This window comes from Devosia sp. ZB163 (assembly GCF_028613635.1).
In the GTDB taxonomy this organism is placed as follows: Bacteria; Pseudomonadota; Alphaproteobacteria; order Rhizobiales; family Devosiaceae; genus Devosia_A.
In genome coordinates this window covers 1-115,343 of the sequence record NZ_JAQRMY010000005.1, presented here as the reverse complement: position 1 = coordinate 115,343, position 115,343 = coordinate 1, and the positions used below count along the sequence as shown (strand labels likewise).

At 66.1% G+C, this 115,343-nt stretch carries 102 protein-coding genes and 1 rRNA gene (1 of these 103 running past the window's edge); 48 read left to right on the top strand and 55 right to left on the bottom strand.

Going from position 1 to position 115,343, the window contains the following annotated elements:
• From PRN20_RS21920 to PRN20_RS21905, 4 genes are all read right to left on the bottom strand, one after another.
• A protein-coding gene (locus tag PRN20_RS21920) for a protein-glutamate methylesterase/protein-glutamine glutaminase (RefSeq protein WP_273959800.1) crosses the window boundary here: on the bottom strand, nt 1-238 show its 5' portion. It extends 809 nt beyond the left edge of the window; only the first 238 of its 1,047 coding nucleotides appear in the window; the start codon lies at nt 236-238; its stop codon lies beyond the left edge, outside the window.
• Nucleotides 235-1,095, bottom strand: a complete 861-nt coding sequence (locus PRN20_RS21915) for a CheR family methyltransferase (protein WP_273959799.1) — start codon at nt 1,093-1,095, stop codon at nt 235-237. Before PRN20_RS21915 ends, PRN20_RS21920 begins: the two co-directional genes overlap by 4 nt.
• A gap of 20 nt (nt 1,096-1,115) precedes the next feature.
• Nucleotides 1,116-2,573, bottom strand: coding sequence for a methyl-accepting chemotaxis protein (locus PRN20_RS21910; RefSeq protein WP_273959798.1), 1,458 nt, complete (start codon nt 2,571-2,573; stop codon nt 1,116-1,118).
• 189 nt (nt 2,574-2,762) lie between these two features.
• Nucleotides 2,763-3,359, bottom strand: a complete 597-nt coding sequence (locus PRN20_RS21905; RefSeq protein WP_273959797.1) for a chemoreceptor glutamine deamidase CheD — start codon at nt 3,357-3,359, stop codon at nt 2,763-2,765.
• 166 nt (nt 3,360-3,525) lie between these two features.
• Between PRN20_RS21905 and PRN20_RS21900 the strand changes: the two genes are divergently transcribed.
• Nucleotides 3,526-3,879 (top strand): hypothetical protein, encoded by a 354-nt coding sequence (locus PRN20_RS21900; RefSeq protein ID WP_273959796.1) that lies wholly within the window; start codon nt 3,526-3,528, stop codon nt 3,877-3,879.
• A gap of 6 nt (nt 3,880-3,885) precedes the next feature.
• Here the strand turns inward: PRN20_RS21900 and kynU are convergent, their stop codons facing one another.
• Nucleotides 3,886-5,103, bottom strand: a complete 1,218-nt coding sequence (gene kynU / locus PRN20_RS21895; RefSeq protein ID WP_273959795.1) for a kynureninase — start codon at nt 5,101-5,103, stop codon at nt 3,886-3,888.
• A 167-nt stretch (nt 5,104-5,270) separates the two neighbouring features.
• Here kynU and PRN20_RS21890 point away from each other — a divergent pair, with 167 nt between their 5' ends.
• On the top strand, nt 5,271-6,311 hold the full coding sequence (locus PRN20_RS21890; protein WP_273959794.1) for an ABC transporter ATP-binding protein: 1,041 nt from the start codon (nt 5,271-5,273) through the stop codon (nt 6,309-6,311).
• Between the two features lie 937 nt (nt 6,312-7,248).
• Here PRN20_RS21890 and PRN20_RS21885 read toward each other — a convergent pair.
• Nucleotides 7,249-8,541, bottom strand: a complete 1,293-nt coding sequence (locus PRN20_RS21885) for a Gfo/Idh/MocA family protein (protein WP_273959793.1) — start codon at nt 8,539-8,541, stop codon at nt 7,249-7,251.
• 213 nt (nt 8,542-8,754) lie between these two features.
• Here PRN20_RS21885 and PRN20_RS21880 point away from each other — a divergent pair, with 213 nt between their 5' ends.
• Nucleotides 8,755-10,224 carry a xylulokinase gene (locus tag PRN20_RS21880; protein WP_273959791.1) on the top strand — a complete coding sequence of 490 codons (1,470 nt, stop codon included), beginning with the start codon at nt 8,755-8,757 and terminating at the stop codon, nt 10,222-10,224.
• Here the strand turns inward: PRN20_RS21880 and PRN20_RS21875 are convergent.
• The 3 genes from PRN20_RS21875 to PRN20_RS21865 form a co-directional block, all read right to left on the bottom strand.
• Entirely contained in the window at nt 10,218-10,964 is a 747-nt protein-coding gene (locus tag PRN20_RS21875) for an SDR family NAD(P)-dependent oxidoreductase (protein ID WP_273959790.1), read from the bottom strand. The genes PRN20_RS21880 and PRN20_RS21875 overlap by 7 nt on opposite strands.
• A 136-nt stretch (nt 10,965-11,100) precedes the next feature.
• On the bottom strand, nt 11,101-12,117 hold the full coding sequence (locus PRN20_RS21870) for an ABC transporter permease (protein ID WP_273959789.1): 1,017 nt from the start codon (nt 12,115-12,117) through the stop codon (nt 11,101-11,103).
• A gap of 14 nt (nt 12,118-12,131) precedes the next feature.
• A complete protein-coding gene (locus PRN20_RS21865; protein ID WP_273959788.1) occupies nt 12,132-12,929 on the bottom strand; it encodes an ATP-binding cassette domain-containing protein in 798 nt (265 codons plus the stop codon).
• Between the two features lie 410 nt (nt 12,930-13,339).
• Between PRN20_RS21865 and PRN20_RS21860 the strand changes: the two genes are divergently transcribed.
• A complete protein-coding gene (locus PRN20_RS21860) occupies nt 13,340-14,329 on the top strand; it encodes a substrate-binding domain-containing protein (RefSeq protein ID WP_273959786.1) in 990 nt (329 codons plus the stop codon).
• Nucleotides 14,330-14,386: 57 nt separating this feature from the next.
• Here the strand turns inward: PRN20_RS21860 and PRN20_RS21855 are convergent, their stop codons facing one another.
• Nucleotides 14,387-15,514: an NAD(P)-binding domain-containing protein gene (locus tag PRN20_RS21855; RefSeq protein ID WP_273959785.1), complete on the bottom strand. Its 1,128-nt coding sequence runs from the start codon at nt 15,512-15,514 to the stop codon at nt 14,387-14,389.
• A gap of 312 nt (nt 15,515-15,826) precedes the next feature.
• On the opposite strand from PRN20_RS21855, the gene PRN20_RS21850 reads away from it, so the two are divergent.
• Nucleotides 15,827-16,711 (top strand): DMT family transporter, encoded by an 885-nt coding sequence (locus PRN20_RS21850; protein WP_273959784.1) that lies wholly within the window; start codon nt 15,827-15,829, stop codon nt 16,709-16,711.
• On the opposite strand, the gene PRN20_RS21845 is transcribed toward PRN20_RS21850, so the two are convergent.
• The 6 genes from PRN20_RS21845 to PRN20_RS21820 form a co-directional block, all read right to left on the bottom strand.
• Nucleotides 16,708-17,613, bottom strand: coding sequence for a dihydrodipicolinate synthase family protein (locus PRN20_RS21845; protein ID WP_273959783.1), 906 nt, complete (start codon nt 17,611-17,613; stop codon nt 16,708-16,710). The genes PRN20_RS21850 and PRN20_RS21845 overlap by 4 nt on opposite strands.
• A gap of 95 nt (nt 17,614-17,708) precedes the next feature.
• Nucleotides 17,709-18,620, bottom strand: coding sequence for a TIM barrel protein (locus PRN20_RS21840; protein ID WP_273959782.1), 912 nt, complete (start codon nt 18,618-18,620; stop codon nt 17,709-17,711).
• A gap of 157 nt (nt 18,621-18,777) precedes the next feature.
• Nucleotides 18,778-19,854: an ABC transporter ATP-binding protein gene (locus tag PRN20_RS21835; RefSeq protein WP_273959781.1), complete on the bottom strand. Its 1,077-nt coding sequence runs from the start codon at nt 19,852-19,854 to the stop codon at nt 18,778-18,780.
• Between the two features lie 12 nt (nt 19,855-19,866).
• Complete coding sequence (locus tag PRN20_RS21830) at nt 19,867-20,784, bottom strand: ABC transporter permease subunit (RefSeq protein ID WP_273959780.1); 918 nt, start codon at nt 20,782-20,784, stop codon at nt 19,867-19,869.
• A 10-nt stretch (nt 20,785-20,794) separates the two neighbouring features.
• A complete protein-coding gene (locus PRN20_RS21825; RefSeq protein WP_273959779.1) occupies nt 20,795-21,679 on the bottom strand; it encodes an ABC transporter permease subunit in 885 nt (294 codons plus the stop codon).
• Between the two features lie 74 nt (nt 21,680-21,753).
• The gene (locus PRN20_RS21820; protein WP_443112605.1) at nt 21,754-23,097 is read right to left on the bottom strand and encodes an extracellular solute-binding protein; all 1,344 of its coding nucleotides are present in this window, start codon (nt 23,095-23,097) and stop codon (nt 21,754-21,756) included.
• Nucleotides 23,098-23,430: 333 nt separating this feature from the next.
• Here PRN20_RS21820 and PRN20_RS21815 point away from each other — a divergent pair, with 333 nt between their 5' ends.
• Entirely contained in the window at nt 23,431-24,624 is a 1,194-nt protein-coding gene (locus tag PRN20_RS21815) for an amidohydrolase/deacetylase family metallohydrolase (RefSeq protein WP_273959777.1), read from the top strand.
• 184 nt (nt 24,625-24,808) lie between these two features.
• On the opposite strand, the gene PRN20_RS21810 is transcribed toward PRN20_RS21815, so the two are convergent.
• Nucleotides 24,809-25,588 (bottom strand): SDR family oxidoreductase, encoded by a 780-nt coding sequence (locus PRN20_RS21810; protein ID WP_273959776.1) that lies wholly within the window; start codon nt 25,586-25,588, stop codon nt 24,809-24,811.
• A 189-nt stretch (nt 25,589-25,777) separates the two neighbouring features.
• Here PRN20_RS21810 and PRN20_RS21805 point away from each other — a divergent pair, with 189 nt between their 5' ends.
• Complete coding sequence (locus PRN20_RS21805; protein ID WP_273959775.1) at nt 25,778-27,169, top strand: L-serine ammonia-lyase; 1,392 nt, start codon at nt 25,778-25,780, stop codon at nt 27,167-27,169.
• On the opposite strand, the gene PRN20_RS21800 is transcribed toward PRN20_RS21805, so the two are convergent.
• The 11 genes from PRN20_RS21800 to PRN20_RS21750 form a co-directional block, all read right to left on the bottom strand.
• A complete protein-coding gene (locus tag PRN20_RS21800) occupies nt 27,170-28,033 on the bottom strand; it encodes an IclR family transcriptional regulator (protein WP_273959774.1) in 864 nt (287 codons plus the stop codon).
• 108 nt (nt 28,034-28,141) lie between these two features.
• Nucleotides 28,142-29,185 carry a lactonase family protein gene (locus tag PRN20_RS21795; RefSeq protein ID WP_273959773.1) on the bottom strand — a complete coding sequence of 348 codons (1,044 nt, stop codon included), beginning with the start codon at nt 29,183-29,185 and terminating at the stop codon, nt 28,142-28,144.
• Nucleotides 29,186-29,202: 17 nt separating this feature from the next.
• Nucleotides 29,203-30,366 carry an alanine racemase gene (locus PRN20_RS21790; protein WP_273959772.1) on the bottom strand — a complete coding sequence of 388 codons (1,164 nt, stop codon included), beginning with the start codon at nt 30,364-30,366 and terminating at the stop codon, nt 29,203-29,205.
• 2 nt (nt 30,367-30,368) lie between these two features.
• Nucleotides 30,369-31,970, bottom strand: a complete 1,602-nt coding sequence (locus PRN20_RS21785; RefSeq protein ID WP_273959771.1) for an N-acyl-D-amino-acid deacylase family protein — start codon at nt 31,968-31,970, stop codon at nt 30,369-30,371.
• Nucleotides 31,967-33,019, bottom strand: a complete 1,053-nt coding sequence (locus PRN20_RS21780; protein ID WP_273959770.1) for a Gfo/Idh/MocA family protein — start codon at nt 33,017-33,019, stop codon at nt 31,967-31,969. The genes PRN20_RS21785 and PRN20_RS21780 overlap by 4 nt, the downstream gene beginning before the upstream one ends.
• Nucleotides 33,016-33,900, bottom strand: a complete 885-nt coding sequence (locus PRN20_RS21775; RefSeq protein ID WP_273959768.1) for a carbohydrate ABC transporter permease — start codon at nt 33,898-33,900, stop codon at nt 33,016-33,018. Before PRN20_RS21775 ends, PRN20_RS21780 begins: the two co-directional genes overlap by 4 nt.
• Entirely contained in the window at nt 33,900-34,808 is a 909-nt protein-coding gene (locus PRN20_RS21770) for a carbohydrate ABC transporter permease (protein ID WP_273959767.1), read from the bottom strand. The genes PRN20_RS21775 and PRN20_RS21770 overlap by 1 nt, the downstream gene beginning before the upstream one ends.
• A 112-nt stretch (nt 34,809-34,920) precedes the next feature.
• Nucleotides 34,921-36,246 carry an ABC transporter substrate-binding protein gene (locus tag PRN20_RS21765; protein ID WP_273959766.1) on the bottom strand — a complete coding sequence of 442 codons (1,326 nt, stop codon included), beginning with the start codon at nt 36,244-36,246 and terminating at the stop codon, nt 34,921-34,923.
• A gap of 266 nt (nt 36,247-36,512) precedes the next feature.
• Nucleotides 36,513-37,802: an aspartate aminotransferase family protein gene (locus PRN20_RS21760; protein ID WP_273959764.1), complete on the bottom strand. Its 1,290-nt coding sequence runs from the start codon at nt 37,800-37,802 to the stop codon at nt 36,513-36,515.
• Between the two features lie 18 nt (nt 37,803-37,820).
• On the bottom strand, nt 37,821-38,708 hold the full coding sequence (locus PRN20_RS21755; protein WP_273959763.1) for an amidohydrolase family protein: 888 nt from the start codon (nt 38,706-38,708) through the stop codon (nt 37,821-37,823).
• A 2-nt stretch (nt 38,709-38,710) separates the two neighbouring features.
• The gene (locus tag PRN20_RS21750; RefSeq protein WP_273959762.1) at nt 38,711-39,493 is read right to left on the bottom strand and encodes an IclR family transcriptional regulator; all 783 of its coding nucleotides are present in this window, start codon (nt 39,491-39,493) and stop codon (nt 38,711-38,713) included.
• A gap of 141 nt (nt 39,494-39,634) precedes the next feature.
• Here PRN20_RS21750 and PRN20_RS21745 point away from each other — a divergent pair, with 141 nt between their 5' ends.
• The 5 genes from PRN20_RS21745 (at nt 39,635) to minE (ending at nt 43,032) form a co-directional block, all read left to right on the top strand.
• Nucleotides 39,635-39,952: a hypothetical protein gene (locus PRN20_RS21745; RefSeq protein WP_273959761.1), complete on the top strand. Its 318-nt coding sequence runs from the start codon at nt 39,635-39,637 to the stop codon at nt 39,950-39,952.
• A gap of 93 nt (nt 39,953-40,045) precedes the next feature.
• On the top strand, nt 40,046-40,972 hold the full coding sequence (locus tag PRN20_RS21740) for an alpha/beta hydrolase (protein ID WP_273959760.1): 927 nt from the start codon (nt 40,046-40,048) through the stop codon (nt 40,970-40,972).
• A 246-nt stretch (nt 40,973-41,218) separates the two neighbouring features.
• The gene (gene minC, locus PRN20_RS21735) at nt 41,219-41,941 is read left to right on the top strand and encodes a septum site-determining protein MinC (RefSeq protein WP_273959759.1); all 723 of its coding nucleotides are present in this window, start codon (nt 41,219-41,221) and stop codon (nt 41,939-41,941) included.
• A gap of 18 nt (nt 41,942-41,959) precedes the next feature.
• Nucleotides 41,960-42,775, top strand: coding sequence for a septum site-determining protein MinD (gene minD / locus PRN20_RS21730; RefSeq protein WP_273959758.1), 816 nt, complete (start codon nt 41,960-41,962; stop codon nt 42,773-42,775).
• Nucleotides 42,772-43,032, top strand: a complete 261-nt coding sequence (gene minE / locus PRN20_RS21725; protein WP_273959757.1) for a cell division topological specificity factor MinE — start codon at nt 42,772-42,774, stop codon at nt 43,030-43,032. The genes minD and minE overlap by 4 nt, the downstream gene beginning before the upstream one ends.
• Here the strand turns inward: minE and PRN20_RS21720 are convergent.
• Genes PRN20_RS21720 through PRN20_RS21705 form a run of 4 tightly spaced genes read right to left on the bottom strand, consistent with a single transcriptional unit; the run spans nt 43,029 to nt 46,993 of the window.
• On the bottom strand, nt 43,029-43,937 hold the full coding sequence (locus tag PRN20_RS21720; protein ID WP_273959755.1) for an ROK family protein: 909 nt from the start codon (nt 43,935-43,937) through the stop codon (nt 43,029-43,031). The two genes, minE and PRN20_RS21720, sit on opposite strands and share 4 nt — an antisense overlap.
• The gene (locus PRN20_RS21715; protein WP_273959754.1) at nt 43,934-44,812 is read right to left on the bottom strand and encodes a carbohydrate ABC transporter permease; all 879 of its coding nucleotides are present in this window, start codon (nt 44,810-44,812) and stop codon (nt 43,934-43,936) included. The genes PRN20_RS21720 and PRN20_RS21715 overlap by 4 nt, the downstream gene beginning before the upstream one ends.
• Complete coding sequence (locus PRN20_RS21710; protein ID WP_273959753.1) at nt 44,799-45,728, bottom strand: carbohydrate ABC transporter permease; 930 nt, start codon at nt 45,726-45,728, stop codon at nt 44,799-44,801. Before PRN20_RS21710 ends, PRN20_RS21715 begins: the two co-directional genes overlap by 14 nt.
• Before the next feature lie 5 nt (nt 45,729-45,733).
• A complete protein-coding gene (locus tag PRN20_RS21705; RefSeq protein WP_273959752.1) occupies nt 45,734-46,993 on the bottom strand; it encodes an extracellular solute-binding protein in 1,260 nt (419 codons plus the stop codon).
• Nucleotides 46,994-47,172: 179 nt separating this feature from the next.
• Here PRN20_RS21705 and PRN20_RS21700 point away from each other — a divergent pair, with 179 nt between their 5' ends.
• The 4 genes from PRN20_RS21700 to PRN20_RS21685 all read left to right on the top strand — a co-directional run bounded on the left by PRN20_RS21700 (nt 47,173) and on the right by PRN20_RS21685 (nt 50,788).
• Entirely contained in the window at nt 47,173-47,919 is a 747-nt protein-coding gene (locus PRN20_RS21700; protein WP_273959751.1) for a GntR family transcriptional regulator, read from the top strand.
• Complete coding sequence (locus PRN20_RS21695) at nt 47,916-49,475, top strand: DUF4127 family protein (protein ID WP_273959750.1); 1,560 nt, start codon at nt 47,916-47,918, stop codon at nt 49,473-49,475. Before PRN20_RS21700 ends, PRN20_RS21695 begins: the two co-directional genes overlap by 4 nt.
• Nucleotides 49,472-50,152 (top strand): N-acetylmannosamine-6-phosphate 2-epimerase, encoded by a 681-nt coding sequence (locus PRN20_RS21690; RefSeq protein ID WP_273959749.1) that lies wholly within the window; start codon nt 49,472-49,474, stop codon nt 50,150-50,152. Before PRN20_RS21695 ends, PRN20_RS21690 begins: the two co-directional genes overlap by 4 nt.
• A 492-nt stretch (nt 50,153-50,644) precedes the next feature.
• Nucleotides 50,645-50,788, top strand: coding sequence for a hypothetical protein (locus PRN20_RS21685; RefSeq protein ID WP_273959748.1), 144 nt, complete (start codon nt 50,645-50,647; stop codon nt 50,786-50,788).
• Between the two features lie 63 nt (nt 50,789-50,851).
• Here PRN20_RS21685 and PRN20_RS21680 read toward each other — a convergent pair whose 3' ends face one another.
• A complete protein-coding gene (locus PRN20_RS21680) occupies nt 50,852-51,268 on the bottom strand; it encodes a hypothetical protein (RefSeq protein ID WP_273959747.1) in 417 nt (138 codons plus the stop codon).
• Nucleotides 51,265-51,669, bottom strand: a complete 405-nt coding sequence (rnk, locus tag PRN20_RS21675) for a nucleoside diphosphate kinase regulator (protein ID WP_273959746.1) — start codon at nt 51,667-51,669, stop codon at nt 51,265-51,267. The genes PRN20_RS21680 and rnk (PRN20_RS21675) overlap by 4 nt, the downstream gene beginning before the upstream one ends.
• A gap of 551 nt (nt 51,670-52,220) precedes the next feature.
• Here rnk (PRN20_RS21675) and PRN20_RS21670 point away from each other — a divergent pair.
• From PRN20_RS21670 to PRN20_RS21610, 13 genes are all read left to right on the top strand, one after another.
• Entirely contained in the window at nt 52,221-52,427 is a 207-nt protein-coding gene (locus PRN20_RS21670; protein WP_273959745.1) for a hypothetical protein, read from the top strand.
• Nucleotides 52,428-52,926: 499 nt separating this feature from the next.
• Nucleotides 52,927-53,370, top strand: coding sequence for a nucleoside diphosphate kinase regulator (gene rnk / locus PRN20_RS21665; protein WP_273959744.1), 444 nt, complete (start codon nt 52,927-52,929; stop codon nt 53,368-53,370).
• A gap of 12 nt (nt 53,371-53,382) precedes the next feature.
• Entirely contained in the window at nt 53,383-53,868 is a 486-nt protein-coding gene (locus tag PRN20_RS21660; protein ID WP_273959743.1) for an NUDIX hydrolase, read from the top strand.
• Between the two features lie 443 nt (nt 53,869-54,311).
• Nucleotides 54,312-57,239, top strand: coding sequence for a monovalent cation/H+ antiporter subunit A (locus PRN20_RS21655; protein ID WP_273959742.1), 2,928 nt, complete (start codon nt 54,312-54,314; stop codon nt 57,237-57,239).
• The gene (locus tag PRN20_RS21650; RefSeq protein ID WP_273959741.1) at nt 57,239-57,571 is read left to right on the top strand and encodes a Na+/H+ antiporter subunit C; all 333 of its coding nucleotides are present in this window, start codon (nt 57,239-57,241) and stop codon (nt 57,569-57,571) included. The genes PRN20_RS21655 and PRN20_RS21650 overlap by 1 nt, the downstream gene beginning before the upstream one ends.
• A 1-nt stretch (nt 57,572) precedes the next feature.
• Nucleotides 57,573-59,129, top strand: coding sequence for a monovalent cation/H+ antiporter subunit D (locus PRN20_RS21645; RefSeq protein ID WP_273959740.1), 1,557 nt, complete (start codon nt 57,573-57,575; stop codon nt 59,127-59,129).
• 36 nt (nt 59,130-59,165) lie between these two features.
• Complete coding sequence (locus PRN20_RS21640; protein WP_273959739.1) at nt 59,166-59,648, top strand: Na+/H+ antiporter subunit E; 483 nt, start codon at nt 59,166-59,168, stop codon at nt 59,646-59,648.
• Complete coding sequence (locus tag PRN20_RS21635) at nt 59,645-59,926, top strand: K+/H+ antiporter subunit F (RefSeq protein WP_273959738.1); 282 nt, start codon at nt 59,645-59,647, stop codon at nt 59,924-59,926. The genes PRN20_RS21640 and PRN20_RS21635 overlap by 4 nt, the downstream gene beginning before the upstream one ends.
• Nucleotides 59,923-60,297, top strand: a complete 375-nt coding sequence (gene mnhG / locus PRN20_RS21630) for a monovalent cation/H(+) antiporter subunit G (protein WP_273959737.1) — start codon at nt 59,923-59,925, stop codon at nt 60,295-60,297. Before PRN20_RS21635 ends, mnhG begins: the two co-directional genes overlap by 4 nt.
• A gap of 95 nt (nt 60,298-60,392) precedes the next feature.
• Nucleotides 60,393-61,172, top strand: a complete 780-nt coding sequence (locus PRN20_RS21625) for an SDR family NAD(P)-dependent oxidoreductase (protein ID WP_273959736.1) — start codon at nt 60,393-60,395, stop codon at nt 61,170-61,172.
• A gap of 8 nt (nt 61,173-61,180) precedes the next feature.
• Nucleotides 61,181-61,753 carry an SDR family NAD(P)-dependent oxidoreductase gene (locus PRN20_RS21620; protein ID WP_273959735.1) on the top strand — a complete coding sequence of 191 codons (573 nt, stop codon included), beginning with the start codon at nt 61,181-61,183 and terminating at the stop codon, nt 61,751-61,753.
• Nucleotides 61,737-62,630, top strand: a complete 894-nt coding sequence (locus PRN20_RS21615) for an aldose 1-epimerase (RefSeq protein ID WP_273959734.1) — start codon at nt 61,737-61,739, stop codon at nt 62,628-62,630. The genes PRN20_RS21620 and PRN20_RS21615 overlap by 17 nt, the downstream gene beginning before the upstream one ends.
• 97 nt (nt 62,631-62,727) lie before the next feature.
• Nucleotides 62,728-63,762, top strand: a complete 1,035-nt coding sequence (locus PRN20_RS21610) for a LacI family DNA-binding transcriptional regulator (RefSeq protein ID WP_273959733.1) — start codon at nt 62,728-62,730, stop codon at nt 63,760-63,762.
• Between the two features lie 133 nt (nt 63,763-63,895).
• Here PRN20_RS21610 and PRN20_RS21605 read toward each other — a convergent pair whose 3' ends face one another.
• The 4 genes from PRN20_RS21605 to PRN20_RS21590 all read right to left on the bottom strand — a co-directional run bounded on the left by PRN20_RS21605 (nt 63,896) and on the right by PRN20_RS21590 (nt 67,913).
• Entirely contained in the window at nt 63,896-65,080 is a 1,185-nt protein-coding gene (locus PRN20_RS21605) for a mandelate racemase/muconate lactonizing enzyme family protein (RefSeq protein ID WP_273959732.1), read from the bottom strand.
• A 199-nt stretch (nt 65,081-65,279) separates the two neighbouring features.
• Nucleotides 65,280-66,266, bottom strand: a complete 987-nt coding sequence (locus PRN20_RS21600; protein WP_273959731.1) for a transketolase family protein — start codon at nt 66,264-66,266, stop codon at nt 65,280-65,282.
• Entirely contained in the window at nt 66,263-67,111 is an 849-nt protein-coding gene (locus PRN20_RS21595) for a transketolase (protein WP_273959730.1), read from the bottom strand. Before PRN20_RS21595 ends, PRN20_RS21600 begins: the two co-directional genes overlap by 4 nt.
• Before the next feature lie 4 nt (nt 67,112-67,115).
• A complete protein-coding gene (locus tag PRN20_RS21590; protein ID WP_273959729.1) occupies nt 67,116-67,913 on the bottom strand; it encodes an SDR family NAD(P)-dependent oxidoreductase in 798 nt (265 codons plus the stop codon).
• Nucleotides 67,914-68,003: 90 nt separating this feature from the next.
• Here PRN20_RS21590 and PRN20_RS21585 point away from each other — a divergent pair, with 90 nt between their 5' ends.
• Nucleotides 68,004-69,224 carry a mandelate racemase/muconate lactonizing enzyme family protein gene (locus tag PRN20_RS21585; protein ID WP_273959728.1) on the top strand — a complete coding sequence of 407 codons (1,221 nt, stop codon included), beginning with the start codon at nt 68,004-68,006 and terminating at the stop codon, nt 69,222-69,224.
• A gap of 144 nt (nt 69,225-69,368) precedes the next feature.
• On the opposite strand, the gene PRN20_RS21580 is transcribed toward PRN20_RS21585, so the two are convergent.
• Nucleotides 69,369-70,127 (bottom strand): HpcH/HpaI aldolase family protein, encoded by a 759-nt coding sequence (locus tag PRN20_RS21580; protein WP_273959727.1) that lies wholly within the window; start codon nt 70,125-70,127, stop codon nt 69,369-69,371.
• Nucleotides 70,128-70,279: 152 nt separating this feature from the next.
• Here PRN20_RS21580 and PRN20_RS21575 point away from each other — a divergent pair, with 152 nt between their 5' ends.
• The 8 genes from PRN20_RS21575 to PRN20_RS21540 all read left to right on the top strand — a co-directional run bounded on the left by PRN20_RS21575 (nt 70,280) and on the right by PRN20_RS21540 (nt 79,862).
• Nucleotides 70,280-72,676, top strand: a complete 2,397-nt coding sequence (locus PRN20_RS21575) for a thiamine pyrophosphate-dependent enzyme (protein ID WP_273959726.1) — start codon at nt 70,280-70,282, stop codon at nt 72,674-72,676.
• Nucleotides 72,677-72,708: 32 nt separating this feature from the next.
• On the top strand, nt 72,709-73,722 hold the full coding sequence (locus PRN20_RS21570; RefSeq protein WP_273959725.1) for a C-terminal binding protein: 1,014 nt from the start codon (nt 72,709-72,711) through the stop codon (nt 73,720-73,722).
• Nucleotides 73,722-74,408: an E3 binding domain-containing protein gene (locus tag PRN20_RS21565; protein WP_273959724.1), complete on the top strand. Its 687-nt coding sequence runs from the start codon at nt 73,722-73,724 to the stop codon at nt 74,406-74,408. Before PRN20_RS21570 ends, PRN20_RS21565 begins: the two co-directional genes overlap by 1 nt.
• Before the next feature lie 274 nt (nt 74,409-74,682).
• Entirely contained in the window at nt 74,683-75,453 is a 771-nt protein-coding gene (locus tag PRN20_RS21560; RefSeq protein ID WP_273959723.1) for a GntR family transcriptional regulator, read from the top strand.
• Nucleotides 75,454-75,738: 285 nt separating this feature from the next.
• Nucleotides 75,739-77,061, top strand: a complete 1,323-nt coding sequence (locus PRN20_RS21555) for an ABC transporter substrate-binding protein (protein WP_273959722.1) — start codon at nt 75,739-75,741, stop codon at nt 77,059-77,061.
• A 147-nt stretch (nt 77,062-77,208) separates the two neighbouring features.
• The gene (locus PRN20_RS21550; protein ID WP_273959721.1) at nt 77,209-78,135 is read left to right on the top strand and encodes a carbohydrate ABC transporter permease; all 927 of its coding nucleotides are present in this window, start codon (nt 77,209-77,211) and stop codon (nt 78,133-78,135) included.
• 2 nt (nt 78,136-78,137) lie between these two features.
• Nucleotides 78,138-78,980 carry a carbohydrate ABC transporter permease gene (locus PRN20_RS21545; RefSeq protein WP_273959720.1) on the top strand — a complete coding sequence of 281 codons (843 nt, stop codon included), beginning with the start codon at nt 78,138-78,140 and terminating at the stop codon, nt 78,978-78,980.
• 3 nt (nt 78,981-78,983) lie between these two features.
• Entirely contained in the window at nt 78,984-79,862 is an 879-nt protein-coding gene (locus tag PRN20_RS21540; RefSeq protein WP_273959719.1) for an SMP-30/gluconolactonase/LRE family protein, read from the top strand.
• A gap of 71 nt (nt 79,863-79,933) precedes the next feature.
• Here PRN20_RS21540 and PRN20_RS21535 read toward each other — a convergent pair whose 3' ends face one another.
• The 3 genes from PRN20_RS21535 to PRN20_RS21525 form a co-directional block, all read right to left on the bottom strand.
• The gene (locus PRN20_RS21535) at nt 79,934-80,623 is read right to left on the bottom strand and encodes an amino acid ABC transporter permease (protein ID WP_273959718.1); all 690 of its coding nucleotides are present in this window, start codon (nt 80,621-80,623) and stop codon (nt 79,934-79,936) included.
• Nucleotide 80,624: 1 nt separating this feature from the next.
• Nucleotides 80,625-81,290 (bottom strand): amino acid ABC transporter permease, encoded by a 666-nt coding sequence (locus PRN20_RS21530; protein ID WP_273959716.1) that lies wholly within the window; start codon nt 81,288-81,290, stop codon nt 80,625-80,627.
• Nucleotides 81,291-81,366: 76 nt separating this feature from the next.
• Nucleotides 81,367-82,167: a transporter substrate-binding domain-containing protein gene (locus tag PRN20_RS21525; RefSeq protein ID WP_273959715.1), complete on the bottom strand. Its 801-nt coding sequence runs from the start codon at nt 82,165-82,167 to the stop codon at nt 81,367-81,369.
• Between the two features lie 317 nt (nt 82,168-82,484).
• On the opposite strand from PRN20_RS21525, the gene PRN20_RS21520 reads away from it, so the two are divergent.
• The 4 genes from PRN20_RS21520 to PRN20_RS21505 all read left to right on the top strand — a co-directional run bounded on the left by PRN20_RS21520 (nt 82,485) and on the right by PRN20_RS21505 (nt 88,043).
• Nucleotides 82,485-82,811: an NIPSNAP family protein gene (locus tag PRN20_RS21520; RefSeq protein WP_273959714.1), complete on the top strand. Its 327-nt coding sequence runs from the start codon at nt 82,485-82,487 to the stop codon at nt 82,809-82,811.
• Nucleotides 82,812-82,976: 165 nt separating this feature from the next.
• Nucleotides 82,977-85,130: a GumC family protein gene (locus PRN20_RS21515; protein ID WP_273959713.1), complete on the top strand. Its 2,154-nt coding sequence runs from the start codon at nt 82,977-82,979 to the stop codon at nt 85,128-85,130.
• A 37-nt stretch (nt 85,131-85,167) separates the two neighbouring features.
• Nucleotides 85,168-86,421: a CDP-glycerol glycerophosphotransferase family protein gene (locus tag PRN20_RS21510; protein WP_273959712.1), complete on the top strand. Its 1,254-nt coding sequence runs from the start codon at nt 85,168-85,170 to the stop codon at nt 86,419-86,421.
• A gap of 311 nt (nt 86,422-86,732) precedes the next feature.
• Nucleotides 86,733-88,043, top strand: a complete 1,311-nt coding sequence (locus PRN20_RS21505) for an O-antigen ligase family protein (RefSeq protein ID WP_273959711.1) — start codon at nt 86,733-86,735, stop codon at nt 88,041-88,043.
• A 43-nt stretch (nt 88,044-88,086) separates the two neighbouring features.
• Here PRN20_RS21505 and PRN20_RS21500 read toward each other — a convergent pair whose 3' ends face one another.
• The 4 genes from PRN20_RS21500 to PRN20_RS21485 form a co-directional block, all read right to left on the bottom strand.
• Nucleotides 88,087-90,153: a WecB/TagA/CpsF family glycosyltransferase gene (locus PRN20_RS21500; RefSeq protein ID WP_273959710.1), complete on the bottom strand. Its 2,067-nt coding sequence runs from the start codon at nt 90,151-90,153 to the stop codon at nt 88,087-88,089.
• A 122-nt stretch (nt 90,154-90,275) separates the two neighbouring features.
• On the bottom strand, nt 90,276-95,207 hold the full coding sequence (locus PRN20_RS21495; RefSeq protein WP_273959709.1) for a tetratricopeptide repeat protein: 4,932 nt from the start codon (nt 95,205-95,207) through the stop codon (nt 90,276-90,278).
• A gap of 285 nt (nt 95,208-95,492) precedes the next feature.
• Entirely contained in the window at nt 95,493-95,876 is a 384-nt protein-coding gene (locus PRN20_RS21490; protein WP_273959708.1) for a hypothetical protein, read from the bottom strand.
• Complete coding sequence (locus tag PRN20_RS21485; RefSeq protein ID WP_273959707.1) at nt 95,866-97,320, bottom strand: exopolysaccharide biosynthesis polyprenyl glycosylphosphotransferase; 1,455 nt, start codon at nt 97,318-97,320, stop codon at nt 95,866-95,868. Before PRN20_RS21485 ends, PRN20_RS21490 begins: the two co-directional genes overlap by 11 nt.
• A 253-nt stretch (nt 97,321-97,573) precedes the next feature.
• Between PRN20_RS21485 and PRN20_RS21480 the strand changes: the two genes are divergently transcribed.
• Nucleotides 97,574-98,050, top strand: a complete 477-nt coding sequence (locus PRN20_RS21480; protein ID WP_273959706.1) for a response regulator — start codon at nt 97,574-97,576, stop codon at nt 98,048-98,050.
• Nucleotides 98,051-98,085: 35 nt separating this feature from the next.
• On the opposite strand, the gene PRN20_RS21475 is transcribed toward PRN20_RS21480, so the two are convergent.
• Nucleotides 98,086-99,369, bottom strand: a complete 1,284-nt coding sequence (locus PRN20_RS21475) for a VpsF family polysaccharide biosynthesis protein (protein WP_273959705.1) — start codon at nt 99,367-99,369, stop codon at nt 98,086-98,088.
• A 178-nt stretch (nt 99,370-99,547) separates the two neighbouring features.
• Between PRN20_RS21475 and PRN20_RS21470 the strand changes: the two genes are divergently transcribed.
• Nucleotides 99,548-100,564 (top strand): lipid II:glycine glycyltransferase FemX, encoded by a 1,017-nt coding sequence (locus tag PRN20_RS21470; RefSeq protein WP_273959704.1) that lies wholly within the window; start codon nt 99,548-99,550, stop codon nt 100,562-100,564.
• 26 nt (nt 100,565-100,590) lie between these two features.
• On the opposite strand, the gene PRN20_RS21465 is transcribed toward PRN20_RS21470, so the two are convergent.
• The 3 genes from PRN20_RS21465 to PRN20_RS21455 are packed head-to-tail and all read right to left on the bottom strand — an operon-like array spanning nt 100,591 to nt 105,046.
• Entirely contained in the window at nt 100,591-102,510 is a 1,920-nt protein-coding gene (locus tag PRN20_RS21465; RefSeq protein WP_273959703.1) for a heparinase II/III family protein, read from the bottom strand.
• 2 nt (nt 102,511-102,512) lie between these two features.
• Nucleotides 102,513-103,784: a glycosyltransferase family 4 protein gene (locus PRN20_RS21460; protein ID WP_273959702.1), complete on the bottom strand. Its 1,272-nt coding sequence runs from the start codon at nt 103,782-103,784 to the stop codon at nt 102,513-102,515.
• Nucleotides 103,781-105,046, bottom strand: a complete 1,266-nt coding sequence (locus PRN20_RS21455; RefSeq protein ID WP_273959701.1) for a nucleotide sugar dehydrogenase — start codon at nt 105,044-105,046, stop codon at nt 103,781-103,783. Before PRN20_RS21455 ends, PRN20_RS21460 begins: the two co-directional genes overlap by 4 nt.
• A 259-nt stretch (nt 105,047-105,305) precedes the next feature.
• Between PRN20_RS21455 and PRN20_RS21450 the strand changes: the two genes are divergently transcribed.
• Nucleotides 105,306-106,922: a GumC family protein gene (locus PRN20_RS21450; protein ID WP_273959700.1), complete on the top strand. Its 1,617-nt coding sequence runs from the start codon at nt 105,306-105,308 to the stop codon at nt 106,920-106,922.
• A 47-nt stretch (nt 106,923-106,969) separates the two neighbouring features.
• On the opposite strand, the gene PRN20_RS21445 is transcribed toward PRN20_RS21450, so the two are convergent.
• A complete protein-coding gene (locus PRN20_RS21445; protein WP_273959699.1) occupies nt 106,970-108,046 on the bottom strand; it encodes a glycosyltransferase family 4 protein in 1,077 nt (358 codons plus the stop codon).
• 178 nt (nt 108,047-108,224) lie between these two features.
• Nucleotides 108,225-109,664 (bottom strand): oligosaccharide flippase family protein, encoded by a 1,440-nt coding sequence (locus PRN20_RS21440; protein ID WP_273959698.1) that lies wholly within the window; start codon nt 109,662-109,664, stop codon nt 108,225-108,227.
• Between the two features lie 179 nt (nt 109,665-109,843).
• On the opposite strand from PRN20_RS21440, the gene PRN20_RS21435 reads away from it, so the two are divergent.
• From PRN20_RS21435 to PRN20_RS21425, 3 genes are all read left to right on the top strand, one after another.
• A complete protein-coding gene (locus PRN20_RS21435; protein ID WP_273959697.1) occupies nt 109,844-110,941 on the top strand; it encodes a glycosyltransferase family 4 protein in 1,098 nt (365 codons plus the stop codon).
• A gap of 198 nt (nt 110,942-111,139) precedes the next feature.
• A complete protein-coding gene (locus tag PRN20_RS21430; protein ID WP_273959696.1) occupies nt 111,140-112,021 on the top strand; it encodes a GNAT family N-acetyltransferase in 882 nt (293 codons plus the stop codon).
• A 10-nt stretch (nt 112,022-112,031) separates the two neighbouring features.
• Nucleotides 112,032-113,450, top strand: a complete 1,419-nt coding sequence (locus tag PRN20_RS21425; RefSeq protein WP_273959694.1) for a hypothetical protein — start codon at nt 112,032-112,034, stop codon at nt 113,448-113,450.
• Here PRN20_RS21425 and PRN20_RS21420 read toward each other — a convergent pair whose 3' ends face one another.
• From PRN20_RS21420 to rrf, 3 genes are all read right to left on the bottom strand, one after another.
• Nucleotides 113,451-114,695, bottom strand: a complete 1,245-nt coding sequence (locus PRN20_RS21420; protein ID WP_273959693.1) for a glycoside hydrolase family 5 protein — start codon at nt 114,693-114,695, stop codon at nt 113,451-113,453.
• A 121-nt stretch (nt 114,696-114,816) separates the two neighbouring features.
• Nucleotides 114,817-115,026: a hypothetical protein gene (locus PRN20_RS21415; protein WP_273959692.1), complete on the bottom strand. Its 210-nt coding sequence runs from the start codon at nt 115,024-115,026 to the stop codon at nt 114,817-114,819.
• A 143-nt stretch (nt 115,027-115,169) separates the two neighbouring features.
• A 5S ribosomal RNA gene (gene rrf / locus PRN20_RS21410) occupies nt 115,170-115,285 on the bottom strand.
• Nucleotides 115,286-115,343: the final 58 nt, after the last annotated feature.

The following is a 115,343-nucleotide window of genomic DNA, read 5'->3' as shown; positions in this document are numbered from 1 at the left end:
TCACCACCGGCAGCGGATGGAGCCGCATGAGCTTATCGAGGAACTGCAGCCCGTTCATGTTGGGCATCTCGATGTCGAGCGTCACCACGTCCGGGTTGAGGTCCTTGACCTTGGTGCGCGCCTCCAGCGGATCCTCGGCCGTCCCCACCACGACGATATCGCCATCCTTGCCCAGCGTGCGCGAAAGCACTTCGCGGATGAGGGCGGAGTCGTCGACCACCAGCACCTTGATACTCATGCTGCGTCCCTCGCCTTCTGCTGTGCACGTGCCTGGTAGATGGTCTTGCCGACCAGTTTGAAATTGGCGCCGCCGGCGCCGAGATTTTCGGAGTGCCCGATATAGAGGAAGCCCTCCGGCACGAGGATCGCGCCAAGCCGCGCGAACAGCTCGCCCTGTGTCTTCTTGTCGAAATAGATCGCAACGTTCCGGCAGAAGACGGCGTCGAACGGACCACGCATCGGCCAGGGGTTGTTCATCAGGTTGAGCGGCTTGAACGCGATGAGTTCACGCACCGCCATCGGGATGCGGACCTGCCCTGCCCCGGCACGCTCGAACAGCGCCACCTGCTGGGCCGACAGCCCATTGAGTTCGGTTTCGGGATAGATACCCGCCGCCGCCTTGGCGACGACATTGGTGTCGATGTCGGTGGCAAGGATGCGGAAGTCCCAGCGCTTGAGCTCGGGATGCGCCGCCAGCAGGCTCAGCGCGATCGTGTAGGGCTCCTGCCCCGTCGAGCAGCCGGCCGACCAGATCCGGAGCCGTGGGCGCCCGTTCTCGACCCGCGGCCGCCGCTGCATCAGCTGGCCGACATAGGTCTCGAGATGGGTGAAGTGATGGTCCTCGCGCCAGAAGCGCGTGAGGTTGGTGGTCAGGGCGTTGATGAAGTCCTGCGCGTCCGCCGCGGTGCCCTGCCGCTCGAGATGATCGAGATAGTCATCGAACGAGTTGAGCCGCAGCGCCCGCACCAGCTTGCCCAGCCGCGACACAACCAGTGTGCGCTTGGCATCTGACAGCGATATGCCGGCTTCCTTGTAGACGCGCGCCTTGACCCGATTGAACTCGCGGTCGCTAAGGGCAAATTCGCCCTGATCCATACTGCCCCCTGCGGCCCATTCTAGGCCTGACGCCTGCGCGCCGGAAGCTGCAGAGCCCTTGCCGCCTCGTCGCCGACGGCAGCTACGCTGCCATCGAGTCGGGCGATGGCGCCGCTGCCCTCATCCAGTGCACCGGCGATCATGTCCGTCTCATTGCTTAGATTCTCTAAATGCCCGCCGAGCCCGGTGAGAATTTTCTTGAGCTGGGCCGCCTCGGCGACGGAGACGCTCGCCTCCCGCCGCGAGTTGCCGACCAGCGCCTTGATCTCGCGGGCCGCCTTCTGTGTCGACTGGGCGAGCGTTCTGACCTCGGCGGCAACAACGGCGAAGCCTGCGCCCTTCTCGCCCGCGCGCGCCGCTTCGACCGCCGCATTGAGGGCGAGCAGGTTCGTGCGGAAGCTCACATCCTCGATGGTGCCGACCATCCGGTCGATCTCGGCCGTGACCGATTCCACCCCACTCACCGAGGCACTGGTCTTCTGCACCGCGAGCGCGGCGTCTGCCGCCATGACGACGGCCTGCCGCTCGAGTGTCCGCACGTTCCGCGTCCGGGCCCGGCTCTTTTCGATCGACGCCGAGGCGGCGTTGAGGCCGGCCCGGCTCTGGTCGGCGAGTTCCGCAAGGCTGGTGACGCTCGCACGGTAGCGGTCGATGGCGCGCAGGATCGCCTCCATCTTTGCCTCGAGGTGGTGCCTGGCCGCCAGCGCCTGGTCGCGCTCGTTGAGGAGATAGCGCAGGTCGGCCTCGAACTGCCTGAGCATGGGCGCGAGGTCGCCGGCACCCATCATCAGGTGCGCGTCCACCTCTTCGCCGCGCAGCACCTGCCCGATCGCCATGATCGACCGGTCGAAATTCTCGAGCGCGCCACCCAGCGCCTTGAGCGCCGGTGAATGCTGCATGCCCCAGTCGTCGAAGCGGAACCCGGTGCGGCCATTGCTCAGCGCCGCGACGAAGGCATCGAAGTCGTCGTCCGCAATGTGGTAGCCCGCTGGCGTGAACTCGAGCATCGAGCGTCCGCCGCCCAGCTCGCGCCGTTCGGCAACGAACCGCCGGTCGCCGACCATGACGATGCTCTCGGCCGCCATATCCTCGAGCAATACGTTGCCGCCCAGCACGTCGGAGACGAGCCCGCCCTCCTCCGCCGCAGGCTGCACGGCGGTGAGACCATTGCTGACCCCGAGGATCTCCCCGTCGAACCCGACTACCGCCACGGGCTGCCGCAGTTTCGAGAAGGCCGACTTGAAATTGTGCGCCCTGTCGAGGCGTTGTCCGAGGCTCGAGACGATCGCCTCGATGCTGACCGCATCGCGCACGCCCACGGCCTGCCCCAATGCGGCCAGCCGATCCGCCGCCCGGTTGTCACCCGATTGCGCGATCAGCATGGCGATGGCGGCAGCAGCGAAGATGGCGAGGCCCGCGATGATGACGGCAGGCAGCCCGGGACCGAGCACGGCATAACCGCCCACCGCGACGAGCATCGCAGCGAGCCAGCATAAATTGGCTATGAGCGCTACATGAAAGCGCCGCACGAATCACCGAGCCCCGACGGGCCTCCCCAGGCCCATGCGGCGACCCTAGGTCGGGAATGGTTAATCAAATCTATACTTCGGCGGGCTCGTGTAACGACTTGGTAATCGAGCTTGCCAAACCGTTGCGGCGCGCTGCGGCTAGAACAGCTCGATGTCGTCCACCACCGGCTTGGTGATGACGCTGCGCCGGCTCGTCGCCACCGCAAGTTCTTCCCGCGCGATCGACGCGTTGACCGCATTGTCGAGCCGCTTGACGAAGGCGCGGCCGGAATGCGGCTTGAACATCACCCGTCGCGCATAGGTGCCGCCCAGGTCTTCCTTGACGAGCGCATAGCCTTCGTTGGCGAGGAACTCGCGCACGAACTCGATGTTCTTGAGCCCGATATCGTCGAGCGCGCCGTTGATCTTGCCGCCGCCGAACACCTTGATCTCGAGATTGCTCTTCTTGCCCGTCCCGCGCGTCAGCACCTTGTTGATCAGCTGCTCCATGGCAAAGGCACCGTAGCGGGCCGAGGCGCCATAGCGGTCATGCGCAGAGGCGGACTGCTCGGCGAGCAGGAAGTGGTTCATCCCGCCCACATTGGCGACCCGGTCGCGGATGCAGGCGGAAACGCAGCTGCCGAGCACAGTGGAGAAGGTGAGTTCCGTCTCGTTGGACACGAGGCAATCACCCTGGTGCACGGTCGTCACCACGCCGCGATCAAACTCGGGCGGCAGTGAACTCGACGTGACCATTTAGTTTCTGGACCTGGAGATAACGTGGGCCCGATCGTTACCGGCAATTCGTTAGTGAAGCGCTAACCACGCCAAACACCCCTCGTGGAACGGACCGCTTGTCGCAAGGAGACATTCAGAAATGCACGCTAGTGTCGGTTTTGTTCCATCGGGGGTCTAGTTTTCTATGTCTCTGCAACGGCTCGCCCGCGAGCTCGACGAAACGGCGCGCCAGACTGCCCTGATGGTCGATGGCGTCACCCAGGCCCTCGATCTTCTTTCCGACAAGACCATGTCCCCGGAAGTTGCCCGCCGCGAGGCGGCGCACTTGATCGTCAATGCCCTGCAGGGCCAGGACCGGATCGAGCAGCGTTGCCAGAACATGGCACTGGCCGTCCGCCAGTTCGCGCTGCTGCCACCCAACACGCCCGACAAGGTCTATGACGAGATCTGGTCGACGCTCGTCCTCGAGGAACTGAGCGTGCCTGCCCTGTCCGGCGCCGCCGCCCGCGGCATCCACGGCGAAGCCGAGCTGTTCTGAGCCGGCCTAGACGACCTTTGCCCTCTGCCTGAATTCCGGCCGGTCCCAGGCACCGGCGCGGATGACCTCGCCCAGAATGCGCGCCGCGCGCTCGACATCATCGAGCCCGACATAGAGCGGGGTCAGCCCGAAGCGCATGATATCGGGCTCGCGGAAATCGCCGATCACCCCGCGCGCAATCAGCGCCTGCATCACCGCATAGGCCTCGGGGTGCCGCAGTGACACCTGCGTGCCCCGCTTCGAGGGATCGACGGGAGTCGCGAGCACCAGCTCCGGCGCCTCTTCCGCAACGATGCCGGTGAAACGTTCGAACAGGCGATCCGCCTGGGCTTTCACCTCGCCGAGGTCGACGCCCTCGAATACATCGAGCGCGGCATCGAGCGCCGACATCGAAAGGATCGGCGGCGTGCCGACGCGCATCGCGGCGATCCCCTCGGCCGGTCGGTAGGTCTCGGCAAAACTGAAGGGCGCCGCGTGCCCGAGCCAGCCGGTGAGCGGCTGGCTGAGCCCCTCGAGATGGTCCGGCGCCACGTAGACGAAGGCCGGCGCTCCCGGTCCGCCATTGAGGTACTTGTAGCCGCAGCCCACGGCGAAATCCGCTCCGGCGCCGCCCAGATCCACCGGCACGGCCCCGGCCGAGTGGCAGAGATCCCAGATCGTCAACGCGCCGGCTGCCTGCGCCGCCCGCGTGAGCGCCGCCATGTCGTGGCGCGCGCCGGTGCGGTAGTTGACCTCCGTGAGCATCAGCACGGCGACATCCTCGTCGATCGCCCCACTGAGCTCCGCTGCCTCGACCAGCCTCAGCTCATGCCCCGCCCCGAGCAGCTCCGCGACCCCGGCGGCGATATAGGCATCGGTCGGGAAATTGTGCTTCTCCGAGAGGATCACCTTTCGCCCCGGCCTCAGCCGCAGCGCCGTCACCAGCACCTTGAACAGGTTGATCGAGGTGGAGTCCGCCACCGTCACCGTGCCGGGCGCGGCCCCGATCAGCCGCGCCACGCGGTTGCCGACCCGGCCGGGCAGGTCGATCCAGTCATGCGTGTTCCAGCTTCGGATCAGCCCCTCGCCCCACTGGGTCGCGACAACCTCGGCCATCCGGGCCTTCACGCCCCTGGGCAAGGCGCCCAGCGAGTTGCCGTCAAGGTAGATCACCCCCTCGGGCAGGTCGAACAGGTCGCGGGTACGGCTGAAAGTAGCGGTTGCGGCGGCGGTTGGGTGCGTCATGATGAAGGTGTAGCGGAGAAACGCCTCCCGAGCCGCATACTACTTTCGTATTAGTCTTTGCTGCGACTTTAGTCGTAGATCAGCGTTTCCTGCCTTGACGCTTCCGCCACCCCTCGCCGATGGTTCCGACCACACAGCGGGTTTTCCCGCATGGGGAAGAGGATTTCATGGCAAGCGTGAACATCAACAAGGCCGGCAAGCACTATGGCGGCTTCGAAGCCCTCAAGGGCGTTTCGGTCGACATCGTGGACGGCGAGTTCGTCGTGCTGGTCGGCCCGTCGGGCTGTGGCAAGTCCACCCTGCTGCGCATGATCGCGGGCCTCGAGGAAATCACCTCGGGCGAGATCTCGATCGGGCCGCGCGTGGTCAACGACCTGCCGCCCAAGGAACGCGACATCGCCATGGTGTTCCAGAACTACGCGCTCTATCCGCACATGACGGTGGCGCAGAACATGGGGTTCTCGCTCAAGCTCAAGGGCGTGCCCAAGACCGAGATCAAGGCCAAGGTCGATCGCGCTGCGCAGATCCTCGGCCTCGAAAAGCTCCTCGACCGCCAGCCGCGTCAGCTCTCGGGCGGCCAGCGCCAGCGCGTCGCCATGGGCCGCGCCATCGTGCGCGATCCGCAGGTCTTCCTGTTCGACGAGCCGCTGTCCAACCTCGACGCCAAGCTGCGCGTCCAGATGCGTTCCGAGATCAAGGAACTGCACCAGCGCCTCAAGACCACCACCATCTACGTGACCCACGACCAGGTCGAAGCCATGACCATGGCCGACAAGATCGTGGTGATGCGCGACGGCATCATCGAGCAGATGGGCTCTCCGCTCGATCTCTACGACCGCCCGAACAACACGTTCGTCGCCGGCTTCATCGGCTCGCCGTCGATGAACTTCATCAACGGCTCGGTCGTCGACGGCGGCTTCAAGACCACGGACGGGATCCTGCTGCCGGTGGTCAACGCATCCGCCAACGCCACCGTCTACGGCATCCGCCCGGAACACCTGCACATTGCCGACGACGGCATCGAGATCGAAGTCGTGGTGCTCGAGCCGACCGGCTCGGAGACCCAGGTAATCGCCCGCCTCGGCAGCCAGCAGATCACCGGCATCTTCCGCGAGCGCGTCACCGTCGCGCCCGGCTCCAAGATCAAGGTGAAGCCCGATCTCTCGGTCGTCCACCTGTTCGACAAGGACGGCAAGCGCGTGAACTGAGGTTCAGCGCCGTAACGAACCAAGGCCGCTGCGGGCAACCGCGGCGGCCTTCTCGTTTTGGGCGGCTGCGTGTTTCCTGCGATCCGGGCTTGCCTCACCATCGCATGGGTACCCGGGTCAAGCCCGGGGATGACGGTGGGTGGTGGGACGAGGGTGGCGCCACAACCACGATTGTCGGTGGGGTGGTGGTACCCGTGGACGTGCCGATGCATCCGACAGCCCCCGGGGCCTCGGAGTTCTCAAAGAACGCATCCCTCGGCCGAGGGATGAAGCGGGACCGGCGAGGCGTTTGCCCCTCGCGGGTAGTCCGCAAGTGAAGTGAGGCGCACGCCTCGCCGGTCGATCGGGGTTTTGGGCTTATGGCACGTTGGCCCGGGCGCATCCCGTGCCGCATCGCGGGGAACCTGCCGGCTGACAGACGGCCGGAATCCACCGAACCGCCCCGCCATGTGCAGCTGCCTCATGCGTGGCAGCCTTGTCCCCTGAACCACCCTGCATTCGGATGGCTCCCGCGGGGTAGCGGCGTCCCCGGCGAACCGGTTCATGCCGTCGTGCTTTGGGCCTGGGCCGGCACGACTGCCGACCCACCCGACCTCCACCGCACCAACCACTCGTCATGATCTCGCTTCGGTGCAGCGGATGGCGGGAGAGTCGCACGGGCTTGGGGGTGGGGGGACAAGATCGTCCGTGTTCGGCTCACCGCCGAGCTTACACCACGCTCGATGTCATCCCTGCGCAGGCAGGGATCCAACGTGCAGCCAGCGCGGGCGGCGAGATGGGTCCGCGGGTCAAGCCCGCGGATGACGGTGGGTAGGGGGCGAACTTGGTGCCGCGCTCAGCAACCAACTCCGTTCAAGCCAAAAGAACGCCGTCATCCCCGGTCCTGACCCGGGGACCCATGCGATGGTGCGGCTCCACCCAGAACTGCCCCGCCCGCTTACCGGGGGAGCCTGATCCCCGCTTCCGCCAGCATCTTGTCGACATCCACCGTCTCGCCCGTAGCAATCGACTGGTTCGCTGCGATGCCGGTGAGTATCGACCAGGCGCCTTCGCGGTGCGTGGAAGCGCGGTTGTAAAGATCGGGCGCCATGCTGTCGGGCTCGAACAGATAGCCCAGCATCACCGGGTCGGCGCCGCCGTGATCACCCGAACCTTCCCAGACCTCGAGCTTTTCCGGCCGCCCGCCATGCAGATGCAGGGTCGTCGTCATCGACTCCTCGGCCGACTTGTCGCGCACCCCGCCGAACACGCCATGCACTTCGACATGCCTGTGGGTGAGCTCGCCCTTGGTGCCGTGGAACTTGATCTCGAGCCCCTCCCACGGGGAATAGGCGCACAGCGTATAGTTGAGGAACACGTCGTTGGCGTAGCGCACCTGCACCTGCATCGTGTCCTCGATGGTGATGTCATCGGCGAATACGCACTTGTCGCGCAGGTAGCCGTCGTCGTCCTCGGCCTCGAGATAGAGCTCGCGCAGCGCCGGATCGTTGGCGAGATCGAGCCGGTATTCGCAGCGATCGAAGACGGGGCAGTCGTGGCAGCGCTCGCCGTGTCCCGAGAGCCCCAGTTCCTCGGCCATCTCGGGCGTGTAGAAGACGCGCTTGCCCAGCGCGCTCACCGTCCTGGGCGTCGAGTCCACCCACCAGTTCATCAGGTCGAAATGATGCGTCGACTTGTGGACCAGCAGGCCCCCGGAGTTCGGCTTGTAGCGGTGCCAGCGGCGGAAATAGTCGGCGCCGTGCACCCGGTCGAGATACCAGCGGAAGTCGACCGCCGTGACATCGCCGATGACCCCGCTCAGCAGCAGGTCCTTCAGCTGCGTGCGCGCCGGCGTGTAGCGGTAGTTGAAGGTGACGGTGAGCTTCTTGCCGCTCTCGGCCTGCGCATCGAGGATAGCGCGAAGCTTGCCGAGGTCGACCGTCATCGGCTTCTCGGTCATCACGTTCCGCCCGGCCTTGAGCGCCGAGACGATATACTCGTGGTGGAGGTAGTCGGGCGTCGTGACGATGACCGTATCGGGGTCCTGCTCCGCGATCATGCGGGTGAACTCGGTCGCCTCGTAGGTCGCGACGCCATTGCCCTTTTTCGGCACCTTGCCGGCCGAGAGCGCCAGCCGCGCCTCGTTGACGTCGCACAGCGCGACGAGGTCGTTGCCGTTCGCATGGGTTTCGGTGATCGCCCTGCGGAACATGGCATGGCGCCCGCCGACGCCGACAATCGCGTACTTCACTTGGGTGGTTTCCTCGGTCCCTGGACAGGGCCGGCATCCTCCCGCCGGCCTCCCGACGAGACTAATTCACCAGTTGGTTACTTAGTCAAGACGCGCGCCCCTCAAACCTTCGGCTGCCCCGCCGACTGTGTCCGGCTTGCCTACCGCGCCCGCTATGGTCTCTACTCGGCCGATCGCAGTGCCGCCCTCAAGAACGGACAACCAACCCGCGCGATGACGGACGACCTCACCCTCTCGATCGACCTCGGCACCTCGAGCGTGCGGGCCGCCCTGGTGGACCGCCGGGGCATGATCGTCAGCTTCGCCAGCCGGGGCTTCGCGCAGACCATCCCCCGTTTCGCCTGGGCCGAGCAGAGCGCCACCGCCTGGTGGGAAGCAACGCGTGGCGCGATCCGCGAAGTCGTGGCTCGGGCCGAACAGCCGGTGGTTGCCATATGCACCTGCGGCCAGATGCATGGCACCGTGCTCCTCGCTGCCGACGGCGGCCTCGCCAACGACAGCGTGCTGCTCTGGAACGACAAGCGCTCGATCCCCCAGGTCGACGCCTGGGCCGCGGCGCGTCCGTTCGCCGACCATGCCGCGGTCACCGCCAATCCCCCGACGCCGGCCTGGCCCGCCTTCAAGCTCGCCTGGCTGCGGGAGCATCGCCCCGAGGCACTCGCCGCCACCGCAACGGTGCTCACGCCCAAGGACTTCATCAACTTCCGGCTGACCGGCGAACGCGCCACCGACTGGAGCGAGGCCTCGGCTAGCTTTCTCGCCGACGTGCGGACGGGCAGATGGTCGGACGACCTGCTGGCGGGCCTCGGCCTGTCGCGAGCCATCCTGCCCCCCATTCACGCGACCATGGATATCATCGGCCGGGTCGGTGCGGCCGCCGCAGCAGAAACTGGACTCACCGTCGGCACACCCGTTCTCGCCGGCGGCGGCGACCTGCCGGTGGCCCTGCTCGGCTCGGGCGCTGCGACACCGGGCACCGGCTCCGACATCGCCGGAACCTCCGCGATCGCAACGCTGGTGCGGCGCGAGCCGCTGCTCGACCCCATGGTCGCCAATGTGGCAGCGCCAGGTGGCCTGTGGGGTGCGTTCACGCTGGTCGATTCCGGAGGCGACGCCATCCGCTGGGCAACCGAGGCGATCGGCAACGGCACGGCCGAAACGGCGGCGGAAGCTGCGCCGCTCGGCGCCAACGGGCTGTTCTTCCTGCCCTTCCTCTCCGGCGAGCGGCTGGGTCCGGCCCGCAACTCGCGGGCCCAGTTCTTCGGGCTCACCGCCAGCCACGGCAAGGCGGAACTGCACCGCGCCGTCCTCGAGGGCATCGCCCTGGCGCTCGGCCGGCAGTTCGAGAGGATTGCCGAACTCGGGGGCAGGCCCGATCATTTCGTCGCGGCGGGCGGTGGCGGCCGCTCCGATCTGTGGCTGCGCATCAAGGCCGGTGTCTATGGCCGCCCGATCCTCGTACCACGCGTGCTGGAATCGGGCGTCGTCGGCTGCGCCATGCTGGCCCGGCAAGCCGTCGACGGGCTGAGCCAGGCCGAGGCGATGAGCCGGATGATCGCAATCGAGCGCGAGGTGGTGCCGGAGCCCGCATGGGTCGACCGCTATGCCCGCATGCGCGAGACATACGGACGGCTGGTCGACGCCATGGCTCCGCTATACGCCGAGCTCGATCGGCTTCAATAGGTGGCGCGACCGCCCGAGAGGTCGAACACCGAGGCGGTGGTGAAGCTGTTTTCCTTGCTTACCAGCCAGGCCACCATGTTGGCGGCTTCCTCGACTTCGAGGAAACGGCCGCGCGGGATGCGGCTCAGCATGTAGTCGATGAACTCGGGCTTGAGCTCGTCGAGGATGCGCGTCTTGGCCGTAGCCGGGGTGATGACGTTGATGGCGATGTCGTGCTTGGCGCATTCCTTGCCGACCGCCTTGGTCATGCCGATGACACCGGCCTTGGCCGCGGCATAGGCCGAGGCGTTGGGATTGCCTTCCTTGCCGGCGATCGAGGCGATGTTGACAATGCGGCCATAGTTGCGGGCCTTCATGCCCGGCAGCACGGCGCGGTTGACGTAGAAGGCGCCATTGAGGTCGATGTCGATGACCCGGCGCCACTCGTTGAGGTCGTACTGGTCGAGCGGAGCATTGTTGCCCGCGATGCCGGCCGAATGAACGAGGATATCGAGGCTGCCGAGGCCCTTCTCGACTTCGGCGACTGCCGCGGCGATCGCGTCATAGTCGGTGATATTGACGGTGACCGTGGACGCGGCTGCGCCCAGCTCGGCCTTGGCGGCGGCGAGCAGGTCGGCATTCATGTCCCAGAGGCTTACCTTGGCGCCCGAGGCGACGAGCCGGCGCGCGATGGCGAAACCGATGCCCTGCGCACCGCCCGTAATGACGGCGACCATGCCGTTGAGATCGATCTGGTTCATAGGCTCCCCGCGATTGTTCTTAAGCAACGGGCTTTAGCAGCGCCCATCCTGCTATTTCCATACCACGACCGGGCCCGCTACTGACCTTTAGTCGCCCTGTTGCGGAATAGCCGCGAACTGGAACACCCACGCTAGCCTATTCGGAGGTCTCGCGGTTGCGCAGCCGGTCGAAGGCGACGGCGAGGACGATAAAGGCGCCCACGAACGTGCCCTGCCAGAACGTGCTGATCCCGAGCAGTGTCAGCGAGTTGCGGATGATCTCGATCAGCGCCGCTCCCACCACTGCGCCGAGCGCCGTGCCGCTGCCGCCATTGAGGTTGGCGCCGCCGATCACGGCCGCCGCGATCACCGTAAGTTCGAGTCCGGTGCCGAGGCCGGTGGTCACCGAACCGAGCCAGCCCGTCATCAGGAAGCCGGTGATGCCGGCGCAGAAGGCGACGAACATATAGACCGAAACCTTGACCGCCTTGACCGGCACGCCGGTGAGGACGGCCGCCTTCTCGTTTCCGCCGATGGCGAACAGGTGCCGGCCCCAGCGCGTCCAGCGCAGCGCAAAGCCCGTGATCAGCGCGAGGATGATCATGACGATCAGGGGGTTCGGAATGGGCAGTCCGCCAATCGACACCGAGCCGCCGCCGATCGCGAACAGGATCGACTGGTCCGGCCCGAACTCGTAGATGAGCGCATTGTTGCTCATCACCATGCCGATCGAGCGCGCGATCGACATCATGCCCAGCGTCACCACGAACGCCGGCATGCCTGCCACCGCAATCAGCAGCCCGTTGATCAGCCCCACCAGCAGCGCAGCGCCCATTGCCGCCGGCAGGGCCAGGGCGATGGGGAAGCCCGCATGCATGATGACCGTGGTCACCATGGCCGAGATCAGCAATGTCGCGCCCACCGACAGGTCGATGCCGCCGGTGATGATCACCGCCGTCATGCCGAGTGCGACGATGCCGACAAAGGCGAAGTTGCGGGTGACGTTGAACAGGTTCTGCGGCGTCGCGAAGGTCTTGGTCAGGAGCATCATCGCGACCACCGCGAGCACCACGACGAGCAGGATCCAGAAGATCTGCTGGGTGACGATCCAGCCATACCACGTGCGGTGGGTCTGCTGCTCGATGGCTTCCTTGAGAGAGCTGTCCGATGCCATTGGTCGTGTCTCCCTCAGGCGCTCTGCAGCGCACCGGTGATGAGGCCTGTGACTTCCTCGGGCGAGGAATCGGCGACCAGCTTGTCGGCGACCTTGCGGCCGCGCCGCAGCACCACCAGCCGATCGCACACGGCGAAGATATCGGGGATGCGGTGGCTGATCAGCACGACCACGATGCCCTGTTCCTTGAGGCGCCGGATGAGGTTGAGCACCTCGGCCACCTGCCGCACGCTGATCGCCGCCGTGGGCTCGTCCATCAGCACGATCTTGGGGTTGGACAGCCGCGTCCGCGCGATGGCGACGGCCTGCCGCTGTCCACCGGACATGCGGCGCACGAGGTCGCGCGGCCGCGTCTCGGACTTGAGTTCGGCAAACAGCTCGCCCGCCCGCTTGTACATGGCGCGATAGTCGAGGATCTCGGGCACCAGCCACTGCAGGCCGCGCCGGCGCTTGGTGACCGGCAGCTCGGCCTGCTGCGGCGTCTTGGCGATATTGGTGAGCTCGCGGCCGAGAAAGATGTTGGCGGCCGCGGTCAGGTTATCGGCGAGGGCAAGGTCCTGGTAGACGATCTCGATGCCCTTCGAGCGCGCGTCCTTGGGCCCGTGCAACTGCACCGGCTGCCCGTCGAGGCTGATCGTCCCCTCCGACGGATGGAAGTTGCCGGCGATGATCTTGACCAGCGTCGTCTTGCCCGCGCCGTTGTCTCCGACGAGGCCCACGACTTCGCCCGCGTTCAGCGTCAGCGAAATGTCGGTGAGCGCGGTAATGGCACCATAATGCTTGGCGACGTTCGCCAGCTCGAGAACCGCCATCGTCCCCCTCCCAAGGCAGGAAGGCTCGACCTCCCCAGATGACACCCGAAATCTATGGGATAAGCCGCAGCAAGCGTCAATCGACTTTGCGCGCCACCCAAGGAGGATTCAAGTTTCCGCCCGGAAACGGGTTTTGCATGCTGTATCCAGCACTTAGATTACTTATCAGACAACTTTAGCCAATAAGATGTGCACGTGCATCAGCCTGATTGACTATTGGCGCGGCGCGTCTCAGTATCGCCAACCAACACGGGGCGCCGCCACAAGGTCGGGGGAGAGACCGGTCGGCGCAGTGAGGAGGAGCTCATCGGACCATGGCAGGCGTGACGGAGGTGAGGGACCTCCGCACGGCGTGTCGCCGGGTTCGGTCGAGGGCCCGTACGAGCGGGCCGAACCCAGGGAGGAAGACGATGCGTAAGACTTTGTTCGTGCTTGCCGGCGCGGCGCTTTCGGTTGCGCTCGCAGGCGGAGCGGTGGCCCAGGATAAGAAGATCCTCGCCGTCGTGGTGAAAGGCCTCGACAATCCGTTCTTCACCGTGATGGGCCAGGGCTGTGCCGACTGGAACGCCGCCCATGCCGATAGCGAATACGAGTGCCTGTACACCGGCCCGGCGCTGAGCTCGGACGAAGCCGGCGAAGTGCAGATCGTGCAGGACCTGATCAGCAAGGGCGTCGCCGGCATCGCCATCTCGCCGTCCAACGCTCCGGCCATGGCCAACATGCTCAAGGCCGCGGCCCCGACCATGCCGATCATCACGGTCGACGCCGACCTGCTGCCGGAGGACAAGGCCCTCCGCAAAACCTATTTCGGCACCAACAACTACGACATGGGCGTCGGCATGGCCAAGGAAGCCATGAAGCTGAAGCCCGAGGGCGGCACGGTCTGCCTGCAGCTCGGCAACGTCGCCGCGGCCAACATCAATGAGCGCGCCGCGGGCTTCCGCGACACCATTGCCGGCGCCAAGGGCACCGAGCGGCTCAACAACACCAACGGGTGGACCGAGATCGAGGGCTGCCCGACCTACACCAATGACGACATCCCGACGGCCAACCAGCAGATGGCCGACGTGTTCACCGCCAATCCGGACCTCGACGCCTTCATCCTCGTCGGCGGCTGGGCCCAGTTCGGGCCGCAGGCCTATGCCCAGAACACCGACCAGGTCATGGACAAGCTGAAATCCAAGGACCTGATCATCATCGCCGGCGACACGTTGCCGCCGCAGGCCCAGGCGTTCCGCGAAGGCCGCAGCCACTTCCAGATCGGCCAGCGTCCCTACCAGATGGGCAACGAGGCTCCCGATATCCTGATCAGCCTGATCAACGGCGAAACCGTGGAAGACCCGAAGTTCACCGGGCTCGACCTCTGCACGCTCGAAGATCCGGGCATCTGCGCCAAGTAACCTGTGGACACAGGTGGGCGGACCTGAGGGGGTGCCGATACGTCGGCACCCCTTTTGCTATTTTTCGGCCGGAATGCCGAGCGTCGCCATCAGTTCCGCCGCCGCCGCCGAGCCGGCGCGATTGGCACCGACAGTCGAGGCCGACGGCCCATAGCCCACGAGGTGGACGCGTGGATCCTTGACCACCTGTGTCGCGAGACGACCACCCATCACGATGCCCCCCGACGGCTCGCGCAGCATCAGCGGCGCGAGGTGATCGAGCGAGGAGCGGAACCCGGTGCACCACAGGATGACATCGGCGCGCTGCTCGGTTCCGTCGTCCCAGCGCACGCCCGTCTCGGTGATTTCGGCGAACATCGGCAGCCGCTTCAGCACGCCGCGCGCCTCCATCGCCTCGATGAGCGGCGAGCGCGGCAGGCCGGTGACCGACACCACCGAATTGGGCGGCAGGCCCTGCCGCGCCCGGTCCTCGACCAGCTTCACCGCGGCCCGCCCCGCCTCCTGGTCGAACGGCCCGTCGCGGAATTGCGGCGGCCGCCGCGTCACCCAGGTCGTCGTGGTGACCTGCGAGATCTCGTTGAGCAGCTGGATCGCCGAGATGCCGCCGCCGACGATCACCACGTGCTGGCCGGCGAACTCGACGGCGGTGCGGTAGTCGCGCGTGTGGAGCTGCCGCCCCCGGAAGCGCTCGCGGCCGGGGTAGTCAGGAATGTAGGGCGTTTCCCAGGTTCCCGTGGCGTTGATGATCCCCCGCGCCGAGAAGGTCTCGCGGTCGGTCTCGACCCGGAAGCGCTCGGCGCGCGGGCAGACGACCTGGACCTTGACCGGGCGATAGACGTTGAGCCCGAACTTTTCCTCGTAGGTCGCGAAATAGCGCGGCACCGCGACCGCCGCCTCGACCGTCCCGTCACTGGTGTCCACGGCCTCCGCGAACTGCATGCCCGGCAGGTCGTGCACGCGGTTGACGGTGCTGAGCGTCAGCGACGGCCAGCGGAACTGCCACGCGCCGCCGGCCTGCGGCGACTGGTCGAGCACGACGAAGCCGCGGCCGGCCTCGAGGCCGCGCTGCCTGAGATGATAGGCCGAGGACAAACCCGCCTGCCCCGCCCCGATCACGAGGATCTCGGTCTTGATCGCGATGCCGGCAGGCGGCGCGCTGGGCATGACGGGGGCTTCGGCATCCATCGGGACTATCCTGTTGTCGCTCCAGAGGTAGGGCGCGTGCACCGAGTGCGCAACGGCAGGATAGCGAGCTCACGCAGGACCAGCGTGCGCGCTTGGCTGCCCCTCACCCTGACCCTCTCCCCAGAGGGGCGAGGGGGCGTTGTGGCGCTGCCGGTGCAGAGTGCGTCCCCTCGCCCCTCTGGGGAGAGGGTCAGGGTGAGGGGCGCCAAGCTCGCGAGTCCTGGCTTCGAACAACGAAAGCACGATTGGCAATGCCGCGCCGGTATGCGATGCCCGATGCCGGCGCGTCCGCGTCATCCCCTCCGAGCTTCCATGCGCCCCCTCGATCTTCTGCTTTACGCTGCCGTCTGCCTGATCTGGGCATTGAACCTGATCGTCAGCCGGGTGCTGTTCTCCGAGTTAGGGGTGGCCCCGATCTTCTACGCGGCAGCCCGCTTCCTCATCGTCGCCGCGATTCTGGCGCCGCTGCTGCGCCCCCTGCCCCGGCCGCTGCTGCCGATCCTCGTCATCGGCTTCCTGATGGGCGCCTGCCACTTCGGACTCATGTTCCTCGGCCTCACGCAGGCCACGTCGTCGAGCGTGTCGATCGTGCTGCAGACCGCGATCCCGATCACGGCGCTCCTTTCGGTGCTGCTGCTCGGCGAGCGCGTCGGCCCTGCCCGTGGCGCCGGCATCGCGCTGGCGCTGGGCGGAGTGGTGCTCGTGATGTGGGACGGCGAGGGCGCGAGCGTCAGCCTCGGGCTCGTCTTCGCCTTCCTCTCGGCCGTCGCCATCTCGCTCGCCCAGGTGCTGCTCAAGCGCTACGGCGCCATCAAGCCGCTGACCATGCAGGCCTGGACGGCTTTCGTTTCCGCCCCGCCCGTGCTGGCCTACTCGCTGCTGGCCGAGACGACGCCGGTGACGGCAAGCCTCGGCGCCGGCTGGCCATTCCTCGCCGCCCTCGCCTTCTCGGTGATCGCCGTCACGCTGATGGCGACCACCCTGTACCTGGGCATCCTGCAGCGCTACCCGGCCTCGATCGTTGCGCCGCTCGGCCTGATGACGCCGCTGATGACCGTGGTGATGGGCATCCTGCTGCTCGGCGAGGGCTTCGATCTGCGCATGGCCGTGGGAGGTATCATCGCGCTCATCGGCCTGATCCTCGTCCTCCGCCAGCAGACGCCGCGCGCCGCCGAGCAGCCGAGCGAAGCAACCTAGGCCGGCAGCGCCGCGAGCCGCTCACGCAGCTCGCCGATCCGCGTCTCATCGAAGGCCAACAGTGGCGGACGCACCCGGTTCCACCCCGTTCTGCCGGAGCGCAACCCCAGCACCGCCTTGACGGTCGGGATCTGGCCATAGGCCGTGATCATCGCCCGGGCCGCCTCGATCCGCCCCTGCGCCGCGTCCACCTCTGCCGCCCGCGCCGGATCGGCATGATGGTCGTAGATGGTGCGCAGGCACCCCGGCTCGAGATTGGAGGTCGCGGTGATGCAGCCGGCCCCGCCGACCTTGAGAAAGCTCAGCAGCAGCGGATCGGCCCCGCACATGACTGCAAATCCCGGATTGTCCTCGACCAGCCCCTGCATGTTGCCGAAGTCGCCCGACGAGTCCTTGAGCCCGACAATCGTCTCGGGAAAGGCGGCGACGAGCCGCTTCACCAGCGGGCGGCTCAGCGGCACGTTCGAGGTCTGGGGGATGTGGTAGAGGATGAGCTGGAGCCGCCGGTCGGCGACACCCTCGATGATCCGCGCATAGGCCGCGAACAGCCCGTCATCGGTGACGCCCTTGTAGTAGAAGGGCGGCAGCATCACGACGCGCGTCACGCCCAGACCGAGCGCGTGCCGCACCAGTTCGATCGTGTCTGGAATGGCCGCGACGCCCACGCCGGGCGCCAGTTGCTCGGGCCGAACACCAGCGGTAATCACGCCCTCGAGGATGGCCTTGCGCTCGGCGACCGAGAACGAGTTGGCCTCGCCCGTCGTGCCCAGCAGGGCGATGCCGTGGCAGCCATCCGCAAGCAGGCTGAGGCAGTGCTCGCCGGTGCGCTCGAGGTCAGGACTGAGATCGGCGTTGAGCGCCGTGACCGCTGCGCAATAGACACCCGAGATCGCAAACCCCATCCGCCTCTCCTCTTCGCTGGCACCATGGTGCACGAACGAAGCAAGGAGAGGCAAGTTGCCGGCACGGAAGGGAGCACCGTGCCGGCAAACGGGGATTACTCCGCGGCGATCGCGCGGGGAGCGTTCAGCGCCGCCAGTTCACGGGCGCGGGTGAGGCTCGCCGGCTGCTCGCGACGGTAGCGGCGGCCGATTTCCATCATCAGCACCGTGTCGGGCAGGAAGGTGAGCTCGCTGAAGATCTCTTCCCAGGCGATGTCACCCCAGCCGAGCGGCATGTGCAGGTCGCCGATGCCCATCGCGGTGTTTTCCTGCGGGTGGTACGGCTTGTAGAAGCCCTGCGGCCGGCCGAACGAATCATGCACATGCAGGTGCCCTGCGACCGGCGCCATGGCGCGGATCTGGGCGCGGAAATCGAGGCCCTTGAAGGTCGATTCGATATAGGCGTGGCTGAAGTCGATCAGCGCCACGACGTTCGCATGGTTCACCGACTTGACCGTCTCGGCAACCTCGGCCGGGGTCTGGCGATACTGGCCGGGCTCGGTGGTGAAGATGTTCTCGAGCGCGATGCGTACGCCATGCGGCCGGGCGAAATCGGCGAGCTCGGTGAGCGCCTCACGTTCCCGCACATCGGCGCCGGCCCAGTCGGCGATGGCGTCGGCCCGCAGGTTCCCGCTGTGGTGCACAAGGATGCCCGCACCGATCGCGTTCGACACTTCCACCAGCGCCTTGGCCGCATCGATCTGGTAGCGCTGCGTCACCGGGTCCATGAAGTTGGACGAGACGAGCCCGTGCACGGTGTAGCGGAAATCGAACTGCCTGGTGAGCGCGACGAGGGCGTCGTGGCGCTCCTTCACGATCTTGCCGCCGGCGATCAGGTCGAGGCTGGTGACGCCGATCTCGACGGTATCGACGCCCATCTCGCTGAGGGCGCGCAGGTCCGCTTCGAGGGTGTGGAACTCGCCGTCGTCCGAGCCGGCATTGAAGCCGGTACCAATGATGTGGGTCATGTAATCTCTCCTAGGCTGAAGTCGGAGGTCGGTGTGCTTGGCTGCCCCTCACCCCGACCCTCTCCCCAAAGGGTCGAGGGGACGATGGGGCACCGACCGTGCAAAGTGCGTCCCCTCTCCCCGCTGGGGAGAGGGTCAGGGTGAGGGGCAGCACCCCTCAGTGCGAAATGCGCCGCCCGTCCTCGAGCGAGAACAGGTGCAGCGCGCTGTCGGCGAGGCTGAGATGCACCGGGGTGCCGGACTTGATCTCGGCGGTGTCGTTGTCGAGCGCCACGATGCGGCTGCCATTGGCGTCGGCGTGGATCAACCGCGAAGCGCCCAGTTCCTCGACATAGTCGACGACGGCCGGGATCGCGCCATGCGTATCGGCGCCGGTGCGGCGTACGCCTTCGGGGCGAACGCCCAGCACCACCTTGCGGCCGGGGACGCGCACGCCGTTGAGCTGGCTGACATTCATCTTGCCGCCCGTGCCGTGCATGAACTGGCCCTCGGCGTCGAACTCGCCTTCGAACAGGTTCATCGCGGGCGAGCCGATGAAGTCGGCGACGAACCGGCTCGCCGGGTTGTTGTAGACCTCGGTCGGCTTGCCGATCTGCTCGACATTGCCGGCATTCATGATGATCAGCTTGTCGGCCAGCGTCATCGCCTCGGTCTGGTCATGCGTGACGAACACCGAGGTGACGCCGAGATCGCGGTGCAAACGCCGGACTTCGGCGCGCATCGCGACGCGGAGCTTGGCATCGAGGTTCGAGAACGGCTCGTCGAACAGGAACACCTTGGGCTCGCGCACCATGGCGCGGGCCATGGCGACACGCTGGCGCTGCCCGCCGGAGAGTTCACCCGGGCGACGATCGAGGAACGGTTCCAGCGACACCGACTGCGCCACCTTCATCACCCGTGCATCGCGCTCCGCCTTCGGCAGCTTCGCGACCTTCAGCGAGTAGCCGATGTTCTGGCGCACCGTCATGTGCGGGTAGAGCGCGTAGTTCTGGAACACCATGGCGCAGCCGCGCTCGCGCGGCTCGAGCTGGTTGACCACGGTGCCGTCGATGGCGATCTCGCCGCCCGAGATTTCCTCGAGCCCGGCGATCATCCGCAGCAGCGTGGACTTGCCGCAGCCGGAGGGCCCGAGGATGACGACGAACTCGCCCGCTTCGATGTTGACGTCCACACCGTGGATCACGGCGGTCTTGGCGTAGTTCTTTTTCACGCCCTTGATGGTGATCTGAGCCATGGGTCTATCCAATCATTTGTCGCGGGAAATGAGGCCACGCACGAACCAGCGCTGCATGAAGGCAACGACCAGCAGCGGCGGCAGCATGATGATGAGGGCGCCCGCCATGGTGACGTTCCAGTCGGGCGTGCCGTTCTGGGCGGGGATCAGGGCCTTGAGCTGCATCACCACGGTGCCGAAATTGGCCCGGTCGGTGGTGATCAGCAGCGGCCACAGGTACTGGTTCCAGCTGCCCACGAACATGATGGTGGCGAGCGCCAGCATGTTGGTGCGGCTCAGCGGGATCAGCACGTCGCGGAAGAACTCCATGGCGCTGGCCCCATCCATCTTGCTGGCTTCCGCCAGCTCGTCCGGAATGGTCATGAAGAACTGCCGGTAGAGGAAGGTGCCGGTGGCTGTCGCGACCAGCGGCAGGATGAGGCCGGTGTAGGAGTTGAGGAGGTTCCAGTTGAGCGACACCTGGATGCCCGACACCGCCTGCACCAGCCAGCTGATCCCGAACGTGTCGAGGATCACCTGGAACGGCAGCAGCGCATTGGCGGCGATGGCGTAGGTCGGCACGATGCGGACTTCGAGCGGCAGCATCAGCGTGATGAAGATCAGCCAGAAGCAGATCATCCGCGCCTTGAAGTTGAAGAAGACGATTGCGAAGGCCGACATCGCGGCGAGCGTGATCTTGCCGATGGTGACGCCGATGGCGACGATGAAGCTGTTGAGCATCTTCGGACCGAGGTCGGCACGGGCCCACGCTTCGCTGAGGTTGGCCCACAGCTGGTCGGAAGGCAGCAGCGAGATCGGCACGCGGCTGACTTCCTGCAGCGACTGCGAGGCGGCGACGATCACCACCCAGAACGGGATGACCACGAGGATGAGCCCGATGATCATCACCGCGTAGGTGAGGGCGTCGAAGAAGGGGGAGCGTTCGATCATGGACCGGCCCTCAGTTGTAGTGAACGCGGCGTTCGACCCATTTGAACTGGACGAACGTGAGGCCGATGACGAGCAGCATGAGGACGATCGACTGGGCGGCGGCGCCCGAGTAGTCGAGGCCTTTGAAGCCATCGACGTAGATCTTGTAGACCATCACCTCGGTCTGCCCGATCGGGCCGCCTTCGGTCATGGTGTCGATGAGCCCGAAACTGTCGGTGAAGCTCGAGATGATGTTCATGATGAGCAGGAAGAAGGCGGTCGGCGCGATCAGCGGCAGCTGCAAATCGAGCATGCGCCGGAACGGCCGTGCCCCATCCATCGCCCCGGCCTCGTTGATCGAGCGCGGGATCATCTGCAGGGCAGCAAGGAAGAACACGAAATTGTAGCCGATGCCGAGCCAGGCATGGCAGACGATGACCATGGCGAGCGCATGCATGCCGTTGGTCGCCGGATCCCAGATGCCCGGCCAGATGTCGTTGACGGCGCCGACAAGACCGGCTTCCGGCGAGAAGATGAAGCGGAACGCGACGCCCGCGGCCGGGGCCGCGATGGCGTAGGGCCAGATGAACACGGACTGGAAGAGCTTGGTGCCCTTCAGCGCCCGGTCGACGAAGCTCGCCAGCGTCAGCGCCACCAGCATCGACAGGCCCGTCGCGGCCAGCGCGTAGAAGGCCGAGCGGAGCACGGTGCCCCAGTACCGGTCGTCGCGGAAGATGTAGAGGAAGTTGTCGAGGCCGGCCCAGAGGTTGCCGCCGCCCCAGGGCTGTTCCAGCGTGAAGGCCCAATAGAGCGCCTGCGATGTCGGCCAGTAGAAGAACACCAGCACCAGCAGCAGCTGCGGGCCGATCAGCAGCCAGGGCAGCACCTTGTTGCGGTAAACCGCGCGACGTTCCATCGGAAACCTATCCCGGTTGGTCAAGTAGCTTCGCCCGGGCGGAGAGCCGCCCGGGCGTCAAGACGATCAGCAGATCAGGGGAGCTGCTGGCCCTTGTAGGTCTGCTCGAACTTGCGCAGGATTTCGTTCGAGCGGGCCGCCGCGTCGTCGAGCGCCTTCTGCGGATCGGTGCCGTCGAAGATCACCGACTGCATGGCCTTGGCGACTTCCTGGCGCACCGCGCCGAAATTGCCGAGACGGATACCGCGGGTGTATTCGCCGGGCGGGGTGGCGGTCAGCGACTGGATGGCGAGCTCGCGGCCCTTATACGGGGCAGCGTCATAGAAGCCGGCGGCCTTCATGGCCTCAAAGCCCGAGTTGGTGACAGGGATGTAGCCGGTGATGGTCGACCAGTGCTGGGCCTCGGCCGGCAGCGCGATGAAGTTGTAGAACGCCGCAGCGCCCTTGTACTCTTCCTCGGTCTTGCCCTTGAGGGTCCAGAGCGCGGCGCCGCCGACGAGCGAGTTGTGGCGCTCGGTGCCTTCCCAGACCGGCAGCACGGTCACGTCCCAATGCACGCCTTCCTTGGCCTGCTTGGCGAACGAGCCATGGTCGGCAACCGAGGACGACGACATCTGGCACTTGCCGGCGGTGAAGGCGTCATTGGCGGTCTCGCCGGCGGCCTTCGACTTGTGGACCATCAGGCCTTCGTCGGTCATCTTCTTGAACCAGCCGAGCTGGTCGACGAACTTGCCCTTGTTGAACTCGACGACGGCGTCGAGGCCACCATAGCCGTTGCCGTTCGAGGCGATCGGCTGGTTGTGTACGGCCGAGAACTGCTCGAACCACTGCCAGGTCCCGGTCGGATCGAACGCGATCGGGCATTCGTAGCCGGCGGCCTTGAGGTCACGGGCGATCTTTTCGACCTGCTCCCAGGTCTGCGGCGCGCCCTCGAAGCCGACGGCCTTCAGCGCGTCGGTGTTGTAGTAGAACATCGCCGTCGAGGAGTTGAACGGCATGGCGAGCAGCTCGCCCTTCGACGTCGAGAAATACGACGAGATGCCGGAGAAATAGTTGGACCAGTCGATCTGGTAGCCGTTCTTTTCCATCAGCTCGCGGACCGGCACGAACGCACCCGACAGCATCAGGTCGACGACGCCGCCGTCCGAGATCTGGGTGACGGTCGGCTGCTTGTTGGCGCGGAACGCGGCGATCGTGTTCTGCAGGTTGTTCTCGTAGTTCTCCTGGCTCACGCAGACGATCTCGTAGTCCGCCTGCGAGGCGTTGAAGCGCGAGCACATCTCCTGCACGCGTTCGCTCAGGTCGCCCGAGAGGCCGTACCAGAATTCGAACTTGGTCGCGGCGGCGGCGGGGGAGGCCACGAAAGTGAGGGCGGTCGCGGAAAGGGCCGCGCCGAGCAGCCAGTTGGTTTTCATCATCAAGGCTCCTGGGATGAATATCCGTTCGATTTCTCGAGCGGCGGCACTCCTAGCGGCAGTCCTTGACGGTTGAATTTCAGCCCGATGAACGTCGGGTGACAGCTGGATGAAGCAAATGTGTCAGAGGGCGGTGATCGCCCGAGACCTTTGCAAACACAGGAGCTTGCCGGTCACTTCGACTAACCGCTCTCACGTCCGATGGCTGTGCAAAACCGGCTGCCGCGCCACAGATCGGCGACTGCGAACCGGACACTTGGCGCCCGATCCGACTTGCGGGAGCCCGGTCAATCGCACAAAACCGCTCCGCCAAGCCGACGGCCAAGGGAGTCGAACATGCCAGCTGCCACCTATGATCTCGTCCTCAGGGGCGGCCGCGTGATCGACGAGCGGAACAGCGTCGACGGTGTCATGGATGTCGCGATCAAGGCCGGCAGGATCGCCGCCGTGGGCGCCGACCTCGCCAAGGACGCGACCAGGGTGGAGGACGTCACCGGCGCCATCGTCGCGCCCGGGCTCATCGACATCCACACCCACGTCTATCACAAGGCGACTTCGCTCAGCGTCGATCCGGGCTTCATCGCCCGCCGCTCGGCCTGCACCACGCTCGTCGATGCCGGCAGTGCCGGCGCCGGCAACTATGACGGCTTCCGCGACTACGTGATGATCCAGTCGCCCTACCGCATCCTCGCCTTCCTCAACATCTCCTTCCCCGGCATCTTCGGCTTCGACAAGGGCGTCTCGATCGGCGAGGCGACGATGCGCTCCATGCTGCCGGTCGACCGCTGCGTCGCCAAGGTCGAGCAGAACCGCGACCGCATCGTCGGCGTAAAAGTCCGCATCGGCGGCATCGTCACCGGCGACCTCGGGTTGGGCGCGCTCGAACTGGCCCTCGAGGCAGCCGAGGCGCTCGACCTGCCGCTGATGACCCATATCGGCACCGCGCCGCCCAGCTATGCCGACGTCGTCGACATGCTGCGGCCGGGCGACATCCTCACCCATTGCTACCGGCCGGACCCGAACTCGGCGATCGGACCGGACGGCAAGGTCATCGACGCGGTGCTGAAGGCGCGCGAGCGCGGTGTGCTGTTCGACATCGCCCACGGCATGGGCGCCTTCGGCTACGAGACCACTGAAGCGGCACTGAAGGACGGCTTCCCGCCCGACGTTATCTCGTCGGACGTGCACGTCATCGCCGTCGAAGGTCCCGGCTACGACCTGCTGCACACCATGAGCAAGCTGCTCAACTGCGGCCTCAGCCTCCCGCAGGTGATCGCCATGTCGACGAGCCGTCCGGCTCTCGCCATCCGCCGCCCCGAACTCGGCCACCTCGGCGTCGGCGCACCGGCCGATATCACCGTGCTCCGCCAGTACGACAGCAACTACGTGTTCGAGGACGTGGTCGGCACGAGGCGCCAGGGCTCGACCCTGCTGCAACCGGTCGCCGTCTATCTCGACGGCAAGTCCATGGAAGTGAGCCGCCGCCCGTTCGAGGAGAGTTTTCTCACCGGGCATCACCACCAGCATTGAGGGGGTGACAGCGCGGTCGGATGCTTGGGGCCGCCCCCTCCACCAGCTTCGCTGGTCCCCCTCCCCCGCCACGCGGGGGAGGATCAAGGCAGCATCGTGCCCCACTCGGGTCCTCCCCCGTGCAACGGGGGAGGGGGACCACCCGTAGGGTGGTGGAGGGGGCGGGGCTAGGCTCGGCCCTCGCTCAGAAATCCTCGAGCGTCAGTTCACGCGCCATGACGATGTTGCCGGCCGTCAGCCCGTTGTCGACCGGGATCACCGCGCCGGTGACGGCACTCGCCGCGTCCGACGCGAGGAAGGCGATGACGCGCGCGACTTCGTAGGGCTCGACGATACGACCGAGCGGATACCAGCGCTCGAGCGTCTTCAGCACATTGGGGTCCTTGGCCTTGCGTTCGTCCCAGATCGGGGTGCGCACCGTGCCGGGCAGCACGATATTGGTGCGGATGCCGTAGCGGCCGTATTCCTGCGCCAGGGACTTGGTCATGGCGATCATGCCCGCCTTGCCCGCGCTGTAGGCCGGATCGCCCAGCGCGCTCAGCCCGTTGACCGAGCCGACATTGACGATGTTGCCCGAACGGCGCTCGACCATCTGCGGCAGCACTGCATAGGCGCAGGTGTAGGCGCCGTTGAGATTGGCGTCGACGTCCTCGCGCCAGTTGTCGGGCGTCGTCTGGGCGAGCGTCTTGTGGCGGGAGACGCCGGCATTGTTGATGAGCACGTGCACTTCGCCGAAGCCGGCAAAGGCCGCCTCGACAGCGTCCTTGTCGGTGATCTCGACCACCGCCGGCTTCACCGTGATGCCGTCCTTGCCCAGCGTGTCGACGAGGTCGTTGACCTTGTCGCTGCGATCGAGCGCGGCAATGGTCGCCCCCTCCTCGCCGAAGAACCGGCACAGCCACTGGCCGATGCCGCCCGCGGCTCCGGTGATGGCGATGGTCTTGCCGGCAAATGCCCCGCTCATGGATGATTCCTCGTCAATTCGAACTCCCGGCGACGCTGCCGGCGCGCTGAAACCATCTTACAGGCCCGATTGCGCTTCAACAGGATTCTTGGCCTCCTGGGCGGTTTCGCGCGCGTATCGTGTAACTAAATTTCACGAGCACGCCTCCGCGTTGCGGCTATGATCGCGCCGCACCATATGGAAGTCGGCATGTTCCTTTCGGTCTTCGACGTCTTCAAGATCGGCATCGGGCCGTCGAGCTCCCACACCATGGGACCGATGACCGCCGCCAACCGCTTCCTCGATGAGCTCGGGACGGGCGACTGGCCGCGCCCGCGCAATTCGCGCGTCGCCGCGCTCGGCGCGAGCCTCCATGGCTCCCTCGCCTTCACCGGCATTGGCCACGGCACCGGCCGCGCCGTCATCCTCGGCCTCAGCGGCCTCGCCCCCGACAGCGTCGATCCCGAGCGCATGGACGAGATGGTGGCGCGCGTCGAGACCGAGGCCATGGTTCATCCCGAGGGCCATCCCGCCTATCGCTTCCGCCCGGTCCACGACCTCGTCTATGACCGCAAGGAGCGCCTCCCCGGGCACACCAACGGCCTGCAGTTCTATGCCTACGATGCCGACGGCACGCTGCTCCTCCGCCGTGTCTACTATTCCATCGGCGGCGGGTTCGTCCTGAGCGAGGCCGAACTCGAACGCGGTCCGACGAGGGCCGAAACGGTCGAGGTCCCCTACCCCTTCGAGAACGCGGCCCAGATGCTGGAGATGGCCCGGCACTCCGGTCTCTCCATCGCCCGCATGAAGCGCGCCAACGAGGAAACCCGCATCGGCCGGAAAGCGCTCGATGCCGGGCTCGATCGTCTCTGGGACGCCATGAACGGCTGCATCGAACGCGGCCTGAGGACGGACGGCGTCATGCCCGGCGGGCTCCAGGTCAATCGCCGCGCCAAGGCCATTCATGAGCAGCTGAAGGCCCAATGGCAGCGCAACGAGCTTGGGCCCCTCGCCGGCAATGACTGGCTGAGCGTCTTCGCCATGGCCGTGAACGAGGAGAACGCGGCCGGCAGCCGCGTCGTCACCGCGCCGACCAATGGCGCCGCGGGCGTCATTCCCGCCGTGCTGAAGTATCACGAGACGTTCGATGCCGGGGCTTCGCGCGCCACCCTCCACGACATGCTGCTGACGGCCGCGGCGATCGGCGGCCTCATCAAGCACAATGCCTCCATTTCGGGCGCCGAGGTCGGCTGCCAGGGCGAGGTCGGCTCGGCTTCCGCCATGGCCGCCGCCGCGCTTTGCGCCGCCATGGGCGGCACGCCGGCCCAAGTCGAGAACGCCGCCGAGATCGCGCTCGAGCATCACCTCGGCATGACCTGCGATCCGGTCGCGGGGCTGGTGCAGATCCCCTGCATCGAGCGCAACGCCTTCGGCGCGGTGAAGGCCGTGACCGCGGCGTCGCTGGCCATGAAGGGCGACGGCACGCACAAGGTCTCGCTCGATGTCTGCGTCGAGACCATGCGCCAGACCGGCCGCGACATGTCCGAGCGCTACAAGGAGACGAGCCAGGGCGGCCTCGCCGTCAACGTCGTCGCCTGCTGATCAGGTCGCCTGCGGCAGCGGGAACGCCGGCTCCGGCAGCTCGCCACCCATCATCTGCGTGATGCGGCTCGCCGCGCGATAGAGCATGTGGGCCGCATCGTCGAAGGGGACGATCACCTGGTGGCTGGCGAGGAACGGCATGGTCAGCGCCGCGAGCGACACACCGGCCGAGTTGAGGATGGGAAAGCTGAGGTCGGTGACCCCGTGCACCACCTCGCCCTCGATCCGCTCGTAGCCACGAACCGCGATCCTGGCGATGCGGTCGCGGTAGCGCTTGAGCTGGTCGGCGGGGATGATCGTCTCGGCCTGGCTCAGGATCCACTCCTGCACCGGCTTGGGCTGGAAAGCGACGATGGTACGCCCCGATGTGCCGCGCACCGCCGGGCTCGCCGCTCCGACACGCAGCCGGATGGCGATGGCGGCGGGGCTGTCGACCTGCGCGATGATGCGCTGGTTGACCCCGTCGAGCACCGCCATGTGGACAGCTTGCGTCGCCTCGAGCGCCAGCGCGTTCATGATCGGCTGCGCCGCATCGACGACGCGGCGGAAGGGCGGGAACAGCGTCGCGAGCCCGAAGAGCTGGGTGGAGAGCACCAGCGCCTCTTCCCCCGGCGGCTTGATGAGGTAGCCGCGCCGCTCCAGCGCCAGCACGACGCGATAGACTTCCTGCAGCGAGCGGCCGAGCCGCTGCGCGATCTGGCTGGGCGTCACCGGTACGGAGAGCGTGGCGAGCAGCTCGAGGATATCGAGGCCCTTTTCCAGCGCCGGCGCCGTGTAGGTGGGCTTGTCGGCCGCGGGCTGGCGCGACTTGCCCTTGGGCTTGTCGCCACCCGCCTCGTTCAACGCCTTGGCGCGTCCGGCCATTGTCGTCGTCCCCTCGTCTTGCGCTTCCCGCGACGGGCGCCGAAGTCGACTAGCACCGGCACGGCCGGCCCGCCACCACGGCGGCGGGCGCTGCCACAGGAAAACGCATCAGTCCCAGAGCAGTAGCCAGCCCGCCCCGGGACAATCGAACAGGTGCTGGACGCCGGTCGGCACGCCATCGGCAAGCGGCAGGGCCTTGACCGTCGAGGAATCCCAGCCGGCCACCAGCACATGGCTGGCGGTCACCAGCAGGTGCTGCGGCCACTGGGCCTGGCTGTCAAGCTCGGAGACCAGCACCGGGCTGGGGCCGGTGACATCGAAGGTCGAGACCGTGTCGATGCTCCGGTTGGCGAAGTAGACGTGGCGGCCATCCAGCGCGCGCTGGATGTCGCCAGGATAGTTGCGCGTCCAGCGGGTCTTGCCCGGCCCGGCCCGGCGCGTGCTGCTGACGTTGGCCCAGCTCGAGGCGGGATCGCCGAGGCTGCCGGCCACAAGGTTCGAGCCGAGTTCGCCGCTGACCGCCAGGCGGCCGTCGGGCAGCACCACGGCGTGGCGCGGGCCGGTATTGGCGGGGACCGCGGTCGCGCGGACCTGCGTCAGGACAGCGGTGCCGGACTTCGCGAGGTCCACGCTGAACTCGCGGACGAGATCGGCGCCGAGATCGATGACGACGAGCGTGTCGCCGACGAAGAAGACCTGGTGCGGGTGGGCGTCGTCCTGGCGCTCGATCTCGGGACCGCCGCCACTCAGCTTGAGCAGGTCGATCGGGCCGTCAAAGCTGCCATCGGCAGCGAGCCGCTGCAGGCCGAGCGTGCTGGTGGTGTAGTTGGTGACGATCAGCAGCCGGCCGCTCGGATCGACGACGAGGTGGCAGGGCTCGGCGCCCCCGCTCGACTTCTCGCCGAGCGTCACCGCGGTGTCGCCCTCGATCCGCCAGGCGTGGATGTCGCCCTCCATGCCGACCCGCGACGTGCCGTAGACCACCGGCAGGTTGGGATGGCGCGCAAGGCTCGACAGCTGGTTGACGCGGGCGAGGGTCTTGCCGCGCCACTGGCCGCCGTCCTGTACCCAGCGCGTCAGCCCGTGCAGCTCGAAAATGCCGCGCGATGCCACCAGCAGCGCTTGCCCCTCGCCCAGCGTGAATTCCGCCATCGTCCCCTCCCTGGGTACTACTCCGATGCCCCCGGGCCAAACCCGTCCCAGTGGGCGATGATCTTGCCGTCATCTACGACGCTGGCACGCCTTAGCATGGCAAAGGCCATGCAGACATGGTTGGGCACGATCTCGAGCCGCGTACCCACAGGCAGCGGCATCGGGGCGCCCTCGCCATGCCAGCGCAGCCAGCCGTGCTCCTCCGACATGCGCTCGATCACCCAGCCCGGCGCATTGACGATGAGGCCCATGCCGGGGAACTGCTCGCGATGCGCCGAGGCGGGCACGAGGTCGGTGCTGAGCGACTTGGAACCCGCATCGATACAGGCCCGGTCGGGATCGGGATGGCTGACGACTGTCGCGATGACGCGGATCGCCGTCGTATCGAGGCTGGCATTGCCGAGCGCGATCTGGCCGACGTCGTTGAAGGCATAGATGCCGGGCCGGATCTGGGTCACACCCGGAACGTGGGCGACTTCACGCGCCGAAGCCGACGCACCCAGCGAAACGATGGGCAGCGGCACGCCGCGTGCCCGGATGGCCTTGGCGACAACAACCATGAACTCGCCGGCGGCGCGGGCACGGGCGGCGAGGTCCGGATGGTCCTTGGCCCCGTAGGTCGTCCCTTCATGGGTGTAGATACCGATGAGCTCGACACCCGCGACGGCATGGATGGCCGCGGCGACATCAGGCGCCTTCTCGGCCAGCACGCCCTCGCGGCCGAGCCCCGAGTCGATCGCCAGCATCATCCGCGCCGTAGCGCCGGCTGCGGCAAAGACCGCCCCGATACTGGCCGCAGCAGCCTCGCTGTCGGTCGCGAGCACGAGATCGACCTTCTTCGACAGGGCGAGGGCGCGTTCCGCCTTGTCCGCCCCGACGATCGGGTTGGCGACGAACAGGCGCTTCACGCCTGCCGCGGCAAAGGCCTCGGCCTCGCCGAGCTTGGCGACGCAGAGCCCGTCGGCGCCGCGCTCGACCTGGCGCACGCCGATCTCGGCGGTGCGGTGGGTCTTGGCGTGCGGAAAGAGTTCGACCCCGGCCGAGCGGGCGATCGCCGCCATCTCGTCGAGGTTATGGTCGAGCACGTCGAGGTCGAGCACGAGGCCGGGGGTGGCAACCGGCACCTCGGCCCAGCTCGGACCATCCGCTGCGCGGGCAATGGAGATCGCGGTGGCGTTCATGGTCAGGCTCCCAGGGTCAGCGTCCGCCCGGCGCGCTGGCCGGTGACGCGGTTGTTTTCGACGGCGAACTGGCCGTTGACCAGCACATGCAGGATGCCCGTGGCGGCCTGGCGCGGATGCTCGTAGGTCGCGTTCGCCTTCACCTTGTCCTTGTCGAAGATGACGAGGTCGGCCTTGGCGCCAGCTGCGATGCGGCCGCGATCCATGAGCCGCAGCCGGTCGGCGGCGGAACTCGTCATGTGCCGCACGCACTCTTCGAGCGTCAGCACCTTCTCGTCGCGCACATAGGTTTCGAGCATGCGCGGGAACGTGCCCCACGAACGCGGATGCGGACGATCGCCGACGAGGATGCCGTCGCTGCCGACGGTGTGTTCGTCGCGCTGCATGAGGGTGCGCACGTGTTCCTCGTGACCGATGAAGAAGACGCACGGAGCGGCGCGCTCGGTGGCGATCAGCACATCGAGGGCGAGTTCGGCCGGCGAGGTGTTGAGCTTCCGCGCCGCGTCGGCGAGGTTGCCCTCCATCATCCATTCCATCTCCGGCGCGCCCGGCAGGCCGGCGAGAAAGACGTTGGACCAGTTGACGGTGAGACCCTGGTGGCCATCCGACCCGGTGACGTCGAGCGCGTCGATGATGCGCTTGCGCGTCTCAGGATCGCGCAGGCGTTCCATCTGCTCCTCGCCGGTGCCGGAAAGGGCCCAGCTCGGCAGCTGCGACAGGAGCGTCGTCATGCCGGCGAGATAGGGATAGGCGTCGAAACTGAGATCGATGCCTTCGGCGATGGCGTCGTCGAACATCTGCAGCAGCTGGGGCAGCTTGCCGCGATTGGCCTCGAAGCTCAGGTGCGTATGCGCAAGATGGAGCGCCACACCTGAGCGGCGGGCGATCTCGAAGCACTCGCCATAGCCGCCCAGCGCATCGGTGCCGTAGTTGCGGTGGTGCGGGCAATAAAAGCCGCCATACTCGGCGACCACTTCGCAGAGCGCGACCAGTTCGTCGGTATCGGAATACATCGCCGGCACATAGGTGAGGCCGGTCGAGAGGCCGACGCCACCTTCTTCCAGCGCCGTGCGAAGCAGCGCCTTCATCTGCTCGAGTTCATCCGGGGTGGCGAGCCGCGCGGCATTGCCCATTACCAGCATGCGCAGGTTCCCGTGCGGCACGAGGTAGGCGCAGTTCACCGCCACATTGCCGTCGAGGCGCTTCAGGTACTCGGCGACACTGCGCCAGTTCCAGTCAAAGCCCGGCGGGTCGTCGTTCCAGCCCTTGATCTGGCTGCGCATCTCGAGCAGCGTCGCGTCGTCGATCGGGGCATAGCTCAGTCCGTCCTGGCCGAGCACCTCGGTGGTGACGCCCTGGCTGAGCTTCGAGGTGTGGTCGGGGTTCACCAGCACCTGCAGGTCGGAGTGCGTGTGCATGTCGATGAAGCCCGGAGCGATGACGAGGCCGTGGATATCGACGATCCGGTCGGCCTTGGGGAGCTTCGCTCCCTTGAAGATGCCCGCGATGCGATCGCCGATGACCAGCACGTCGCCGCGTACGGGCGCATTGCCGAGGCCGTCGACGACGAGGCCGCCGGTGAACAGGATGGAACTGGCACTCATTCGATATCGACTCGGAGCTTCTGGTTGTTCTTGGCGCTGAGATAGATGGCGTCGGTCACTGCGACGACATGGGTCGCGAGCCGCGCCGTCAGCCCGGCAGGGGCGGGAGCGCCGAAGGCGCATTCGATCAGGGCCTTGGTCGGCGCCCCGGCATCGTAGAGGCCGGACGCTTCCGGAGCGCCGTACTCGACGACCTCGCCACTGGCGCGGACGAGGCGTAGCGTGTCGGCGACCGAGTCGGCCCAGAGCTGGCCCTTGCTGCCGTAGAGCGCCATGTGCCACTGCGGCCGCGCGAGATAGGGATGCGTCGAGGCAGCGCTGATCACCGCCGAGCCGCCACCCGCGAACTCGGCATTGACCGTGGTGTGCAGGTCGATGTCGCTCGCCGGCGGGAAGGTGCTGGCATTGAGCGCAACGATGGGTTCACCCACCAGCCACTCGACCATGCCAAGCTCGTGCGACATGGTCACCGCCGCCGAACCGCCGCCGGAAATGGCCTTGTCTGTGTAGGTCGCGGTGCTCGACTCGAGCTTGCCGCCCCAACCGCCATCGGTGCTGCCGGAGAGCAGCGCCCGCGTGTTGACCGCCAGGTGCATCGTCAGGTGCTCGACGGCACCGATCTCGCCGGCCTCGATCAGGCGGCGGCTCAGGGCGAAGACCGGTGCGGCCGGCCAGCCGAAACCGACCAGCAGCGCCTTGCCCAGGCGCTCGGCGGCATCGCGCATCCGGCGCGCCGGTCCGGCGCTGAGCGCGAAGGGCTTTTCGACCAGCACATGTGCTCCCGCTTCGAGCGCAGCGATCACCTGTTCCTCGTGGGCGACGGGCGGGCTCGACACCACGACGATGTCGGGCTTGGTCGCCAGCGCCTCGCGCCAGTCGGCGACGACGAGCGGCACCTCGAACTGACGGCCGAGCGCCTCGGCCATCTCCGTGTTCGGGCTCGACAGCGCGACGAGCTCGACCCGCTTGTCGCCCTTGAGCGCCGGCAAATGGCTGGACTGCGACCAGGCGCCGGCGCTCAGCACGGCGGCCTTGATGGTTGTGGTCATTTGCCGACCCCGGCGGTGAGCGCGCCGACGACGTGGCGCTGGAAGATGAGGACCAGCACGGTCGGCGGCAGCATCGACATCACGGTCGCCGCGGCGAGCGCGTTCCAGTTGAACTGCTGGACCGACTGGAAGCCCGCGAGCAGCGGCGGCACGGTGAGCTGGTTGGTGAGGACGAGCGCGTAGAAGAACTCACTCCACGCCTCGAGGAAGATCAGCACGCCCGCTGCGACGAGACCCGGCTTGGCGATCGGCACGATGATGATCCACAGCGTCTGCAACCGCGTCGCGCCGTCGATCTTGGCCGCTTCCTCGATCTCGCGCGGCAACTGGTCGAAGTAGTTCTTGAGGATCATGATCGCCAGCGGCAGCGTGAACACGTTGTAGCTGATGACCAGCGCCCAGGGCGTGTTGAGCACGCCCATGACGCGGAAGGCGACAAAGAACGGGCCGATGATGGCGATGGCGGGCACGATGCGCGTCGCGATCACCGAGAGTTCGAACACGCGCGCGCCGCGGAACGGATAGCGCGACAGGCCGTAGGCTGCGGCGCCGGCAATGAGCAGGTTGAGCACGACGAGGCAGCCGCTGACGAACAGGCTCTGCCCGATGGCCGGCACGAGCCTTGCGCCCATGTCGGTGCTGCCGATGCCGCGCCCGCCGGTATTGCCGAACAGGACCGAGGCGTAGTTGTCGAGCGTGATGCTGGAGGGCACCAGCGGGAACGGCTTGATGCCCAGCTGCGTCGGCGTGATCAGGCTCGAGACGACGAGGTACCAGACCGGCAGCAGGATCCAGATGGCGAAGGCCAGGACGCCTGCATAGATGGCGATGGTGGCGGCCGGACGACGCCGGCGGCCGCGGTCGATGGTCGACGAGGCCATCACTGCACCTCCCTGCGATAGAAGAGCCTGACGATGGCGAGCCCGCCGACCAGCGCGACGACGCCAAGGATGACGGCAAGCGCCGAACCCAGCCCGATATTGGTGTTCACGAAGAGCTGCCTGTAGATGAGGACGCTGAGCACCTGCGTGGTGTCCCCCGGCCCGCCCTGCGTCATGGCGAAGACCACGTCGAACTGCAGGAACGCATAGATCACGTTGAACACGGTGACGGTGATCAGCACCGGCTTCAGCCAGGGCAGCGTGATGTTGGTGAAGCGCTGCCAGACATTGGCGCCGTCGAGCCCGGCGGCTTCGTGCAGTTCCTCGGGCAGGGTCTGAAGGCCCGCGAGCAGCAGGATGCCGGCAAAGCTCGCCTGGCGCCAGACCGCGGCCAGCACCGTGATGGGCAGCGCGGTGTTCGGATCGGACAGGAACGGCTGATAGTCGCTGATCAGGCCGAGCATCATGAGCACGGCGTTGAGCCCGCCCACGCTGCCATCGGCGAACCACTTCCACAGGATGCCGATCACCAGCCACGGCGTCGCCCACGGAATGATGAGAAGCGCCCGCGCGAGGCCGCGCCCGATGAAGCGCTGGTTGAGCAGCAGCGCCATGGCAAGGCCGATGACGGTCGAAAGCACGACGAAGCCGATCGCGAAGGTAGCCGTCACCTGCGCCGAGCGCCAGAACACCGGGCTCGCGAAGATGATGGTGTAGTTCTCGATGCCGACGAACGGGCCGAAGCTGGCGCCGTTCGCGGGAACATCGTGCAGGCTGTAGACGACGGTGAGGACAGTCGGCACGGCCAGCAGCGCGATCAGCAGGATCATCGCCGGCGCCACCAGCTTCAGTCCGAACGCCCGGTCGGCCTTCGGGCCAAGCCCACTCAGATCAGATGCCGCAGCCACGCGCCCTCCTGTTGCAATCTCGTCCGGCCATGACTGGCCAACCTCCGCCGGCGGCAAGGCCGGGCGGACCGAAAGCCATCGCCCCGTGGGGCGATGGCATGGATGAAGTTACTTAGAGCGTCCGGCCGCCCTGGGCGCCCTTGGCGGCAGCGGTCAGGTCCTCGACGGTCTTCGCCGGGGTCGCCTGGCCGAGCAGCAGGGCGTGGATGATGTCGCCGACCTTGGCCTGGAAGTCCGGGTACCAGGGCAGCGTGCGCGCCGGTACGACGTTCGACTTGGTGGCGAAGGTGTCCGACAGCATGGCGAGGTCGTAGTAGTCCGGGAACGACGCCACCACTTCCGGATCGGTGAAGAACCCGGCATACGGGGCGGCAAGGCCGGCCGCCTTGGCCCACTGGTTGAAGACCTTGAACTGGCCGCCGGAATCCTTCCAGCCGTAGTACTTCATCAGCTCCCAGGCAGCCTGGCGCTCTTCCTCGCTCTCGGACTGGCCGAGCTGCAGCACTTCGCCGATCTGGAGCGTCGACGGACCGGCCGGCGCCATGTTGACGTTGGCGGACTGCGGGCCTTCGAGCGAGCGGATCGAGGTCAGGAAGTAGTGGTGCAGCACGTAGAAGGCTGCGTTGCCCTGCGCCATCTCGTTGGAGAGCTTGCCCGGATCGTCGGTCAGCAGCGACTTGGGCGCGAGGCCTTCCTGGTACATGGCCTGCCACCACTCGAAGACGCCAACGGTCTTGGCGTCATCGGCGAAGACCGGCTGGCCGGCATCGTCGAATGCGGTGATCTGCTCATTGAGCAGGTAGGTGTGGAGGTACTCTTCGCAGAATTCCTTCACCCAGTAGGCGACATACGGTGCCGGGGTGGTCGAGGACAGCGTCTTGGACGCGTCATAGATTTCCTTGAGCGTCGTCGGCACGGCGAGGCCGGCATCGGCAAGGTACTTCTGGTTGTAGTGCAGCATGTGCACGGCCGAGAAGTACGGCGCGCTGATGATGTCGCCGGCCACGTTGACGTGGCGGCTGCGGGCGCTCTCGAACATGTCGGCGATCATGTCGTCGACGCCGGGCAGGCCGTTGAGCGTCGTCGCCCAGCCCTCGTTGATGAACTTCTGCGAGTTGTAGGCGAAGTTGTAGTAGAGATCGATCTTGTCGCCGCCGCGCAGACGCGTCTGCAGGGCCGGCGTGTAGCCCAGGTTCGGGATCACGGCGACATTGACGGCCGGATTGCCCGCTGCGGTCCATTCGCCGACCAGCGACTTGATGGTGTCGGGCTGGAAGTCCCAGGCCAGCAAGTCGAGCGTGCCGGTATAGGCCGCCTTGGCGGTGCCGGTCATCAGGCCCGGCATCATGGTCGCCGCCAGCGCGGATGCGCCGCCGGCCTTGAGGAACGAGCGACGGCTGAACGCGCCGAGGCCCCTGGTGGTGTTGGTGGTCTTCATGAGTTCCCTCTCTCCTGGACGAAGCTGAACAGACGACACTGGGGGCGGTTCGGATCGCCTGCGGTGTGGCCGCAAGCGTCCCCGGGTCCTGCCCGGCGGACCCGGTGTCTTCGACGTCTGAGCAACCGGCCCCGCCGGCCTGCTGCATTTCCTGTTCCGTCGCACGGGAGCTTCCCTCAACCCGCGCGCCGGGATTCTTCGGTTCATGACGCTATGGCAATCGCTATCATATATCAACAACTACTTTTGCATATGATAGCGTCGCCTCAACGCATGCTCTTGAGCACGTCCTCGGCAATCTCGAGCGTACGGTCGACATCGGCCTCGGTATGGGCGGCGCTGATGTGATTGCGCTTGAGCGGCATGGGCAGCATGAAGATGCCGCGCTCGCACATGCCCTGCCGGAACCCGACATCCCGGGCCGTGTCGTTCTTGAGCAGGTCTTCGTAGCGCTCGATCTTGCCGCTCATGAAATAGGGCGTGAACACCGAGCCGAAGCCGGCCGAGACCATCTCGATGTCGAACCGTCCGGCAATCTCGGCGAGGCCGGCGCGCATCTTGTCGCCGAGCCGGAACGTCCGCTCGTAGATCGTGCCGTCCTCGAGGGCGGCGATGGTGGCGAGCGCCGCGGCCGAACCCACCGGGTGGCCGTTATAGGTGCCGCCGACGAACACCTTGCCGCCCGGCGCCGTCGAAAACTGCATCATCAGTTCGCGCTTGCCGGCAATGATGGCGCACGGATAGCCGTTGGCGATCGCCTTGGCGAAGGTGCTGATGTCGGGCTTCACCCCCAGCACCGACTGGTAGCCGCCGAGCCCGTGACGAAAGCCGGTGATGACCTCGTCGAACACCAGCACGATCCCGTGCTGGTCGCAGAGCCGGCGCAGGCCTTCGACGAAGTCCTGCCGCGGCAGCACGCAGCCGATATTGTGCGGGATCGCCTCCATGAAGATGGCGGCGATCTGGCCCGGATTGTCGAGGATCGCCTGTTCGGTCGCCTCGAGATCGTTGAACGGCACGACGATGGTGTTGTCGATGGCGTCGGCGAGCTGCCCGGCGCTGCCGGGGTCCTTCTTGCCGATCTTGTCGGCCGGGCTCGCGATGTTCATCAGCAGGTAGTCGTGCCAGCCGTGGAACGTGCCCTGGAACTTGATCAGCTTCTCGCGCCCGGTGACGCCGCGGGCGAGCCGGACCGCCATGTAGGTCGCTTCCGAACCCGACGAGAAGGCAAGCGCCATCTCGGCCGATGGCACGTGTTCGACGACCTTCTCGGCGAGCGCGATCTCCTGCTCGGTGATCCCGACCCCGACCATGTCGGGGCCCTTGAGGGCCTCGGCGACCGCCGCATTCACCGCCGGGTCGTTGTGGCCGAGCACGATCGGCCCGAACGCAGCGTGGTAGTCGAGATAGGCATTGCCGTCGGCGTCGCGGATATGGGCGCCCTCCGCCCACTTCCACGCATAGGGTTGGCTGAGACGGCGGGTGGCCGAGTTGACGCCGCCCGGAATGACCTGGGTGGCGCGCTCATGGATGCTCTTGGACTTTTCGATATGCATAGGTGACTGGAACTCGTCTCAGGACAGGCCGAGCAGCGTGAGGCTGTCGCGGTGGATGATCTGTTCGATCTTGTCGGCGGGAACTCGCGGCATGGCGGTGCCCTCGACGATGGCGTTGACGCCGCGGAGCGCTGCAACCGTTTCGGCCGGCGTGGTGATGGGGTAGTCCGAGGCGAACAGCAGCTTGTCGAGCACGTTCCACTCGGTGGCTTTGATCATGCCCTCGTAGAAGGTGTAGGGCCGGTAGAGCAGGCCCGAGACGTCGGCGTAGACATTGGGGTGCTTGCGCACGACCACCGCCGTATCGACCGTCCACGGATGGCCCATATGGGCCATGATGATCTTGAGGTTCGGGTAGCGCATGGCGATCTCGTCGACCACCAGCGGGTGGGCGTACTTGATCGGCGCCATGCGCACCGGCGAGGTGCCGATGTGGAACAGGATCGGCAGCCCGTGCCGCTCGGCCTCGCGGTAGATGGCCAGCGCCCGGCTCTCGAGCGGATCGAAGACCTGGTAGTTGGCCCCCATCTTGATGCCCTTGAGGCCGAGATCGGTGCGCGCCCGCTCGATCTCCTCGGGCGCCTTGGGATCATGCGGATGAACCGACATGAACCCGATCAGCCGGTCGGGATGCGCCTTGACGAAAGCGGATGTGACATCGTTGACGCCCACCGCGACGTCGCCCGGCTCGTTGAAGCCGTTGACGCCGCCGGTCTTCTCGCCCGGGGCCCAGGCGACGCCGAACACGATCGACTTGTCCGCCGGCTTCTGCGCCTCGAGATAGTCGTTCCAGCTGTAGACCGAATCCACCGAACGGTCGGGCCGCCAGGTGTGATGGAGCCGCCGGTGCTCGGGCGGCACCGCATCGCGGAACTGCGGCGTATGCGAATGGACGTCGATGATCATCGTTATGTTCCCTGTGGCGCGCCGAGATCGCGCGAGATGGAGCGGGCACAGTCCTCGACCGCCGCCGCGAGTTCGCCGAGGCTGGCCATCGTCACGCGCGTGGTCGGACCGGAAATGCTGACGGCGGCGATGACCGCCCCGGAGTGATCGCGGATGGGGGCGGCGACGCAGCGCAGCCCCTCCTCGATCTCCTCGTTGTCGATGGCGTAGCCGCGCTGGCGGATCTCGGCGATCTGCCGGGCCAGCGCCGCCGGATCGGTGACCGTGTGCGGCGTGTGCGGCTCGAAGCGCATGCGAGCCATCAGCTGATCGCGCACCGGCTCGTCCTGGAAGGCGAGCAGCGCCTTGCCGACGCCGCTGCAATGCAGCGGATCGAGGAAGCCGACGAACGAGGCCATGCGCATCGAACGCGAGGCATCGATCTTGTCGATGCAGAGCGCACTGTCGTCGCTGAGGATGGAGAGGTGCACCGTCTCGCCGGTGCCCGCCATCAGGTGTTCGAGATGCGGCCGGGCGGCGCGCCTCAGGTCGAGATCGCCCATGGCGCGGGCGCCGATCACCAGCGCCAGCATCCCTAGCCGATAGGTCTGCGACTGCGCATCGCGCTCGAGCAGTCGCCGCCCCACCAGCGTCGCCAGCACGCGGAACGCCGTGCTCTTGGGCAGGTCGGTCGCAGCCGCGATCTGGTCGACCCCCAGCTCCCCGTTCCGCGTCGCGACGCATTCGAGGATATCGAGGGCCCGATCCACGGAACGGATTGCGTAACGGTCTTCAGTAGAATTCATCAGGTGAATTCCATGTTCATTTGATGAAACGATGCTATGGGCGATGCTCGGAGCCTGTCAAGACGGCCGTTGAGCGGTGCCCTCGCCCGACGTGGAACCAAGCCGCCTCCGGGGTGTTCGTATGGCCAGTACAGGTGACCCATGACCGTCTATCGGCTGATCCCCACTGCCGATCCCGACGACCCCAACTGGGATCGCGCCATCAACCATGGCGAGGTCGTTGTCCTTGCCCGGTCGACCGGCGAGGCACGCGCCGTTGCCGCCCTGGCGGAAGCCGCCTGGTTCTCCGAAGGCGTGCCGCGCGTCACCACCCAGGTGACCGCCAGCGCCTTCATGGATGAACGGCTCTACACCGTGGTCGAGGACGACACCGGGACCTTCCCGGACACCGGCCCGGTTCGCGTACTGTTCGGCAACTTCAGCATGCCCGAGGATTTCATCCCCAACCGGGCCGACTAGCCTCACCAATCGCCAGCATTGTCCGATCGGGGCTTTCGATCGGCGCCCATTCCATGCTTCCTTGCCGGCCGCACGCCAGGGAGGAAGCCAGCCGTGAGTTCTATCGAAGCCGTCGCCGAAGGCCGCCAATCATCGACGGAGGCGCCTGACGCAGCCGGCCTCTACCGCATCTGGCCGGGAGACGGTGTCCCGCCCGGTTCCGAAAGCTGGGACTGGCACGAGCGCACCATGCAGGCGCCGTGGACCGAGACCCCGCGCCGGATGACCCGCAATGTCGTGATCCCGACGCTCACCGTCTTCCGGCCGCGGCCTGAGATCGCCAATGGCACGAGCCTCATCGTCGCGCCGGGCGGGGCATTCCACTTCCTGCTCGTCGACCACGAGGGCTATGACATGGCCCGCTGGCTCACCGAGCGCGGCATCACCGCCTTCGTCCTCAAGTATCGTCTCGCGCGTACGCCGGACACCGACGGGGATGTGCTCGAGTTCCGCAACAATCTGCACAAGCGCCTGAAGCCCCCGGCGCCGGGCGAGCCCCTGCCTCCGGGAGCCGAACTGCTTCGCGAGGCACGCCTCTACGGCGAGGAGGACGGCCGCCAGGCGGTCCGCTTCGTGCGCGAGCGCGCCGCCGAATGGAACCTCGACCCGCATCGGATCGGTATCGCCGGCTTCTCGGCCGGCGGCGGGGTCGCGCTCGGCGCCGTGCTCCAGAACGACGCGGCAAGCCGACCCGACTTCGCCGCAGGCGTCTACCCCGCTTACCGCGCGGAGCTGCCGGTCCCGGCGGACATCCCCCCGCTCTTCCTCGTCATCTCCGACGACGACAAGTCGGTGGCCCCGGTCTCCTCGGCCCGCCTCTACGAAGCCTGGAACAAGGCCGGCCAGTCAGCCGAACTCCACGTCTTCGCCAATGGCGGCCACGGCTACGGCGTCGCCAAGGAAGGCATCCTCCCCGACGTCTGGCTCGACCTCTTCGGCAACTGGCTCCGCGCCCGCGGCCTCCTCGACCGGCCGCGCTGAGCGGCCGGCCTTTCCGCGCCTCCAGATCTCGAACAGCGCGACCGCGACGCCGCGGTACGCGCCATCGAGGCACATATCCACAACGCCCGCATGCGGGCCGTCGCCTTCTGATCCCGCTTTCTTCTCCGGCACTTGCGACCGGATTTCGGTTCGGAACGACCGCTTTTGGCACGACAGTGATGGTGCGGTTTACGTCCTGTTAACCATGGACGCCTAGCCTTAACCACTCAGTAAGGATCCCTGCCCGTGGTCAGTGCCGCTCCCATCCAGAAGAAGGCCATCCGCTTTCACGCGCGCTCGTTCGTCGCCTTCGCGCTGGCGCCCGAAGCGCCGCTCTCGAACTGGCTGCAGGGCCTCGATCGCTGGATCGAGAACTCGCCCGGTTTCTTCCTCGGCCGGCCGGTGGTCCTCGACCTCAATGTCCTGAAGCCCAGTGCCGGCGAGGTCGCGGGACTGGTGGACGAACTCGCCCAGCGCGGCATCCGCGTCTACGCCATGGAACTCGCCGGCGTCGACGACCTGGGCCCGGGTCTGCCGCCGGTCCTCAAGGGCGCACGGCCCTCGACGCTCGACGAGACCGTCACCCCGCCGGGCCAGAAATCAGCCCCGCCCGCCCCGGCCGAACAACCGCAGCCCGAGGCCAGGACACTGATTCTCGAAACGCCCGTGCGTTCGGGCCAGTCGGTTTTCCACCCGCATGGCGACGTCATCGTCCTGGGCTCGGTCGGCTCGGGCTCCGAGATCATCGCCGCGGGCTCCATCCACATCTACGGCACGCTGCGCGGCCGGGCCATCGCCGGGGCGATGGGCAATTCCGGGGCGCGCATCTTCTGCCAGAAGAACGAAGCCGAACTCCTCGCTGTCGACGGCTGGTACCGCACCGCCGACGACATGGAAGCATCCACTCGTGGAAGACCCACCCAGGCCTATCTCGAGAATGACGTGATCTGGGTAGCGGCCCTCGACTGACAACACTGGAGAATTGACATGGGCAAGGTAGTGGTCGTCACATCCGGCAAGGGAGGCGTCGGCAAAACCACTTCGACTGCGGCTCTCGGCGCCGCCCTCGCCCAGACGGGCAAGCGGGTCGTCCTGATCGACTTCGACGTCGGACTGCGCAACCTCGATCTCGTGCTCGGGGCCGAGCGGCGCGTGGTGTTCGACCTCATCAACGTGACCCAGGGCGTGGCCAAGCTCTCGCAGGCGCTGATCCGCGACAAGCGCGTCGACACGCTGTTCCTGCTCCCCGCCTCGCAGACGCGCGACAAGGACGCGCTGACCGAGGAGGGCGTCGAGTCCGTCATCGCCTCGCTGGCCGACAAGTTCGACTACGTGCTCTGCGACAGCCCGGCGGGCATCGAGCGCGGCGCCCAGCTGGCCATGCGCTATGCCGACGAAGCGGTGATCGTCACCAACCCCGAGGTCAGCTCGGTGCGCGATTCCGACCGCATCATCGGCCTGCTCGATTCGCGCACGCTGAAGGCCGAGCGCGGCGAGAGCATGCCCAAGCACATCCTGCTCACCCGCTACGATTCCGCCCGCGCTGCCCGCGGCGAGATGCTGAGCATCGAGGACGTGCTCGAGATCCTCTCGACGCCGCTGCTCGGCATCATCCCCGAGAGCGAAGGCGTGCTGCGCTCGTCGAACGTGGGCTCGCCCGTGACGCTCAACGAGCCGACCAACAGCGCGGCCAAGGCCTATGTCGATGCCGCAAGGCGCCTGATGGGCGAGGACGTTCCCATGGTCCTTCCGGTCGACCGCCGCGGGCTGTTCGATCGCCTGTTCGGTAGGAGAGCGGCATGAGCCTGATGAACCTCTTCAAGAAGCGCACCAGTGCGCCGGTGGCGCGCGACCGCCTCCAGGTGCTGCTGGCCTATGAGCGGAACAGCCGCAACCAGCCCGATCTCGTCGCGGTCCTCCGCGAAGAGATCCTGGCCGTGATCACCAAGCACGTTCAGGTCGAGGACGACGACGTGAGCGTCACCATGGATCGCGGGCAGACCGTCTCGACGCTCGAGATCGACGTCACCATCCGCAACCCCGCGATGGCTGCCGCCTAGGCCGCGCCGAAGGCGGCAAGCGCCGCGCCGATGAGACAGGCCGTCGGCCCGAACCGGGCCGGCACGATCTGCACCGCCCTGGACAGCCCGAGCGCCTCGCGCCGGGCCGCGGCCCGTGCGGGCTCCAGCAGCCGGTCGCCCAGCGCCAGTACGCCGCCCGCCACCACGATCACTTCGGCATCCACCACATTGTTGGCGCTGCCCAGCACCGCACCCAGCACTTCGGCCGCTTCGGCGATCACCGCGCCGGCTTCGGCATCGTCCGCCTCGGCCAGCGCCGCGATCTCGCGCAGCCGGATCGCCCGCCCGGTGCGCCGCTCATACTCGAGCTCCATCGCCGTGCCGCTGGCATAAGCCTCGAGATGGTCGGTACCGCCGCACGGGCACGGGCGCCCCTGCCGCAGCGGCGACAGGTGATGCCCGACGCTGCCCGCGATGCCGTATGCTCCGCGCTCGACCTGCCCGTTTCGCACCAGCGATCCGCCAACCCCGGTCCCCAGCGCCACGATCAGCGCCGAGCGCTTGCCGCGGGCCGCGCCGAGCACGCCTTCGCAGAGCCCCGACGCCTGTACGTCGTTGAGCACCGTCACCGGCATGCCGAGTTCTGCGATGAGCCGCTGCTGCAGCTGCGTGCCGGCCCAGCCGCTCAGGTGATCGGTCGCCGAGGTGATTTCGCCATGCTCGCCGACGACGCCGGCGGTGCCGACACCACAGCGGCTCACGCGCGACGGCGCAGCCGCCAGCACCTGTTTCGCCAGCCCGGCCACGGCGGCGATGATCGCCTCCGCCCCCTCGCGTGCAGGCGTCGCCACCTGCTCGCTGGCAACGATCGTGCCCTCGGCATCGACCAGCCCGACGAGGATCTTGGTGCCGCCGATATCGACGGCAAGCACGAGCTCGCTCACTTGAGCGCGCCCGTCGCGATACCGCCGATGAAGTAGCGCTGGAACACGAGGAAGATCAGGAACGCCGGCAGCGTGAACAGCACGCAGGCCGCCATCAGCGGACCCCACTGCACCCCGTGCTGGCCGAGGAACGAGTAGAGCCCGATCGACAGCGTGTAGCTCTCCTCGTCGTTCAGGTAGATCAGCGGATAGAGGAAGTCCGTCCATGCCCAGACGAACTGGAACACCGCCGAGGTGATCAGTGCCGGCCGCGCGATGGGCAGCACGATCGACCAGTAGATGCGGAACTCCGACGCCCCATCGACCTTGGCCGCCTCGATCAGTTCATCCGGCACCGACAGGAGGAACTGCCGGATGAGGAAGATGAAGAACGGCGTGCCGAGGAAGGCCGGGATGACCAGCGGCAGGATCGTGCCGGTAAGGCCGACCTTGTTCCACATCATGTAGATCGGGATGAGCGTCACCTGCGGCGGCAGCATCATGGTGGCGAGCACCATGATGAAGAGCAGGTTGCGGCCTCTCCAGCGCAGCTTGGCCAGCGAGTAGGCCACCAGCGGCGAAACCAGCACGGTGCCGAGCACGCTCAGCCCCGCGATCACCACCGTATTGATCAGGAAGCGCCAGAACGGGATCTGCGTGAGCGCATTGTAGAAATGCTCGAGCGTCCAGCTGCGCGGGAACAGCTCCGGCGGCGCCGTGAAGATCTCGTCCGAGACCTTGAACGCCGTCGTCAGCATGACGACGAACGGGAAGACGAACACCAGGGCGAGGAGGATCACCAGCGCATAGCGGTAGATCGTCATCAGCCACCCGAAGCGGCCGCCGACCGGCACGCGCTCGCCGAGCGTCGTGCCCTGGATCTCAGCGGTTGTCATAGAACACCCACTTCTTGGCCGACCACAGGATCAGCAACGTGATGGCCAGCGTCACGAACAGCAGCACCCACGCCATCGCCGAGGCGTAGCCCATCTTGAGGAAGGTGAAGCCGTTCTGGAACAGGTAGATCGAGTAGCTCAGCATCGAGTCGCCCGGACCGGTCGCGGTCTGCGTACCGAGTCCCGGGTCCTTCGACAGCACGAACGGCTGCGTGAACACCTGGAGGAACGCGATCATCAGCACGATCACCTGGAACAGCGTCACCGGCGAGATCATCGGCCAGGTGATGTGCCAGAACCGGCGGAGCGGTCCGGCACCGTCGAGTTCGGCCGCCTCGTAGAGTTCCTGCGGCACGTTCTTGAGCGCTGCGAGGTAGATCAGCATCGTGCCGCCCACCGTCCACAGCATCAAGACGATCACCGAGATGCCGCCCCAGCTGGCATCGAGCAGCCAGTTGGGCTGCGGAATGCGGAACCAGCGCAGGATCTCGTTGACGAAGCCGTACTGCGCGTTGAGCAGCCAGCGCCACAGGAACCCCGCCGCCACCGCCGGCACGATCGACGGCAGGTAGACGAGCGCCCGCCACAGCGGCTGGCCCTTGAGCTTCTGGTTGAGGATGTGGGCGCCGGCAATCGAGATCGCGATATCCACCGGCACGCCGACAAAGGTGAAGAAGAGCGTGTTGTAGAGGCTCTTCCAGAACTTGGCGTCCGAGATCATCCGCTCGTAATTGGCGAGCCCGACCCATTTGGGCGCCTTGAACAGGCTGAAATCGGTGAGGCTGTAGTAGCCCGACGCGAGGATTGGCCACGCGTAGAGCACCAGGAAGCCGATGATGAACGGAGAAGCGAAGGCCAGGCCCTTGAGAAGGGCCCGGCCGGTCGGTTCGCTGTTTCTCGAACGCGCTTCTGACAACGGTCTTACTGCGAGTAGGAGCCGGTGCGGTCGGCAACGGCCTGGAGAGCCGCTTCCGCAGTCTGCGCGCCCTGCAGCACGGAGTCGAATGCGGACGCGAGGTCGGCATTGTACTCGGCCATGTAGAGAGCCGGCGGCAGGCCATGGGTGTTCGGGCTGTTCATCGCGTCGAGCCAGACCTTGAAGTTCGGCAGGTCGTCATAAGCGGCGCTGCTGGCCAGCGAGATGCGGCCCGGCAGGTTGGCCAGCACGTGGCTGAACTTTTCCATGACCGGCGGGCTGACGATGTACTTGAGGAACTCGCCGGCGGCTTCCTTGTTGCCGGTGTTGGTCGGGATGAACATGGTCGACACGTCCACCCAGGTCGAGCCGAGCAGTTCCGGCGTCTCGCCCGGAACCGGCACCACGCCCCAGTCCATACCGGCTTCGGTATTGAACTTGGCGCGCCACTCGCCTTCAAACACCATGGCAATCTTGCCCTGCTTGAACGAGTCCTGGTCCGACATGTACGGGCCGAAGCCAGCGACGAACTTGTTGTAGGCCGCAGGGGTCACCGGCGCCACCACGTTGTCGTAGTAGAACTGCACGCCCTTGACGAAGTTCGCGTCCGTCGGGGTCGGCTTGCCGTCGCGGTTCCAGTCGCCACCGAAGGCGTAGCCGAGCGTCTTCATGCCGGCCGAGATATCGGTGAGGCCGAGACCGAGCTGGGTCACGTTGCCTTCGGCATCGACCTTGGTCAGCTTCTTGATCGCTTCGGCGAGCTCGGCGGTCGTGGTCGGCGGGGTGACGCCGGCTTCATCGAGCAGCTTCTTGTTGTAGACGAGCTGGAAGTTGTGGGTCGCGATCGGCAGCGAGTAGAGCACGCCGTCGACAACCAGTTGCTTCATGACGCTCTCGGGGAAGTCCGAGGTGTCGATGCCGAACTCGTCGAGCGGCAGCAGGATGCCCTGGTTCGACCACGACGCGATGTTGGACGCGAAGTTGTCCGAAATGTCGAAGGCGCCCTTGGCGCTCGACATCGAAGCCAGCTGCTTGGTCATGTCGGGGCTCGACACGCCCTTGACCACGATCTTGTCCTGGCTGGCGTTGAAATCGGCGATGATCTGCTCGAGCGCCGCGCCCTCGGCACCGCCCCACAGATACGAGAAGGTGATCTCGGTCTTGTCCTGCGCATAAGCGCCAAGAGCCCCACCGAACATCATGACCACGCCGAGCGCGGTCGACATCGCGGCCCTCGCCGCGCGACCCTGAGCTTTCCGCTCCATCTGCAATCTCCCTTGGCTCTATGCCATCAAATGGTGTAGCCCAATTTTTTCCAGCCCGTCAACACGGCGTCACAATCTGGCGAAAGATGCACGATACCGGTGCAATTGGAGTATACCACTCGCTTGCTCAAGCGGGCCGAGCTGTGGTTGTATGCACGCGAGTGGGAGGATCCCGATTCATGGCTGAGACCACCGGAAACGGTCGCACGGGCACCAAGGGCGCCCAGTTGCGGAGCTATCTGCTCGGCCTCATCGAGGACGAGCTGAAGCCGCACGAGAAGCTACCGACCGAGCGCGAACTCGCCGAAACCTTCGGCGTTACCCGCCTGACGGTCCGTCGCGCCCTCGACCAGTTGGGCTATGAAGGACGCGTCTACCGCACCCAGGGCGCCGGCACGTTCGTGTCCGAACCGCGCATCGCCAAATCGGTGGAACTCACCTCGTTCACCCAGGACATGCGCGCCCGCGGCCTCGTCCCCGGCTCGCTCGATACCGTGGTGGAAGAAATCCCCGCCGGCGCCGAGATCGGCGCCCGCCTCGCGCTCAGCCCGCGCGACCTCGTCGCCCACATCTCGCGCGTCCGCACCGCCGACGGCGAGCCGATGTGCATCGAGAACACTTATGTGCCGGCCAAGCTCGCGCCCGGCCTCGCGGCGCGCGGCCTCGACGGCTCGCTCTACCAGCTGCTGACCGAGACCTATCACCTGAAGATCGAGAAGGCCGAGCAGTCGATCCACGCCACCGTGCTCGATCCGCCGCTCGCAAAGCTCCTCGGCGTCCCCGAGTTCTCGCCCGCCTTCAAGGTGCAGCGCGTCGCCTATGACGCCAAGAACCAGCGCATCGAGTATGCGGAAAGCGTCTATCGCGCCGACCGCTACTCCTACGACTTCGTCATTTTCCGCACGACCAGAGACAATACGAATTGACGTCCACACGTGCCCTTTCCCTCGCCTTCCTTCCCCTCGATGAGCGCCCGGTCAATATCGGGCTGCCGGCCGGCATTGCCGCCATTGCCGGCGCCACGCTCGTCCTGCCGCCCGATGAGCTGCTGCCCGAGCTGCGCCAGCCCGGTGACGCCGATGCGCTCGGCCGCTGGCTGGAGGGCACGGCGCCCACTACCGACGCGGTGATCGCCTCGCTCGATATGCTCTGCTACGGCGGCCTGATCGCCGCCCGCACCACCGCCGATACGACGCTCAGCGCCCTCACCCGGCTCGACGTGCTGCGGCGCCTCCACGCCGCGCACCCCGACCTGCCGCTCTGCGCCGTGTCGCTGGTGATGCGCGCTTCCAACTCCTACAACCCGCAGGAAGAGCCCGACTACTGGGCCCAGCACGGCATGGAGCTGCACAAGCTCGGTGCGCTGCACCACCGCGACCTGCTGGAAACGTTGGGCGCCGCCCATGACGGCAACGCCACTGACCTCGCGGCCCTCCGCGCCGCCCTGCCGTCCGAGATCGTCGCCGATTTCGAGCGCCGCCGGCTACGCAACCACCACGTCAACCTCGAAGCCATTGCCCTCGCCTCCGAGGGCGTCATCGACCCGCTGCTCATCACCGCCGACGATACGGCCGAACACTCCGCCGGCTCCGCCGAGCAGGTCTGGCTGAAGCAGTGGACCAACGTGCTGCCGATCTCGGGCGAAGTGCTGATGTACCCCGGCGCCGACGAGGTGGCCGCGGTGCTGGTCGCCCGCCAGCTCGGCGCCCGCTTCGGCGTCACCCCGCGCTTCACCGTCGAATGCGCCGATCCGCCGGGCATGGAGCGCATCGCCAAGTACGAGAACAGCCCGATGCGCGAAGCCGTCGACCGCCAGATCCGCGCCAGCGGCTCGGCGATCGTCGCCGACCCCGAGGCCATGGCCCTCGTCGTCCACGCCCCCGACCCCAGGCGCCGCGATCATTGCGGCATGGTGATCCAGAAGTCCGACACGGGCCACGACGGCACGCGGTCGATCTTCGACGCCGACGATGCCACCGAGGCAACCAGGACCGCCGACCTCATCGCGAGCCTGCGCGCCGCCGGCCGCGACGTCGCCCTCGCCGACCTCCGCTACTCCAACGGCGCCGATCCGCTGCTGGTCGAGGAATTGCATGCGCGCGGCATCCTGCTCGAGCTCGTCGCCTATGGCGGCTGGAACACCGCCGGCAATGCACTCGGCTCGGTGGTCGCCGCTGCCGCCGCGATCCAGATCGGCCGCGCCGCCGGCACGCTCGACGCCACGGCCGCTCGCCGCGTACTGCTGCATCGCCTGATCGAGGACTTCGCCTACATGACCGATGCCCGCCGCCCCCTCAACGCCGGCGTCTACACCTTCCCCGACCGCGCCGAAGAAGCCGCGGCCGAGAGCTCCATCGGCGCCGCCCTCGACGCCACCCTGAAGCGCCTCACCGGACGGGACGACCTCGGCATCACCGATGTCCGCTTCCCCTGGCACCGCAGCTTCGAGGTCGACTTCACCATCACGGGGGACCTGTCGTGACCAGCCCCCTGCTCCAGCGCCTCGAGCGCCGCCTCATCGTCTCGTCGCAGGCGATGAACCCCAAAAGCCCGCTGCGCCGCCCGGATATCCTCGCCCTGATGGCCGAGGCCGCCGAGCTTGGTGGCGCCGGCGGCTTCCGTCTCGACGGCGCCGAGGTGATCAGGCTCCTCCGCCCGCGCACTGGCCTGCCCATCATCGGCATCGCCAAGGACCACCGCGAGGGCTTCGACAACTACATCACTACCTCCTCGGCCGACGCGACAGCCCTGTCCGAGGCTGGCGCCGACATCATTGCCATCCAGGCCACCTCCGGCACCCGGCCCGGCGAGAGCTTCGCCGAAATCGCCGCGACGGCCCACCGCCTGGGCCGCCTCGTGATGGCCGATATCGCCACTTTCGAGGAGGCCCGTCGCGCCATCGCTGAAGGCGCCGACCTCATCGCCACCACCATGGTCGGCCATACCGCTGAAACCGACGGCGAGGCGCGCCCGCCGCTGGCGCTCGTCGCCCGCATGGTCGCCGAGCTGACGGCGCCGGTGATCGTCGAGGGCGGCATCTGGACGCCCGAGCACGTCTCGTCCTCCTTCGCCGAGGGCGCCCTCGCCGTCGTCTGCGGCTCCGCCATCACGGCCCCCGACATCATCACCAGCCGCCTCGTCGCCGCCATCCCGGGCTGACGCCAACCGTCGACACGAACTGCGTCCTGGATAAGTAGTCATCGCCCGTCTGCTTGCCGCGACGCCAGTTGCGACAAGCTCAAGTGCACAATGCGACGACGAGTCTGTCGCTACCTGCTTTCGTTTCTGACCACGCTCTAGAAACGACCAACCCGCGCCACCACCGGAACAAGTAAGCCCAGCCGGACCACCTGCCGGGCGTTTTCGTCTTTGTTCGGACCGCCTCAATTCGGTGACATTTGTAACTAATGTGGCGGCAGCGCCAAAAGCGCTGTTCCCAACAAATCACCACGTCGTCCCCCGGCCCACGGGGGCGGAGGAGTCTGGACTTGTCTACCCGTCGCTACTGTCGGTCCTGCAACGCGCCCCGTCCCCTCGCGGCCCAGCGCTGTCCCTGGTGCCGGAGGTCCTACACCTCGCCCCGAGGGGTGCCCGACCACCTGTTCGCAGACCCCCAGGGGGAAGCCCGCTAGCACGTCGAAGGATAGAGTATTGACCAGCAGAAGACCCGATGCGGCCAGAGCCGTGGCCCGCGGAACCCTCGCCCGCGAGGCCCAGGACCACGAGGTCGCCTTGCGCGAGGCCAAGAAGAAGCTGAAGCGCGTGTGGTGGTTTGCTCTGCCACTCGGGCGCTAGACGAAAAAAAGCCGACGTCACCCGACGTCGGCTTTGTTGTGTCAGGAGGCACCGTTGGCGGTGTCACGCGGCGCGGCGGATGCTCACCAGTTCCAGGCGTTCGAGCTCGCCGCCTGCACCGGCCACCTGCATCGACTGGCCGCTCCGCATGCCGACCAGCGCCAATCCGTACTGCGACCCGACGAACAGCCTCTCGGCCTCGTCGGTCCTGCCCGGTACGAGCACACGCTTTTCCGAACGCTGCCCGACCACGTAGTGCAGCTCGCTGCCGATCGTGGCGATATCGGCGCCGATATCGGCCGGAAACGCGACGGTCGCCGTGCTGAGCTTGCGCCTCAGGAACGCAGCCAGGTGGTCGCGATCCTCCGTCGCCGGCAGTTCCAGGGCCTGCAGCGTGAAGTAGTCGGCCGTCGTCAGCATGGTCGGCGGCACGTCGGGGAGGCGGGTTTCGGCGAGGGCCTGCGACAGGCTGAAACTCATCGCCTGCCTCCGTTGGCAGTCACCGAGAGAACACTGACGAGGCTCGCGCTCCCGTCACGAAACACCCAGCGGAGCGACTGGCCTGCGCGCAGCCCCAGCAGCGCCGTACCGATGGGGGTCAGTACGGAGAGCTTGCCGGAATCCGGATCGGCATGTTCCGGATAGACCAGCGTGACGGTGCGCCGCTCCCCTCCGTCCTGCCGGAAGGTCACGGTCGACCCCATGCGGACGGTGTCCGCGGGGACCAGTTCGTCGCCGACGACCTTGGCCCGGTCGAGCTCGTAGTTCAGATCGTCGGCGGCCTCGGCGGTATGACCGGAACCGGTCATGGCGAGGACCACAAGGGCGTTGTGTTCGGCTCGACCAACGAGAATCCGGGGCGGCCGGGAATGAGAAAGCATCGCTATACCCGCGCAAGAACGGACCGGGGCCGACGGGCCCTGGTCAACGAAACCAGACGAATGGGTGGATGCGCTTTGGCTGCTGACGGAAGCAGGGCTACCTTTGCAGCTTCATTTGCCTAAGCCCGGTGGGCGCAAGTTACGCGGGCCTAGGGCGAAACGCTTTCGAGGAGACGACCCCCGGCGCGTACCGAAATGACATCGATGGCGACAATCATTCTCATGGTTTCGAAGGTAGGTATTTTGGAAGGCAAGTCAAGCTTACATGGCTATGGTCCTTAGGTCGCAGCCGCCCGCCGGTTGACTTTCCCGGTTAAGCCGCCATCATTATGGGCATGGCGAAGTATCCTTTGCATAGCGGCCCCAAGCGGCTGAGCCTCCTCATAGGCCTCTAGCCTGGTTCGGCTAACTGCGCGAGCAAGAGCCGGGCCAGGTTAATCAAGTTCACCTTCCAGACATTTGGTTGGATCGGAGCGAGTCCGATCCGTTGGCGCACCGCTGCCGCTGCTCCTCAGACGGGGCCGCGCGGGCGCGACTGAGGAACATTGGCCATGACGTTCAAGTACGGTTTCACCTTCTCCATCACCGGTGGCAACAAGCTCAAGCGCTTCAAGGAGTGGATGAGCACCAACCTGCCGAACCTCGAGTACAGCATGCCCCCGCAGGTTCCGATCGAGACCGAGGCGATGACGATCCGTCTCAAGTCTCTCGATGACAGGGCGCGCCTGGTTGCGGCACTGCCCGCCACGCTGCCCTGATCGCCGCGGGTTTCCCGCGCGACCTCCGGGAGCGGCGTGCCCCACGCGCTCCCGGAGACGAACTTTCCACACTCGAGGAAGGCCACTCGCAGGCCCGTGGCCGACGTTCAGGGCTGCAACTGACAGGAGCGCAGAGATGGCTCAGCCCGTCCGGACTCGCCAGGATCGGCTCAGGGCTTGAAGCCTGCTTGTGGGCGAGCCTTGCAGGCAAGCACCGGCATTTTGACTTTTCGCTTGCTCATGAGACCTGCATAGGACCTAGGGATGAACGATCAAGCACGGCGCCGGTATTGACAACCCGGTCCCGGGGGCTACCTTTGTACCATGACGACTTTCCGAGATACTTCGTGCTTGGTTGTCCGCCGGACCCTATCGGCGGAAGGCAAACGACCCTAGGTCCGGTGCGGCGCGCCCGGGCTTAGGGGCAAGCCGCACCTGTCGCGCTCCCCAACACACCTAGAAGAACCATCCGCATATCCTGCGGAGAGGAAACCTCGTCATGAACATCACCAGCATTCAGAGCTTCCCGCTCACACCGGATATCGTGCTGACCGCCGATGACCACGGCCATCTCAGCCGTCTGGCCCACGCCGCGCTCGACACCGCGGCCCCGGTCGCTGACGCCCTGCTTTACGAACTGGGGCGAGCCAGCGTCGTTGCGCCCGAGCAGCTGCCCGCCGATGTCGTCCGCATGGGCTCGACCGTGCGCTATCGCTCTGGCGAAGGCGAACAACGGGAAGTCACGCTGGTATTCCCGGCCGAAGCGGACAGCGAGAGCGGCCTCGTCTCGGTCATGACGCCGATCGGCGTCGCGCTGATCGGGCTGCGCCGTGGGCAGTCCATCACCTGGCTCGCGCCGGATGGACGCCGGCAGATGCTGACGGCGCTGCGCGTGATGCAGCCTGTGGACGCCGACGACCCTATGCCGCCGAGTGCGGCCTGAGGCCGATCGGGAATGAGCACCATCGACAAGGGCACCAAGGCCTCGCCTGGCCACCACAGGCAGGACAACCGGCAAGACCACCGGCAGGTCGCGGCGCTGCCGTGGCGCCTCGACGATGGCGGCGAGTTGCAGATCCTTCTGGTGACCTCGCGCACCAACAAGAAATGGATGCTGCCCAAGGGCTGGCCCATGGCCGGGGTGACCGATGCAACGGCGGCCCTCATCGAAGCGCGAGAAGAAGCCGGCGTCGAAGGAGTGATCTCGCCGTCCCCGATCGGCACCTATCGCTATGTGCGGGTGCTCGGCGAGAACCGCTCGCGGCCGGCCAGGGCCACGATCTACGCGCTCCGCGTCGTCGAGGAGCACGCGACCTGGGACGAGATGAACCAGCGGGAACGGGCCTGGTTTCGCCTGGATGTGGCGGCCTCGATGGTGTTCGAACCCGACCTCTCGCGCTTCCTCAACGACATCGCGGCCTGCCGCATGATGCTGGGCTGACCCCGCCGCTGCCGGTCCCTGCGCGCGTATGGGTCGCAGACCCATGAGTTGACATCGAAAAGCTCGTCCTTCTCTATGTCCCCCATGTCGAATCTTGCGCTCGATTGTCCCACCGCAGGCTAGGTGCCTGGTTCGGTTACCTGCGTCAGCAAGAGCCGGGCCAGGAGCCTTGACGGCCTTCATGCACCCGAGAGCTATCGGTGTACCCCAGGGTGCGCTGATAGACCCAAGGTCTGGCTGTTAGGAGCATGAAGACAGGGGTGGGTTGGTAGCGGCCACGTCGCTTCACCATCCCTGACCGCGAAGGGGAGCTCATGGCGTTCCCCGCGCGCCCTCCGGGGCAGCGGCTGCCCCTCAAGCTCCCCGAGGTGACTGCAATCCTGCAGGGTTCTGCAACTATTGTTTGGTTGCCCGTCGGCCAGACTTCAACAGTATGTGGGACTATGTCAGGTGTTGCGCTGCTTCCATTCATCATTCTGCTGCCCTTCATAGGGGCGCTCGCCATCTGGCTATTGCCCGCCCGCGCCCGGTCTTCTGCAAGTCTGTTGGCGGGCGCTGTCGCCGTGGCGTTGACCGCGAGCTGCCTGTGGCTCTACGGCAGCGTCGCCGACGGCACGGTTCTGCGGAACGAACTGACCTGGCTGCCGCAGTTCGGACTGAACCTCGTCGCTCGCATGGACGGCCTGTCCTGGCTCTTCGCCACCATGATCGCCGGAATTGGCGGCCTGATCGTGCTGTATGCGCACTATTACATGTCGCCCAAGGACTCGATGCCGAGGTTCCTGGCGTTCCTCCTTGCGTTCAAGGGCGCCATGCTGGGCATTGTGCTGTCCGGCAACCTGATACAGATCGTCGCCTTCTGGGAACTGACCAGCGTCTTCTCGTTCCTGCTGATCGGCTATTGGCACCATACCTCCGCGGCGCGCGACGGCGCCCGCATGGCGCTTGTCATCACCGGCGCGGGCGGCTTCGCCCTCTTCGGCGGCATGCTGCTGCTGGGGCACATCGTGGGCAGCTACGATCTCGACGTGGTGCTGGCAGCGGGAGACAAGGTGCGGAGCGATCCGCTCTACACCCCGACCCTGCTGCTGATCCTGCTCGCCGCCTTCACCAAGAGCGCGCAGTTCCCCTTCCAGTTCTGGCTGCCGCGCGCCATGGCCGCGCCGACGCCCGTTTCGGCCTATCTGCACTCGGCCACGATGGTGAAGGCCGGCGTGTTCCTGCTGACCGTGTTCTGGCCCGTGCTGGCCGGGACCTCCACCTGGTTCTGGATCGTCACCTATGTCGGCCTCGCCACCCTGCTGCTCGGCGCCTACTCGGCGATCTTCCAGCAGGACATGAAGGGCCTGCTTGCCTATTCCACCGTCAGCCACCTCGGCCTGATCACGACGCTGCTGGGCATGAACTCGCAGTTGGCCCTCGTCGCGGCCGTTTTCCACATCGTCAACCACGCCACCTTCAAGGCATCGCTGTTCATGGCGGCCGGCATCATCGACCATGAGGCGGGCACGCGCGACATCCGCAAGCTGAGCGGCCTGTACAGATACATGCCCGCCACCGCGACGCTCGCCATCGTTGCCAGCGCCGCCATGGCCGGCGTACCGCTGCTGAACGGCTTCCTCTCCAAGGAGATGTTCTTTGGCGAGACCGCGCTGCGCAATCCCATTCCGTTCGTCGATGTCTCGCTGCCTGCCGTGGCGATCGTCGCCAGCCTGTTTGCCGTGACCTACTCGCTGCGCTTCGTCCACGGCGTGTTCTTCGGTCCTCCGCCCACCGAGCTGGACCGCGTGCCGCATGAGCCTCCTGCCCTCATGCGCCGGCCGATCGAGATCCTGGTGCTCATCTGTCTGCTCGTCGGGATCATCCCCGGGCTGACGATCGGCCCGTTCCTCGCGACCGCGGTGAAGTCGGTCCTCGGGCCCGACATGCCTTACTACAGCCTCTCGGTCTGGCACGGCTTCAACTGGGCCCTGGCCATGAGCCTTGTCGCCTTGGCGGGAGGCGTGATCCTGTTCCTGCTGCTGCAGAAATACCTCGCCCGTGGGATCGAGGCCCCGCCATTCATCGGCCATATCGTCGGCCCCCGCATCTTCGAGCGTCTGCTGATCCTGCTCTCGGTGCGGTGGGCCAAGGCCGCCGAGCGCCTGCTCGGCACGCGACGGCTGCAGCCGCAGCTCGTCCTCCTCGTCGCGGTCGCAACGCTCGCCGCGGCAATCCCCACGCTCGGCGGCATCGGCCTGCTCCCCCTGCCCCCAACCACGTTCGATCCCGGGCTGGCGCTGGTATGGGTCGTCGGCATGACCTGTGCCGTCGGCGCCGCGGTTCAGGCCAAGTACCACCGGCTGGTTGCCCTGATGCTGCTGGGGGGCGCCGGGCTCGCCACCTCGATCACCTTCGTTTGGTATTCCGCCCCGGACCTGGCACTCACCCAGCTCCTCGTCGAGGTGGTGACGACCATCCTCATTCTCCTCGGCCTGCGCTGGCTGCCCCAGCGCCTCGAAACCAGTGAGATCGATCCGTTCCGCCGCTTCAGCCTGCACCGTCTGCGTGACCTCGCCCTCGCGACGATTGCCGGCGGCGGCATCGCCCTGCTGTCCTACGCCGTCATGACCCGCGATGCCCCCGACGGGATCGCCCGCTTCCTGCTCGAGAACGCCTATACGGAGGGTGGCGGACGCAATGTCGTCAACGTGATCCTCGTCGACTTCAGGGCCTTCGACACCTTCGGCGAAATCACCGTGCTCGGCATCGTGGCGCTGGCCACCTATGCCCTGCTGCGCCGCTTCCGCCCTGCTGCCGACAGCATCCCCCGTCCCGAGCAGCAGCGCGTGCAGAGCGCCTTCGAAAGCCAGCGCGACGACCACAAGGAGGGAACCATCCTGTCCGAGTTCCTCTACGTTCCCTCCGTCCTGATGCGCTGGCTCTTCCCGGTGATCGTCACCTTCGCGGCGTTCCTCCTCCTGCGCGGCCATGACCTCCCCGGGGGCGGCTTCATCGCCGGCATCACGCTCGCGATCGGCTTCATCCTGCAATACCTCGCCGGCGGCACCCGCTGGACCGAGGAGCGGCTGCGCATCCTGCCCGTCTACTGGATCGGCACCGGCCTGCTGCTTGCGCTTGTGACCGGCGCTGCCTCCTGGCTGTTCGGGTACCCGTTCCTCACCACCAGTTTCCAGTATGTCGACGTGCCGGTACTCGGCCGGGTTCCCGTTGCGAGCGCCCTGCTCTTCGACATCGGCGTGTTCATCCTCGTGGTCGGCGCAACCGTGCTGATGCTGATCGCCATCGCGCACCAGTCCCTGCGCTCCGCCAAACGGGACGCGCAACCCCCGGGCAAGACGGCTCCCATGATTGAAAGGGAGAAGGCCTGATGGAACTCGTCATCTCGCTCAGCATCGGCGTCCTTGCCGGATCGGGGATCTGGCTGCTCCTGCGGCCGCGGAGCTTCCAGGTCATCATCGGCCTTTCGCTCATCTCCTATGCCGTCAATCTCTTCATCTTCAGCACCGGCCGGCTGAAGTCGGATGCCGCCCCCATCCTCGAGACGGGCCGGGACATCGCCACCTATGCCGACCCGGTACCCCAGGCGCTTGTGCTCACCGCCATCGTGATCGGCTTTGCCATGACGGCGCTGTTCCTCGTGGTCCTCCTGGCCTCACGCGGGCTGACCGGCACCGACCATGTCGACGGGCGGGAGCGCTGAGATGACAGCAATCGTCGATCACCTCGTCATCCTGCCTATCGTGGTCCCGATGCTGGCCGGCGTCATCCTGACGCTGATCAACGAACGGCACGCCGCCACAAAGCTCGCGATCAACATCTCCGCCACCCTGCTGCTTCTGGTCGTGAGCCTGCTGCTGCTCTGGAAGTTCGGCACCGGCGACGGGTCCCTGACCGAGGTCTACCGGCTCGGAAACTGGCCGGTTCCTGTTGCGATCACGCTCGTGGGTGATCGCCTGTCGGCGGTGATGGTCGCCCTCGTCTCGTTCCTCGCGCTCGGCTGCATCAGCTACGCAGCCGCCCGGTGGCATCGGGGCGGATCGCACTTCAATACGCTCTTCCAGCTGTTGCTGATGGGCCTGAACGGCGCCTTCCTGACCGGCGACCTGTTCAACCTGTTCGTCTTCTTCGAGGTGATGCTCGCGGCCTCCTACGGCCTGCTGCTGCATGGCTCTGGCAATGCCCGCGTGCGCGCGGGCCTGCATTACATCGCCTTCAACCTTGCCGCGTCTTCGCTGTTCCTGCTCGGTGTCAGCCTCGTCTACGCCGTCACCGGAACGCTCAACATGGCCGATATCGCCGCCCGGCTGCCGACGGTGCCGGCCGAGTCGCGGAGCCTCCTCGAAGCCGGATTGGCGCTGCTCGGCATCGCCTTCCTCGGCAAGGCGGCGATGTGGCCGATCGGGTTCTGGCTTCCGACCGCCTACGCAGCGGCCAGCCCACCCGCGGCAGCGCTCTTTGCCATCATGAGCAAGGTCGGGGTGTATGTCCTGTTGCGGCTGTCGGTCCTGCTCGGCGCCTATGGGGCGGAGGGTTTCGGCCACGAATGGCTCCTCTATGGCGGCATGGCCACGATCGTCTTCGGCACCGTCGGCTTCCTCTCGTCGCAGGATCTGCCGCGCATGGTGGGGTTCGGCGTTCTGGTGTCCTCGGGGACCCTGCTGGCCATGCTGAGCTATGGCGACCCGGCGGTCACCGCCAGCGCGGTCTACTACCTCGTGATCTCGACGCTCACGATCGCCTGCCTGTTCCTGCTCAGCGAACTGCTGGAGCGGGGTCGCGCGCCCGAGGCGGATATCCTGGCCGTCACGCTCGAAGCGTTCGGCGACGAGCAGGAGGTGGAGCGCGAGCAGGAGGTGGGCATCACCATACCGGCCACTATGGCCACCCTGGGCATCAGCTTTGCCCTGTGCGCCATGCTGCTGGCCGGCATGCCGCCGCTGTCGGGTTTCCTGGCCAAGTTCATGATGATGGCCGCTGTCATCGGGAGCGATACCGGGGCGGGCGTGGGCGCCTCGACCTGGGTCCTCGTCGCCCTGCTCATCGTCTCCGGCTTCGCGACGATGCTCGGGCTGCTACGCACCGGCATCAACCGCTTCTGGGTTCCGTCGGCAGGAGAAGTCCCCCTGGTGCGCGTGGTGGAGATAGGTCCGATCGCGCTGTTCCTCGGCCTGTGCGTCGCGCTTCTGGTGCTGGCGGCGCCGGCCATGGCCTACATGGAAAACATGGCGGAAGGGCTCTACGCCCTTTCCGCAGGCTGACGCCATGCGGACCAACCGAGGCAAAAAGGCGTCCCGATGACCAGGCTGTTCCCCTATCCCCTCCTCTGGCTCAGCCTCTTGGCCATGTGGCTGCTGCTGGCCCGCAGCATCGACCCCGGGCAGTTGCTGCTCGGTGCGATCGTCGCGAGCCTCGGCTGCGGCGCCGCCTCGGCGCTGGGCCTGCCGCGTGTCAGGATCCGCCGGTTCGATCTGGTGCTCAAGCTCGTCGCGCTGGTGCTGTGGGACATCTGCCGGTCAAACCTCGCGGTGCTCCTGCTGGTCCTGGGTCGTCGCGAGCCCCAGTCGGTGTTCGTCACGATCCCGCTCGAGCTGCGCGACCCGAACGCCCTAGCAATCCTCGCCTGCATCATCACGGCAACGCCCGGCAGCGCCTGGGTGAGCCACAGCTCGACCAACAATACCGTGCTTGTCCACGTCCTCGACACGGGTGACGGGATTGCCTGGGCCGAGACGATCAAGCGCACCTATGAGGCGTTGCTCCTGGAGATATTCCGATGACCTCGACGATCCTCTCCCTGGCCATTTCGACGTCGCAGCTGGTGCTCGGCATCGCCATGTGCCTGTCGTGCTGGCGTCTCATCAAGGGGCCGCGCGCGCAGGACCGGGTGCTGGCACTCGACAGCCTTTACCTGAACGCCATGCTGATGCTCGTGACCTTCGGCATCAGCACCTCGCAGACCATCTACTTCGAGGCGGCGCTGGTGATCGGACTGCTCAGCTTCGTCGCGACTGCCGCGCTCGCCAAATTCCTCATGCGCGGCGAGGTGATCGAATGAACGCGCTCCATGCCTTGCCCGAGTGGGCGGCCATACTCGTAGCGCTCTGCCTTCTGGCCGGCGCGCTGATCACGCTCGCCGGCACCATCGGGCTGACCCGCTTTCCCACCTTCTACCAGCGCATCCACGCCCCGACGCTGGGAACCAGCTTCGGCGCGGCCTTCATCCTCGTCGCTTCGATGATCTACTTTTCGGTGAGCGAGGCCCGCCCGGTCCTCCACGAACTGCTGATCCTCATCTTCGTGACCATCACTACCCCGATCACGCTGATGCTCCTCGCCCGCGCGGCGCTCTATCGCGATCGGGCAGAAGGGCACGACGTCGCCGCCGACGCCGTCGAGGCGGAACGCGGCGAGACGACAGGTCACTGACCTGAGGCGCCGGTTCCGGCGCTGAGGCCGCTCCACCAACGTCGATTGCCACCACCTCCAACCTATTATAATAGCATGTCAGGAGGGTCACCGACATGCAGGTTGATTTGAACGGGCGGGTGGCCCTGGTCACCGGCGCCGCAGGAGCGATCGGCCGCGCCATCGCCCGGCGGCTGAGCGACAATGGCGCCAGCGTCGTGATCGCGGACATCAACCGCGAGGGCGCCGAGGCCTACGCGGCCACCCTCCCCGGCGCCATGGCGGCAGTGATCGACATCTCCAGCCGCGACTCCGCCGAGGCCGGCGTCGCCGAGACCATCGCCCGCTACGGCCGGATCGACATCCTCGTCAACAATGCCGGGGTCAACAGCTTCGTCCACCGGGTGAACATCGACGCCTTCCCGCTCGAGGAGTGGGAGCGCATCACCCGCATAGATCTCGACGGGCTCTACCTGATGAGCCACGCCGCGCTCCAGCCCATGGTGAAGCAGGGCGAAGGCGGGCGGATCATCAACATCGCCTCGGTCGTGGGGCTCGCGGCGATGCGGCTCCAGAGCCCGTTCGTCGCGGCCAAGGCCGGCATCATCCACATGACCCGCTCGATGGCACTGGAACTGGGCCCGCAGGGCATCCTCACCAACGCCATCGCGCCGGGCTCGATCATGACCGAGGGCACGCGCTCGCTGTTCTACGGCGCCGACGGCAAGTTCGCCGGACGCACCGCCGAGTTCATGCAGCACCTGCCGCTGGGACGCCCCGGCACGCCCGAGGAAATCGCCGAGGCTGTGCTGTTCCTCAGTTCCTCCGGCGCCGGCTACATCAACGGCCAGGTTCTGGCCGTCGATGGCGGCTGGACCGCCGGCTACATGATGTGAGGCGTGCCATGCGGATCGAACTCCAGAACACACTCGTCGAGTTGCGCGGGGAGCAGAACCCGGTCGCGACGGCCGCACTCGAGGCGCTGCAAGCCAACGGCGCGACGGTCGACGCCGCCGCATCGCTGCCCGATATCCTGATCGTGTCTATGCCGCTGCTGCCGGTCGGCGGATACGATCCGACGCCGCAAATGCAGGCTGCACGTGCGACCGGTGAGGCCATGTTCGCACGCGGCAACGGACGCATCCTGTTCCTCGTCTCGGCCGCGGCGGGAATGCCGATGCGGCGCCATCCGGAATACTCGGTGGCGATGGCCGGCGTGCTGGCAACCGTTCGCACCATGGCCATGCAGTTGGGGCCGAAGGTGCTGGTGAACGCGATTGGCGTCGGCGCCGTCGGCGAGCCACTGGTCGCGGGCGATGCGGCGATGCTCGGGCATGCCTCGGTGAAGCGGCCGGGTGCCGTGGCCGAAGTCACGGACACGGTGCTGTTCTTCTGCGACCCGCTCAACACCTACACCACTGGGCAAATGCTGTCGGTCGACGGCGGATGGAGTGCCGGCTATGGCCGCAGTTTCTGAACATCTCGAACTGCGTGCCGGCCGCCTCGCGGTGGATCTGGCGCCGGCGATCGGCGGCAGTATCGCGCGCTTCCAGATCGACGGCATCGACGTGATGCGGCCGCTCTCGGATGCCAGCCGCAAAGCCGGCAATGTGCTGGGCGTCGCGTCGTTCCCGATGATCCCCTTCGCCAACCGGATCGGCGGCAATGCCTTCGAGTTCGAGGGGCAGCGCTACGAGTTCGCGGCGAACAACCCGCCCGAGATCTACCACGTGCACGGCACCGCCTGGCACCGGCCGTGGACTGCCGAACAGGCCGGCAAGGCAAGCGCGGTGCTGTCACTGGAGGTGGCCGATCCCTCCTCCTACTCCTATCGCGCCGAGCAGCGCTTCACGCTCACCGATGCCGGGCTCGAACTGGTGACGCGGGTGACCAACACCGGCGAACGCACCATGCCCTTCGGCTTCGGCCATCATCCCTGGTTCGACCGGGATGCGGATACCACCGTGCAGTTCCGGGCCCGAACCTTCCACCTCAACGAGCCCGAAGGGATGATCGGCCAGCGCATCACCCTGCCGCCGGACGTATCGTTCGACACCACGCAGCCGCTGCCCAGATACTGGCGCTGCAGCGACTACGGCGGCTGGGACGGCAGCGCCACGGTGAGCTTCCCCAGCCGCGGTGCGGGCATCACCATGAAGGGCGACGCGCCCTACAGGCACGTCATGTTCTACGCCGATCCGGCGCTCAACGTATTCTGCGTCGAACCGCAGACCAATGCCTCGGGAGCATTCAACCGGCCGGAAGGGTTCGGGGATGCGGAGGATGGCGTGATCGTGCTGGCGCCGGGCGAGAGCACGGAAGGGACGCTTCGCTTCGAGCCGTTCCGGATCTAGGCCGGAGCCGCTACGCACCTGCCGTCGCCTGAGCCCCCGATGCTGGCGCGAAGCGCCCGCGGCGACTATGGTTCGGCCCGGTTTTCGGGAGTAGCGCATGGCCAGGTCGGAAGACGGCGGCGAGAAGAAGCCGTTGGAGCGGTTGGGAGTGCGCGAGATCGCCAAGCGCGTCGGCGTCGCGCCGATGACCGTTTCGCGCGTGCTCTCCAACCCCGACATGGTCGCCCCGGCGACCCGCGCCAAGGTGCTCGAAGCCATCGAAGCGGCGGGGTTCGTGCCCAACCGGTTGGCCTCGAGCATGAAGGGCAACGGCCGGATGATCGGCACCGTGGTGCCGCCGCTGATCAACTCGGGCATTGCCGAGCAAGTGCAGGGCATGTCGGACGAGTGTCACCAGGGCGGCTATTCGATGCTGCTGGTGCAGGGCGAGTTCACCACCGAAGCCGAAGAAGCCTCGATCCGCACCCTGCTCGGCTGGCGCCCGGCGGGGATGATCCTCCAGAGCTTCGTGCAGAGCGAGGTGGCGCGGCAACTGCTGGTCTCGAGCGGCGCGCCGGTGGTCGAGATCTCCGAGATCAAGGGCCGGCAGCCCATCGACATGGTGGTGGGCGTCTCGAACTTCGAGACCGCCTACGCCATGACGATGCATCTCGCCGCCAAGGGCTACAAGCGCATCGGGTTCGTGTCGACGCCGATCCACGGCAACGACCGGTTGCAGCAGCGGCGCACCGGCTACCACGCGGCGCTCACCGAACTCGGGATCAGGAACCACGCCTCGATGGAAGTGGAAGTACCCATCACCGCCGCCGGCGGTGCAGAGGCACTGGCGACGCTGACCGAGCGCCACAAGGATATCGACGCGATCTTCTTTTCATCCGACACGCTCGCAATCGGCGCCGTGCAGGAGTGCCACCGCCGCGGCTGGGCCATCCCCGGCCGGATCGCGATCGCCGGCTACGGCGACGTCGACCTCGCGGCACAGCTCTACCCGCCGCTGACCACGGTAAAGGTCAACCGCTACGAGATGGGCCGCCGCGCGGTGCGTCAGCTTCTCGACCGCCTCGGCGGCAAGCAGAAGCTGGCGACCATCACCAGCCTGGGGTTCGAGATCGTGGATCGCGAGAGTGCCTAGGTGCGGGACTGCCCCTCACCCTGACCCTCTCCCCAGCGGGGAGAGGGGACGCACTTTGCACGGGCAGTGCCACATCGCCCCCTCTCCCCGCTGGGGAGAGGGTCGGGGTGAGGGGCAGTAGGTTCGAAACGCTCTACCCCTTCGTCTTCGCCTTGTTCTGCGCGTCCGTCCCCAACCGCTGCTCCCACCCCTCGGTATGAACGTTGAGATAGGCGTTCGGATCGTACGGGTGCTCTTTGATCGCATCGATGTTGAGGTCGATGCCGAGCCCCGGCGCATCGGGCAGCGACAGATGGCCTTTCTTCGGATCAACCGTCGGCCGCCAGGTGACGAGGTCGAACGTCCACGCATCGTTGAAGGCGTCGAAATGCTCCTGGATCAGGAAGTTCGGCACCGCCGCCGCCAGCTGCAGGCACACCGCCGTCGCCACCGGACCACCGCTCTGGTGTGGGGCGATGTAGCTGCCATGCGCCAGCGCCAGGTTCGCGACCTGCATCGAGGGGCCGATGCCGCCCAGTGACATCGGCTCGGGCTGGAAGATGTTCACCCCGCCGCCAGCCGCGAGCGCATAGAACTGCCCGACGGTGTCGTACATCTCGCCGGTCGCCACCGGGATCGGCGAGCGGTGCGCCACTTCGTGCACGGTCTCCTGCCGGTCGCGCGAAGTTGGCTCCTCCCACCAGTAGATATCGAGATCGGCAAAGCGCTCGGCCGCCTTCAGCGCGGCGATCTCGGTGAAGCGCGCATGCACGTCGATGAGGATGCGGGTGTCGGCCGGCAGCTTGTCGCGCAGCATGCGGCAGATGTCGTAGCTGAGCTCCAGTTCGTCGCGCGCGATGAAGCCCTGCGCGGTGCCGAACGGGTCGAGCTTGAAGGCCTTGAAGCCCTTGGCGAGCACCGCCTTGGCAGCTTCGAGAAAGTTCTCCGGCGTGCGCTCGGTGCGGTACCAGCCATTGGCGTAGCCCAGCACGCTGTCGCGCACCTGGCCGCCCAGCAGCTGGTGGATCGGCACGCCCAGGCTCTTGCCGAGGATGTCCCAGCAGGCGACCTCGACGGCGGCAATCACCGTGCGGTGGATATGGCCGCCATCGAGCGACACGCTGTCGAGCATGCGCTTCGACAGCGAACTGATCCGGCGCGGGTCCTGCCCGATGGCGAGGTGCTTCAGCTCGTGCACCCCCGCCTCGGTGGTGGCGATGAAGCCATTCAGCGTCCCCTCGCCGATGCCGTAGATGCCGGCATCGGTGTGCACCCTCACGAACAGCCAGTTCTTCCAGCCGGCCCCGACGGTGAAGGTCTCGATCTCGGTGATTTTCATGGGCTGTCCTCCCCCAACGTTCTCCACCCACTCGATGTCATCCCAGCGAAAGCTCTCTGCTCCCCTCCCCCTTGAGGGGAGGGGCGGGGGTGGGGGTCCATCGGTGATCACCGGACCGCCCCCTCCCTCAATCCCTCCCCTCAAGGGGGAGGGAGGCGATAGCATCGTCTCCCCACTGGGAATGACATCGCGGGTGGGGCTACTTCAGTGCCCCTATGGTGGCGACGACCGCCTCGACCGTCAGCCCATACTTTTGCTGCAGCGTCGGGACGGCGCCGCATTCGATGTAACGATCGGGCAGGCCGATGCGCGTAACCTTCGTCGATATTCCCGCATCGAACAACGTCTCCACCACGAGGCTCGCCAGCCCCCCGACCGCCACGTGGTTCTCCGCCGTCACCACCTGCCCGACCGACGCGGCGAACTCCGCCACCGCCTCCGCATCGAACGGCTTGATCGTCGGCACGTGCAGCACGCCCACCGAGATGCCGCGCTTTTCCAGCACCGCCGCCGCGTCGATCGCCCGCTCGCTCATGAAGCCGGTCGAGATGATGCCGACATCCTTGCCGTCGCGCAGTTTCAGCGCCTTGCCGATCTCGAACTTGTAGCCCGGCTCGAGCACCACCGGCACGGCGCCACGCAGCAGCCGCATGTAGACGGGTCCTTGATGGTCGGACATCGCGACGGTGGCGGCGTCGATCTCGGTGGCGTCCATCGGGTCGATGATGGTGAGCCCGGGGATCATCCGCATCAGCGCCAGGTCCTCGATGGCCTGGTGCGTGCCGCCATAGCCGGTAGTGAGCCCCGGCAGGCCGGCAATGATCTTCACATGGAGATTGGAGTGCGCCAGCGCGATGGCGACGAAGTCGAATGCGCGGCGGCTGGCGAACACGCCATAGGTGGTGGCGAAGGGTTGCTTGCCGGTGCGGGCAAGCCCCGCCGCCGCGGCGACGAGGTTCTGCTCGGCCATGCCGACATTGAAGAAGCGATCGGGATGCGCGTCGCGGAACGGGTGGATGTCGGTGTATTTGCCGAGATCGGCGGTGAGCCCGACAATGTTCTGCCGCTGCTGCCCGATGCGGGCGAGCGCCTTGCCGAACGGCGCATCGACCGACTTGCGGCCACCGCCGGCGGCCTCGTTCTCGCCCATCGCCAGCGTGCGACCGGCTTCCATCGCCCGGCTCATGACCTGGCTCCCACGCTCTGTTCGAACTCGTCGATGATCGAGTCCCACTGGCCGACATCGACGCGGAAGAAGTGCGATTTCTCGCTCTCCTCGATCCGGCGGACGCCCTTGCCGGGCAGCGTGCGCAGCACGATCGCCTTGGGCTTGCCGTTGCGCTGGCGCGCAGTGGCGAGCGTTGCGACCACAGCGTCCATGTCGTTGCCGTCGATCTCGAACGTCTCCCAGCCGAAGCTCCGCCACTTGTCGGCAACGGGCTCCATGTCGAGCACGACCGGACCGTCGGCCTGGATGCCGTTGCAGTCGACCAGCGCCACGAGGCCATCGAGCCGGAAGTGGCTGGCGGACATCGCGGCCTCCCAGGTCGAGCCCTCCTGCATTTCGCCATCGGAGAGTTCGACGAAGACGCGGGCGTCGGAACGATCGAGGCGAAGGCCGAGCGCCTGCCCCACCCCCTGCCCCAGCCCGTGGCCGAGCGAGCCGCCGATCAGCTCGACGCCGGGCGTCGTGTCGAGCGTCGACATCTCGAGCCGGCTGTTGTCGGCGCCATAGGTGACCAGTTCCGCAACCGGGATGATCCCGGCCTCCGCCAGCGCGGCCCACAGAGCGATCGAGTAGTGCCCGGTCGACAAGAGGAAACGGTCGCGGTCGGCCCAGCCGAGATTGTCGGGGTCGTAGCGCAGCTCGTGGAAGTAGAGCGCCGTCAGAGCGTCGGCTATGCCGAGCCCCTGTCCGATATAGCCGGCGCCCTGCCCGCGGGCCATCGTCAGCATATGGCGGCGCAGCACAGTGGCGCGCGCCTTGAGCGCAGCGATATCGGCCTCCGCTGGAGGCGAGTTGCGGGTCATCGGGTCAATCCTTGTCGAGGCCGCCGGACATGTTGAGCCGCTCGGCGGTCATGTACGCGGGCGCATCGAGGCAGAGCCACACCACCGACTCCGCCACTTCGGCGATCTCGGCGCGGCGGCCCAGCGGCACCCGACGGGTACGCTCGTCGAGAAACGCCTGCAGGTCGTTGCTGCGGCCGTTGACGCGGGCCAGTTCGACCTCGGTCGAGCGCTGCATCTCGGTGTCCATCATGCCCGGCGCCAGCGAGTTCACCAGCACGCCATAGGGCGCCAGCGCCACCGCCAGGGCCCGGGTGATCGAGTCCACCCCGGCCTTGCTGGCGGTGTAGGCGGTGTAGTCCGGCAGCGCCATGCGCGAGCCCGGCGAGGTGATGTTGACGATGCGGCCGGAGCGCTGCTCGCGCATCACCCGGCCCGCCGCCTTGCTGGCCATCGCCAACGCCGTGACGTTGAGTGCCAGCGTGCGGGTCCAGGATTTGTAGCTCGACTCGAGGAACGGCTCGATCACTCCATAGCCGGCATTGTTGACGAGGATGTCGATGCTGCCCCAGCGCGCAACGACCTGATCGACCGCCGCCTCAGGCGCACCCTCCATAGTGAAATCGCCGACGATCTCGAGCGCCTGCCCGCCAGCTTTTTCGACCAGTCGCGCGGTCTCAGCGGTGCCGGCGGCGTTGATATCGGCGATCCCCACAGCGCAGCCGCGGCGCGCCAGCTGGATGGCAACCTCGCGCCCCAGCCCACCTGCTGCACCGGTCACCAGCGCGCGCTTCAGGATCGCCTCGTTCGCATTCGCAGCCAAGATGGCGTCCTCCCCCCGGACATCTTGACGCGACTGATACCGGTACCATAAATGACTGTCAACGGGCATGCGAATGGGGGATGGAATTCCATGAAAATCACCGCTGTAGAGACACTACAACTGGCGGAATTTCCCTTCATCTTCTGGTTGAGGCTACACACCGACGCGGGGATCATCGGCACCGGCGAAACCTTCTGGGCCCCCGGCCCGGTCGCCAGCTACATCCACGACAACGTCGCGCCCTACCTGATCGGCAAGGACCCCCGCGACATCGAACTGCACGACCGGACGCTGGGCAGCGTCTATGTCGGCGCCCGCGATTCCGGCGCCGAAGTGCGCGGGAATTCCGCAGTAAACATAGCGCTTTGGGACATTTACGGGCAGGCTCTGGGCGAGCCGCTGTGGCGGCTGCTCGGCGGCCGCACGCACCAGTCGGTCCCGATCTACAACACATGCGCCGGCTACAAGCACGTCCGCGCCAGCAAGAAGAACTCGCTGTTCGAGCGCACCGAGGACTGGTCGCTCAAGGCCGGGGACTCGAACGACGGTCCCTACGAGGACCTGCTGGCCTGGCGGTTCGATGCCGGGAAGCTGGCGAAGAGCCTGCTCTCGGAAGGCATTGGCGCAATGAAGATCTGGCCGTTCGATATCGCCGCCGAGGCCTCGAACGGCACCCGCATCTCGCTCGCCGACCTCGACAAGGCGCTGGAGCCGTTCAAGCGGATCCGCGAGGCGGTCGGCCGCGACATGGAGATCATGGTCGAACTGCACGGGCTCTGGACCCTGCCCCCGGCGCTCCGCATCGCCGAGGCGCTGAAGCCCTACGACGTGGCCTGGCTGGAGGAGCCGATCCGCTACAACGAGCTCGACGCGATGGCCGAACTCGCCCGCCACACCTCGACGCCAATCGCGGCCAGCGAGCGGCTGGCCTCGCGGCAGGTGTTCAAGCAGCTGATCGACAAGCGCGCCGCCTCGGTGATCATGATCGACCTCGCCTGGTGCGGCGGGCTATCGGAAGCGCGGAAGATCGCCAACATGGCGGAGGCGAGCGAGCTGCCCGTGACCCTGCACGACTGCACCGGCCCGATCGTCTACGCCGCCAGTTGCGCACTGTCGGCGACGCTGCCCAACGCCATCTACCAGGAGGCGGTGCGGGCCTATTTCACCGGCTGGTACACCGAGATCGTCGCCGACCTGCCGCCGGTCACCAACGGCCGCGTCGCGCCGCTCGACGGCGCCGGGCTCGGCATGAAGCTGCGCGACGAGCTGTTCACGCGGCCGGATGCAACGGTGCGGCGGACGGGCATGTAGGCACCGCGTCACCTCTCCCTTGGGGGAGAGGTCGGATCGCCGCAGGCGAGCCGGGTGAGGGGGCCTTGTGGGCGCCGGTGTGGGTGAAAGGCCCACTCACCCGACGCTTCGCGTCGACCTCTCCCCCAAGGGAGAGGTGCGGGCCTAGCCGCGGATCTCGGCCATTGCCGCCTTCAGTCCCTTGAGGATGAGGGCGGTATCAACGCCTGCGCCGACCAGCGTCACGCCACGCCCGATCCAGCGGCGCGCTGCCTCGCTGGTGCCGGCGAAAATGCCGGTGGTGACCCCGGCCGTCTTGCAGGCATCGATCACGCCCTCGATGGTCTCGACCACCCTGGGATGGCTCATCTCGCCCGGCACGCCGAGCGCGTGCGATAGGTCGAGCGGACCGAGGAAGATGCCGTCGAGGGTCCGGAGCTTCAGGATTTCCGGCAGCGCCGCGACCCCGCCGGCGCCTTCGACCATCAGCAGCACGGCGACATCGCGGTTGGCCTCGGCGAACCATTCGGCGCGGCCTGAATAGTCGGCACCGCGGACGAAGGAGTTGGCGCCGCGATTGCCCTCGGGAGCGAAGCGAGCCGCCCGCACGGCACGCTCGGCTTCGGCGACGGAGCCGATCTGCGGCACGATCACTCCGGCGGCACCGGCATCGAGCGCGGCGCCGATCTCGGTGGGCTCGCTGCTGCGCACCCGGACCAGCGGGTAGATGCCGCGCGCCATCGCCGCGAGGATCAGCGGGCCGAGCGCCTCGCTGCCATGCGCGCCATGCTCGAGGTCGAGGATCACGCCGTCATAGTCGGCGAGCGCGATCAACTCGACCACTTCGATCGACGGGATGATCGAGAACGGCGCCAGCAATGGCGCACCGTTCTTGAGGCGCGTGCGAAGCGGCGGCAAACTCATGGAAAATCCTCCCTGTCGGCACTTTCGTAGCCGCTGCGGCGGGCTTCGGCGACAGGAACTTTCCGCCTAGACATTATGCTATTATAATCTATTCTTTCCGTGGATGGCGCGCAAACTGGACCCGGAATCGGGACGGCGCAGGGAGGCTTGCTGTGACAATTTCGGCGATGCGCAAGGGTGCGCAGCAGACTGGCGCGGGCAACCTGCCCGACAAGCAGGTGCTGATCGGCCTGTTTGAGCAGATGGTGCTGCTGCGCAAGTTCGAGAGCGTCGCCCAGGTTGCCTGCCGCAAGGGCGAAACGCCGGGCTTCCTCCACCTCTACATCGGCCAGGAAGCGACCGGCGTGGGCGTCTGCGCGCACCTCCGCCGCTCCGACTGGGTCACTTCCACGCATCGTGGGCACGGCCACGCGCTGGCCAAGGGCGCGGACCCGAAACGCGTGATGGCGGAGCTGTTCGGCAAGGCCGACGGCATCTGCGGCGGCCGCGGCGGCACCATGCATCTCTATGATCGCTCGGTCGGGCTGTTCGGCACCAACGGCATTGTCGGCGCCGGTATCGGCCATGCCGTCGGCATCGGCATGAGCGCCCGGGCGCAGGGCCGCGACGATATCGGCGTGGCGTTTTTCGGTGACGGCGCGGCCAACCATGGCGCCTTTCACGAGGGGCTGAACTTCGCCGCGGTGAACCACGCTCCGGCGATCTTCGTGTGCGAGAACAACCTCTACGCCACGGCGACGCCGCTCAAATCCATCACGCTCAACCCCGAGATCGCCACCAAGGCCGATAGCTACGGCATGCCGGGCGTCGCGGTGGACGGGAACGATGTGTTTGCCGTCTGGCTGGCGATGAAGGAAGCCACCGAGCGCGCCCGCTCAGGCAAGGGGCCGACGCTGATCGAGGCCAAGACCTACCGCACCGTGGGGCACCACGAAGGTGACCCGGTGATCGGCACCTACCGCACGCAGGAAGAAGTCGACGCCTGGATCAAGCGCGATCCGATCGACATGTTCAGGAAGCGCCTCGTTGAGGACTACGGCATCGCCGACGCCGACGACCTGGCCGACATCGAATCCCACATCGACAGGATCGTGCAGGAGGCGCTGGAGTTCGCCCGCAACTCGCCCGAGCCCGATCCGTCGACGGTGCGCCGCCACGTCTATGCCAGCCCGATCAATCCGCCCGAGGCGTTGCGGGCTCGCCCTGCCGGCGAGACCAAGGTCCAGGGCTGGCTCGAGGCGGTGCGCGACGGCATCGCCGAGGAGATGCGCGCCAACTCCGCGATCCTCTATTTCGGCGAAGGGACCGGCGAGCGCGGCGGCAGCTTTGCCCACACCAAGAACCTCTGGCACGAGTTCGGCGCCGAGCGGCTGGTCGACACCCCTATCTCCGAGCAGGGCTTCACCGCCGCGGCGGTTGGCGCCTCGGCGACGGGCACGCGCACCGTATCGGACCTGATGTTCGCCGACTTCGCCTTCGAGACCACCGGGCAGATTTTCCTCCAGGCGGCCAAGCTCCGCTACATGAGCAATGGCGAGATGAGCGCGCCGATGGTGGTGCGCGCCGGTGCCGGCGCGCTCCGCAGTTCCGGCCCGCATCACTCGGGCATGTACCATCCACTGTTCGCCCATATGCCGGGGCTGATCGTTTGCGTGCCGTCCAACCCGGCCGATGCCAAGGGGCTGATGAAAACCGCACTGCGCGGCGGCGACCCGGTAATCATGCTGGAGCCCAAGGCGCTGTTTGCGTCGAAGGGCCCGGTGCCGGTGGGCGAGGACCACTATGTGCCGTTCGGCTCCGCCCGCATCGCGCGCGCCGGCAAGGACATCACCATCGTTGCGGCCGGGCAGATGGTGGCGCGGGCGCTGGAGGCGGCGGACCTGCTCGCCGCGCAGGGTACCGATGTCGAGGTCGTCGACCTCCGCACCATCATGCCGCTCGATGTGAACACCATCGTCGAGAGCGTGAAGAAGACGCACAGGCTGCTGGTGGTGGACGAGGCCTGGGCGATGTGCGGCATGGGCGGCGAGATTGCCCAGACCATCAACGAACTGGCCTATGACGAACTCGACGGCCCGGCCGGGCGGCTGCACACCGCGCCGACTTCGCACCCGTTCGCGCCGGTGCTGGAACGTGCCATGCTGGTCGATGTGGCGCACATCATGGATGGGGTGCGCAGCGTCATCGCCGGCAAGGCGCCGGTGCCCGATCACTGGCACACCACCGGCATCGAGGCCGCGACGGCGACAGCCGCGCCCGCACCGGTCGCCCAGCCAGCCCCCGTCGCCGCTCCAGCTCCGGCCGCAAACACCGACGACGAGCCGATCAACATGCCGTTCGGCGACCTCACCGTCTCCGAGGGCACGCTGGTCAAGTGGCTGAGGGCCGTCGGCGATGCGGTGAAGGAAGGCGACGTGGTCGCCGAGATCGAAACCGACAAGGCGGTTGTGGAGATCGAGGCGCCGGCCTCGGGCATTCTCAGCGCCATCGACCAGCCGGTCGGCGCCGTAGTGCCAATGGGCGGCCGCATCGGCGGCATCCGGAAGTAAATCGAGACTGCCGGCAGGCAGCGGGAGGAACGATGAAGATCTACTGCGTCAACTGGCAGGCGGCGGACGAGGCCGAACTGGAGCGCAAGCACTATCCGGATATCGAGCTGATCCTCGCCCGCTCCACCAACGACACGGCGGCGACGCTGGATGCGGAGACCGCAAAGACTGTCGATGCGGTGATCAACTATTCCCCCGCCCACAACGTGCCGTTGCCGCCCACTGCGTTCCCCAATGCGCGGATCGCGGTGCGTTCCGGCGTGGGCTTCGACAATATCGACACCGTCGGCTGGGGCGCGCGCAACATCCCGGCCTGCAACGTGCCCGACTACGGCACGACGGAAGTTGCCGACCATGCGATCGCGCTGATGCTGGCGCTGACGCGGGGGAGCTACACCTATCCGAACACGCTCGTCGCGGGCGGCGCCGAGAACTGGCATTTCAACCAGGCGCCGCTGATCCGGCGGCACAAGAACGCCACGTTCGGCATTGTCGGTCTCGGCCGCATCGGACTCGCCGCGGCACGGCGCGCCGCCGCCTTCGACATGAAGGTGGTGTTTTACGACCCGCACCTGCTCTCCGGTGTCGATCTCTCCACCGGCTATGAACGCGTGCACTCGCTCAACGAGCTGATGTCTCGAGCCGACGTGGTGTCGGTGCATGCGCCGCTCAGCAACGAGACGCGCGGATTGCTCGGGGCCGAGGCATTTGCCGCGGCAAAGCCGGGGCTGATCGTCGTCAACACGGCGCGCGGTCCGATCATCGATGTGTCGGCGCTGGAAGCCGCGATGCAGAAGGGCACCGTGGTCGGTGCCGGGCTCGACGTGCTGCCGAACGAGCCGGGCGATCTCGAGCATCCGCTGATCAAGGCGTGGCGTGCCGGCGAGGACTGGATCAAGAACCGGCTGATCGTCACCCCGCACGCGGCGTTCTACAGCCCCGCCTCGATGGTCGACCTGCGGCTCAAATCGATCGAGGTGGTGCATGCCTACCTCGCCGAGGGCCGGCTGACCAACTGCGTCAACCGCGAATACCTGAAGCGCTGATGACCGCCACCGCACTCCAGACCCGCCGCGCCATTTCGCCCTATGCCCGCCGGCTGGCGCGCGAGCGTGGCCTGTCGCTGGAGGTGCTGAAGGGCACCGGCCCGAACGGCCGCATCGTCGCGGCGGATATCCCGGCACATGTGGCCCGCCCCCCTGCCCCGGCTGCGGTGAGCGGACCGCAGGCGTCGGCGCTTGGCACCACCATCCAGCTGGCGACGCTGCTGCAGCTGCTGGCCGGCTTCGCCGATGCCGATACGCCGTTCACGCTCGAGGACGTAGTGCTGCGCGCCGCCGGGTGTGCGCTCGACGATGTGCCCGAGACCGGCAGCCTCGCCGGGGCGCCGGTGGCGCTGGAGCAGAAGGCCGGGCAACTGGTATTCGCCGATATCCGCAAGGGCTCGCTCGGCCCGCTCCGGGCGCGGCGGCTGGCAGCGATCGAAGCCGGCGGCGACCAGTCGGCCGAGCCCGCGACACTGTCGCTGAAGCTGCTCGCGGCCACCGACATCCGCCCGGTGATGATGCCGCTGAAGCCGGGACGCAGCATGCGGCTGGTGCTGGCCGCTGGACCGGCGACAGGCGAATGCCTGCTGTCGTTCGACGCGGCAGAGGTCAGCGAGGATGCAGCGACCGAGTTCCTGACGCGGTTCAAGGCGTACCTGGAGCTGCCGCTGCGGTTGCTGGCGTGAGTGCTCACAATGTCGGTGATGGGCATAGGTTTGCGCTCCCCTCCCCCTTGAGGGGAGGGGCCGGGGGGTGGGGGTCCATCGGTGATCATCGCACCACCCCCTCCCTCAATCCCTCCCCTCAAGGGGGAGGGAGGCGATTGCATCGTCCCTCATTGGATGGCCGAGTGACACGGTGGGTTACCACCCACTTAGGCGGGGACGAGCTGAACGGGGCCGTTCCCGAGCTGTAGATCGTGCTATTATCATAGCCACACCTATGGGGCTGGCTGAATACATGGACGACCTGAACTCGACGATTGATTTGCTGCCGAAGCGCACGCTGGCGCGGGCCCAGGGCCCGCTCTATCGGCAGCTCGCGGATATTCTCCGCGAGCCGATCACTTCGGGTGCATTTCCGGTCGGCGGCGAGTTGCCCAAGGAAGCGATGATCGCCGAACGGTTCGGGGTGAGCCTCATCACCGTGCGCCAGGCACTGCGCGATCTGGAGGCGGACGGGCTGATCAAGAAGCGGTCGGCAAAGCCTGCCGTGGTCACCTCGGCGGCGCCGCCGGTGACGCTGAGCTGGACGTTCAAGAATTTTGCCGACATGGCGGCCTTCACCAAGGACGCGTCGCTGAAGATCAAGTCCTACAAGAAGGAAGTCTCGCCGCTGCTGCAGCGCCACTTCGGCCTCAACAAGGACGAGCAGGGCTATTGCCTCCGCAGCATGCTGGTGGTGGGCAAGCAGAAGAAGGCGCAGATCACCACCTACTTCCCGCCCGACCTCGGCGCGCAACTGAAGAAGGAAGACTTCAACGACGTGCTGATCTTCCGCGCGGTGCAGCGCCGGCTCAACATCCGCATGGCCGTGGCGCATTGCACGGTGCGCGCAGAAATCGCGGACGACGAGGTTGCATCCGACCTGGGCGTGGCCAAAGGATCGGCAATCCTCGCTGTCGAGATGCTCTATCAGTCCTCCGACCAGCGCAATATCGAGTTCTCGATCGCCCGGCATCCGGCCGACATGTTCTCGATCACTTACGACGCGCCGAACGACCTCGTCTGATCCCCGTCGAAAGTCCTGCGTCCCGGCCAGCATCGGCATGGACAGCTTTGTAGAATTATAATAGCATCATAGCTGTAGGACGACTTGGTTACGGTCGTTCGACCGGAGCGCGGCAGTTGAGGAGCTGCCGCGTCACGAGGGGAAGCCAGGACATATCGCTTCTATTGTCGGCCGCCAACGCTGCCGCCAAGCCTAGGGGCAACTGGTACCGGTATCAACATGGCAGGGACTCGCGCGCAAGACGGCGAATGACCGTCGCGCCGGATTCCATGAGGAGGAACCAGCATGAATAGACCAGGCAACGGCCTATTGCTCCCACGCTCGATGAGCATGGGGCGACGTGACTTCCTGAAGCGGACCGCAGCGGCGGGGTTCGCCGCGGCGCTGGCGACGCCGGCGATCGCCCAGAATGCCAAGATCAGGATTCCGCTGGTCTCGTGGATGTGGAACGAACCGGGACGTGGCGACGCCTGGCGGGCGATGCTGGCGAAATTCCACGCCGAGCAGAGCGACGTCTTCGTCGAGGAAGCCGGCGCGCCGTTCAACGAATTCAACAACAACATGCTGATCCAGTCCCAGTCCGGAAAGGTCAATGGCGCGCTGTTCCACACCACCCCCGACCTGGTGGTGCGGCTGCTGCGCGGCGGACACCTCGAACCGCTGCAGGACATCGTCGACAAGCTCGGGATCGGCGACAAGCTGAGCGCCGCCCATGACCACCTGCGGGTCGACGGCAAGGTGCACGGGCTGGACATCGTCACCGTGAAGTTCGGCCTGCTCTACAACTCGGAGCTGTTCGACAAGGCCGGCGTCGGGGCCCCGAGCTCGGTCGAGGAATGGGTGCAGACCACCACCGCGCTGACCAAGGCGCCGGACCAGTTCGGCATCTACTCGCCCCACCTGATGAGTGAGCCGGGCGATTTCTGGTTCATCCTGCAGCAGTGGGCGGTGATGTTCGACGGCAAGTGGGCCGAGGGACGCACCCCGCTGGTCAACAGCGAGCCGGTGATCGAAGGCCTGAAGCTGTTCAAGAAGATGTACGACAACGGGATGCCGAAGGGCACCGACATAGCGACTGCCAACCAGATGTATGCCAATGGCCGCATCGCGCAGCAGCTGATCGTGTCCGCCGCGGTCAACATCTGGTCCACCACCGGGCCGGATATCTACAAGTCGCTGCGCAGCGTCGTGCCGCCCGGGCCGAGCGCCAAGGCAATCACCCGCATCCATCCGATCTGCGTGAACGCCCACGCCTCGGACGACGAGAAGGCAGCTGCCAAGAGCTTCGTCGAGTGGCTCTACAAGCCTGAGAACTACCAGGAACTGATGGAGCGGTGCCTCGACGTGGTGCCGCCCTACCCCGAGGCGATCCGCAAGGAATATCTCGACCAGCAGTTCTGGGCCGATGGCTACCTCAAGGGTGAAGCGATCACGCCGCTCGAAATCATGGGCGACTACATCTTCTTCAACCAGGAGTTCGGCAACATCGTCATGGACAAGTTCTCGGAAGTGCTGGTCGCAGACCGGCCGGTCGAGGACGCCATGGCCGACGCCCAGCAGAACCTGGAGAGGGCGTCCGAACGGTTGTTCGACGGCTTCACCCTGTAGCGGATCAACTGAGCTTGTCGGGGGCGTTCCAATGGTTCGCCCCCGATCATGCCTGATCCTGGGGCGAACGGCGCGGCAGGGGAGCCTGCAGCGGTCGTCGCCCATCTTTCGGCGTACAGGAATGTCTAGCGAATGTTGCAGTCAGAAGTGGCAGAGCAAGACCGCGTGACCTTCACGCGGCGGCCGTGGCGGAGGCGGCAGAACTCGCTCGCCTATACCCTGGTTTTCCTGATCGTCGCCTATCTGGGCGTGTTCATCCTGTTTCCGATCGCCCAGCAGTTCCTGACGAGCTTTTCGAACAACGTCGTGGGTGTCGACAACGTCACCTGGGTGGGGCTGCGCAACTACGAACGCCTGATGGAGGATGAGGACTTCTGGTTCGCCCTCCAGGTCACCCTGACCTACATGGCCTTCGTGGTCGTGGGAGCCGTGTCGCTCGGGCTGCTCTCGGCGCTGTTGCTGAACCGCAAGTTCCGCGGCCGCAACGTGGCGCGGAGCGCCATCGCGGTGCCCTGGGCCTTTCCCGAGATTTCGGCCGTGCTGGTCTTCATCTGGATGTGCAACCCGACGTTCGGGGTGATGAACGTCTTCGCGCGCCTGTTCCCCGGCATCGAGCAGAACCTGAACTGGCTGTCCGACCCCAAGCTGGCGATGCCGCTGGTCATCATCCTGTCGATCTGGAAGGCGTTCCCCTTCACCTTCCTCGTCATCCTTGCGGCGCTGCAGGCCATTCCGCGGGAAGTCTACGAGGCGGCGGAAGTCGACGGCGCCAACCGGCTTCAGATGCTGCGGCACATCACCATCCCCGAGATCACTCCGACACTGCTGCTCATGGCGGTGCTGATGTCGATCTTCTCGTTCAAGCAGTTCACGCTGATCTGGCTGACGACGGGCGGCGGCCCCTATGGCGGCATCACCGAAACACTGGTGCTGCGCATCTACCAGACGGCATTCCGGTTTTTCGACCTGGCCTATGGCGCGACCCTGGGCGTCGCGGGGTTCGTGATCGTGCTCGGCCTCACCCTGCTGTTTGTCTACGCCCAACAGCGGCAGGACCGCGCGAGGAGGAGCTGAGCATGACGGCCTACAAGCTTCGCCGGTTCGGCGCGGGCGTAGTGTTCTACGTCCTCATCATCGGCTTCTGCGCCGTGGTGCTGTTCCCGGTCTACTGGATGATCGTGAACTCGATCCAGCCGCTGGCGCACGGCATGCAGTTTCCGCCGCCGCTGTTCCCCAAGGAGATCAGCTTGCTGCCGTTCACGACGCTGTTCGACAGCTACCCGGTGGCGCGGTGGCTGGTGAACTCGCTGCTGCTGGCGGGGATGACCACGCTGATCGTGCTGGCGCTGGCAGTGCTGGGCTCGTTCGCCATGACCTTCCTGAAATGGCGCGGCAAGCCTGCCTTCGGGTTGCTGCTGCTGATGACGCAGATGCTGCCGGAGGCCCTCGTCGTCATTCCGGTCTACGCGATGTATCGCAACCTCGGCCTGTCGGACAGCCTGCCCGCCCTGTCGCTGGTGGACGCGGCGTTCATCCTGCCGATCTGCATCTGGGTGCTGAAGAACTCCTTCGATTCCATCGCGGAGGAAATCTACGAGGCCGCGCTGATCGACGGCTGCTCGCCGCTCGGGGCGCTGATCCGGACGCTGCTTCCGCTGTCCGCGCCCGGGCTGGTTGCCGTCAGCGTGGTTGCCTTCTTCTACGCGTGGAACGAGTACCTTTTCGCGGTCACACTGGTCACGTCTCCTGACAGCCGGCCGGTGGCGGTGGGTCTGGCATCGCTCAAGGTGATGCTGGACACACCGATCGACCGGGTGCTGGCAGCGGCGACCTTCTTTTCCATCTTCCCGGTGATCTTCTACCTGCTGATCCAGCGGTACATCGTCACCGGGCTCAGTGCCGGGGCAGTCAAGGGGTAGAGCATGGACATCACTTGCGTCGTCGACGCGAAGGCCGAACTCGGCGAGGGCACCATCTGGGACCCCAAGGCGGGCGTCCTGTGGTGGATCGACATCTGGAGCCGGCTGATCCACCGCTACGACCCCAGGACCGGCAAAGACGACACCTGGGAGTCGCCGGAGTACCTCGGCTGCATCGGGCTGCGCGAAAGGGGCGGGCTGGTCGTCACCATGGTCTCGGGGTTCTACTTCTTCGATCCTGGGACCGGGGCGTTCGAGGCGATCGTCGATCCCGAAGCGCACCTGCCGCTGACCCGCTTCAACGACGGCAAGCCCGATAGGCAGGGCCGCTTCTGGTCGGGCTCGATGTTCGAGGCGCCGGGCAGGCAGGTGGAGTTCATCGGCTCGCTCTACAGGATGGACAAGGACCTCTCGGTGCACCGGATGATCGAGGGCGTCGGCTGCTGCAACGGACTCGCCTGGAGTCCCGACAGCAAGACCATGTACTTCTCCGACAGCCACACCACGATCGTCCGCGCCTACGATTTCGACCCGGTCACCGGCGACATCGAGAACCAGCGCACCTTCATCGACCTCGACGGCAGCGGCGGCATCGCCGACGGCGCGACGGTGGATGCGGATGGCTGCTACTGGGTCACCGTCCCGGTCACCAGCAAGGTCAACCGGTACGACCCCGAGGGCAAGCTGATGCAGTCGATCGTCCTGCCGACGGACCTCCCGACCTGCTGCGAGTTCGGCGGCGAGAACCTCGACATCCTCTACGTCACCACCGCCGTGCTGAAGCGACCGGCTGAGCACTTCAAGGGCCAGAGCAACCCGGGCGGGCTGTTCGCCATCGATGTGGGGGCGAAGGGGTTGGCGCTGCCGGCGTTCGTGGGGTGAGGGGTCACCCACCCGACTCTCCGTGATCCTCCCCCGTAGAACGGGGGAGGATCACTGTACCGCCGGTGTCCTCAGCTCGCCATCAAGAGCGGCTTCTTCGTCCTCACCTGCAGCCCCCCGCCGACCCGGCGCTCGAGGTAGCCGGCATAGAGCGACAGCGGCCAGCAGAGCATGAAGTAGATCAGCGATACCGTGCCGAACACCAGCACCGGCTGGAAGGTGACGGTGTTCACTTGCGTCGCAGCCCGCGCCAGCTCGGTAAGGCCGATCAGCGACGCGACGGACGTGGTCTTCACGATCTGCACCATGAAGCCGACCGTCGGCGGCAGCATCAGCCGCACGGCCTGCGGCAGGATCACCAGTCGCAGCGTCGGCAGGAACCGGAAGCCGAGCGCGGTCGAAGCCTCCCACTGCCCCTTCGGCACCGCATCGATCGAGCCACGGAAGATCTCGCCGAAGAAGGCACCGCCATTGAGCGAGAAGGTCACTGCCGCCGCCACCCAGGGGTCGGGACGGAAGCCGAGCAGCGATGAGCCGTAGTAGGCCATGAACAGCTGGATCAGGATCGGCGTGCCCATGAAGAACTGGATGTAGCCGGCGGCCAGCCCCCGCAGCGGCAACAGCGGCGCGACGCGCAAAGCAGCGACGATCAGCCCGATCACCCCGCCGCCGGCGAAGGCGATGAGCGCGAGCAGGATCGTCCAGCGCGTCGCCATGATCAGGAACATCAGCTCGTTGGGGCCGAAGTCGCGGAGGCTCATCTCACGTCCTCCAACGGAACAAGAGGCGCCCGAGGCCCGCGAGGATCAGGCTCGCGGATTGGACCAGCACGAAGTAGATCACCGCGATGACGATATAGACCTCGAAGCTGCGGAACGTCTCCATCACCAGGTTGTTGGCAATGGCAGTGAGCTCCTCCGCGGCGATGGCGCCGACGATCGAGGTCCCCATCAACTGCAGGATGAACTGCGCCGACAGCGCCGGGTAGACGGCCCGCACCGCCGGCACCAGCACGACATGGCGGATGATGCGGTAGCTGGTGAGACCAAGGGACTTCGCCGCCTCGATCTGGCCCACCGGCACCGACTCGACACCGGCGCGAAGAATCTCGGTGGCATAGGCGCCGAGATGGATCGAGAGCGCGAGGATGGCGGCGCTGCCGCTCGAGAGCTTCAGCCCGAACATCGGCAGCGAGAAGAAGACGAAGTAGAGCTGGATCAGCAGCGGCGTGTTGCGGATCAGCTCGACATAGGCGGCGATCGGCCACGACACCCAGCGCGGGCCGAAGCTGCGGCCGATCGCACCGAGCACGCCGATGATAGTGCCGAACAGGATCGACAGCACCGCGAGCTGGATCGTCTGCCCGACACCATAGAGCAGTTGGTCGAGATGAATGAGGACCGGTCCGAACTGCAGGGCCGTTTGCATGCGCGTCCTGTCGAAAACAGTGAAGGTGGCGGGGCCGATGATGGCCCCGCCCGCGAAGGCAGGATCGTTCGCGCGATCAGAAGACCGGCAGGGTCGGCAACGGCTGGTTGCGATACTTCATCGACAGGTCCTCGAGCACGCCGTCGGACTTGAGCGTGAACAGCCAGGTGTTGATCCACTGGCGCAGGTTGTCGTTGCCCTTGGCGACGCCGATGCCGAAGTAGAAGGTCTTGAGCTTGTACTTCTGCTCGAAGTCGTCGCCGTTCTGCGCCTTCTTGAGGTAGATCTCGCCGTAGTCGCCGCCGCCCATGGCGTCGATCTGGCCCGAGACCATCGCCTGCAGCAGCGAGGCATAGTCGTCGAAGCGCAGGATCTCGATGCCCGGGTTGGCTTCGGCCGCGGCGGTCAGGATGCCGTCCTCGGCGGTGCCGCGGGTGAGGCCGACCTTCTTGCCGACGAGGTCGGCATGGCTCGCGATCGTGGTGCTCTTGGGCGCGATCAGCACGGCAGACTGGCCGGCATAGGGGATCGAGTAGTCGATCTGGATGGCGCGCGCCGGGGTGATCGAGAAGATCGACACAACGGCATCGACCTGCTTGGTCAGAAGCGCCGGAATGCGGCCTGGCGAGGTCACGGTGACGAACTCGACCGGCACGCTCAGGGCCTCGCCCATCTTCGTCGCGACCTCGATGTCGAAACCGGTCGGCTTCAGGTCGGCATCGAGGAAGCCATAGGGCGGCGTGGTGGTATCTACGGCGATGATCAGCTTGCCGCGCGCAATGATCTCGTCGACGGTCTGCGCCGAGGCGGCGGCCGGCAGCATGGCGACCAGCGCCACTGCAAGCCCGGACAAGACCAGCTTCAATCTATTCGGCATGTGTTCCCTCCCAATGCCCACTTGCGCCAAGTCGTCCCCGTCGTCCGGTGGCGCAGAGCCGCCGACGGCGCAGTCACGTGTCCCGACGATCGATATCGAGCCCTCCGCCTCGCCCCTCAGCGAAGCATCCTCCGTGCGGACTTGGTCCGCTTCTTATAATGGTATGCTATTATAATCTTTATCAGGCGTCTATCCTGCTTGGGGCTGTGCAAAAACGCGGCGCAGGGTGATCGATGCCGGTACTGTCGTTGCTGAATCGAGGCTGCATCGGGCAAACTTCAACCAGGGGCGCGAAGCCTGCGCCGGGGGAGTGAGAATTGATCTACGAATTGCGTATCTACACCTGCCTGCCAGGCAAGATGGCCGACCTGCAGCGCCGGTTCGAGGACCACACGCTGGCGCTGTGGGAACGGCACGGCATCGAGCAGGCCGGGTTCTGGACCACGGCGATCGGCGGCTCGAACAACGACCTCACCTACATGCTGCGCTGGAACTCGATGGCCGAGCGCGAGACGCGCTGGGCCGCGTTCCTGGCCGATCCGGACTGGCAGGCAGCGCGCAAAGCGTCCGAGGCCAACGGACCGCTGCTCGCCAATGCCTCGAGCCAGTTCCTGACACCCACGAGCTTTTCGAGCGTGAAGTGAACGGTCGGGTCGTCCACGGCACGCGGTACCGCTTGCCCCGCCGTGTCTCGGTGAGTGGGCAATGGGTTGCGATCTTAAGGCTTTTCGCGGAATGACAGTTGCTGGGTCGGCCTGGATTGGTCATTGCTCAATCTCTGACAGGGTCGACAGCAGGGGCTCGACGCGATGACGGCCGAAGACAGCGAACTCGACTTGCGCGACATTGTCGGACTATTGCGCCGGCAGATGCGGCTGATCTTCGTCGTCACCCTGGTTGCCGTCGGCGTAGCCGGACTGGTCGTGTTCTCCCTGACGCCGAAATACTCGACCTCGGCGCTGCTGCTTGTCGATACGACCCACAAGAACCTGCTGCAGCCGGGAAGCAGCGAGATTGGCGCCGAGATCGACAGCGCCAGGGTCGACAGCGAGATGGAGATCCTCAAGTCGTCGGCCGTGCTGCTCAAGGTCATCGACGACATGAAGCTGGTGCGCGACGAGGAGTTCGGGGTCAAGCTCGGACTTGTCGACCGCATCCTGGCGTTCCTGCAGGTCGCCCAGCCCAAAGTCCCTTCAGACGAGCTGGCGCTGGCGCGGGTGCTCAGCTCCGTCAAATCGGCGGTCAGTGTCGAGCGTCTGGGGCGAACCAACCTGATCAGTGCGACCGTGCGGGCCGAGGATCCCGCCCGTGCGGCCGAGATCGCCAACGCCTGGGCCGATGCCTATATCCGCGAGCAGGTCAGCGCCAAGGTGAGCAGCACCCTGATGTCGCGCGACGTGCTGCAGGCTCGGCTGGTGGGCGCCCGCGATGCAGTCGCCAGCAGCGAAGGCGCATTCGACAAGTTCATCAACGATAGCCTCTCCCAGATCGTCACGGAGACCGGCCGTACCGACATCGCCAGCATGCGCGACCATCTCGCGACGCTGAGCGCAACGCAGGCCGCGAACGCCAAACGGGCCGAACTGGCGCAGGCGAGCCTCAACCAGCGCAACTGGACGGCACTGGCGCAAACCCTGCAATCGGAAGCGCTCAGCGAGCTCGACCGCCAGCAGCGCGAGCTGACGATCCGCATCGCCGACGCGTCGGCCGACCAAACGGTGAACCTCAGGGCCGAACTCGCCCAGATCGAGCAGCGCATGGTCGACGCAGCGGCGGGTGGGCTTACGACGTTGCGGAGGAGCGTGTCTGCCGCCGAGTCCGAGCAGAGCGAAGTGCGCCAGCAGTTGCGCGCGGCCGTGCTGGGCAGCGCCCTGCCATCCGACATGCTTGCGCATATTTACGAGCTGCAGCAGGGCTCCGAGATTGCACGGGCGCAGTACCAGACGCTGCTCAGCCGCATCAACGACGCGGACGCGCAGGCTGCACTTCAGGTCGCCGATAGCCGCGTCGTGTCACCGGCCCTGCCCCCGTCCCGGCCTTCTTTCCCCAACACCGGCCTGACGTTGGCCTTGGCGGCCCTCGGAGGCCTGGGGCTGGGCGTGGGCATCGCTTTCATGCGCGAACACATGGTGGGCGGCATCCTCACCGAGGAGCAGGCCGCCGCTGTGCTGCGCATCCCGGTCGCCGCCGCTCTGGCACGCCAGAGAGCAGCCGGCCGCGACAAGGGCGATGGCGCGCTGGCCAACCTGATGGTCGCGTCACCGCTGTCGTCATTTCCGGAGGGGGTGCGCAGGATCAAGGTACGCCTCGACCAGGCCACCCACCGACGCGCCATCAAGGCCGGTGCTTCGCGATCGTCCGACGGGCAGGTCATCATGGTGACATCGTCCACAGCGAACGAAGGCAAGAGCACGGTGGCCCTGTCTCTGGCGCGCGCCTATGCCCTTGCCCGCAAGCGGGTCGTGATCATCGACTGCGACCTGCGCAAGCCCACCCTGCACCGCATGCTCGGTCTCGAGCCATCAACCGCCCTGGCCGACTATCTCGATGGCGAGCAATCTGAAATCGACCTCGACGAATTCACGGTCAGCGACCCTGCGACAGAGCTCGACGCCATCATCGGCGCGCAGCCGAGCGACGTGCCAACCGATCAGCTGATCGCCGGGCCGGCGTTTGCGCGCCTGCTGGATCTCGCGAGGACGGACTACGATGTCGTCATCCTCGACACGCCACCGGTAGGCCCGGTCGTCGATGGCCTCTACCTCGCCCAGCTCGTCGACTTCATCGTCTTCGTCCTCCGCTCGGGCACCACAACCCAAAGCGAGGCCCGCATGGCCCTGCAAAGTCTCAACGACGCAAAGTCACCCCACGGCGAAATCTTCGCCGTCCTCAACCAGCAGGACCGCGCCAGCGCCGCCTACAAGGGCAAGTACGCGAGCTATTACTACGGCGAGGCGCGGTGAAATTGGGGGTACCCCGTGAAACCATGGAGAATACTACGTGCATCGGAATCCGACCGCACAACTAGCACTTGTGATACTCAAGAAGATCCCGCGCGTATCAATCGAGCTATTGCTTAACGCACTCGTCCGCCCGGCGATCGCCTTGCTGCCACGCAACCCCAGGCTCTGGGTGTTCGGGTCGTCGCTGTCGGACTTTGAAGGAAATGCCAAGTATCTATTCCTCTGGATGCGACAGAACCACCCAGAGATCAGCTGTGTCTGGATTGCCAGAAGTCGGCAGGCAGCGGCGTGGCTCCGAGGGTTCGGCTACGATGCAGAGTTTCGCTACTCCCTGCGCGGGATGTGGATGGCGATCCGAGGCGGCGCGGCCTTCGTCACAAGCTATTCCAGCGATATCAATACCTGGGCCACCGGCGGGGCCAAGCTCATCAATCTGTGGCACGGCGTATCTCTGAAGCGTATTGGGTACGACTCAAAGAAGGGCGTCCGGTCGACAATCCTCAAGAATGCAAACAACCCTCTGATGAGGTTGGCTTATCTGCACCGCTTCATACTGCCTGATCTGTTTCTTTCTACGTCTGAGGATATGACACGGCGATACGTGTCGGGATTTCAGCTACCGGCAGACCGAATTATCGAGACTGGGCACCCTAGACAGCAGGGCAGCGTTGACCGCCTGCTTCGTGATGAGGCGGGACGAACCGGTCGTTCCGCCTCAATCGACCAGATCATAGACCAAGGTAGAAGGGTGCTCGTGTACATGCCAACTTGGCGAGATAGCGACAGACCATTCATCGGCCAAGCCCTTCCCGATCTTCGTCGCCTTGACGCCGCCCTAGAGAGGGTCGGTTCAACTTTGTTCGTAAGCTTTCATTCGAATTCATCGGAGAATTTTGACGTATCAACGCTTGCCAACGTTCGCCTCTGGCCGAAGAATGCAGATTTTTACTACTATAAGGACGAAATAGACGGAATAATTACCGACTACAGCTCATCATTGTATGACTATGTGGCAAGGCGAGATAGTGGAGTGGTGCTTTATGATTTTGATAGGGACGAGTATCTTTCAAAAGATAGAGAGTTGATATTCCCATACGAGGAAAATGTCGTCGGCAGGCGAGCCTCTACTTTCGACGAACTGTGTACGGCGATAGAATCGGGAAGCGCCTTTTCAAGACTAGATGCGGAACGCCTGGCAATGATCAGAAGAAGATTCTGGGGGGAAAGCCGAGACGATGGCTGCGAACAGATCTTCCACCGCGTTCTCGGTCTGCTTCGTCTAGAGCGCTGACCGTTCTAAAACTCTCCTGCCGGCGGCCAGAGCGTGCCCTCGAAGCCTCCGGAGATCTTGCCGGCTATGTTTGCTGTCACCATTGGAGTTGGAAGGGCATCGGCCCGCCTGAGAAACCGCTTCGGCCCCACCGTCGGAGTCGTGGAATAAGGGGTTCGTCGACATGCGATATTTGTGCATCGTGTACATGTGTGAGTGTCCCCGGATTTGTCACGCATTCCTAGCGCCCTACTCGATCAGGCCCCCTATCAAAGCGCCCCCTCGATGGTCCAGCATTCGAGGCGCTGAAAATGGTCAGGACGCACAATACGATGAGTAGCGTTTCGATTGAGGCGCCGCCCCCCTCCCTTGGCCAATGGAGGGCCCCTCTCGCCCTTCGTCCCTTCTTCATTGCAGTAGCGCTCTTCCCCTTTGTCTGGATAACCGGACTGGAGTTCATATGGTACCCGACACTTGCCGTCGTGCTGGCCTGGAGGAACAGGCGGGCCTTCCACCATATTGGTGCATTCGATCTCCTGTTCTTCGCGCTGATGGCCACGTTGCTTCTGTCGTTGGCCTTGGCGCCAGCGATCGCTACCGGATCGCTGGACCGCGTTCTCGGAGCGGCCAACAACCTAGCACTGATTGCGACATTCTATTTCTGCGCTAAGTCGGCCCGGTACTTCCTCAACTCTGGTAGCCTCAACGATGACGCGACAACTCTCTTCTTGATGCGCGCACTGAGGCGCAACATGCTCGCGTTCCTCATCGTCTCGGCCGCACTCTACTGCATATGGTTTGTCTCGGGCGGCAGCGACGTGTCGATGCCGACCCTGCTCGGCCTTCTACCGAAGCTTCCCGGCATCCTGAGTGAGTATCAGCAGGCGGTACTAGTGGAGTCGGACTATCTGCTTGGGATCAAGCTTCCGCGCTCGTCGCTGTTTGCGCCTTTCGCCACCACGGCAGCGTTCCTGTTGGCAATGATGGCGGGAATCTATCTCCTACTCTCTGGAATTCGGGTACAGCCGGATTTCCGACGTTCCTCCGGACTTGTGCCACTCAATGTCGCCGCTGTCTCGATGACCCTTTCACGCGCTTCAATGCTTGCGGTTATCGCAGCATGGCTTCTCGCGGCCTTCACGTCGCGACTGAAGATGGCCGGCCTCCTGTGCATCCTTGCCGTTGTCGGCCTCATCTCGTTCAACCTCGCGAGTAGCTTTGAACTATTGGCCGACGCAAGACCGGGGTCGTCATCGACCCGGATTTCCATGTATGAGGACTCCGTGGAATTAGTACTGGAGCAGTCGCCGATCTACGGGATCGGAGTAAAGCCGCGCACGAATGAAAGAAACATACCGATCGGCTCGCACTCGTCACCAATATCGTTCCTGGTTAGGGGCGGCCTGCTCGGCATGACATTTGGAGTGTTGCTGTACCTTGCGCCGATCATACGGTCGGTCATGCGCATTTTTTTGTCCTTCGCGCTCGGAGCGCACCGGTTCAAGCGTCCGACGCTCTACGGCGCGTCCTACAGCTTGGCCTTCCTTGCCTTCTTCCTGGTACAGGACATTGACGCCTACGCATCGGCGGCCTTCTTCGGGGGCGTCTTTGTCGGCCTGCTCAACGGAGTTGCCCGGAGTTAAGTCGCCACCTGGAGAGTGCCTAGCGCGGTGAACTGGATGGGACTTACGATCTCAGGCCTGCCTGAAGGCGTCCATACCTCCGCGCAACGAGCATGGCGTAGGTAGCTTCGCCAACGAGCCCCCCGAACAGGATACCCCACGGCGCCGTTGGCCACATTGCCCATGCCGCGAGCATGACCACGACGGAGACCGGACCGCATAAGATAGCGAGGTTGGCGAGATCCCTGTAGTGACCGGCCGTTTCCAATGCTGTCTCCTGCGGATCACGTAAGGCACGTATGAGGACCGTCAATCCCACCAGCATGAGTGCTGGAATGAATGATCCGGTTTCGTAACCGTCCTTGGTCAGCAGGCCGGGGGCCAGTGCAACGGCGCACCCCACCAAAAGCACATTGCTGAACCATGTAGCAGCTACCGTCCTGCAGACGAACCCTACATCGCTTGCCAACTGCTTGGCCTCTCCCGCGGCAACGCTGCGAGCCATGTTCGGACGTTCGAACTGGATCAGTCCTGTCACGACGACCCCCATCGGACGGAACAGCAGTGTCGCCAGTGCTACGGGAGCGTAGGCCGCCGGACCCAGCGCGAGGGTAAGCACGAACGAGTGCCCCTGAGCTGTCACTTTGTTGGCCAGCGCGGCCACTATGGCCCACCGGCCGTGGCGCTGGAACGACTGTCGAAAGATCGATGCCGGTGTCACAGCGGCGGCACGAACAGTCCGGATGAAAAGCGGCGTCATTGGCAAGATAGAAACCACCGTGCCGACGGCCTGGAGGATTGCGAAGCTGGCAACCGATGCGCCGGTCGTAAGCACGACGACCGGTAACCCCATCAGTACAGTGCCTGCATAGGCAAGATCGGAACGTGCTGCGGCCTGGCGCTGATGGAGCGCCAGTTGCAGGGCGCGAACAAACATCCGGACCCACATCGTTGCGCCCATCATCGACAGCAGTATCGCGTCGATGCTGGTGGCCCCCGCCAAAGCCGCCATGCCGAAGAGGCCAACCGCAGCGAAGACGCAGTAGATCAGGTTGGCTCTGAAGAAGCTGCCGATGACGCTGTCAGCGGGCTCCTTGCCTTGTGACAAGGAAACCAAGGCAGGACCAGAAAACATCGCACTAGAGAGCCCTATTCCAGTTGCAACGACCACCTGTGCGAATGAAAGTAGGCCGAAATCCTCAGCACTCGCCGACTGCTGCAGAACCAACAGCGCAACGAAGTTCGCCAACGCGAAGAGCGCCGGAGCGCCGGCGCCCATCGACAGTCTGTCGATCAACCGGCCAACCCGGCCAGATCGCTCCGTGCGAAACAACAGCTGATACAGGGCAACGGGGTTGGTGGTCAGGTACCGCCAGAACAGGCGCCTCGGGTCGCGCAGTAGGCGATGGAGCCACTCGAGTCCGAGGTCCTGGATCGGCTGAGGAGCCCGTCTGGCGCTTCCGATCAAGAACGAGAACAAGCCCCCACAGGTCTTTATCCACCCCACTCCGCGCAGCCGGTCGCGGTTGCGAACGCTCCAATGTTCCTGCATGGGCTTGCCCAGGGCTATCCACAGGACATCGGCTCCACTATCCCGCACCATCCTGCACACTGCCTCGTCCTGCTCCGGACCGAAGTAGCCGTGGTGGCGTCCGACCAGTTGCAGAGTGGGGTACTGGCGGCGAATGGCCTCGGCCGCCGCGGCATTTTCCTCCTCGGCTCCCCCAAGGAGGAAGAACCTGAGGCCATGCTCTGCCGCTACTTGCGCCGCATTGTGGAAAAAGTCCGTCGTTGCGATCCGTTCCGGCAAAGGCGTGGATGTCAGCCTCGAGGCAAACACGACGGGCATGCCGTCGGCGTGAATGATATCGGCCTCATCCATGGCCGCTGCGAACGCGCTGTCTGAAGCGGCGAGGGCGATGCCTTGCCCGTTCGAAGAAAAGATCAGTTTTGGACGCCATACCTGGCGCTGAGCACGAGCCTCGAGGCAATCGGCGAGCATCCTCTCGGCCAGCTGGTGCCGATTCAGTACGGCCGTCCGAAAGCCGCCAACCATGACGGTCGGCTGTGAAGCGGCCGTCGCCCGCTCGCCACTCAAGTCGCTCGCCTCGACATCAGCGTCCGTGGCCATGCCGCGCTCAGCTCGAAATTGTCTGATTGCTAATGCGCATGTTGACGATCCCCCAGGAAGCCAAAATATTTAATTATCACAAATAGTTACCGAGTCGATGGCCGTCCCAGCGGCCTCTCTCCCTACTGCAGCGTGCCTGCGATCACCTCGACTGCCGCGGGTGCCATGGGCCCGGCAGCGCAGGTGCTTTCCTTGCCGACCGTGGCGCAGAGCGTGCGTATCGCGCGGATGGTTGGCCCATCCAGCATCCCGTCAGGTTCGCGGTCGAACAGACCCTGCTGGCGCAGGAGCCCCTGCAGCACGAAAACGTAGGTGTTCTCGTTGAGCACCCTGAGGCGCGGCAGAAGTGCGGTGCGGCGGGGCTGGTCCAGCCGGCCGAAACGTTCGGCCGTCTCGGCCCGAGCCGATGCCGAGTTCCGGCTCGCCGCATCGAGTAGTACGCGCTCGAACAGGCTGTCCTGTGGGTCGAGGTCAGGCTCGATGGCAGCAAGAATTTCTCGTGCCCTGGCCGGTTCGGGGCGCACGCCTTCGGCTCCATCGATGAGGAGCGCGATCAGGCGTCGGGCCGCCTCTGTGTCGCCTCGCGCCGCTGCCGCTTCCAGCACCGGAACGGCAGCGGCCGGATCGGCCGGTACGCCGCGTCCCGCGATCATCGCTTCCGCCAGCAGCATGGCAGCGCCCGGAACAGCCCCGTCGGTCGCCCGGCGCAGGAGCGCGACACCGGCTTCCGGACTGCCCTCTGCCACGTCACCATCGAGGTAGCTGGCGGCGAGCGCCAGGAGCGGTTCGCCATTGCCGTCCTGGGCGGCACCGAGCAGGACCTGCTCGGCCTTGACGAGATCGGGCGGCACTCCTGCCGCACCGAGATAGAGTGCGCCGAGCTTGGCAAGAACGGACCGCTCACCGGCCGCCACCGCTGCCTCGAGATGGGCAACCGCGCGTGCCCCATCGGTCGGTGCCTCGCCACCCGGACTGAAGGCCTCGCCGAGGGCGACATGGATGGCAGGTGCGAGTTGCTCCCCGCTTTGATCATAGTAGTCGGCTGCCGTGGCCAGATTCCTTGGCACCAGCTTCCCATCGAAGAAGAGATCTCCGAGCCTGCGGGCGGCATCCTCTTCGCCTCCCGCAAGGGCCTGCTCGTAGTAGCGAAGGACCCGGTCCGCATCGGCCGCCGGGCCCTGCTGGAAGCTGTCGCCGAGCTCCATCAGCGTCGACGCGCCGAGCTGATCGGTTACGCGGTCATAGTACGCCCCGGCTTTCGCCAGGTCTTGCGGCTGCAGCTCGCCCTCGAAGTAGAGGTCGCCAAGCCGCAGGGTCGCTGCCGTGTCGCCTGCTACGTCCGCAGCCTCGTAGTACTCGATTGCCCTGGCCACGTCCGCGGCAACGCCGGTTCCGTCGCGGTACAGGTCACCCAGCGCGACCTTTGCCTTCAGCGGCACCCCGCCAGCCTCCAGATACATGGTCTCTGCCTTGACCAGATCGACCGGCACGAGCACGCCGTCAAAGTAGAGATCGCCCAGTCGGGCGTATGCCTGCTTGTCGCCAGCCGCAGCCGCCTCTTCGTAGAGGCCAATGGCCCGGGGAGCGTCGGGGGCGCCGAGTTTTCCGGCACTCAGCATGTCGGCGACAGCCACCTTCGCCTCGCTGGGCACGCCGTCCGGCGATTTAAGGTAGTAGGACGCCGCCTTGAGCTCATCCCTGGCGACCGCCTCGCCTTCGAAATAGAGGTCGGCAAGCAAGCCCGCCGCCTGCACTACCCCGCGGTCGAAAGCCGCCACCAGATAAGCGGCGGCACGGTCGCCGGCGCTGGACCCCGCCAGCAGCATCTGGGCCAGTTCGACCAGTCGCTCCGGCGAAACTAACGTCGGCGCCTTGTCATATGCATCGGCCGCTGCAGCAGCATCGCCCGCCGCAAAAGCAAGGTCACCCAGCCGAACTGCCGCTTCAACCTGGCCTTCGGCCACGCCGCGTTCCAGCAGCGCTTTGGCATCGGCGGTTGCTCCCTCGACCTCACCCGCCAAGATGGCATCGGCTATGGCGACCAGCGCCCGGGAGGGCACCCCGTCCGAGGACTGGGAATAGTAGCCCGCCGCCGCCGTGACATCCTGCGGGACCGACACCCCGTCGAAATAGAGATCGCCAAGGCGTCCGGCTGCTCGAGGTTCGCCGGCAGCGAGGGCCCTTTCGTAGAGGGCCACAGCTCGGCCAACCGTGCCGGTGCTTTCTTTCAATTCCCGATAGAGGTCGGCCAGTTCGACCAACGAGGCCGCATTCGCAGCAGCTCCCGCCACGATAAACTCGTCATAGGCACGCGCGAGGTCGACCTCCGCGAATTGCCCCCTAAGGAAGATGTCGCCCAGCCGAGCCGCCGCAATGGCCTCGCCCGCCTCGCGGCCAGCTTCGTAGTAGGCGATGGCGCGGGACGGATCCTGGGTTAGCCGCAGGTCGGCGACCTCGATCAAGGCACGCGGTGGGACGCCTTCCGGCGATTGCTCGTAGTAGTCCGCGGCCTTCGCGACATCCCGCGGGACGATTGCCCCATCGAAGTAGACGTCGCCGAGCCGCGTCGCCGCAACGCCATCGCCGGCGGCAAGTGCCCGCTCGTAGAGACCGACCGCCGCTTCCCCATCAACGGGTCCGCCCAACCCATCTCGGCGGAAATCCGCGAGCCTGACGGCGGCGCCAGGTTCGCCTGCCGCGACGGCCTGCTCGAAATAGCCGGCGGCGGCTTGCAGATCTGCCCCGAGGTTGGCGCCACCCTTCGTCAGCAGGTCGCCGAGCCGCAAGGCTGCGGGGCCGGGCTGCGCCGCCAGCGCCGCCTCGTAGTAGCCCCGCGCCTTGGCCGCATCGGCTGCAGTGCCCGTGCCTGCCGCATAGGCGTCGCCCAGGGGCAGGTAGGCGTCGGTTGGTATGCCACCCGGCGCCTGCAGGTAGTAGGCCTCGGCCTTCAGCAGGTCCTGTGGCAACAAGGTGCCGTCGAAGTAGATGTCGGCGATGCGCACCGCAGCATCGGCCACGCCGGCCTCGAGTGCCCGCTCGTAAAGGAAAATCGCCCGCGGCGCGCTCGCCTCGACCAGCACCCCATCACGGTAGATGTCGCCCAGCCGCATGAGCACCGGCTGGGGCACCCGGTCGAGGACCGGCTCGAAGTATGCCGCCGCCCGCCCCGGATCGGCTCCAACGATATTGCCTTCGAGAAAGAGCATGCCGAGCCGCACCGCCGCGTTCTTGTCTCCGAGGGCGGCCGCGCGCTCGTACTCGGCGACGGCGCGGGACGGATCGAGTCGAACCAGCTTGCCATCACGGTAGATGTCACCCAGGCGCGTCCAGCCGTCTCCGGTGCGCAACTCGCCTGCCTGATTGTAGTAGGCGATCGCCTTGGCCGTATCCTGTCCGACTAGCTTGCCGTCCCGGTACAGGTCGCCGAGACGCACGGCAGCACTTCCGTCGCCGGTCGTCAGGGCGGCCTCATAGTGCGACAGTGCCTTGGCGATGTTCCGCGGAACGATCCGGCCGCGGGCATAGATATCCCCCAGCCGGATGTTGGCGTCGAGCTCACCGCGCTGGAGCGCCGTCGTGAGGTGGGCAATGGCCTCCTCGGGGCGTCCGAGGATGGCTGCGAGGTCGCTGAGCCGAAGGGCCGCCGCGCTGTCACCTAGCTCGAGCGCCTGCCGATAATAGTCCTCGGCCTTGGCTTGGTCCTGCGTGGCCAGCACGCCGTCACGATAGAGATCGCCCAGCCGGATCAGCGCCGAGCGCTTGCCGCCGCTGGCAGCTGCCTCGTATTGCCCAATGGCGGCGGCCCCCTCTCCCGCACGGACCGCGAGGTCGCCGAGGCGTATCGCACCATCGAGGTCGCCCAACCGCACCGCCTGGGTGTAGTAGGACTTGGCCAGTTCGAGGTCGGCGACCACTTTGTCTCCGTCCCTGAACAGGTCGCCCAGCCTCAATGCACCGGTCGACCGGCCCATTGCCAGGAGCTGCTCATAGTAGGATTGGGCTTTGGCGAGGTCAGCGGGCACCAGGCTGCCGTCACGGAACAGATCGCCCAGACGGGTGAGGCCCTCCTGCCTGCCCGCCTCGACAGCTCGCTCGTAGTAGTCGAGCGCCTTGGCCGCGTTGGGCACCAGCGCATAGGTGTCACCGAGCCGCACGAGCGCGGAGCTGTCACCCGCCTCCATGGCGGCCTCGTAGTATCCGATCGCCTTGACCGGATCGGCGGCGACATGCTCGCCTTCCCTGTAAATGTCTCCGAGCGTTATCAGCCCTGCGACCTGACCAGCATCCACCGCTTGCTCGTAATGGTCCAGCGCCAGCGCCACGTTCGCGGCAACGGTTCCACTCCCGCGAATGTAGATGTCTCCCAGCCGCAGCGCGGCCCGCTTGTCACCAGCCGCGAATGCGGCCGTGTAGTTGTCGATCGCGCGTGGAACATCTGCTTCACCGACGACGCCGTCGCGATAGACATCGCCCAGACGGGTCATGGCCGCCCCCTTGCCGGCAACAGCTGCCTGCTCGAGATACGCTACGGCCCGTTGGGGATCCGCCGCGACCTCTCCCTTACCCATGAGGTAGATGTCGGCGAGTCGTATGGCGCCCTCTTCGTCGCCCGCCTCGAGGACCCGTTCATAGAACGAGATCGCTCGCCCAGGGTCTGCCTGGAGTCCCCTGCCATCGCGATAGAGGTCGCCAAGTTCCATCAGGGCGCTGCGCTCGCCCAGCGCCAGCGCCTCTTCATAATACGCCGCCGCACGCGGGCCATCCGCGTCGATGATCTGATCCTCCGAGAAGATGTCGCCGAGTATCAGGACAGCCCTCGGATTGCCGGTATCGGCCAACCGGTCGAGCTCGGCGATCGCCTGGCAGTGCTCAGCGACCCGCTGGACATCGTCGACGATCTCGCGCAGGGCGTTGAGCGGTCGAATACTGCTGGGCGCCGGAGGGATCGCGCTGGCGACGCAGCGCTCGGCGGCCGCGGCGGTCATGGGAGCAGCAAGCCCGGCCGAAGCCAGCACCGCGGCCAGGACCATGGTCCTGCCAACATTCGAAATCATGTCCCCCTCCCACGCCACCGACACCGACACCGCAAACTACTGTAATCACAGACCAGTCGACTTTGCCGAGTAAAAAGACTGCAGTGAGATCATCTTAGGCCCGGTCGCCGGCTGACGGCACTCCTCGCACCACGTCAGGCTGAGGTGCCAGCTGAGAACGACCTGGGCATGCGGCCGTGCTTTCTGCACCGCCGATTTCCTGTGCGAGCAGGACGGCCGCCCCAACGGACAGCGCCCGCGCAGCCGCAAGGACGACACGTGGCGGAAGGACAGCCCCGGCGGCGACTAGCCGCGCGGCGCCGGCGACAGCAGCTGCCACACGCGGCGAACGACAACCCCACCGGCGACACCGAGGCCGCCGCCGAGCACCTTGACCCCAAGATCGACCAGCCGGCCATGGCGGGAGACCGAGACGAGCTGCAGCGCTTCCAGCGAAATTGCAGCTCCCACTAGCAGCAGCACGATCGACCACAGGCGGCGCGGGTATGCCACTGCGAAAAGGAACCCCACGGCGCCGAAGGCGATGAAGCGTTCGATACTGGGCGAGTACCCGGTGGTCGGCCGCAAGCCGATCGGCGCCAGGGTGACGAGAGCAATGGCGGCAAGCAGCAGCCAGGCAAGCATGGCCACCAGCCGCATCAGCAGGCGGGACCTCGGATCAGACGGCATTGCGCCGCGTCTTGGACGAGAAAACGGTCAAGACGATGATCCAGCAGTCGAGAAAGATCGACCAGTTGTCGATGTAGTAGAGATCGTGCCGCGTACGGCCCTCGATCTGCTCGAAGGTCGAGGTCTCGCCGCGATAGCCGTTGACCTGCGCCCAGCCCGAGATACCCGGCTTGATGCGCTGGCGATGAGCGTAGCTGGCGAGTTGCTCACCCAGTTCGTCGTCGTGCATCAGCGCATGCGGGCGCGGACCGACGAGGCTCATCTCGCCGCTCAGCACGTTGATCAGTTGCGGCAGCTCGTCGATCGAGGTGCGGCGGATGAAGGCGCCGATCCTGGTGATGCGCTTGTCGCCGACGCGGGCCTGCGTCATCTTGCGGCCGGACTCGGTGACGGTCATCGAGCGGAACTTCCAGATATGGAAGGTGCGGCCGTTGAAGCCACGGCGCTCCTGCCGGTAGAACACCGGCCCGTCGCTATCGAGCTTGATCAGCAGGGCCACCGCGGCGAACAGCGGACTGAGGAGCAACAGCCCCAGGCCGGCGCCCGCCACGTCGAAGATGCGCTTGGCGAGGACGGCACCATCGCTCATGGGTTTGCGCAGCGAGCGCAGGGCGTTGTTGGGGCCGAGCGGAACCACATCGAGGAACTTGAAGCTGACATTGTCGGTGGCCGGCACGCAGACGACGTTGATGGCGAAGCGCTTCAACTCGTTGGTGAGCTTTTCCAGCCCGTCAATGTCGCCGATCTCGCCGACGAACACGATGAACTCAGCGCCCCCCGCCACCCAGTGCCTGGCGAACTCGACGATGGCGCCTTCCCTGAAGTTGCCATCGGCGTCGACGGCTTCCTCGAGATAGAGCGTGCCGGCGAGCCGATAGCCGGTCTTCCAGAGATTCCCGTTGAGGAGGAACCGCACGGTGTCGGCGCGGCTGCCCACCACGGCGACCTTCTGGAACTGCAGGCGACCGGCGCGTATGCGCGAGGTGATCGCGGCGTAGGCCACGGTGCGCGTCAGCAGCAGCACCGGCACGCCGAGCACGTAGGCGACGATCAGCGAAACGCGCGACAGCTCGTCCGCCACACCCAGGAAGAACGCACCGAACAGCGCTATGGCAAATGCCGCGGTCCAGCCCAGCACGCTCTGGGCCAGCGATGTGTGCGGATGCTGGGCGCGGTCGAGGAACTGGTTCGCCGATACCGCAGAAAACGCGCCGTAAAGCACGCCGAGAACAGAGGAGTAAATGCCGTAGAGCGCGAAGGGGATTTCCCCGAGCGGCACGTTCAGGATCATGCCGTGGTAGAACAGCGCCGGCACCAGCATTGCCAGCGCCGCCAGTGCGCCCTCGCCGAGCGCGAAGCCCGTGCACAACACGGCCTGGTTGGCCACCACGCGCCGCGCCCTGCGCCGCTCAATACCCTGGTATCCAAGCTCGGTATGCGACACGGCAGGTAGCCCCAAGTTGCTGGCGTTTCAGGATATTTCCCGATCAGCCGCGATGCCTCGGCAACTAGCACGGCGGCGAGAGTCGGCCCAAGCACTGGGTAAATGTGCGGTTAACGCGCGGCCCGCGACCCGCGAGTTAAGGATACCGGCAGTTCCGCCTCGACCCCGCCGACGACCATGTTAGGGAACCATTAACCCACGGCGCGACGAGACCCGATAAGTGACGACCTCCCTTGGCAGAACGGTAGCGATCATGACGAGGAACCCGGCGTTTTCGGCCATTCTCGGCCGTTCGCTGGAGCAGGACGGCGGCTATCGCGTCGTGAGCTTTGCGGGAGCAGAGACACTGACGACCTTCCTCCGCATCGCGCCGGTCGACGTGGTGGTGCTCGACAGCGACGTGCCCGAGGCCCCGGCGATCGACCTCGCCCGAGGCCTGCGAGGCAACCACAAGCTCGCCACCCGTGCGTTCGAGATCGTTGCCCTGACCCGCACCGCCGCCGCTTTCCACAAACCGCTTCTAGTAGCGGGGATCGATGCGGTGCTTGAAAAGCCGGTGACGCCGCAACAGCTGCTCGAGTGCATCGACGGGCTCGTCGAGGTCGAACGCGTCGCTGCGGTCCAGCAGCAGTCCGTGACCAGGGTTCGCAGCCGTGAGCTCGGGCCGGTGCCGGCTGGACGAGTGGGAAACGTCATCCCGCTCTTCGGCGAAGGCCGAACCCAGCGCTAGATCAGCTTCCCCCCCGATACCCCTCACTGCGGCGATCAGCGCCGTCGGGCGGCTCCTGCCTCCCGGAGCGCGCCGCTCGGCACGGCTCCGGCATAGGCGACGAGCAGCACGACCAGGATGGTGACCAAGGTCGTCTTCTGGCTCATCGTATTGTTGGAGAGCGCGACGAGCAGGAAGACGGTGGTTCCGATCCAGGCGGCGCGCGGCTGGTGGCGGAGCAGCCGCCAGATCAGCCAGAACACCAGCACTGCGAAGGGGACGGCGAGGATCAGGCCCAACTGAAAGGTCAGGTCGATCGGTGCGGACTCTATGAAGGGCAGGTTCAGCTTGTCGTTGACGATCCGGATGATCTCGGCGGCTTCGGTGCCGAACATCACGTCCTGCCACGTCACGTAGTCGAACACCTTGTACACGTCCGTCCTCGCAAGGAAGTTGTCATCGACGACGCCATTGGCGAAGCGCGACAGAAGTCCGCCTGAGGCAAGCACTGCGAACAGCGCAACGCCCCCGACCAGCATGAGGGTCAGCACCGCCAGCTTCGCCTTGCGCTCCGCAGGACGGCTGAGCGAGGTCCACGGGACCAGCAGGACCAGCACCAGCACCTCGAGGGTGGCAACCATCAGCGCGAGACGAGCGCCCGCCGCCGCGGTGGCGACGAACAGCAGCATCATTGCAGCGATCTTGACCCAGGGCCTCCAGTTGGTCATCGGGACGAAGCCTATCGTGGTCGCACAGATCAGGCCGAGATTTAGCGGATGGCCCGCGAGGCCGATCGGACGAAATGCAGCCTCGCCTTCCGAATAGGCAAAGATGCGAATGCGCGTCGCCACCTCGAACAGCGCCATCGCGGCACTCAGCAGGCCGATGACGATCATCGCATCGCCGAGAAGGCGCCGGTAGGACGGATTTTGCGCCAGGAGGATGAGACCCACCGCCCCGGCGACGAGGTAAGTATCGACGAGATTGCCGATTGAGCCCGCCCGGCCGGTGGCAATGAGAAAGACGACCAGCAGGGTCAACAGGCCACAGAACCGCACGAGATCGCGAAACTTCACAATCTCGTCCCCCCGCAGGAAGACCGGGCGGCTGAACAGCGCTACCGGCAGCAACAGCAGCAGCAGGTACGTGCCGACATGGATCTTTTCGTAGAAGGCGCCGCCTTCGCGGACGTAGTCATAGACCTCGTCGAGGATGGCCGGCGTCACGCAGATGCGGATCACGAGTGCAGTGAGGATGACGAGGAAGAACGCGAACGAGACCGCATTTGCCTGCCGGGTGGTATCGCCGACGGCGCCAGGTCCGGTGGCCGAATAGCTCAAGGCTCGCCCTCAATCGCGCGTCTGCTTTCATGTGCGGCTTAGCATGCCGGAATGGGGGCGACGCCAACGACGTCGAGGTATCCTTAACCGGCCAACCCGTTAATCATTCAGGCAGTTGTGGTTGGCCGAATCCGCTTGGCGGGACTAGGGTTTTTGCACTGCACAGTGGTTAATGCCCATGTCCGACACACTCCCCAATCCGATCCCGAATCTTGCTCAGGCCATCCCCTCCCGGGTTGGTTCCACAGGGGCCGCCAACACCAGTTTGCTGACCTTCGACAGGGTTGATGACGCTGCGCGCTGGGAACGGCTGCTCGAGCAGGCGGACCGCGCTCACAGCGTCCAGGTCTTTGGCTACGGCGAGGCGAAGGCCAGCAAGGGTTGGCGCGTCAGCCGACAGCTCCTGTCATCGCAGGGTCGGCCGGTTGCCATCGTCCAGGCGCTCGAGAAGCGGGTCTTAGGGCTGCGTGTCGTGACCCGCATAAACCGCGGCCCGATGTTCCTTATGCCCGATCCGCCGGCGCACCTGGTAACGGCCGTGTATCGTGCCGTGCGCAATCGCTGGGGCAGGCTGCCGTTCGGCATCTTGCTGCTGGCGCCGGCCCTGGAAGATAAGCCCGAGAACCGCGTGATCATGGCCGACGCGGGGTTCAGGCCACGCAAGGGAAACGGCTGGGGGTCCGCGCGCCTCGATCTCACGCAACCCATCGAGGCCGTGTTCCAGAGCTTCGAGCACAACTGGCGCAAGGCGATCCGCGCCGCCGACAAGGCCGGCGTGAGCGTCCGGGTCGTTGACACCGAGGCCGACCACGAGTGGATGATCGAGCGGCACCTGCAGAACATGGCGGTGAAGGGCTTCCACGGGCATGACGCCGCATTCCTGCGCAGCCTGCGGCGCAGCTCGGGCTCAAACTATGTCCTGTTGCAGGCGATGCATGAAGGCCGGCCAGTGGCGGGGCTCGTCATGCTGAAGTTCGGCAGCATCGCCGACTCCATCGTCGCCTGGTTCGGCGACGAGGGCCGCAAGGTGAAGGCCGGCAACGCCATCACCTGGGGCGCGATCCAGGAAATGCAGCGCCGGGGGTGCCTTCAGTACGACGTCGGCGGCATCAACAGCGACAAGGGCTTTTCGAGCTTCAAGAGCGGCATGAACGGTGAGAAGTATTTCCTCCTCGGCGAGTACGTCGCCTTCTAGCTGGCCCGAGCCGACGTGGAGCCCCGCTAGAGCCGAATGGCGACCTGCCGGCCGACCTCGCCTACCGCGCCGTTCCAGGTGATACGATCCGCCTCGACCTTGAGACCGAACTGCGGCGATACCCACCCGCCCCCGAGCTCGCCGCCACGCTGGACGCTCAGTTCACCCTCATCGAATGCCAGTGAGACAATGGCAGCGCCGTCGCATTGGACCAGCGCGGTCTGCCCTTCGACATGGGCGCGAAGATCCGGAGCCAGCTGGAAGGTCAGCTGGGCTGGCAGACCCCGGTCTGAACCGAGCAGCCGGTCAGTGATAGTGAAGCCGTCATCGGTGCGAACGAGGCTGCGCTGGTGGATGACACCGAAGCGCTTGCGGTAGCCGTCGTGGCTGCCGACGAGGCGCCAGCGCTCGCCTGGCTCATGCTGTTCGAGGCGGCTCGAAGCCTTGTGCGACCAGTTGAAGGCGCCGGAGATGATGCTCTGGTCGGCGCCGGAAACCGACAGCGTGTTGTGCGCGGCGGTGCCACGGAACCAGTCTCGCCACACTCCACCCGAATGATACAGGTAGGTGCCGGGATCGACCAGCACGGGCTTGCCGTCGACGGCAAGCGTAATGGCGAGCGCATCGGCATGGCCGTGAGCGGCGATGGAAAGATAGCCAAGCGGCGCGTGATCGAAGAGCAGGTTGACGGCACGACCGCCGATCTCCTCGTTGACGACGGAATAGCCGCCCGCGGCGAACACGCGCTGTCCCAGCCGTGCCGGCGATTGTTGGATGGCACTTCCGAGGAGAAGGCTGCGGAAATCATCCCCGGCAAGGCCGCATGCCCCCCGTCCGGTGTGGGCGCCGATGGCGTTGGCGACCGAGCCGGGATAGGCGGCCTCGAACGACCCCAGTGTCACGACGCGCCCCTCGTCGTCGTCACCAACCGCGGGCACGGTTCCATCGGCAAGCGACATCCAGGCGATGAACTCGGCGAAGGCATCCAGGCGTTCGCTCGTTGAGTCCGGGAACGGTTGGCCGGCATCGCGCGCCACGACCGAGCAGAGCAGCAGGAACTCGGCGGAGAATGCGCCATAGGTCGGCGACTGCTCGGCGGGGACACCGTCGGCGAGGATCTGGCGTCCCGCTTCTTCCGTGAGCCCGCTGCGGGCTCTCGCCGCCATGCCGGCGGCGAACAGCAGGTCCGGCATGGCAAGGCCGATGAGGAACTCACCGGCCAGCTCGGCGATCAGGTGGTTGTTGGCCGACGAGAAGCGTGATGGATAGCGGGTGAGCCAGACCGCAGTCGCATGCAGGATCGAGCCGATCTGACTGCGGCAGTCAGAGGACAACCGATCACCGACTAGCGATACCACGATCAGCAGCGAGATCGCCCGTAGCGCCAGCTCGATGCCGGAGTTCCAGCCGAGACCGCGAAACGGCGGATTGGCGGCATGCCAGCTGGCGACAGCCGTCTCGATAGCGGCGAGACTGGCTGCGTCGGACGTGAGCAGTGCATGGGCCGCGAGGGGTTGCAGGAACTGCAGCCGGTTCAGTTCCCACACGTACTTGATGTCGCCGAGCTGGCGCTCATGACGATAGGCGATATCGAAGCAGTACTGGTCGGCACCCGGCCAAAGCCCGTTGGTGACCGGATCGAGCCGCCAGAGCTCAGCGGGAAAGAGTTCGATGGCTGCCCGCTGCGGCCACGCCACACCCAGGGCCGCCAACCGGCCGGACAGCACCAGTTCCGCTGCCTGCCCGACCTCGTCCCGGATGTCGGCCGACGCCTTGAGCGCTCGCTCGCGCAAACCCGGCAGCGGCCGAATATCCGCCCCAGGATAGCGCGCCCAGCCCTCTAGCCGGCCGCGGGCCCAGTTCTTCCTGACCTTCTCGCCGACGCGATGGGCGAGTTCGCCCGCGCTCATGGCGCGCAGCCGATTGACGTACCAGCCGAGCGACATGGTTATTTCCCGGACAGCGCCCGGTGATAGGCGGCGACCAGCGGACGCACCTGGTGGTTCCAGCTGAACCGATCCTCGACCCGCTCCCGGCCCAGTTCGCCCATGCGGGCGCGCCGCGCCGGATCGGCGAGCAGTTCGGTGATCTTGGCCGCCATGTCGGCCGGATCGTTGGGCGCGGCGTAGAGCGATGCCTCGCCGGCAGAATAGCGTCCCTCGGTGACCTCGAACTGCACGATCGGCTTGCCGAACGCCATGTACTCGAGGATCTTGTTCATCGTGGACTTGTCGTTCATGGCGTTGACGCGGTCCGGATTGACGCAGACGTCGGCCGTCGACAGCATTTCGAACAGGTCCGCGTCGCTGATGCGACCGGGCATGTCGACGAAGTCCTGCAGGTCCAGTTCCCGAACCTGCGCGCGGAGCTGTTCGAGCTCCGGCCCGCTGCCCGCAATGCAGAACTGGATGTCGGTGCGGCCCTGCCGGACGACGATGTCCTGCACGGCCTCGAGCAGGAGGTCGACGCCTTCCTGCGCGCCCATCACCCCGACATAGCCGACCAGGTGCTCCCGCCCACGCTTCCACCGCGGATTGGGAGCAACCGGCTTGATCTTGTTCAGATCGGGGCCGCTGCGCACCACGAACACGTCGCCGGGCTGCTTCCTGCCGCGTTCGATGGCGATGTCGCGATAGCTGTGATTGGTGGCGATCGAGACGTCGGCCAGCGCGAAGGTCAGCCGTTCGAGCAGCAGCATCAGCCGCCAGAACAGGTCGCGCCGGCCGAACTTGGCCTCGTAGAGCTCCGGGTTGATGTCGTGGTGGTCGAACACGAAGCGCTTGCCGAACGGCTTGAACAGCATGGCGACGAGGAAGATCAGGTCGGGCGGATTGCAGGCGTGGATAGCGTCGAACCCATGCTTGCGCAGCACCTTGAACGCCAGCAGCGTCTCCCAGAACAGGGCGGCGCCGTATTCCTTGAGATAGCCAATGGGCCCGTTGCCTTCGGCCGGCAGCGGGTGACGGTAGACGTGGATGCCGTCGATCAGCTCGTAGCGCTTGGTGTAGCCCTTTGCGATCGGGCAGATGACGCTGACCAGCGCACCGGCCTTGCTGAGCGTCGTCGCCTCCAGCCAGACGCGACGATCGAACGGCACCGGCAGGTTCTCGACGATGATCAGCACCTTCTTGCCGGCGAGCGGCGCATCGCCCAGCGCATTGCTTCCGGGCCGCGCAACGTCCAGGACCGGGGCGAACGGCCCCTCGGCAATCAGGCTCATGGGATGGTGCTCACATCGACGACATTGCTAGAGCGCAGGGTCAGGCCGCGCTGCAGGCCATTGGCAGCGACCACGAGGTCGAACTCGCCGGCTTCCGCCTCGTCCTTGTCGATCAGCAACTCACCGATCTTGGGCAGCTGCGAGTAAGCGTAGCCAAGGTTTTGGCCGATCAGCTTCGTCGCATCGAGCCCCGAGTCATAGATCGACACATCGAAGCCGGCGGTGATCAGCCGCCGCGCCATGTCGACATTGGGGCTTTCGCGCAGATCGTCGGTGTTGGCTTTGAAGGCCAGCCCGAGCAGCAGCACCTTGGCGCCCGGCGCCAGGTTCCGGACGATGTTGTCGAACTGGTAGTGCTTGTGCGCTTCGTTGGTGCGCAGCACCGCATCGAGCAGATGGGTGTTCGCGCCGACATCGCTCGAGATGTGCTGCAGCGCCCGGACATCCTTGGGCAGGCAGGAGCCGCCGAACGCCCCGCCGGGCCGGGTATAGTAGGCCGAGATGTTCAGCTTGGTGTCCGACACGAAGATCTCGTGCACCTTGGCGGCGCTGATATCGAGCTGCTGGCAGATGCGGCCGATCTCGTTGGCGAAGGCGATCTTGACCGCATGCCACGAGTTGTCGACGAACTTGGTGAGCTCGGACTCGCGGTAACCAACATGGAAGGTCTGAGCCTGGATGCCTTCGTGCATCCGGTCCATGGCCGGGGACGGCAGGCCATCGACCGTGCCGATGACGATCTTGGGCGGATTGAAGAAATCCGCGATGGCCGACGATTCCCGCAGGAACTCCGGATTGTAGACGAGCTCGATGAGGTCGCCGAAATTCTCGCCCAGGATCGAGCGGAAGATCGGGGCGATCAGCCCGTCGATGGTGCCGGGCCGAATGGTCGAGCGATAGGCGACCGTCAGCCGGTTCGACCGGTTGCGCCGCACCCCGACGGCGATCTGGCGCGTCACTTCCGCGATGTGGCTGAGGTTGTGCGAGCCGTCGATGGCGCTCGGCGTGCCGACGCAGACCAGCGCGACATCGGCGTCATCCAGCAGACCATCGACCACGGTCGAGCCCTGCAGCAGGCCCTTGTCCCGTGCCGCGGCCAGCAGTTCGTCGAGGCCTGGCTCGAGCACCGGCGGGATACCGGCCTGGAAGTCCAGCACCTTGCTCTCGCTGACGTCGATACCGACGATGTGGTGACCTTGACTTGCCAGGCAGCCAGCCGTGGTACTGCCGACATAACCAAGCCCGAAGACAGCGATTTTCATGGGACGCACCGTAGAATCGTTAGGCAGCGCAGGTGCTGAAGCCAGCCAGGCTGTCATCAGCAGACTCTCTTCAACCTGTTGATTCAGCTGTAACTAAGCAGACGCCCCGGCACACCTTGAACCAAGTGTTAATACTAATGCATAAACTTGCATCTATTTAGCACAGGACTTAACCAAGAAACCCCATTCGGCAGGCCGCGGGCAGAGGCCGGTATATAAGGCTCCCACGAAGGATCACCTGAACCGGGACGCTGCCGCGATGTCCGAGATCACTGACAGGCCAATCTCCGACACGTTCCAGTCCGGCGCGCGTGCGTTCGCGCGACTGGGCGGCGACGACGACACCGAACACGAGGCCATCATGGCGAGGCTGAATCGTTCGGCCGGGCCGACCAGGGCCCGGGCCGAAGCGCCTCGGCCCGCCGTCGCGCCGCCCCTCTCGCCGAACTACGGTGAGCCGGCCCCTGTTCCAGTGGAAACCGTGACGCTCAACAAGATCGGCGACTTCCTGGAGCTCGATCTGGGCAGGCTTTTTACCTGGCTGGGTCGTGGCAGGAAGCTGGCCACGGGACTCGCGCTGGTCGGCGCCGTCGCCGGCGGGCTCTTCGGTGTGTTCGGCACCCCCAGGTTCACCGTCTCGACCGACATCATGATCGACCCGGTCAACCTGCAGGTCGTGTCCGACGATCTTTTCCAGCAACCCGGACAGGCGGACTCGGCGCTTCTCAATGCCGGTAGCAAGCTGCGCGTGCTCACCTCGGGCAACGTGCTGCTGCGCGTCGTCGACGAACTGAACCTGACCGCTGACAAGGAATTCTACGACCCGACGCCCGGGTTCTCGCTCTCCTCGCTGCTGCCGCTGGGTGGCGACAAGGCCGAGCCCAATCCGCGCCTCGCGGCGCTCGCGGCGCTGACCCGGAAAGTCAGCACCGAGGCCGATGAGAAGAGCTTCGTCGCGACGCTGCGCGTCTCCGCCCAGACGCCTCAGAAGGCGGTCGCGATAGCCAACGCCATGGTCGACGCCTTCCAGGCCGAGCTGGCGACTGCGGAGTCGTCGGGCGCTGCGCGCACCGCGGACTCCCTGAACCAGCGGCTCGACGAGCTGAAGGGCGCAGTGCGGACCGCGGAAGAAAAGGTGGAGGCCTACAAGCGGGCCAACAACCTGTCGGCCAGTGCGGGCGAGCTGGTGAGCAACCAGACGCTGACCCAGTACAACGCCCAGGTCGTGGAAGCGCAGGCACGGGTGATCGCGGCGCAGTCGGCCTATGACGAACTGGTAGCGGCAGGCGGCAATGCCTCCACAGCCGATACACAGGCCTCGGCGGCGCTCGCCGGAGTTCGCGCCCGGATTTCGGAGCTGCGGGCGCAGCTCGACAGCCAGTCGATGGTCTATGGCCCACGCCACCCCACCGTTACCAGGCTCAATGTGGAACTGGCTGTGGCGCAGTCGGAACTCGATGCCGAGATCAGCCGCGTCGTCACTGCCGCCAGGGTCACGCTGGATGAGGCCAGCTCCGCGCTCCGGGCCCTGACCGCGAAGGCGGATGCGCTGAAGGCCAGCGTCTTCTCCGACAACGAGGCGCTGGTGGCGCTGCGCGAACTGGAGCGCGACGCAGCCAGCAAGACCACGATCTACGAAGCTTTCCTGAGCCGCGCCAAGCAGGTCGCCGAGCGCGAGCAGATCGACGCCACCAACGTCCGGGTCATCTCGCCGGCCGTGCCGCCGAGCGACCGCTCGTCGCCGCCCAAGACCCTCGTCCTGTTGTTCGCAGGCGCTGTCGGCGGCTTCGCAGTCGGCATGCTGATCGCGGTGATCCTCGGGATCTGGCGGGATCTCAAGCGCGGACGTCACGAGCAATCCCTCTCGGCCGCCTGAGGCCGAAACGCCGAGGCGCCCTGCCGGACGCCTCCCCTCCCAGGATCCTAGAACAACTGCTCGAGTTCGGCCGCGGCTTTGTTCCAGCTGAACCGGGCAGCGTTGGCGCGCGCCAGATCGGCGAGCCCCGTATGTGCGACACGATCGATCGCGACGCCGGCGATAGCGTCGGCAATGGCCTCGGGGTTCAGTGGATCAAAGAAGCGGGCCCCCTGCCCGGCGACTTCCCTCAGGACGTCGATATCGGAGCAGACGACCGGAACACCGAACTTCTGTGCCTCCACCACCGGCAGGCAGAAGCCCTCTGTGAGCGATGGCGCGACGTAGAAGTCGGCGTGCGCATACCAGGTCGCTAGCTGCTCGTCGTCGACCCGCCCGGGAAGGATGAAGCTCTTGAGTTCGGGGAAGCGCGCGAGGCTGTCGCGCACCATGTCGCCGTTGTCCTTGCCGATCCAGACGATCGGCGCCTCCTGCCCGCGGCGACGCAGCAGCTCGGCTGCCTCGATGAGGCGCGGCAGGTTCTTGGTGGGCATGTTGCTCGAGACACACAGGCCGTAGCGGCCCGGCATCGGCCGCTGCGCGGCGGGTACGGCGCGGATGGTCGATGCTTCATGCACCGTCACCGCCTTCGTCGCCGCGCCGGGATAGTGCCTGCGGAACTCGGCGGCGGTCGCGCCGGAGACGCAGACCACCTGCGACGAGGCGGCAACCGACATCGGAAAGTAGAGGTTCCAGCCGAGCTGGTAGTGCCAGCTGTGCAACTCGGGATGAGTGCGGCGGTAGAGATCGTGAAGCACGAGGATGCGCTTGCGGCCACCGGCGATCGGCGCGAGCGGCCAGGGCGTGAAGACGGTATCGATATCGTGCTGGCGAGCGGTCATGCCGACCTGCACCGTCTCCAGCCAGAATTGCAGCTTCTCGCTGGGCGTTGCCTTGCCGCGAACGATCTTCACGCCGTCCAGCGGCAAATGGCGCTCCAGCCACGCCTGCTTCCAGCTGGTGAGCAGCACGTACTCGTGCCGCCGACGCTCCAGCAGCGCCGCGTAGGTACGCGTGGTGTACATGGCGATGCCGGAGAGCTGTTCCGATCCTGCGCCCAGGAGGTTGAGGAGAACTCGAGCCATATGGGTTACCCGCGCGCCCGTCTGCTGGGCGTCCAACTTCCGGCCGGCGTGGTGATGGCAAGACTGCGCGGGAGCATTGACGATGGCCTCTCGTTTGGGGTGCCCCGGCGCCTAGCACGGCGAAGGTAGGGGTGCCCGATGGATGTCCGGCTATCCTTAATCGACGGAGTTGGCGGCATCAGGCAAAGCCGATGCGCGCCCGCACCTTGCCGGCGAAGGCGCGCGTCTCGTCGGGATAGTTCAGGGCAGTAAGCCCGAGGAAGACAAGGCCGCCCGTCGTGCCGCCGGCCGCCAGCTTGAACAGCGACCAGGCCCCGCCGAGCAGCGTGCTCGCGATGTAGGCAGAGACGCCCGTGGCGACAGCGATGCCGACCGAGGTGGCGAGGCCGCGCCAGTCGACGGGAATGGGCGTCAGCATGCGCGAGACGACGATCGCCGAAGCGAGGCTGGCCAGCATGCCGCCCGCCAGCGCCACCGCGGCTCCGACCTCCGCCAGATGCGGAATGACGAGGAACGACAGGACCACCGTGACGATCGAGCCCGGAGCACCGACGATGAGCAGCAGCCATGGCCGCTTGTGGGCATGGATCACGTTCTGGAACACGAAAGTCGAGAAATTCGACGCCATCACGGCGACGGCAATCAGCGGGAAGAGCTGGCCGACCGGCCCCAGATAGTCGTGCGGGAGCAGCAGGTCGGCAATATCGGTGCTGAGCGCGACGAGCAGCGCTGCGACCGGGAAGCTCAGCCGGGCGAGTAGGCTCATCTGGTGCGAGAGGAACGCCGCGGCGGCGGCCGGCCCCTCGCGATCGAAGCGGCTCACCATTTCGGGAAAGCCGCCCATGTTGATGGCATTGGCGATGGTGTCGATCGGCTGCCGCGCCAGCGCGTAGGCCGCGGCGAACACCGCGACCGCGCCCGCATCGTAGTAGAGCTTGAGCAGCACGCGCTCGACGCTGTTGAGCCCGAAGCTGACGATCGCCAGCGCGATCAGCGGAATACCCAGGGCAAAGAGCTCACCATGCGTGAAGCGCGCCGGGCCGGCCACCGTGCGTGGAAGCGCGAGGCGCAGCCCGACGAGACCGGCAAGCAGCGTGGCCGCCGATGACGCGAGCGAGACGACGAGGAAGCTGTGCGGCGCCAGCATGACGGCGACAACCGGCAGCACGAGCTGCAATGCGGCGCGCACGAACTCGAGCAGCGAATAGGCTCCGTGCCGCTGTTGCATCTGCAACACCGTAAGCGCGAACCGGCTGACCGCGCCGACGATGAGGTAGACGCAGACCGCCGCGGCGAACTCTGCCCAACGCTCGGGCACGACCAGGCCCGACGCGACTGCCGATACCACGAGGCCAACGAGAGTCGTCACCGCCAGCACGCGCGCCGCAAGCGCGAGGCTGCCGCGGCTGATCTCGCCCTTGCCGCCCAACCGGAGCAGCGCGATGCGCAGCCAGTTGGTGACAGCGGAGTCGGTAAGCTCGCCGACCGTCACCACCAGCGCGAGCAGCCCGTACTCGGTCTGGTCGATCAGCCTGGTGGCAATGACGAGCAGCAGCAGTGCCGAGAGGCGCGTGAACAGGATCGCCGGCGCATAGATGAGTGTAGAACGCAGCAGCACAGCGAGTTTCCGGGCCCGGTCTTTCGAAATCGGCACTTCGCCCTACGCCAGTTCAGCTCGCGCCGATAGTTAATCGCCGGTGTAAGGTGAATGACGGCAATTGTATCTAAACCGGCGAACGTAAACCTTCTTCCCACTGTTCGCTTTCGTACCCCCGTTGCCGCGTTTATGACGGGCACATGCTGCAGCGCCTCACCGATCAGAAAACCATGCACGTGCTCGTCGCCACCCCCGGTACCGATCAGGGCGGCATCGACCGCGTCATGGCATCCCTGAGGGAACAGCTGGAGCGCGACGCGGCGCCCGGCTTCGAGGTCGAGTTCGCCGCCACCCGCGGACCCCGCCATATCGCGCTCTCACCTCTCTATCTGGGCGCCTTCCTGGCGCGCGTGGCAGCGCTCAAGACGACCGGCAAGCTCGATGTGGTCCACATCAACCTTGCCAGCATCGGCAGCACCTATCGCAAGCTCATCATCGCCCGTTGGTGCCGAGCCCTTGGCGTGCCTTATGTCATCCACCTGCACGGCGCCGACTACCGCGAATACTGGCAGGAACAGGTCTCGCCCTGGCTGGCCAAGCGCATCCATTCAATGTTCGCGCATGCGGCGCGGATCATCGTGCTCGGCCGCGTCTGGGCCGAGTTCATTGCACTCCAGGTGCCCGAGGCCCGAGACCGCATCGTCGTTCTCGCGAACGCCAGCGCGCGCCCCACCCTGCCCCAGCGCGGCGGCGGCGACCGGGTGCACATCCTGTTCCTCGGCCGGCTCGGCGAGCGCAAGGGCGTGCCGCAGCTGACCGAAGCGCTCAAGCGCATTCAGGGCCTGCCGGACTGGCGCGCCACCATCGCCGGTGACGGCGAAGTGGAGGCCTCTCGCGCCAAGGTCGCCGAGTATGGCCTGAGCGACCGCATCGACCTGCCGGGCTGGGTCGGCCCCGAAGGGGTCGCCGAACTTATCGCGACGGCCGACATCCTCGTGCTGCCGAGCTTCTCGGAAAACCTGCCCGTCTCGGTCATCGAGGGCATGGCGGCCGGGCTCGCCGTGGTCGCCACTCCGGTGGGTGCCGTCGAGGACATCATGGAAAACGAGCGCACCGGGCTGCTGGTGCCACCCGGTGACGTCGATGCCCTGACCCACGCCCTCACCCGCGTCGTCACCGACCCAGTTCTGCGGGCGCGGCTGGGCGCCGAGGCGCAGCAGTTTCACCGCAGGGTGCTGGATCTCGCGCCCTATGCGCAAGCCACGCGCTCCCTGTGGCGCGATGCCGCTCAACATTAACACTAAACTAACCTTTCGGTTCAGCGAGCGCCCCCCAGCCTCTATCGATGGTGCCGGCCCGGTGCGCGGCCTGGGATGACTGTCTTGGCAATTGACGTTGCTCCGAATTCTCAGCGCTTGCTGGCCACGGACGGGCAGCAGTTCTCAGGCAGCATTGTCGCACGCGTCAGTACCAGTGACGCCGAATGGCGCGCCCTGATGGACGCGGCGCCAGTGGGCCACATGCCGCAGGATCTGAGCTATGCCGCCGGCAAGGCAGCGACCGGCTGGCCCTCGCGGCGGCTGGTGTTCTATGCCGGCCAGCGGCCGGTTGCCTTCGCTGTGGTGCTCGAGTTCCGCCGGCTCGGCATCAAGCTGCTCCATCGGGTCAACCGTGGGCCGGTGCTGCTGGATGCCGCACCAAGCGATGAGCTGGTGCTCGGTGTCTATCGCGCCCTGCGCCGGACTGTCGGGCGGCTTTGGACCACACCCCTGCTGATCGCTCCGGCTCTCGAAAAGACCGAACGTAGTGTCGCACTGCTGCGCGAGGCGGGCTACATCCGTCGTGAGGCCGACTCCTGGCGCTCGGGCCGGATCGACCTTCGGCCGGACGAACACCAGATCTGGATGGGCTTCGCCTCGACCTTTCGCAATCGGCTCCGCAAAGCCGAAAGGGCTGGTGCCGAACTCCGTATCGCGGACGATGCGGCGACCTATCAATGGATGATTGCTCGCCACGTCGAGAACATGCGCGACAAGCAGTTCAGGGCGGCCGGTCCCGACTTGCTGAACGCCCTGCGGGAAGCCGAGCCAGGCAACATGCTGGTGTTCCAGCTTCTGCACGGGGGCGCCGCGGTCGCCGCCATGTCGGTGCTGCGCTTCGGCCGCACCGCCGAGTACCATGTCGGCTGGTTCGGACCGGAAGGGCGCAGCATCAACGCCGGCAACCTCCTGATGTGGAGCGCCGTGCGCGAGATGAAGCGCCGTGGCGTCACGAGTTTCGACCTCGGCGGACTCCGGATCGGCGACGGGTACACCCAGTTCAAGAGAACGATGAGGCCGGTTGAGTATGAGCTCGCCGGCGAGTGGATCAGCATTTGAGGTGGTTGCAATGGGCATGATGGACGTGGCGCGCGGCGCCTATGCGCGGGCTCCCCGGTTCGTGCGCCAGTCTCTGGCGCCGCTGGTCTCGCTGGTGCCGACGGGCATGAAGTTCGGCGGTACCTACCGTATGTGGCGCGAGCGTATCGCCTCCAGCGCCAACGACCCCGCCTACGCAAATGCGGGGCACCTCAAGGCGCTGCGCGACCTGTTGCGCAAGGCGCATGACAACAGTCCGTTCTACCGTGATTTCCTCGACCGGCACCTGGGCGTAGGCTTCGACTACGACAGCGCGCTGCCTAAGGACCTGCTTCGCCTGCCTATCCTCAAGAAGACCGATCTCGAGGCGGCGGGCGACGCCGTACTGACCGTACCGCGCTCGAGCGTCGACCGTGCCGACACCAGCGGCTCCAATGCCGAGCGGCCCTTCGGCTTCTATCTCGACCGCGACCGCAGCCCGCGCGAGATGGCCTATGTCCACGACAGCTGGAGCCGCGCCGGATTCACCGAGCGCGACAGCAAGATCGTGCTGCGCGGTGTGGGCCTCGATCGCCGCGGCCGCATCAGCTCGGAGTGGGAACCCGCGCTGCGCGAACTGCGCCTCTCGGTGTTCCCGATGCACCGGGCCGACGTTGCCCGCTACGCCGACCTGATCGATCGGTACGGTGTCCGCTACCTCTACGGCTACCCGTCCGCGATCGAACTGATGGGGCGCCACATGGTCGCGCTGAAGCGGCAGTTCAAGCGGCCGCTCAAGGGCATCCTGCCAATTTCGGAGCCGCTGCTGCAACACCAGCGCGACACCATCGAAGCGGCATTCGGCCCGACGCCGATCGCCAATTTCTACGGCCTCAGCGAGAAGGTGCTGTTCGCCAACGAGAGCATGACGGAACCCGGACTCTACAGCTTTGAGCCGCTCTACGGGCTGGCCGAGTTGGTGGATGAGGACGACCAACCGATCACGGAGCCAGGCCGCGAGGGTCGGCTGATCGGTACCGGGTTCCTCTCCACCGGCATGCCATTCATCCGCTACGACACGCATGACAGGGCCGCTCTGGTGGAGCTGCCGACCCAAGCCAACGGCCAACGCCTGCGCGTGTCGAACATCGTTCCACGCCGGAAGCCCAACTATCTCGTCGCCTCCGACGGCGGCCGCATCGTCTCGACCGACCTGACCCCGGAGAAACCACGCTTCTTCACCGGCGTCGAGGAGTTCCAGTTCGTTCAGGAGGAGCCGGGCAAGGTGACGATACGCTACATCGCTGCCGAGGGCGGCACGGAGCAGGACGCCCTGAGGCTGGCCGCGGATCTGCACGAGCGTGTGCGCCAGCGCGTGACCTTCTCCGTCGAGCACGCGGAAACCCTCGCCGGCGGTCGCGGCGGCAAGCGCGCCTTCATCGACCAGCGTCTGGACCTGAGCAAGTACTGATCAGTCGGGCTGCAGCCCCAGCGCCCGCAGCATCTGTGTATCGGGGACCGCCGGCCCGGTCGGCAGGATCACGCTCATCCCCCACGGATTGGCGTACTCCCAGACCGACCATGGGATCCCATGCCGCTCCGCCGCGAGGCGGACCGCTTCGAGATACCGCAGGCGGTCGGGAGCGAAGGCGCCCATGCGGCCGTCATCGGACATCTCGATCACGCCGAACTCGCCCATGAACAGCCGGCTGGCCGGGATATCGTGCCGGGCAGCCCAGTCCAGCGCTTCACCGATCCGCGCGGCCACCTGGCTCTCCCCCCAGCCTTCGGTGAAATACTCGGAAATCACCGGGCCGAGCCTCAGCACGGTCCGCTCCTGTTCAGCCTCGTCGACCCCGGCGGCCGCCATGTGGGCCCGGAGCATCTCGCTCGTCGCGCCGGCAGAGCCCGAGGACGCCGGCCAGGGCAGGCTCGACGCAAAGCCACCCTCATCCTCCGGGCGCTGATGGGTGAAGACGTGCGGCTCGTACATGTGGAAGCTGAAGTAGAGGTTGGAATCGTCGAAATCCGGATCGAGATCGACCAGCCCGCTGACGTCCCCTCCGCAGGCGCCGGTGGCGACAACGGTCAGCTCGGCGCTCACCGCGCGGATGGCGGACATCGCGCTGGTCATGATCTCCTGCCACTGCCCATCGCCACGCCCCTCGCACGGATAGTGCTGCGGTTCGTTGAAGGGCTCGAACGCCACCCTGTCGGTACCGAGCGGCACCAGCATCCGGGCAACATCAGCAGTCATCGCCACGTACCGGGCGACCGAGGCGCTGTCCGCCCGCTGCTCGATGATGGCGTCGCCGCCATAGGCCGGCACCTGCGGTACGATGTGGAGGTTGAGCACCACCTTGAGCCCACTCGCCGCCACGCGGTTCACGCTCGCCGCCAGCACATCCAGCGCCTCCTGCCGCTTCTCGCCATCGGTGGCCAGAAGCGGGCCGGGATCGACCGTCAGGCGGACGAAATCGAAACCGAGCGATCTGATGCGAACGAACTCATCCCCGGCCGGCCAATCGGCGAGATCGCGATAGCGGCTGCGCCACTCGTCCACGCTCTGGTAAGGCGGCCAGCGATAGGAGCCGTCCGCGGCCAGCGGCGACCAGTTCAGCCACTCGTGCACACCGACACCCCGCTGCAGCGCCAGCGGGACAGCCGCAGCCGGCCAGGCCGCCAGCAGGAACACGGCCAGCATCACGATGCGCATGTCGACACCTCCCCCGTCTGCGACGACACTAGCTTCACTATGTTCGAACTTGAAGAACTGATGGCAAAGGAGGAGGGATACTTCCGCATACCTGAAACGCAAGTATTGCTGGGCTCGCTCGTCATCCGAGGTAGCGAACGAGGTCGTGTCGATCTGGAGGCAATGGCCGAGTCCAAGGCACCCTGCGCTGGGGAAGCGGATTGTCGGGAGTTCGCGCCTCCGCCGACGGAACTGCGGCCTCGAGAGCGGCGCGCAGCAGGCTCTCGGCCTCGGCGCTGGCGCCGCGCCGGATGAGTGCGAGCGCTTCGGCCAGCTGCGTTTCGGTCGGCATCTCGCGCGATCCCTGCCCCATTTGTCCGGCGGCAGCTATGCCTCAGGCGGGCGGCGCTGCCAACTGGGCAAAACAAAACCCCGCCGGCTTGCGCGGGCGGGGTTTGTTGTTCGGTTTCGTATGAGACCACATGCTTTTGGCAGACCTGGCAGCGACCTACTCTCCCAAGTCTTGAGACTTAGTACCATCGGCGCAAAGGGCTTTAACGGTCGAGTTCGGGATGGGATCGGGTTCTGGGGCCCCTGCAATTACCACCAGATCGGCGAAAAGCATGCGGGTGAATTCTGGTTTTCAGCCTGCCGGCGCGAGGCCTAGCA

Coding starts and splice junctions, on each gene's coding strand:
- PRN20_RS21435 (WP_273959697.1), top strand. CDS start 109,844: ATGCTGCAGCGCCTCACCGATCAGAAAACCATGCACGTGCTCGTCGCC.
- PRN20_RS21840 (WP_273959782.1), bottom strand. CDS start 18,620: ATGACCCACATCATTGGTACCGGCTTCAATGCCGGCTCGGACGACGGC.
- PRN20_RS21660 (WP_273959743.1), top strand. CDS start 53,383: ATGAGCACCATCGACAAGGGCACCAAGGCCTCGCCTGGCCACCACAGG.
- PRN20_RS21780 (WP_273959770.1), bottom strand. CDS start 33,019: ATGACCACAACCATCAAGGCCGCCGTGCTGAGCGCCGGCGCCTGGTCG.
- PRN20_RS21570 (WP_273959725.1), top strand. CDS start 72,709: ATGAAGATCTACTGCGTCAACTGGCAGGCGGCGGACGAGGCCGAACTG.
- PRN20_RS21635 (WP_273959738.1), top strand. CDS start 59,645: ATGACCTCGACGATCCTCTCCCTGGCCATTTCGACGTCGCAGCTGGTG.
- PRN20_RS21700 (WP_273959751.1), top strand. CDS start 47,173: ATGGCTGAGACCACCGGAAACGGTCGCACGGGCACCAAGGGCGCCCAG.
- PRN20_RS21595 (WP_273959730.1), bottom strand. CDS start 67,111: ATGACCCGCAACTCGCCTCCAGCGGAGGCCGATATCGCTGCGCTCAAG.
- rnk (WP_273959746.1), bottom strand. CDS start 51,669: ATGCTTTCTCATTCCCGGCCGCCCCGGATTCTCGTTGGTCGAGCCGAA.
- PRN20_RS21425 (WP_273959694.1), top strand. CDS start 112,032: ATGGGCATGATGGACGTGGCGCGCGGCGCCTATGCGCGGGCTCCCCGG.
- PRN20_RS21625 (WP_273959736.1), top strand. CDS start 60,393: ATGCAGGTTGATTTGAACGGGCGGGTGGCCCTGGTCACCGGCGCCGCA.
- PRN20_RS21450 (WP_273959700.1), top strand. CDS start 105,306: ATGTCCGAGATCACTGACAGGCCAATCTCCGACACGTTCCAGTCCGGC.
- PRN20_RS21835 (WP_273959781.1), bottom strand. CDS start 19,854: ATGGCTCAGATCACCATCAAGGGCGTGAAAAAGAACTACGCCAAGACC.
- PRN20_RS21860 (WP_273959786.1), top strand. CDS start 13,340: ATGCGTAAGACTTTGTTCGTGCTTGCCGGCGCGGCGCTTTCGGTTGCG.
- PRN20_RS21670 (WP_273959745.1), top strand. CDS start 52,221: ATGACGTTCAAGTACGGTTTCACCTTCTCCATCACCGGTGGCAACAAG.
- PRN20_RS21765 (WP_273959766.1), bottom strand. CDS start 36,246: ATGAAGACCACCAACACCACCAGGGGCCTCGGCGCGTTCAGCCGTCGC.
- PRN20_RS21525 (WP_273959715.1), bottom strand. CDS start 82,167: ATGCCGAATAGATTGAAGCTGGTCTTGTCCGGGCTTGCAGTGGCGCTG.
- kynU (WP_273959795.1), bottom strand. CDS start 5,103: ATGACGCACCCAACCGCCGCCGCAACCGCTACTTTCAGCCGTACCCGC.
- PRN20_RS21420 (WP_273959693.1), bottom strand. CDS start 114,695: ATGCGCATCGTGATGCTGGCCGTGTTCCTGCTGGCGGCCTGGCCGGCT.
- PRN20_RS21530 (WP_273959716.1), bottom strand. CDS start 81,290: ATGCAAACGGCCCTGCAGTTCGGACCGGTCCTCATTCATCTCGACCAA.
- PRN20_RS21820 (WP_443112605.1), bottom strand. CDS start 23,097: ATGATGAAAACCAACTGGCTGCTCGGCGCGGCCCTTTCCGCGACCGCC.
- PRN20_RS21785 (WP_273959771.1), bottom strand. CDS start 31,970: ATGAGTGCCAGTTCCATCCTGTTCACCGGCGGCCTCGTCGTCGACGGC.
- PRN20_RS21805 (WP_273959775.1), top strand. CDS start 25,778: ATGTTCCTTTCGGTCTTCGACGTCTTCAAGATCGGCATCGGGCCGTCG.
- PRN20_RS21905 (WP_273959797.1), bottom strand. CDS start 3,359: ATGGTCACGTCGAGTTCACTGCCGCCCGAGTTTGATCGCGGCGTGGTG.
- PRN20_RS21505 (WP_273959711.1), top strand. CDS start 86,733: ATGAGTAGCGTTTCGATTGAGGCGCCGCCCCCCTCCCTTGGCCAATGG.
- PRN20_RS21600 (WP_273959731.1), bottom strand. CDS start 66,266: ATGAGCCGGGCGATGGAAGCCGGTCGCACGCTGGCGATGGGCGAGAAC.
- PRN20_RS21555 (WP_273959722.1), top strand. CDS start 75,739: ATGAATAGACCAGGCAACGGCCTATTGCTCCCACGCTCGATGAGCATG.
- PRN20_RS21455 (WP_273959701.1), bottom strand. CDS start 105,046: ATGAAAATCGCTGTCTTCGGGCTTGGTTATGTCGGCAGTACCACGGCT.
- PRN20_RS21655 (WP_273959742.1), top strand. CDS start 54,312: ATGTCAGGTGTTGCGCTGCTTCCATTCATCATTCTGCTGCCCTTCATA.
- PRN20_RS21605 (WP_273959732.1), bottom strand. CDS start 65,080: ATGAAAATCACCGAGATCGAGACCTTCACCGTCGGGGCCGGCTGGAAG.
- PRN20_RS21470 (WP_273959704.1), top strand. CDS start 99,548: ATGTCCGACACACTCCCCAATCCGATCCCGAATCTTGCTCAGGCCATC.
- PRN20_RS21580 (WP_273959727.1), bottom strand. CDS start 70,127: ATGAGTTTGCCGCCGCTTCGCACGCGCCTCAAGAACGGTGCGCCATTG.
- PRN20_RS21810 (WP_273959776.1), bottom strand. CDS start 25,588: ATGAGCGGGGCATTTGCCGGCAAGACCATCGCCATCACCGGAGCCGCG.
- rnk (WP_273959744.1), top strand. CDS start 52,927: ATGAACATCACCAGCATTCAGAGCTTCCCGCTCACACCGGATATCGTG.
- PRN20_RS21565 (WP_273959724.1), top strand. CDS start 73,722: ATGACCGCCACCGCACTCCAGACCCGCCGCGCCATTTCGCCCTATGCC.
- PRN20_RS21585 (WP_273959728.1), top strand. CDS start 68,004: ATGAAAATCACCGCTGTAGAGACACTACAACTGGCGGAATTTCCCTTC.
- PRN20_RS21645 (WP_273959740.1), top strand. CDS start 57,573: ATGACAGCAATCGTCGATCACCTCGTCATCCTGCCTATCGTGGTCCCG.
- PRN20_RS21715 (WP_273959754.1), bottom strand. CDS start 44,812: ATGACAACCGCTGAGATCCAGGGCACGACGCTCGGCGAGCGCGTGCCG.
- PRN20_RS21915 (WP_273959799.1), bottom strand. CDS start 1,095: ATGGATCAGGGCGAATTTGCCCTTAGCGACCGCGAGTTCAATCGGGTC.
- PRN20_RS21850 (WP_273959784.1), top strand. CDS start 15,827: ATGCGCCCCCTCGATCTTCTGCTTTACGCTGCCGTCTGCCTGATCTGG.
- PRN20_RS21500 (WP_273959710.1), bottom strand. CDS start 90,153: ATGGCCACGGACGCTGATGTCGAGGCGAGCGACTTGAGTGGCGAGCGG.
- PRN20_RS21680 (WP_273959747.1), bottom strand. CDS start 51,268: ATGAGTTTCAGCCTGTCGCAGGCCCTCGCCGAAACCCGCCTCCCCGAC.
- PRN20_RS21480 (WP_273959706.1), top strand. CDS start 97,574: ATGACGAGGAACCCGGCGTTTTCGGCCATTCTCGGCCGTTCGCTGGAG.
- mnhG (WP_273959737.1), top strand. CDS start 59,923: ATGAACGCGCTCCATGCCTTGCCCGAGTGGGCGGCCATACTCGTAGCG.
- minE (WP_273959757.1), top strand. CDS start 42,772: ATGAGCCTGATGAACCTCTTCAAGAAGCGCACCAGTGCGCCGGTGGCG.
- PRN20_RS21705 (WP_273959752.1), bottom strand. CDS start 46,993: ATGGAGCGGAAAGCTCAGGGTCGCGCGGCGAGGGCCGCGATGTCGACC.
- PRN20_RS21865 (WP_273959788.1), bottom strand. CDS start 12,929: ATGGCGGTTCTCGAGCTGGCGAACGTCGCCAAGCATTATGGTGCCATT.
- PRN20_RS21825 (WP_273959779.1), bottom strand. CDS start 21,679: ATGGAACGTCGCGCGGTTTACCGCAACAAGGTGCTGCCCTGGCTGCTG.
- PRN20_RS21750 (WP_273959762.1), bottom strand. CDS start 39,493: ATGAATTCTACTGAAGACCGTTACGCAATCCGTTCCGTGGATCGGGCC.
- PRN20_RS21615 (WP_273959734.1), top strand. CDS start 61,737: ATGGCCGCAGTTTCTGAACATCTCGAACTGCGTGCCGGCCGCCTCGCG.
- PRN20_RS21900 (WP_273959796.1), top strand. CDS start 3,526: ATGTCTCTGCAACGGCTCGCCCGCGAGCTCGACGAAACGGCGCGCCAG.
- PRN20_RS21855 (WP_273959785.1), bottom strand. CDS start 15,514: ATGGATGCCGAAGCCCCCGTCATGCCCAGCGCGCCGCCTGCCGGCATC.
- PRN20_RS21465 (WP_273959703.1), bottom strand. CDS start 102,510: ATGTCGCTCGGCTGGTACGTCAATCGGCTGCGCGCCATGAGCGCGGGC.
- PRN20_RS21545 (WP_273959720.1), top strand. CDS start 78,138: ATGACGGCCTACAAGCTTCGCCGGTTCGGCGCGGGCGTAGTGTTCTAC.
- PRN20_RS21880 (WP_273959791.1), top strand. CDS start 8,755: ATGACGGACGACCTCACCCTCTCGATCGACCTCGGCACCTCGAGCGTG.
- PRN20_RS21815 (WP_273959777.1), top strand. CDS start 23,431: ATGCCAGCTGCCACCTATGATCTCGTCCTCAGGGGCGGCCGCGTGATC.
- PRN20_RS21890 (WP_273959794.1), top strand. CDS start 5,271: ATGGCAAGCGTGAACATCAACAAGGCCGGCAAGCACTATGGCGGCTTC.
- PRN20_RS21515 (WP_273959713.1), top strand. CDS start 82,977: ATGACGGCCGAAGACAGCGAACTCGACTTGCGCGACATTGTCGGACTA.
- PRN20_RS21755 (WP_273959763.1), bottom strand. CDS start 38,708: ATGATCATCGACGTCCATTCGCATACGCCGCAGTTCCGCGATGCGGTG.
- PRN20_RS21620 (WP_273959735.1), top strand. CDS start 61,181: ATGCGGATCGAACTCCAGAACACACTCGTCGAGTTGCGCGGGGAGCAG.
- PRN20_RS21560 (WP_273959723.1), top strand. CDS start 74,683: ATGGACGACCTGAACTCGACGATTGATTTGCTGCCGAAGCGCACGCTG.
- PRN20_RS21775 (WP_273959768.1), bottom strand. CDS start 33,900: ATGGCCTCGTCGACCATCGACCGCGGCCGCCGGCGTCGTCCGGCCGCC.
- PRN20_RS21650 (WP_273959741.1), top strand. CDS start 57,239: ATGGAACTCGTCATCTCGCTCAGCATCGGCGTCCTTGCCGGATCGGGG.
- PRN20_RS21845 (WP_273959783.1), bottom strand. CDS start 17,613: ATGGGGTTTGCGATCTCGGGTGTCTATTGCGCAGCGGTCACGGCGCTC.
- PRN20_RS21800 (WP_273959774.1), bottom strand. CDS start 28,033: ATGGCCGGACGCGCCAAGGCGTTGAACGAGGCGGGTGGCGACAAGCCC.
- PRN20_RS21760 (WP_273959764.1), bottom strand. CDS start 37,802: ATGCATATCGAAAAGTCCAAGAGCATCCATGAGCGCGCCACCCAGGTC.
- PRN20_RS21745 (WP_273959761.1), top strand. CDS start 39,635: ATGACCGTCTATCGGCTGATCCCCACTGCCGATCCCGACGACCCCAAC.
- PRN20_RS21490 (WP_273959708.1), bottom strand. CDS start 95,876: ATGCCGTCTGATCCGAGGTCCCGCCTGCTGATGCGGCTGGTGGCCATG.
- PRN20_RS21415 (WP_273959692.1), bottom strand. CDS start 115,026: ATGCCGACCGAAACGCAGCTGGCCGAAGCGCTCGCACTCATCCGGCGC.
- PRN20_RS21640 (WP_273959739.1), top strand. CDS start 59,166: ATGACCAGGCTGTTCCCCTATCCCCTCCTCTGGCTCAGCCTCTTGGCC.
- PRN20_RS21460 (WP_273959702.1), bottom strand. CDS start 103,784: ATGAGCCTGATTGCCGAGGGGCCGTTCGCCCCGGTCCTGGACGTTGCG.
- PRN20_RS21795 (WP_273959773.1), bottom strand. CDS start 29,185: ATGGCGGAATTCACGCTGGGCGAGGGGCAAGCGCTGCTGGTGGCATCG.
- PRN20_RS21495 (WP_273959709.1), bottom strand. CDS start 95,207: ATGATTTCGAATGTTGGCAGGACCATGGTCCTGGCCGCGGTGCTGGCT.
- PRN20_RS21870 (WP_273959789.1), bottom strand. CDS start 12,117: ATGGCATCGGACAGCTCTCTCAAGGAAGCCATCGAGCAGCAGACCCAC.
- PRN20_RS21875 (WP_273959790.1), bottom strand. CDS start 10,964: ATGAACCAGATCGATCTCAACGGCATGGTCGCCGTCATTACGGGCGGT.
- PRN20_RS21430 (WP_273959696.1), top strand. CDS start 111,140: ATGGACGCGGCGCCAGTGGGCCACATGCCGCAGGATCTGAGCTATGCC.
- minD (WP_273959758.1), top strand. CDS start 41,960: ATGGGCAAGGTAGTGGTCGTCACATCCGGCAAGGGAGGCGTCGGCAAA.
- PRN20_RS21790 (WP_273959772.1), bottom strand. CDS start 30,366: ATGAACGCCACCGCGATCTCCATTGCCCGCGCAGCGGATGGTCCGAGC.
- PRN20_RS21445 (WP_273959699.1), bottom strand. CDS start 108,046: ATGGCTCGAGTTCTCCTCAACCTCCTGGGCGCAGGATCGGAACAGCTC.
- PRN20_RS21535 (WP_273959718.1), bottom strand. CDS start 80,623: ATGAGCCTCCGCGACTTCGGCCCCAACGAGCTGATGTTCCTGATCATG.
- PRN20_RS21610 (WP_273959733.1), top strand. CDS start 62,728: ATGGCCAGGTCGGAAGACGGCGGCGAGAAGAAGCCGTTGGAGCGGTTG.
- PRN20_RS21910 (WP_273959798.1), bottom strand. CDS start 2,573: ATGCTCGTCGCGGTGGGCGGTTATGCCGTGCTCGGTCCCGGGCTGCCT.
- PRN20_RS21830 (WP_273959780.1), bottom strand. CDS start 20,784: ATGATCGAACGCTCCCCCTTCTTCGACGCCCTCACCTACGCGGTGATG.
- PRN20_RS21540 (WP_273959719.1), top strand. CDS start 78,984: ATGGACATCACTTGCGTCGTCGACGCGAAGGCCGAACTCGGCGAGGGC.